The sequence below is a fragment of the Caulobacter sp. HJHS_5 genome (assembly GCF_056683955.1).
In genome coordinates, this window is sequence record NZ_JBWZNC010000005.1 from 107,978 (window position 1) to 219,872 (window position 111,895).

Annotated in this window: 102 protein-coding genes and 3 tRNA genes (2 of these 105 cut by a window edge); 52 read left to right on the forward strand and 53 right to left on the reverse strand. The window is 68.6% G+C overall.

What is annotated here, in order from left to right; genetic code table 11:
* Positions 1-82 carry the 3' end of a cytochrome c oxidase subunit I gene (gene ctaD / locus ACFLIT_RS11005; RefSeq protein WP_479911277.1) on the forward strand. The gene continues 1,574 nt to the left of window position 1, outside the view, so only the last 82 of its 1,656 coding nucleotides appear in the window; the start codon falls outside the window, past its left edge; it ends in the stop codon at positions 80-82.
* Positions 83-166: 84 nt separating this feature from the next.
* Positions 167-622 carry an Rrf2 family transcriptional regulator gene (locus tag ACFLIT_RS11010; RefSeq protein ID WP_479911278.1) on the forward strand — a complete coding sequence of 152 codons (456 nt, stop codon included), beginning with the start codon at positions 167-169 and terminating at the stop codon, positions 620-622.
* Positions 623-645: 23 nt separating this feature from the next.
* Here the strand turns inward: ACFLIT_RS11010 and ACFLIT_RS11015 are convergent, their stop codons facing one another.
* Positions 646-1,008, reverse strand: a complete 363-nt coding sequence (locus tag ACFLIT_RS11015; RefSeq protein ID WP_479911279.1) for a DUF488 domain-containing protein — start codon at positions 1,006-1,008, stop codon at positions 646-648.
* A gap of 244 nt (positions 1,009-1,252) precedes the next feature.
* On the opposite strand from ACFLIT_RS11015, the gene secY reads away from it, so the two are divergent.
* The 3 genes from secY to ACFLIT_RS11030 are packed head-to-tail and all read left to right on the forward strand — an operon-like array spanning position 1,253 to position 4,031.
* On the forward strand, positions 1,253-2,647 hold the full coding sequence (gene secY / locus ACFLIT_RS11020) for a preprotein translocase subunit SecY (RefSeq protein ID WP_479911280.1): 1,395 nt from the start codon (positions 1,253-1,255) through the stop codon (positions 2,645-2,647).
* Positions 2,644-3,456, forward strand: coding sequence for a universal stress protein (locus ACFLIT_RS11025; RefSeq protein WP_479911281.1), 813 nt, complete (start codon positions 2,644-2,646; stop codon positions 3,454-3,456). Before secY ends, ACFLIT_RS11025 begins: the two co-directional genes overlap by 4 nt.
* A gap of 2 nt (positions 3,457-3,458) precedes the next feature.
* Positions 3,459-4,031 carry a 5-formyltetrahydrofolate cyclo-ligase gene (locus ACFLIT_RS11030; RefSeq protein ID WP_479911282.1) on the forward strand — a complete coding sequence of 191 codons (573 nt, stop codon included), beginning with the start codon at positions 3,459-3,461 and terminating at the stop codon, positions 4,029-4,031.
* Here the strand turns inward: ACFLIT_RS11030 and ACFLIT_RS11035 are convergent.
* Entirely contained in the window at positions 4,028-4,888 is an 861-nt protein-coding gene (locus ACFLIT_RS11035; RefSeq protein ID WP_479911283.1) for a LysR family transcriptional regulator, read from the reverse strand. The genes ACFLIT_RS11030 and ACFLIT_RS11035 overlap by 4 nt on opposite strands.
* A gap of 153 nt (positions 4,889-5,041) precedes the next feature.
* Here ACFLIT_RS11035 and ACFLIT_RS11040 point away from each other — a divergent pair, with 153 nt between their 5' ends.
* The 5 genes from ACFLIT_RS11040 (at position 5,042) to ACFLIT_RS11060 (ending at position 11,075) form a co-directional block, all read left to right on the forward strand.
* Positions 5,042-6,883, forward strand: a complete 1,842-nt coding sequence (locus tag ACFLIT_RS11040; RefSeq protein WP_479911284.1) for an assimilatory sulfite reductase (NADPH) flavoprotein subunit — start codon at positions 5,042-5,044, stop codon at positions 6,881-6,883.
* The gene (locus ACFLIT_RS11045; RefSeq protein ID WP_479911285.1) at positions 6,883-8,625 is read left to right on the forward strand and encodes an NADPH-dependent assimilatory sulfite reductase hemoprotein subunit; all 1,743 of its coding nucleotides are present in this window, start codon (positions 6,883-6,885) and stop codon (positions 8,623-8,625) included. The genes ACFLIT_RS11040 and ACFLIT_RS11045 overlap by 1 nt, the downstream gene beginning before the upstream one ends.
* Before the next feature lie 27 nt (positions 8,626-8,652).
* Complete coding sequence (locus ACFLIT_RS11050; RefSeq protein WP_479911286.1) at positions 8,653-9,285, forward strand: peroxiredoxin; 633 nt, start codon at positions 8,653-8,655, stop codon at positions 9,283-9,285.
* Complete coding sequence (metB, locus tag ACFLIT_RS11055) at positions 9,282-10,496, forward strand: cystathionine gamma-synthase (protein WP_479911287.1); 1,215 nt, start codon at positions 9,282-9,284, stop codon at positions 10,494-10,496. Before ACFLIT_RS11050 ends, metB begins: the two co-directional genes overlap by 4 nt.
* A 66-nt stretch (positions 10,497-10,562) precedes the next feature.
* On the forward strand, positions 10,563-11,075 hold the full coding sequence (locus ACFLIT_RS11060) for a DUF6306 domain-containing protein (protein WP_479911288.1): 513 nt from the start codon (positions 10,563-10,565) through the stop codon (positions 11,073-11,075).
* A 452-nt stretch (positions 11,076-11,527) separates the two neighbouring features.
* Here the strand turns inward: ACFLIT_RS11060 and ACFLIT_RS11065 are convergent.
* Positions 11,528-11,601 (reverse strand) — tRNA-Gln (locus tag ACFLIT_RS11065).
* A gap of 156 nt (positions 11,602-11,757) precedes the next feature.
* Here ACFLIT_RS11065 and ACFLIT_RS11070 point away from each other — a divergent pair.
* Together ACFLIT_RS11070 and sppA are read left to right on the forward strand one after the other, a co-directional pair.
* Positions 11,758-11,834: transfer RNA gene (locus tag ACFLIT_RS11070), tRNA-Pro, on the forward strand.
* 129 nt (positions 11,835-11,963) lie between these two features.
* The gene (sppA, locus tag ACFLIT_RS11075) at positions 11,964-13,745 is read left to right on the forward strand and encodes a signal peptide peptidase SppA (protein WP_479911520.1); all 1,782 of its coding nucleotides are present in this window, start codon (positions 11,964-11,966) and stop codon (positions 13,743-13,745) included.
* A gap of 317 nt (positions 13,746-14,062) precedes the next feature.
* Here the strand turns inward: sppA and ACFLIT_RS11080 are convergent, their stop codons facing one another.
* The 4 genes from ACFLIT_RS11080 to ACFLIT_RS11095 all read right to left on the reverse strand — a co-directional run bounded on the left by ACFLIT_RS11080 (position 14,063) and on the right by ACFLIT_RS11095 (position 21,047).
* The gene (locus ACFLIT_RS11080; RefSeq protein WP_479911289.1) at positions 14,063-17,284 is read right to left on the reverse strand and encodes a TonB-dependent receptor; all 3,222 of its coding nucleotides are present in this window, start codon (positions 17,282-17,284) and stop codon (positions 14,063-14,065) included.
* Between the two features lie 318 nt (positions 17,285-17,602).
* Positions 17,603-19,225 carry a peptide ABC transporter substrate-binding protein gene (locus ACFLIT_RS11085; RefSeq protein ID WP_479911290.1) on the reverse strand — a complete coding sequence of 541 codons (1,623 nt, stop codon included), beginning with the start codon at positions 19,223-19,225 and terminating at the stop codon, positions 17,603-17,605.
* Positions 19,222-20,127 (reverse strand): ABC transporter permease, encoded by a 906-nt coding sequence (locus tag ACFLIT_RS11090; RefSeq protein ID WP_479911291.1) that lies wholly within the window; start codon positions 20,125-20,127, stop codon positions 19,222-19,224. Before ACFLIT_RS11090 ends, ACFLIT_RS11085 begins: the two co-directional genes overlap by 4 nt.
* The gene (locus ACFLIT_RS11095; RefSeq protein WP_479911292.1) at positions 20,124-21,047 is read right to left on the reverse strand and encodes an ABC transporter permease subunit; all 924 of its coding nucleotides are present in this window, start codon (positions 21,045-21,047) and stop codon (positions 20,124-20,126) included. The genes ACFLIT_RS11090 and ACFLIT_RS11095 overlap by 4 nt, the downstream gene beginning before the upstream one ends.
* A 107-nt stretch (positions 21,048-21,154) precedes the next feature.
* On the opposite strand from ACFLIT_RS11095, the gene ACFLIT_RS11100 reads away from it, so the two are divergent.
* Positions 21,155-21,565 carry a TIGR01244 family sulfur transferase gene (locus ACFLIT_RS11100; protein ID WP_479911293.1) on the forward strand — a complete coding sequence of 137 codons (411 nt, stop codon included), beginning with the start codon at positions 21,155-21,157 and terminating at the stop codon, positions 21,563-21,565.
* Here the strand turns inward: ACFLIT_RS11100 and ACFLIT_RS11105 are convergent.
* Complete coding sequence (locus ACFLIT_RS11105; protein WP_479911294.1) at positions 21,562-21,708, reverse strand: hypothetical protein; 147 nt, start codon at positions 21,706-21,708, stop codon at positions 21,562-21,564. The two genes, ACFLIT_RS11100 and ACFLIT_RS11105, sit on opposite strands and share 4 nt — an antisense overlap.
* Positions 21,709-21,765: 57 nt before the next feature.
* Between ACFLIT_RS11105 and ACFLIT_RS11110 the strand changes: the two genes are divergently transcribed.
* Positions 21,766-22,656 (forward strand): MBL fold metallo-hydrolase, encoded by an 891-nt coding sequence (locus ACFLIT_RS11110; protein ID WP_479911295.1) that lies wholly within the window; start codon positions 21,766-21,768, stop codon positions 22,654-22,656.
* Here ACFLIT_RS11110 and ACFLIT_RS11115 read toward each other — a convergent pair.
* On the reverse strand, positions 22,653-25,349 hold the full coding sequence (locus ACFLIT_RS11115) for a long-chain-fatty-acid--CoA ligase (RefSeq protein WP_479911296.1): 2,697 nt from the start codon (positions 25,347-25,349) through the stop codon (positions 22,653-22,655). The two genes, ACFLIT_RS11110 and ACFLIT_RS11115, sit on opposite strands and share 4 nt — an antisense overlap.
* 106 nt (positions 25,350-25,455) lie before the next feature.
* Between ACFLIT_RS11115 and udk the strand changes: the two genes are divergently transcribed.
* Positions 25,456-26,103 (forward strand): uridine kinase, encoded by a 648-nt coding sequence (gene udk, locus ACFLIT_RS11120; protein ID WP_479911297.1) that lies wholly within the window; start codon positions 25,456-25,458, stop codon positions 26,101-26,103.
* Between the two features lie 128 nt (positions 26,104-26,231).
* On the opposite strand, the gene pdxH is transcribed toward udk, so the two are convergent.
* Complete coding sequence (gene pdxH / locus ACFLIT_RS11125) at positions 26,232-26,897, reverse strand: pyridoxamine 5'-phosphate oxidase (protein ID WP_479911298.1); 666 nt, start codon at positions 26,895-26,897, stop codon at positions 26,232-26,234.
* A gap of 62 nt (positions 26,898-26,959) precedes the next feature.
* Here pdxH and ACFLIT_RS11130 point away from each other — a divergent pair, with 62 nt between their 5' ends.
* From ACFLIT_RS11130 to ACFLIT_RS11150, 5 genes are all read left to right on the forward strand, one after another.
* Positions 26,960-27,679, forward strand: coding sequence for a DnaJ C-terminal domain-containing protein (locus ACFLIT_RS11130; RefSeq protein ID WP_479911299.1), 720 nt, complete (start codon positions 26,960-26,962; stop codon positions 27,677-27,679).
* Between the two features lie 174 nt (positions 27,680-27,853).
* A complete protein-coding gene (gene aroC, locus ACFLIT_RS11135) occupies positions 27,854-28,951 on the forward strand; it encodes a chorismate synthase (protein WP_479911300.1) in 1,098 nt (365 codons plus the stop codon).
* 210 nt (positions 28,952-29,161) lie between these two features.
* Positions 29,162-29,860, forward strand: a complete 699-nt coding sequence (locus ACFLIT_RS11140) for a pirin family protein (protein WP_479911301.1) — start codon at positions 29,162-29,164, stop codon at positions 29,858-29,860.
* Between the two features lie 131 nt (positions 29,861-29,991).
* Positions 29,992-30,516 carry a response regulator gene (locus tag ACFLIT_RS11145; RefSeq protein WP_479911302.1) on the forward strand — a complete coding sequence of 175 codons (525 nt, stop codon included), beginning with the start codon at positions 29,992-29,994 and terminating at the stop codon, positions 30,514-30,516.
* An 83-nt stretch (positions 30,517-30,599) separates the two neighbouring features.
* On the forward strand, positions 30,600-30,848 hold the full coding sequence (locus ACFLIT_RS11150) for a hypothetical protein (RefSeq protein ID WP_479911303.1): 249 nt from the start codon (positions 30,600-30,602) through the stop codon (positions 30,846-30,848).
* Here the strand turns inward: ACFLIT_RS11150 and ACFLIT_RS11155 are convergent.
* From ACFLIT_RS11155 to queC, 3 genes are read right to left on the reverse strand one after another with little or no spacing between them, the layout of a single operon-like run.
* Positions 30,845-31,216, reverse strand: coding sequence for a 6-pyruvoyl trahydropterin synthase family protein (locus ACFLIT_RS11155; protein ID WP_479911304.1), 372 nt, complete (start codon positions 31,214-31,216; stop codon positions 30,845-30,847). The two genes, ACFLIT_RS11150 and ACFLIT_RS11155, sit on opposite strands and share 4 nt — an antisense overlap.
* A 41-nt stretch (positions 31,217-31,257) precedes the next feature.
* On the reverse strand, positions 31,258-31,890 hold the full coding sequence (gene queE / locus ACFLIT_RS11160) for a 7-carboxy-7-deazaguanine synthase (RefSeq protein ID WP_479911305.1): 633 nt from the start codon (positions 31,888-31,890) through the stop codon (positions 31,258-31,260).
* Entirely contained in the window at positions 31,887-32,630 is a 744-nt protein-coding gene (gene queC / locus ACFLIT_RS11165) for a 7-cyano-7-deazaguanine synthase QueC (RefSeq protein WP_479911306.1), read from the reverse strand. The genes queE and queC overlap by 4 nt, the downstream gene beginning before the upstream one ends.
* A 137-nt stretch (positions 32,631-32,767) precedes the next feature.
* Between queC and ACFLIT_RS11170 the strand changes: the two genes are divergently transcribed.
* From ACFLIT_RS11170 to ACFLIT_RS11185, 4 genes are all read left to right on the forward strand, one after another.
* A complete protein-coding gene (locus tag ACFLIT_RS11170; protein ID WP_479911307.1) occupies positions 32,768-33,865 on the forward strand; it encodes a response regulator in 1,098 nt (365 codons plus the stop codon).
* 14 nt (positions 33,866-33,879) lie between these two features.
* Positions 33,880-33,956 (forward strand) — tRNA-Met (locus tag ACFLIT_RS11175).
* Between the two features lie 51 nt (positions 33,957-34,007).
* Complete coding sequence (locus ACFLIT_RS11180) at positions 34,008-35,222, forward strand: glycosyltransferase (protein ID WP_479911308.1); 1,215 nt, start codon at positions 34,008-34,010, stop codon at positions 35,220-35,222.
* A gap of 62 nt (positions 35,223-35,284) precedes the next feature.
* The gene (locus tag ACFLIT_RS11185; protein WP_479911309.1) at positions 35,285-36,541 is read left to right on the forward strand and encodes a PQQ-dependent sugar dehydrogenase; all 1,257 of its coding nucleotides are present in this window, start codon (positions 35,285-35,287) and stop codon (positions 36,539-36,541) included.
* A 151-nt stretch (positions 36,542-36,692) separates the two neighbouring features.
* Here the strand turns inward: ACFLIT_RS11185 and ACFLIT_RS11190 are convergent, their stop codons facing one another.
* Positions 36,693-37,256, reverse strand: coding sequence for an SRPBCC family protein (locus tag ACFLIT_RS11190; RefSeq protein WP_479911310.1), 564 nt, complete (start codon positions 37,254-37,256; stop codon positions 36,693-36,695).
* 370 nt (positions 37,257-37,626) lie between these two features.
* On the opposite strand from ACFLIT_RS11190, the gene ACFLIT_RS11195 reads away from it, so the two are divergent.
* Positions 37,627-37,875 carry a hypothetical protein gene (locus tag ACFLIT_RS11195; RefSeq protein WP_479911311.1) on the forward strand — a complete coding sequence of 83 codons (249 nt, stop codon included), beginning with the start codon at positions 37,627-37,629 and terminating at the stop codon, positions 37,873-37,875.
* Here the strand turns inward: ACFLIT_RS11195 and ACFLIT_RS11200 are convergent.
* Entirely contained in the window at positions 37,872-41,294 is a 3,423-nt protein-coding gene (locus tag ACFLIT_RS11200; protein WP_479911312.1) for an indolepyruvate ferredoxin oxidoreductase family protein, read from the reverse strand. The genes ACFLIT_RS11195 and ACFLIT_RS11200 overlap by 4 nt on opposite strands.
* Before the next feature lie 142 nt (positions 41,295-41,436).
* Here ACFLIT_RS11200 and ACFLIT_RS11205 point away from each other — a divergent pair, with 142 nt between their 5' ends.
* Positions 41,437-41,934 (forward strand): Lrp/AsnC family transcriptional regulator, encoded by a 498-nt coding sequence (locus ACFLIT_RS11205; protein WP_479911313.1) that lies wholly within the window; start codon positions 41,437-41,439, stop codon positions 41,932-41,934.
* A gap of 6 nt (positions 41,935-41,940) precedes the next feature.
* On the opposite strand, the gene ACFLIT_RS11210 is transcribed toward ACFLIT_RS11205, so the two are convergent.
* Both ACFLIT_RS11210 and ACFLIT_RS11215 read right to left on the reverse strand, forming a co-directional pair.
* Positions 41,941-42,243 (reverse strand): type II toxin-antitoxin system RelE/ParE family toxin, encoded by a 303-nt coding sequence (locus tag ACFLIT_RS11210; protein WP_479911314.1) that lies wholly within the window; start codon positions 42,241-42,243, stop codon positions 41,941-41,943.
* Positions 42,240-42,509, reverse strand: coding sequence for a type II toxin-antitoxin system ParD family antitoxin (locus tag ACFLIT_RS11215; RefSeq protein ID WP_479911315.1), 270 nt, complete (start codon positions 42,507-42,509; stop codon positions 42,240-42,242). Before ACFLIT_RS11215 ends, ACFLIT_RS11210 begins: the two co-directional genes overlap by 4 nt.
* Positions 42,510-42,577: 68 nt before the next feature.
* Here ACFLIT_RS11215 and ACFLIT_RS11220 point away from each other — a divergent pair, with 68 nt between their 5' ends.
* Both ACFLIT_RS11220 and ACFLIT_RS11225 read left to right on the forward strand, forming a co-directional pair.
* Complete coding sequence (locus tag ACFLIT_RS11220; protein WP_479911316.1) at positions 42,578-43,474, forward strand: pirin family protein; 897 nt, start codon at positions 42,578-42,580, stop codon at positions 43,472-43,474.
* Between the two features lie 68 nt (positions 43,475-43,542).
* Entirely contained in the window at positions 43,543-43,695 is a 153-nt protein-coding gene (locus ACFLIT_RS11225; protein WP_479911317.1) for a hypothetical protein, read from the forward strand.
* A 7-nt stretch (positions 43,696-43,702) separates the two neighbouring features.
* Here the strand turns inward: ACFLIT_RS11225 and pgsA are convergent, their stop codons facing one another.
* The gene (gene pgsA, locus ACFLIT_RS11230; protein WP_479911318.1) at positions 43,703-44,329 is read right to left on the reverse strand and encodes a CDP-diacylglycerol--glycerol-3-phosphate 3-phosphatidyltransferase; all 627 of its coding nucleotides are present in this window, start codon (positions 44,327-44,329) and stop codon (positions 43,703-43,705) included.
* A gap of 170 nt (positions 44,330-44,499) precedes the next feature.
* Positions 44,500-46,374 (reverse strand): excinuclease ABC subunit UvrC, encoded by a 1,875-nt coding sequence (gene uvrC, locus ACFLIT_RS11235; protein ID WP_479911521.1) that lies wholly within the window; start codon positions 46,372-46,374, stop codon positions 44,500-44,502.
* A gap of 37 nt (positions 46,375-46,411) precedes the next feature.
* On the opposite strand from uvrC, the gene ACFLIT_RS11240 reads away from it, so the two are divergent.
* Positions 46,412-47,026 carry a TIGR02466 family protein gene (locus ACFLIT_RS11240; protein ID WP_479911319.1) on the forward strand — a complete coding sequence of 205 codons (615 nt, stop codon included), beginning with the start codon at positions 46,412-46,414 and terminating at the stop codon, positions 47,024-47,026.
* Between the two features lie 71 nt (positions 47,027-47,097).
* Here ACFLIT_RS11240 and ACFLIT_RS11245 read toward each other — a convergent pair whose 3' ends face one another.
* From ACFLIT_RS11245 to cobS, 7 genes are all read right to left on the reverse strand, one after another.
* Positions 47,098-47,664 carry a hypothetical protein gene (locus ACFLIT_RS11245; protein ID WP_479911320.1) on the reverse strand — a complete coding sequence of 189 codons (567 nt, stop codon included), beginning with the start codon at positions 47,662-47,664 and terminating at the stop codon, positions 47,098-47,100.
* Between the two features lie 139 nt (positions 47,665-47,803).
* Entirely contained in the window at positions 47,804-48,862 is a 1,059-nt protein-coding gene (locus tag ACFLIT_RS11250; protein WP_479911321.1) for an acetamidase/formamidase family protein, read from the reverse strand.
* 72 nt (positions 48,863-48,934) lie between these two features.
* Positions 48,935-52,114 carry a TonB-dependent receptor domain-containing protein gene (locus ACFLIT_RS11255; protein WP_479911322.1) on the reverse strand — a complete coding sequence of 1,060 codons (3,180 nt, stop codon included), beginning with the start codon at positions 52,112-52,114 and terminating at the stop codon, positions 48,935-48,937.
* A 177-nt stretch (positions 52,115-52,291) separates the two neighbouring features.
* Complete coding sequence (locus ACFLIT_RS11260) at positions 52,292-53,245, reverse strand: FecR family protein (protein WP_479911323.1); 954 nt, start codon at positions 53,243-53,245, stop codon at positions 52,292-52,294.
* Positions 53,181-53,798 (reverse strand): RNA polymerase sigma factor, encoded by a 618-nt coding sequence (locus ACFLIT_RS11265; protein WP_479911324.1) that lies wholly within the window; start codon positions 53,796-53,798, stop codon positions 53,181-53,183. Before ACFLIT_RS11265 ends, ACFLIT_RS11260 begins: the two co-directional genes overlap by 65 nt.
* A gap of 232 nt (positions 53,799-54,030) precedes the next feature.
* Positions 54,031-54,666, reverse strand: a complete 636-nt coding sequence (locus tag ACFLIT_RS11270; RefSeq protein ID WP_479911325.1) for a DUF998 domain-containing protein — start codon at positions 54,664-54,666, stop codon at positions 54,031-54,033.
* A gap of 94 nt (positions 54,667-54,760) precedes the next feature.
* A complete protein-coding gene (gene cobS / locus ACFLIT_RS11275; protein WP_479911326.1) occupies positions 54,761-55,762 on the reverse strand; it encodes a cobaltochelatase subunit CobS in 1,002 nt (333 codons plus the stop codon).
* Positions 55,763-56,012: 250 nt separating this feature from the next.
* Here cobS and ACFLIT_RS11280 point away from each other — a divergent pair, with 250 nt between their 5' ends.
* Complete coding sequence (locus ACFLIT_RS11280; RefSeq protein ID WP_479911327.1) at positions 56,013-56,783, forward strand: phosphatase PAP2 family protein; 771 nt, start codon at positions 56,013-56,015, stop codon at positions 56,781-56,783.
* Here the strand turns inward: ACFLIT_RS11280 and ACFLIT_RS11285 are convergent.
* The 3 genes from ACFLIT_RS11285 to ACFLIT_RS11295 all read right to left on the reverse strand — a co-directional run bounded on the left by ACFLIT_RS11285 (position 56,780) and on the right by ACFLIT_RS11295 (position 59,852).
* The gene (locus ACFLIT_RS11285) at positions 56,780-57,685 is read right to left on the reverse strand and encodes a hypothetical protein (RefSeq protein ID WP_479911328.1); all 906 of its coding nucleotides are present in this window, start codon (positions 57,683-57,685) and stop codon (positions 56,780-56,782) included. The genes ACFLIT_RS11280 and ACFLIT_RS11285 overlap by 4 nt on opposite strands.
* A gap of 64 nt (positions 57,686-57,749) precedes the next feature.
* Positions 57,750-59,084 carry an enolase C-terminal domain-like protein gene (locus ACFLIT_RS11290; RefSeq protein ID WP_479911329.1) on the reverse strand — a complete coding sequence of 445 codons (1,335 nt, stop codon included), beginning with the start codon at positions 59,082-59,084 and terminating at the stop codon, positions 57,750-57,752.
* 99 nt (positions 59,085-59,183) lie between these two features.
* The gene (locus tag ACFLIT_RS11295) at positions 59,184-59,852 is read right to left on the reverse strand and encodes a J domain-containing protein (RefSeq protein WP_479911330.1); all 669 of its coding nucleotides are present in this window, start codon (positions 59,850-59,852) and stop codon (positions 59,184-59,186) included.
* Positions 59,853-59,900: 48 nt separating this feature from the next.
* On the opposite strand from ACFLIT_RS11295, the gene ACFLIT_RS11300 reads away from it, so the two are divergent.
* Positions 59,901-60,176: a BolA family protein gene (locus ACFLIT_RS11300; RefSeq protein WP_479911331.1), complete on the forward strand. Its 276-nt coding sequence runs from the start codon at positions 59,901-59,903 to the stop codon at positions 60,174-60,176.
* Here ACFLIT_RS11300 and ACFLIT_RS11305 read toward each other — a convergent pair.
* The 7 genes from ACFLIT_RS11305 to ACFLIT_RS11335 all read right to left on the reverse strand — a co-directional run bounded on the left by ACFLIT_RS11305 (position 60,173) and on the right by ACFLIT_RS11335 (position 66,644).
* Complete coding sequence (locus tag ACFLIT_RS11305; protein WP_479911332.1) at positions 60,173-61,438, reverse strand: RNA polymerase sigma factor; 1,266 nt, start codon at positions 61,436-61,438, stop codon at positions 60,173-60,175. The two genes, ACFLIT_RS11300 and ACFLIT_RS11305, sit on opposite strands and share 4 nt — an antisense overlap.
* 39 nt (positions 61,439-61,477) lie before the next feature.
* Complete coding sequence (locus tag ACFLIT_RS11310; RefSeq protein ID WP_479911333.1) at positions 61,478-61,909, reverse strand: YciI family protein; 432 nt, start codon at positions 61,907-61,909, stop codon at positions 61,478-61,480.
* Positions 61,910-62,001: 92 nt separating this feature from the next.
* The gene (locus ACFLIT_RS11315) at positions 62,002-62,379 is read right to left on the reverse strand and encodes a response regulator (protein ID WP_479911334.1); all 378 of its coding nucleotides are present in this window, start codon (positions 62,377-62,379) and stop codon (positions 62,002-62,004) included.
* Complete coding sequence (locus tag ACFLIT_RS11320; protein WP_479911335.1) at positions 62,376-63,626, reverse strand: sensor histidine kinase; 1,251 nt, start codon at positions 63,624-63,626, stop codon at positions 62,376-62,378. Before ACFLIT_RS11320 ends, ACFLIT_RS11315 begins: the two co-directional genes overlap by 4 nt.
* A gap of 74 nt (positions 63,627-63,700) precedes the next feature.
* Positions 63,701-64,987, reverse strand: a complete 1,287-nt coding sequence (locus tag ACFLIT_RS11325) for an HlyC/CorC family transporter (protein WP_479911336.1) — start codon at positions 64,985-64,987, stop codon at positions 63,701-63,703.
* Entirely contained in the window at positions 64,984-66,102 is a 1,119-nt protein-coding gene (gene aroB, locus ACFLIT_RS11330) for a 3-dehydroquinate synthase (RefSeq protein ID WP_479911337.1), read from the reverse strand. The genes ACFLIT_RS11325 and aroB overlap by 4 nt, the downstream gene beginning before the upstream one ends.
* Positions 66,099-66,644 carry a shikimate kinase gene (locus tag ACFLIT_RS11335; RefSeq protein ID WP_479911338.1) on the reverse strand — a complete coding sequence of 182 codons (546 nt, stop codon included), beginning with the start codon at positions 66,642-66,644 and terminating at the stop codon, positions 66,099-66,101. The genes aroB and ACFLIT_RS11335 overlap by 4 nt, the downstream gene beginning before the upstream one ends.
* 113 nt (positions 66,645-66,757) lie before the next feature.
* On the opposite strand from ACFLIT_RS11335, the gene ACFLIT_RS11340 reads away from it, so the two are divergent.
* From ACFLIT_RS11340 to ACFLIT_RS11355, 4 genes are all read left to right on the forward strand, one after another.
* Positions 66,758-68,230: a hypothetical protein gene (locus tag ACFLIT_RS11340; RefSeq protein WP_479911339.1), complete on the forward strand. Its 1,473-nt coding sequence runs from the start codon at positions 66,758-66,760 to the stop codon at positions 68,228-68,230.
* Entirely contained in the window at positions 68,227-69,150 is a 924-nt protein-coding gene (locus tag ACFLIT_RS11345) for a site-specific tyrosine recombinase XerD (protein WP_479911340.1), read from the forward strand. The genes ACFLIT_RS11340 and ACFLIT_RS11345 overlap by 4 nt, the downstream gene beginning before the upstream one ends.
* Positions 69,151-69,209: 59 nt before the next feature.
* Positions 69,210-69,893, forward strand: coding sequence for a YbhB/YbcL family Raf kinase inhibitor-like protein (locus ACFLIT_RS11350; RefSeq protein WP_479911341.1), 684 nt, complete (start codon positions 69,210-69,212; stop codon positions 69,891-69,893).
* A gap of 65 nt (positions 69,894-69,958) precedes the next feature.
* Positions 69,959-70,306, forward strand: coding sequence for a DUF1428 domain-containing protein (locus ACFLIT_RS11355; protein ID WP_479911342.1), 348 nt, complete (start codon positions 69,959-69,961; stop codon positions 70,304-70,306).
* Between the two features lie 7 nt (positions 70,307-70,313).
* Here ACFLIT_RS11355 and ACFLIT_RS11360 read toward each other — a convergent pair whose 3' ends face one another.
* The 4 genes from ACFLIT_RS11360 to dnaG form a co-directional block, all read right to left on the reverse strand.
* The gene (locus ACFLIT_RS11360; protein ID WP_479911343.1) at positions 70,314-70,703 is read right to left on the reverse strand and encodes a hypothetical protein; all 390 of its coding nucleotides are present in this window, start codon (positions 70,701-70,703) and stop codon (positions 70,314-70,316) included.
* Between the two features lie 219 nt (positions 70,704-70,922).
* Positions 70,923-72,902, reverse strand: a complete 1,980-nt coding sequence (gene rpoD, locus ACFLIT_RS11365) for an RNA polymerase sigma factor RpoD (protein WP_479911344.1) — start codon at positions 72,900-72,902, stop codon at positions 70,923-70,925.
* A 345-nt stretch (positions 72,903-73,247) separates the two neighbouring features.
* Positions 73,248-74,111 carry an NAD(P)-dependent oxidoreductase gene (locus tag ACFLIT_RS11370; protein WP_479911345.1) on the reverse strand — a complete coding sequence of 288 codons (864 nt, stop codon included), beginning with the start codon at positions 74,109-74,111 and terminating at the stop codon, positions 73,248-73,250.
* A gap of 105 nt (positions 74,112-74,216) precedes the next feature.
* Positions 74,217-76,127 (reverse strand): DNA primase, encoded by a 1,911-nt coding sequence (gene dnaG, locus ACFLIT_RS11375; RefSeq protein ID WP_479911346.1) that lies wholly within the window; start codon positions 76,125-76,127, stop codon positions 74,217-74,219.
* Positions 76,128-76,366: 239 nt separating this feature from the next.
* On the opposite strand from dnaG, the gene ACFLIT_RS11380 reads away from it, so the two are divergent.
* Both ACFLIT_RS11380 and ACFLIT_RS11385 read left to right on the forward strand, forming a co-directional pair.
* The gene (locus ACFLIT_RS11380) at positions 76,367-77,182 is read left to right on the forward strand and encodes a BON domain-containing protein (protein WP_479911347.1); all 816 of its coding nucleotides are present in this window, start codon (positions 76,367-76,369) and stop codon (positions 77,180-77,182) included.
* Between the two features lie 137 nt (positions 77,183-77,319).
* A complete protein-coding gene (locus tag ACFLIT_RS11385) occupies positions 77,320-77,862 on the forward strand; it encodes a BON domain-containing protein (RefSeq protein WP_479911348.1) in 543 nt (180 codons plus the stop codon).
* Here the strand turns inward: ACFLIT_RS11385 and ACFLIT_RS11390 are convergent, their stop codons facing one another.
* Positions 77,863-78,564: an HAD family hydrolase gene (locus ACFLIT_RS11390; RefSeq protein WP_479911349.1), complete on the reverse strand. Its 702-nt coding sequence runs from the start codon at positions 78,562-78,564 to the stop codon at positions 77,863-77,865. It lies immediately after the preceding gene.
* 19 nt (positions 78,565-78,583) lie between these two features.
* Entirely contained in the window at positions 78,584-80,293 is a 1,710-nt protein-coding gene (locus ACFLIT_RS11395; RefSeq protein WP_479911350.1) for an N-acyl-D-amino-acid deacylase family protein, read from the reverse strand.
* Positions 80,294-80,419: 126 nt separating this feature from the next.
* On the opposite strand from ACFLIT_RS11395, the gene carA reads away from it, so the two are divergent.
* Positions 80,420-81,583 (forward strand): glutamine-hydrolyzing carbamoyl-phosphate synthase small subunit, encoded by a 1,164-nt coding sequence (gene carA / locus ACFLIT_RS11400; protein WP_479911351.1) that lies wholly within the window; start codon positions 80,420-80,422, stop codon positions 81,581-81,583.
* Between the two features lie 276 nt (positions 81,584-81,859).
* Positions 81,860-82,195 (forward strand): UrcA family protein, encoded by a 336-nt coding sequence (locus ACFLIT_RS11405; protein WP_479911352.1) that lies wholly within the window; start codon positions 81,860-81,862, stop codon positions 82,193-82,195.
* A gap of 81 nt (positions 82,196-82,276) precedes the next feature.
* On the opposite strand, the gene ACFLIT_RS11410 is transcribed toward ACFLIT_RS11405, so the two are convergent.
* A complete protein-coding gene (locus ACFLIT_RS11410) occupies positions 82,277-82,456 on the reverse strand; it encodes a DUF1328 domain-containing protein (protein WP_479911353.1) in 180 nt (59 codons plus the stop codon).
* 117 nt (positions 82,457-82,573) lie between these two features.
* Here ACFLIT_RS11410 and cobT point away from each other — a divergent pair, with 117 nt between their 5' ends.
* The 4 genes from cobT (at position 82,574) to ACFLIT_RS11430 (ending at position 87,075) form a co-directional block, all read left to right on the forward strand.
* The gene (gene cobT / locus ACFLIT_RS11415) at positions 82,574-84,487 is read left to right on the forward strand and encodes a cobaltochelatase subunit CobT (RefSeq protein ID WP_479911354.1); all 1,914 of its coding nucleotides are present in this window, start codon (positions 82,574-82,576) and stop codon (positions 84,485-84,487) included.
* On the forward strand, positions 84,484-85,473 hold the full coding sequence (locus ACFLIT_RS11420; protein ID WP_479911355.1) for an esterase-like activity of phytase family protein: 990 nt from the start codon (positions 84,484-84,486) through the stop codon (positions 85,471-85,473). Before cobT ends, ACFLIT_RS11420 begins: the two co-directional genes overlap by 4 nt.
* Positions 85,470-86,615 (forward strand): L-lactate dehydrogenase, encoded by a 1,146-nt coding sequence (locus ACFLIT_RS11425; protein ID WP_479911356.1) that lies wholly within the window; start codon positions 85,470-85,472, stop codon positions 86,613-86,615. Before ACFLIT_RS11420 ends, ACFLIT_RS11425 begins: the two co-directional genes overlap by 4 nt.
* Before the next feature lie 199 nt (positions 86,616-86,814).
* Positions 86,815-87,075: a hypothetical protein gene (locus ACFLIT_RS11430; protein WP_479911357.1), complete on the forward strand. Its 261-nt coding sequence runs from the start codon at positions 86,815-86,817 to the stop codon at positions 87,073-87,075.
* Positions 87,076-87,194: 119 nt separating this feature from the next.
* Here the strand turns inward: ACFLIT_RS11430 and rpmB are convergent, their stop codons facing one another.
* Complete coding sequence (gene rpmB, locus ACFLIT_RS11435) at positions 87,195-87,494, reverse strand: 50S ribosomal protein L28 (protein ID WP_479911358.1); 300 nt, start codon at positions 87,492-87,494, stop codon at positions 87,195-87,197.
* 208 nt (positions 87,495-87,702) lie between these two features.
* Here rpmB and ACFLIT_RS11440 point away from each other — a divergent pair, with 208 nt between their 5' ends.
* Both ACFLIT_RS11440 and ACFLIT_RS11445 read left to right on the forward strand, forming a co-directional pair.
* Positions 87,703-88,143, forward strand: a complete 441-nt coding sequence (locus ACFLIT_RS11440; protein WP_479911359.1) for a DUF3617 domain-containing protein — start codon at positions 87,703-87,705, stop codon at positions 88,141-88,143.
* A gap of 220 nt (positions 88,144-88,363) precedes the next feature.
* A complete protein-coding gene (locus ACFLIT_RS11445) occupies positions 88,364-90,889 on the forward strand; it encodes a helicase-related protein (RefSeq protein ID WP_479911360.1) in 2,526 nt (841 codons plus the stop codon).
* Here the strand turns inward: ACFLIT_RS11445 and ACFLIT_RS11450 are convergent, their stop codons facing one another.
* A complete protein-coding gene (locus ACFLIT_RS11450) occupies positions 90,890-92,239 on the reverse strand; it encodes a hypothetical protein (RefSeq protein ID WP_479911361.1) in 1,350 nt (449 codons plus the stop codon).
* Positions 92,240-92,445: 206 nt separating this feature from the next.
* On the opposite strand from ACFLIT_RS11450, the gene ACFLIT_RS11455 reads away from it, so the two are divergent.
* From ACFLIT_RS11455 to ACFLIT_RS11475, 5 genes are all read left to right on the forward strand, one after another.
* Positions 92,446-92,736 carry an RNA-binding S4 domain-containing protein gene (locus tag ACFLIT_RS11455; RefSeq protein ID WP_479911362.1) on the forward strand — a complete coding sequence of 97 codons (291 nt, stop codon included), beginning with the start codon at positions 92,446-92,448 and terminating at the stop codon, positions 92,734-92,736.
* 72 nt (positions 92,737-92,808) lie between these two features.
* Positions 92,809-93,150: a ferredoxin FdxA gene (gene fdxA, locus ACFLIT_RS11460; RefSeq protein WP_479911363.1), complete on the forward strand. Its 342-nt coding sequence runs from the start codon at positions 92,809-92,811 to the stop codon at positions 93,148-93,150.
* Positions 93,151-93,463: 313 nt separating this feature from the next.
* Entirely contained in the window at positions 93,464-93,967 is a 504-nt protein-coding gene (locus ACFLIT_RS11465) for a CarD family transcriptional regulator (protein WP_479911364.1), read from the forward strand.
* 113 nt (positions 93,968-94,080) lie between these two features.
* Positions 94,081-94,665: a hypothetical protein gene (locus tag ACFLIT_RS11470; RefSeq protein ID WP_479911365.1), complete on the forward strand. Its 585-nt coding sequence runs from the start codon at positions 94,081-94,083 to the stop codon at positions 94,663-94,665.
* A 12-nt stretch (positions 94,666-94,677) separates the two neighbouring features.
* Complete coding sequence (locus ACFLIT_RS11475) at positions 94,678-95,169, forward strand: hypothetical protein (RefSeq protein ID WP_479911366.1); 492 nt, start codon at positions 94,678-94,680, stop codon at positions 95,167-95,169.
* Here the strand turns inward: ACFLIT_RS11475 and ACFLIT_RS11480 are convergent.
* A complete protein-coding gene (locus tag ACFLIT_RS11480) occupies positions 95,166-95,894 on the reverse strand; it encodes a thermonuclease family protein (protein WP_479911367.1) in 729 nt (242 codons plus the stop codon). The genes ACFLIT_RS11475 and ACFLIT_RS11480 overlap by 4 nt on opposite strands.
* A gap of 114 nt (positions 95,895-96,008) precedes the next feature.
* Between ACFLIT_RS11480 and ACFLIT_RS11485 the strand changes: the two genes are divergently transcribed.
* Positions 96,009-97,007 carry an SDR family oxidoreductase gene (locus ACFLIT_RS11485; protein ID WP_479911368.1) on the forward strand — a complete coding sequence of 333 codons (999 nt, stop codon included), beginning with the start codon at positions 96,009-96,011 and terminating at the stop codon, positions 97,005-97,007.
* Here ACFLIT_RS11485 and ACFLIT_RS11490 read toward each other — a convergent pair.
* The 7 genes from ACFLIT_RS11490 to ACFLIT_RS11520 all read right to left on the reverse strand — a co-directional run bounded on the left by ACFLIT_RS11490 (position 97,004) and on the right by ACFLIT_RS11520 (position 110,666).
* The gene (locus tag ACFLIT_RS11490) at positions 97,004-97,597 is read right to left on the reverse strand and encodes an EF-hand domain-containing protein (RefSeq protein WP_479911369.1); all 594 of its coding nucleotides are present in this window, start codon (positions 97,595-97,597) and stop codon (positions 97,004-97,006) included. The two genes, ACFLIT_RS11485 and ACFLIT_RS11490, sit on opposite strands and share 4 nt — an antisense overlap.
* A 93-nt stretch (positions 97,598-97,690) precedes the next feature.
* Positions 97,691-98,998, reverse strand: a complete 1,308-nt coding sequence (locus ACFLIT_RS11495; RefSeq protein ID WP_479911522.1) for a dicarboxylate/amino acid:cation symporter — start codon at positions 98,996-98,998, stop codon at positions 97,691-97,693.
* A gap of 97 nt (positions 98,999-99,095) precedes the next feature.
* Positions 99,096-99,857 carry a sulfite exporter TauE/SafE family protein gene (locus tag ACFLIT_RS11500; RefSeq protein ID WP_479911370.1) on the reverse strand — a complete coding sequence of 254 codons (762 nt, stop codon included), beginning with the start codon at positions 99,855-99,857 and terminating at the stop codon, positions 99,096-99,098.
* 114 nt (positions 99,858-99,971) lie between these two features.
* On the reverse strand, positions 99,972-102,632 hold the full coding sequence (locus tag ACFLIT_RS11505; protein WP_479911371.1) for a TonB-dependent receptor domain-containing protein: 2,661 nt from the start codon (positions 102,630-102,632) through the stop codon (positions 99,972-99,974).
* 596 nt (positions 102,633-103,228) lie between these two features.
* Positions 103,229-105,952 (reverse strand): TonB-dependent receptor domain-containing protein, encoded by a 2,724-nt coding sequence (locus ACFLIT_RS11510; RefSeq protein ID WP_479911372.1) that lies wholly within the window; start codon positions 105,950-105,952, stop codon positions 103,229-103,231.
* Between the two features lie 1,039 nt (positions 105,953-106,991).
* Entirely contained in the window at positions 106,992-109,694 is a 2,703-nt protein-coding gene (locus ACFLIT_RS11515) for a TonB-dependent receptor domain-containing protein (RefSeq protein WP_479911373.1), read from the reverse strand.
* Between the two features lie 318 nt (positions 109,695-110,012).
* Positions 110,013-110,666 (reverse strand): TetR/AcrR family transcriptional regulator, encoded by a 654-nt coding sequence (locus ACFLIT_RS11520; RefSeq protein ID WP_479911374.1) that lies wholly within the window; start codon positions 110,664-110,666, stop codon positions 110,013-110,015.
* Between the two features lie 99 nt (positions 110,667-110,765).
* Between ACFLIT_RS11520 and ACFLIT_RS11525 the strand changes: the two genes are divergently transcribed.
* Positions 110,766-111,895: the 5' portion of an efflux transporter outer membrane subunit gene (locus ACFLIT_RS11525; RefSeq protein WP_479911375.1), read on the forward strand. It continues 307 nt past the right edge of the window; only the first 1,130 of its 1,437 coding nucleotides appear in the window; its start codon is at positions 110,766-110,768; its stop codon lies beyond the right edge, outside the window.

Below are 111,895 nucleotides of genomic sequence, written 5' to 3' on the forward strand. Positions count from 1 at the left end.
GCTCGAATGGACTCTCTCCTCACCGCCGCCGTTCCACCAGTACAACGAGCTGCCGGTGTTCGTGGACGACCGCCATCCGTAGCGGCGACAAACAGCGGGCCGGCGGCAGGGCGGGTGTGGTAGGCTGCCGCCCTGTGTCGACGCTTGCGGGGAAAACACAAGTCGAATGCGGCTGACGGTCTATACGGATTATGCGCTGCGCACCTTGATGTACGCGACGCTGCATCCCGGCCGGCTCTCCACCATCGGGGAGATCGCCCAGGCCTACGCCATCTCCCGCAACCACGTCATGAAGGTGGTCCACGAACTCGGCGTGGCCGGCTACATCGAGACCGTGCGCGGCCAGCAGGGGGGCATCCGCCTGGCGCGCCCGCCCCACGAAATTCGCCTGGGGGACGTCGTTCGTCGCACCGAAGGCGTCGCCGGCCTCGTGCCGTGCATGGAGGCGGCCCAGCACGGCTATTGCGCCATTGCGCCCGCCTGCAAGCTCAAACGCGCGCTTACCCAGGCGTCCAACGCCTTCTTCGACACGCTCGACGGGTTCACCCTCGCGGACCTGACGGACAATCGCGATGTGCTGAACGATCTGCTTCAGCGGACGGAAGAAAGGGTCGCGGGCTGACGGTCGGACCGCGAGGCGCCGCTCTATTCCTGCAGGAACTCCGCCAGGACCCGAGCCTGGTTGTGAAGCTCGTCCTTGGCCCCATAGAGCAGGGTCACGCGGCCCGGCCCAAGGGCGCGCAGGGTGGCGACCGCCGGATTGCTCGCCAGTTCGGCCCGGTATCGTTCACGGAACACCGGCCACCGGGCCGGCTGGTGGCCGAACCAGCGACGTAGTTCCGAACTGGGCGCCACGTCCCGCAGCCAGAGATCGAGAGCCGCGTCGGCCTTCTTCAGACCGCGAGGCCATAGCCGGTCCACCAGGACGCGACGTCCGTCGTCGGGCGCGGGGGGAAGATAGACCCGCCTGATCTGGAAATGCGGCGCGGCTTCGGGATGTGGAGGCATGACGGACCGCCCTTTCAGCACGTCAGTTTGCGACGGGCGGCGGGACAGGCAAACCAATCGTCTTGCGATTTCCCAGCAAGAAATCTGCAGTGAGGGCGATCGCTCCGATTAAAGCGAAATAATTGCACTGAATCAGCAATAGCATTCGCTTGATTGCGGTAAATAGCACCCTCGTAATCGGGCCCGCCCGTTGGTTTCGCCGTGAACAGTCGGCGTGGACAACCGACGCGCGGGAGGACGATCCGTGGCGTCAGCATCGGAACAACTGGTCGCGAACCTGGATCTGGCGACCTTCACCAAGGCGAAGGAGCTTCATCAGCGCATCTTCTTCACCCTGGGAGCCCTCGTCATCTATCGACTGGGGACCTACGTGCCGATCCCAGGCATCGACCCCATCGGATTCGCCCAGACCTTCCGCGGACAGGCGAACGGCCTGCTCGGCATGTTCAACATGTTCTCGGGCGGCGCCGTCGAGCGGATGGCGATCTTCGCCCTGAACGTGATGCCCTACATTTCGGCGTCGATCATCGTGCAGCTGATGGGCGCGATCTACCCGCCGTGGGAAAAGCTGCGGAAGGAAGAGGGCGAGGCCGGCCGCAAGACGCTCAACCAGTACACACGCTATCTGACCGTGGTCCTGTCGCTCTTCCAGGCCTTCGGTATCGCGCTCGGCCTGCAGACGTCGCCGGGCCTGGTGACCACCCCCGGCCCCGTCTTCGTCATCTCCACGGTCGTCACCCTGACCGGCGGCTCGATGTTCCTGATGTGGATCGGCGAGCAGATCACCGCTCGGGGGATCGGCAACGGCATCTCCCTGCTCATCCTGGCGGGCATCGTGGCGGTGCTGCCCCGCAACGTCTCCCAGATCTTCACCCAGGTGAGGACCGGCTCGATGTCGGGCATGACGGTGCTGGCGATCACACTCGGGGTGGCGGCCTTCGTCGTCGCCATCGTCTTCGTCGAGCTCTCCCAGCGCCGGCTGCTCGTGCAGTACCCCCGGCGGCAGACCGGCATGCGGACGTTCGGCGGCGAGAGCTCCTTCCTGCCGCTGAAGATCAACGTCTCCGGCGTCATCCCGCCGATCTTCGCGTCGTCCCTGCTGCTGCTGCCGGCCACGGTGCTCGGCATGACCGGGTCGGCCTTCCAGGGCGGCGAGCCGCGCTGGGTTTCCGCCGCGCTCGCGCAGCTGCAACACGGGCGACCGCTGTTCATGGCGCTCTATGGCGGCATGATCGTGTTCTTCACCTTCTTCTACACCTCGGTGGTGTTCAGTCCGCAGGACACCGCCGACAACCTGCGCAAACACGGGGGCTTCCTGCCCGGCGTGCGTCCCGGCCGGCAGACCGCCGAATATATCGATCAGGTCCTGACCCGCCTGACCGTGATCGGCGCGGCCTACATCACCCTGGTTTGCTTGCTGCCGGAGATGCTGATCGGCGCCTACAACCTGCCTTTCTACCTCGGCGGAACCTCGCTCCTGATCGTCGTGGTCGTGGCGATCGACCTGCTTACCCAGATCCAGTCGCACCTCGTGGCCCACCAGTACGAGGCGCTCATCCGCAAATCGCGCCTACGGACTCGCCCCGTCGCATCGCGCCCGGCGGCCGGCGACGCCGCACTCAAAAGGAGGACGTCATGAGTTGGAGCAACATCCTGGCGCCGGCGCTCGGCGGCGAAACCGACGGCCCGACCCTGGCGGTGGCCAAGACCCTGGCCGAGCCGTTCGGCGCGACCGTGACCATGGTTTTCGCGACGGTGTCTCCCACCAGCTTCTTCAGCTGGGCCAACGAGGCCGGCGTCGGTCCGACCGACGTCGCCATAGCCGCCCTGCAACGGGGGGCCGATGAGGGACAAGCCCGCTGCCGCGACCTTCTCGCCGATCTCGACTACCCCAAGAAGACCTTCGAGGCGGTCTATGCCGACGACTGGCTCGGCCTTCGCACCGCCTCCCGGCTCGCCGACGTGGTCGTGTGGGATCGCTCCGCCACCCAGGGGCATGGGTTCTTCGCGCCGGCCTTCCAGCAGATCCTCATGGACGAACGCCGTCCGGCGCTGATCGCCGACCACCTGCCGGTGATCGGCGGGACGGTCGCCATCGCCTGGGACGGAGGCCGCGAAGCCTCCCGCGCCGTGCGCCGCGCCATCCCCCTGCTGCGGAAAGCCGATCAGGTCGTGCTCCTGACCGCGCCCCACGCCATGACGCGCCCCTGTGACGGCGCCCGCGCTCTGGGCTACCTCGCCGACCAGGGCGTCATGGCGATCCCGGAAACGCTGCATGGCCACAGCGAGGTGGGCCCAATGATTCTCGACGCCGTGCGCGGCGTCGGAGCCCGCCTGCTGGTCGCCGGGGCCTTCGGCCACCCGCGCCTCCAGCGCTTCATCTTCGGCGGCACGACCCGGGCGCTCCTCGAAGGCCGATCGCCCGCCGCCCTGTTCCTCTCGCATTGAAGGTGCGCGCCGCGGGCGAGGCCTGGCGACGAGAACGGCGCGAAGCCCTGCTCGGCCAGCGCGCGGCGCTCGGCGAGACCGTCTTTCGAAAGCTCAGCAAGGCGGCGATCCGTCAGGTCGAAAACGCCCTCGCGGGCCACTGGAGCCGCCGGTTCGGGCTTTACTGGCCTCGCCGCGACGAAATCGGCCTGTTCCCCCTCGTCCGCCGCATCATCGAGGCGGGCGGCGTGGCGGCCCTGCGGGCCCCGCCCGCGGAGAACGGGGTGATGCAGTTCAGGGCCTGGACGCCGGGCGATCCGCTGATCTCGGGCGACGACAACGTCTCCTTTCCCCGCGACGGTCCCCTGGTGACGCCGGACATCGTGTTCGCGCCCGTCGTCGGCTTCGACGGAGAGAACTTTCGGCTGGGCCATGGCGGCGGCTCCTACGGCCGGCTCCTGGCCTGCATCCCGAGGCCGTTTTGCGTCGGGGTCGGGTTCGAGTTCATGCGCCTGAGCTCCGTCCGGCCTTCGGCGCGGGAGATTCCGCTCGACCTTGTCGTCACCGAAGCCGGCGCCTTCCGGCGAGCGGACTAGGACGCCCGGCCGGCGCCGTACTGGTTGGCGCAGAGCCTCAAGCCCTCGCGCACGGGCTCGAGGTCGTCGGCCGTGCTGCGCGCCGAATAGACCGCATAGATTGAATAGGAGAACTCCGGCGCACGCTCGACGCGGCGAAGTTGCCGGCTCTCGAAGTAGGGCTCGACCACCGAGGAGCGGAAATAGCCCGCGCCGCCCACGGCCAGCAGATAGCTCAGCGCCAGCGGCCCCAGCGAGACCGTGACCCCTGTGTTGACGAAATCCGGGAAGGCGGTGGCGTGGCTGGTGGTGAACGGCTCGCCCCAGTCGACAAAGATGTAGTCTTCAGGCCGCACCCGGCCGTCGTCGGCCGTCGTCACCAGGATGAGCTTTTCCTCGACCAGCAGTTCGAGCACCAGTTCCGGCCGCTGCGGCGGGCTGTAGAGCACCGCGACGTCCAGCGAGCCGTCCTGGACCCGCTCGAGCAGGTGCTCGGCGCTGTCGACCTCGGTGCGCACCGCCACGTCGGGCTGGTGTTCCCGCATCCACAGCATCCAGTCGACGAGCAGCGGATTCCACAGGCTGAACTCGCCGCCAAGCCCCACCAGGTTGGCCCGGCCCGGCGGCAGGGCGATCTGCCGGCGCGCGCGCTCCCAGACCTGAACCAGAGTGGTGGCGTAGTGCTGGAACCGCTCGCCGGCCGGGGTCAGCCTGGCGCCGGCGCGATTGCGCACGAACAGGCGCCGGCCGACCTGGTCTTCCAGCAGGCGGACCCGTGCGCTGATGGCGGTCTGCGTCAGGTGAAGGCGATCCGCCGCCCCCACGAAGCTCCCCGTCGCGACCACTTCCAGAAAGGTCTTGGCCAGGTTGATGTCCATGACGGAAAGAACAACATCATTGCAGATAAACCGCAATACCATTCGTTTGTTTGTTGTTTTCCGCGGGCGCAAGTTCGAGGCCGTCGAGACGCATCCCCCCGCGCCTCGACGGAGACGGTCCCACAAAGGCGAAAACGTGCGCGCAAGATGACTGTGGCTGAGTTTCCCGGTCCCGGGCTCACCGAAGAGCAGCGGCGCGCCGTGCGCAGCCTGGCCGTGGGCCTGTCTCCTTCCCAGCTCCTATGGGTCAGCGGCTATTTCGCGGGCTTTGATGATGGAGTGCGTGGACGGAAGGAGACAGGCGGGTCCGCGCAGGTTCCGGACGCTTCACACATCCCATCCGGCGCGGCGCGGACCCTGACCGTCCTGTTCGCCACCGAAACGGGCAACAGCCGGGGCCTCGCCGAGATTCTGGCCCGCAAGGCCGAGGCGATGGGCCGTCCCGTTCGCCTCTTCGACATGGGGAGCTACAAGGTCCGGCGGTTGAAGGACGAACAGGACCTGCTGCTCATCACCAGCACCCAGGGAGAGGGCGACCCTCCCCAGGCGGCGGCCGACGTTTTCGAATTCCTGGAGGGACGCAAGGCGCCGCGCCTGGAACAGCTGCGGTTCGCCGTCCTGGCCCTGGGAGATTCCACCTATGAACATTTCTGCGGCGCCGGCCGCCGCCTGGACCGCCGCCTGGAGGAGCTGGGCGCCGCCCGCCTCGAGGCGCGGGTCGATTGCGACGTCGATTACGAGGACGCCGCCGCGGCCTGGATGGACCGCGTGCTGTCCCAATGCGCCGCGGGCTGGGGAGAGCCCGCCCATAAGGCGCCGGCCGCCGCCGCGTCGGACAGGGCCCCCTTCTCCCGGCCCGATCCCGTGGCGGCGGCGCAGTTCGACAAGAAGCGCCCCTTCCCCGCGCCGGTGATCGACAATCTGGTCCTCACGGGCCGGGGTTCCAGCAAGGAGACCCGCCACCTCGAACTATCGCTCCAGGGCTCCGGCCTGACCTATGAACCCGGCGACGCGCTCGGCTTGCAGACCCGGAACGATCCGGCGGTCGTCGCGACCCTGCTCGACGCCCTGGGGCTGTCGCCCTCGCTCCTCGTCACCGTCAAGGCCGGCGACCTGCCGCTCGGCGAAGCCCTGGAGAGCGCCTATGAGATCACCGCCGCGACGCCGCGCTTCCTCGAACAATGGGCCCAGGCGACAGCCGCGGCCAAGCTGAAGGTTCTGCTGGGCGAGGACCGACGGGAGGCGCGCGCCGCCTTCCTGCGCGGCCACCAGATCATCGACATCGTGAGGGCGTTCCCCGCTCCCGGCGTGGCCCCGGCGGCCCTGCTGGCCGGCCTTCGCCCGCTGCAGCCCCGGCTCTACTCCATCGCCTCCAGCCCGCTCGTGGCGGAGGACGAAGCCCACCTGACGGTCTCGACCGTGCGCTTCACCCTGCATGGCGAACCCCGCGCCGGCGTCGCTTCCGGCCAGATCGCCGACCGGCTGGACGCGGAAGCGACCTTGCCCGTCTACATCCAGCCGAACCCGCACTTCCGGCTGCCGGAGCCGGAACGGCCGATCCTTATGATCGGGGCCGGGACCGGCGTCGCCCCCTTCCGCGCCTTCATGCAGCACCGCGAGGCGCAGGGCGCGTCCGGCCGCTCGTGGCTGGTGTTCGGCGAGCGCAACTTCCGCACCGACTTCCTCTACCAGACCGAATGGCAGGGGCTGCTGCGCGACAAGACGCTGACACGCATGGACGTGGCCTTCTCGCGCGACGGCGACCGGAAGCTCTATGTGCAGCATCGCCTTCTGGAGCGCGCCGCGGAGGTGTTCGCCTGGATCGAGGACGGCGCGTGCCTCTACGTCTGCGGCGACGCCACGCACCTGGCCCCCGACATCCACGAGACCCTCGCCGCCATCCTGGTCGAACAGGGTCGGCTCGGCCGCGACGAGGCCGAGGAACGGCTCAAGACCCTCGTCCGCGAGCATCGCTATCAGCGGGACGTCTACTGATGACCTCGCCCCTCGTTCCGCATGCGCCGACCGACCGCAGCCGCGACCTTTCCCAGCCCCTGGGCGCTCTCGGCCCGGACGAGACCCTGAAGGCGACCAGCGACCAGTTGCGGGGGACCATCGCGCTCAGCCTGCTCGACCGGCTGACCGGCGCGGTGACGGATTCCGACACCAAGCTCATGAAATTCCAGGGCGTCTATCAGCAGGACGACCGCGACCTGCGGGACGAACGCCGCCGCCAGAAGCTCGAACCGGCCTATCAGTTCATGGCGCGGGTGCGCCTGCCGGGCGGGGTGTGCACGTCCGAACAGTGGCTGACCCTCGACGCCCTGGCCCGCGAGCACGGGCGCAAGACCCTGCGCCTAACGACCCGCCAGACCTTCCAGTTCCACTGGGTGCTGAAGGACAGCCTGCGCCCGTTGATCCAGGGGCTGCACACGGCGCTGCTCGACACCATCTCGGCCTGCGGCGACGACGCGCGCGGCGTGATGTGCTCGGTCAACCCGCATCTTTCGGCCCTGCACGCCGAGGTCCATGACCTGGCCCGGCGCGCCAGCGACCGCGCCATCCCGCGGATGCGCGCCTATCACGAGATCTGGTACGGCGAGACGCGGGTGGCCGCGTCCGAGCCGGAGGAGCCCTTCTACGGCGCGACCTACATGCCGCGGAAGTTCAAGATCGGCTTCGTCGTCCCGCCGACCAACGACATCGACGTCTATACTCAGGACCTCGGCTTCATCGCCATCGCCGGCCCCGACGGGCTGGAAGGCTTCAATGTGGCGATCGGCGGCGGGATGGGCCGTACCGACCAGGCGCCGGCGACCTATCCGCGCCTGGCCGACGTGATCGGCTTCATGCCCAAGGACAGGGTGTTCGCCACCGCCGACGCGGTGATGACCGTCCAGCGCGAATACGGCGACCGCCGCGACCGCGCGCGGGCCCGCTTCAAATACACCGTCGACGACAAGGGGCTCGACTGGATCGTGCGGGAGATCGAGGCCCTGCAGGGCTTCGCCTTCGAGCCGGCCCGACCGTTCGAGCTCACCACCAATGGCGACCCGTTCGGCTGGCGGGAAGGCGAGGACGGTCGCCACCACTACACCCTGTTCGTGGAGGCCGGCCGCATCGAGAACAGACCGAACCGCCCGATGCTCGACGGGCTGCGCGAGATCGCCAGGGCTCACCCGGGCGGCTTCCGGCTGACGCCCAGCCAGAACCTGGTCATCGCCAATGTGGCCGCGCGCGACCGCCAGCTGATCGAGGGCCTGCTCGACGGCTTCGGCCTCGCCGAGCTCAACCAGGCCAGCGGCCTGCGCCTGAACGCCATCGCCTGCGTGGCCCTGCCGACCTGCGGCCTGGCCATGGCCGAGTCCGAGCGCTATCTGCCCCCCCTGCAGAGCCGGATCGAGGCGATCCTCGAACGACACGGCCTGATCGACGAGCCGATCACCCTGCGCATCAGCGGCTGCCCCAACGGCTGCTCGCGCCCCTATGTCGCCGAGATCGCCCTGACGGGCCGCGCGCCGGGGAAGTACAACCTCTATCTGGGCGGCGGCTTCCACGGCCAGCGCCTCAACAAGATGGTCCTGGAAAACGTGGGCGAAGCCGCGATCCTGGCCCTGCTCGACACCATCATCGGCCACTACGCCCGCGACCGCCTGGACGGCGAGCGCTTCGGCGACTTCGCCATTCGCGCCGGCTACGCGCCGGAGGTGAAGGCGGGCCGCGACTTCAACGCCTGAGAGCTGGAACGCAGAAGGAGAATAAGGATGTCGCTGCAACTGGGCCAGATCGCCCCCGACTTCGAACAGGACAGCACCGAAGGCCCGATCCGCTTCCACGCGTGGCTGGGCTCATCCTGGGGCATCCTGTTCAGCCACCCGAAGGACTTCACCCCGGTCTGCACCACCGAGCTGGGCGAAGTCGCGCGCCTGAAGCCCGAGTGGGACAAGCGCGGGGTGAAGCCGATCGCCCTGTCGGTCGACCCCGTCGCCTCGCACAAGGCCTGGAGCGCGGACATCGCCGAGACCCAGGGACAGACCGTCAACTACCCGATCCTCGCCGACGCCGACGGCCGGGTCGCCAGCCTCTACGGCATGATCCATCCCTACAGCGATCCGACCCTGACGGTGCGCGCGGTCTATGTGGTGGACTCCAACAAGAAAATCCGCCTGATCCTGACCTATCCGCCGAGCGCGGGCCGGAACTTCCACGAAATCCTGCGCATTATCGACAGCCTGCAACTGACCGATAACGAGAAGGTGGCCACCCCGGTCAACTGGCGGCCGGGCGAACGGGTGATCATCGTGCCGAGCCTCTCGGACAAGGACGCCGAGGCCCGCTTCCCGCAAGGCTGGGAAACCCAGAAGCCCTATCTGCGCCTGGTGCAGCTGCGGTCATGACTTCCCGCCCGCCGAAGCCGTCGCCCAAGGCGCCCGAGACCATCGCCGCCTCGAACGGCATCGGGACCGACGCGGCTTTCGGCGCGGTCGCTCCGCCGCTTTACCTGTCGAGCACCTTCGCGTTCGAGGGCGTCGAACGCGAAGGCCCATACGCCTACAGCCGCAGCGCCAACCCCAGCCGCGACATGCTGGCCGACACCCTGGCCAAGCTGGAAGGCGGCGCCGGCGCGGTCGTCACCTCCAGCGGCATGGCCGCCATCGATCTGGTGCTCTCCCGCCTGGGGCCGGACGACCTCGTGGTCGCGCCCCACGACTGCTACTGGGGGACCTATCGGCTGCTGGCGGCGCGGGCGGCGCGCCGGCAGTTCAGCGTCGCCTTCGTCGACCAGACCGACGAAGCCGCCGTGGCGCTGGCCCTGGAGGACGCGCCGGCCCTGCTGTGGATCGAGACGCCCAGCAACCCGTTGATGCGGGTGGTCGACATCGAGGCCCTGGCCGGACTGGCCAAGGCGGCGGGCGCTCAGGTGGCCGTCGACAACACCTTCCTCTCCCCGGCCCTGCAGCAGCCGCTTGCGCTGGGGGCCGACTTCGTCGTGCACTCGACCACCAAGTACATCAACGGCCACTCCGACGTGGTCGGCGGCGCGGTGATCGCGGCCGACCGGACGGAGAGCGAGGCGATGGCGGCCTGGGCGAACACGACCGGCGTCGCCGGAGCGCCCTTCGACGCCTATCTGACGCTGCGCGGCCTGCGGACCCTGTTTCCTCGCATCGAGCGCCAGCAGCGGACGGCGCAGGCCCTGGCGACGCTGCTGCTCGGCCATCCGGCGGTGAAGGCCGTGCACTATCCGGGCCTGCCCAGCCACCCGCAGCACCGCCTGGCGGCGCGCCAGCAGCGCGGCTTCGGCGCCATGCTGAGCTTCGAGCTCGCCGGCGGCATGGCGGCGGTGCGCGCCTTCGTCGGCGGGCTGGGCGTCTTCACCCTCGCCGAGTCCCTGGGCGGGGTCGAAAGCCTCGTCGCCCACCCCGAGAGCATGACCCACGTGGGCATGAGCCCCGAGGCCCGCGCCGTCGCCGGCGTCACCAACGGCCTCCTGCGCCTCTCCGTCGGCCTGGAGGCGGAGGCCGACCTGCTGGCGGACCTCGACGCGGCCCCGGGCCACGCCCTCGCCCACGGCGCCCGAGGCGGCGCCGAACCGCCGATCCACTAGCGGAGGTCGCGCGATGATCGCCCCGCCCGCCCCGCTCGAAGAGGACGCCGCCCCGGCGACGACGCCATGACCGAGGCCGAACGACCAAACCCGCCGAGCTCTCCGGTCTGCTACGCCGACGAGGCCCCCGACGACTACATGGGCTACCTCGACGGGAAGGCCCTCATCGAAGCCCTGACCGAGCTGCTCGAAGCCGAACGGGCCGGCGTTCGCGTCGGGGCGAACCTGGTGGCCCTGGCCGACGGCCAGGAGATCCAGACCGCGGCGCGCACCGTCCTCGCCGACGAGACGCACTGGTGTCGGATGCTGGTCGGGGCCCTGCGGCGCCTGGACGCGAAGCCCTCCGCCAGAGTCGGCGACTTCTACGGCAAGGTCATGGCGACGCCGGGCCTCGCGGCCCGCCTCGCCCTGCTCAACCGCGGCCAGGGCTGGGTCGTCCGCAAGCTGGAGGCCCTGCTGCCGAAGGTCCGCGACGACCGGCTCCACGCCGAACTGAAGGCCATGCTGGAGGCCCATGTCGCAAACATCGACCGCATCGAAGGCGTACTCGCACGCCACGCGCCGGACGAGCGCCGGTAAACCGGCCGAGCCGATCGCCAGCGGCATCCCCCCGGCGGCCCCGATGTGTTGCGGCCCAGTGGCCAAGTCGCTGATGACCGATCAATGCGAACCACGGGGTGGCGTTTATCAAGCTGAAACGATCGCGATGGCGTGGCCGTCGCCGGGCGGCCGCCGGCCTCCAAAACGGAGGGGCTGCGCGCGAGCATCCCTGGTAGGCGCGAACTGAAGCCCGGCGCAGGAACGGGAGTCGAGACGTCCCGGTCGGGCGTATTCTATTCAGCTACATTTGCCGGCGCCGCTATCGGCATACGCGAGCGACCGCCGTCCGCCTGCGCCCTAAAGGCGCACAGGAGCGTTTCTTAACCGCGCTGAACCAAGCGCTCACCAAGGCGGCTCGCGACGCGACCGTTCGCATCGCCCGATGCGATGGGAAGCCCTCGAACCATAGCCGCGGGAAATCGGGAGGGAAGTGGCTGGGGAACTAGGACTCGAACCTAGAATGACGGTACCAAAAACCGCAGTGTTACCATTACACCATTCCCCAGCAGGAACGGCGCAGCAGCCTTTTGGGCCGCGCGAGGCGGCGGAGATAGCGCAGCGCCGGGCGGGATGCAACACCCCCTTCACATGCATGTCAAAGATGTCGTTTTGACCCGCTTGCGGTGCAGAAACGTCTACCCTATAAGGCGCCCTCCCTCGTCGGAGTGTAGCTCAGTCTGGTAGAGCACTACGTTCGGGACGTAGGGGTCGCAGGTTCAAATCCTGCTACTCCGACCAGGGATTTTCCTCGCATTTTCCAGACTTTCCACGCTTGCGAGATGGCGGGGCGCGGCGGCGCCCTATATGCGTGGCGTTGACCGCAGCGGCGTGGAGGTCACGCTGGCCGGTCTTGCTGCGCAGGACCCGATGAAGCAGTTCTTCCTCACCGTCGCCGGCGTGTTCGTCGGGCTGGCGATCTTCCTCATCGGCGTCCCCTTCCTGCTGGTGACCATGGCGGCCGGGGCGGCCAAGCCGGCGGCCGTGCCGGCGCGCACGGTGCTGGAGCTGGACCTGCGCACCAGCCTTTCCGACCAGGGCGATTCCAATCCGCTGGCGGCGTTCGGCGCGGGCGGCGAGTCGCTGATGACCGTGGTCGACACCCTGAAGGCCGCGCAGAGCGACAACCGGGTGAAGGGGATCATCGTGCGGCTGCCCGAGGGCGGCTTCACCCCGGCGGCGGCCGACGAGTTGCGCCTGGCCTTCCAGCGCTTCCGCGCCTCCGGCAAGCCGATGATCGCCCACAGCCAGGGCCTGATGGCCTCCGGCGCGGTGACCTCGACCTATATGCTGGGCGCGGCCAGCGGCGACCTGTGGATGCAGCCGCTCTCCTCGTTCCAGGTGACGGGCATGTCCAACGAGGACGTGTTCTTCAAGCGCGCCATGGACAAGTACGGCGTGAAGGCCGAGTACGAGCAGCGCGCCGAATACAAGACGGCGGTGAATCCCTATCTGCAGAGCGACTACACGGCCGCGCACCGCGAGTCCGAGCTCTCCTGGATGACCTCGATCTACCAGACCGCCGTGAGCGCCGCGGCGGCCGACCGCAAGACCGACGCGGCCGCCCTCGCCCGCACCCTGGAGGCCGGCCCCTACAGCGCCGAGCGCGCCAAGGAACTGGGCCTGGTCGACCACCTGGGCCTGCCGCAGGAGGCGCGCGACGCCTTGCTCACCAAGGCCGGCTCGGGCGCCAAGCTGGTGGAGTTCGAGGACTATGAGGCGCGCACGCGGCGCGACCGCGCCCAGGCGGGCCGGGGTCGTCCGACCATAGCCCTGGTGGGCGCCGAGGGGGCCATCGTGACCGGCGAAGGCGGCGGCGGCTCACCGTTCACGGCCGACGCGACCATCTATTCCGACGACGTCGCCGAGGCGCTGAAGGAGGCGACCGACGACAAGGACGTGAAGGCGATCGTGCTGCGGGTCTCTTCGCCCGGCGGGTCGGACACGGCCTCCGAACAGATTCTGGCGGGCGTCAGGGCGGCCAAGGCGGCCGGCAAGCCGGTGGTGGTTTCGATGGGGACCTATGCGGCCTCCGGCGGCTATTGGATCTCGTCGCAGGCCTCGTCGATCGTGGCCGAGCCGACGACCCTGACCGGCTCCATCGGCGTGTTCGGCGGCAAGGTGGTGTTCGGCGACGCGCTGTCGCGCCTGGGCGTGGACATGCGCCATCTGGCTGTGGGCGGCGACTACTCCAGCGCCTTCTCCAGCGGCCAGGACTTCGATCCGGCTCAGCGGGCCGCCTTCTCGGCCTGGATGGACGAGATCTACGCCGGCTTCGTCACGCGCGTGGCCGAGGGCCGCAAGCTGCCGCCCGAGCGCGTGCGCGAGATCGCCCGGGGCCGGGTGTGGACCGGAGCGCAGGCCAAGGAACTGGGCCTGGTGGACGAGCTGGGCGGCATCGAGGAGGCGGTGGCCAAGGCCAAGAGCCTGGCCAAGATCGACGGCGAGGTGCGGGTGAAGAAGGTCGGCGGCCCCGGCTCGCCGCTGGAGGCGCTGGAACGGCTGATGGGGGTCAGCGAGTCGTCGGCCAAGACCCTGGCGGCGGCCGCCTGGGTGCTGGGCGACCCGCGCGCCACGCGCATCCTCGACGCCGTGGCCGAAGCCCGCCTGCGCGAGCAGGGCGCGCGGGTCCTGGCCCCGCGGCCGTTCTGACGGCCTGAACGGCGCTCGCTTCGGCGTTCCCTTCTCCCCTCGCGGGAGAAGGTGTCGGCAAAGCCGACGGGTGAGGGGCGCACCGCCCTATCCGGCCGATCTTACGCTGCGCTGTTTGAGCGACCCCTCATCCGACCCGCTACGCGGGCCACCTTCTCCCACAGGGGGAGAAGGCGACAAACTGGCCGCCGTTGCACGTCGATCCCGTCAGGCCGCCGGGCGGCTCGGCGCCGCCGCCGTCGCCCGCGTCGCGATAGGCGCAAAAAAAGAGGCCGCCTCGAAAGGCGGCCTCTCAAAACCCTCCGAAGAGGCTTTTCTTAGAAGGCGTACTTCAGACCGACGCGCACGGTGCGCGGGGCTTGGTACGTGCGGGCCATACCGTAGAACGGAGCCTTCACGCCCTTGATCGCGCCCGCCGAGGTGCGGACTTCGCCCTGCTCCACAACCCGCGTGACGGCGTCGCCGTCGAACAGGTTGAAGATGTCGAGGGTGCCCACCAGCGAGCCGGCCGCGCCCTTGTCCATGAACCGGTAAGCCAGGTTCAGGTCGACGGTGTAGGTCGCGTCGGTGGTGCCCGACTCGCCGCGCGGAGTGGCGACCCGGTCATAAGCGGCGGCCGGCTGACCCACGGCGGCGAGTTGCTGGCTGAGGGCGGCCGGAACAACCGCGCCGGCAACCTGAGCGCCATTCGGGCAGAACCACCCGCTCGGCGTGCCGGAGTCGGGCGCCAGGGGATCGACGGTCCTCGGCACGGTGCCGATACAACCGTAGGGACGGCCCGACTGAGCGGTGAAGTTGGCGCCGATCGAGAGCTTGTCCGTCGGGGCGTAGGTGCCGAACACCTTGAGGGTGTGACGACGGTCGCCCGGCAGATCGCCGTAGGCGTTCAGGGTGTTCGCCCGGTGGTCGAAGTCCTGGGTGATCGAGGTGTCGGTCTGGCCGACGTCCGACTTCACCGCGCCTTCGTAGTTACCCTCGGAGTGACCCAGGGTATACGAGCCTTGCAGGCCCCAACGACCGTCGAACGGACGCTGGAAGGTGAACTCCAGGGCCTGATACTTCCGCTCGACTTCAGGCAGGGCCATGTCGGCGGAGGTCAGGTTGATCCACTGCGGCGCATAGGCCGGGTTCGGATTGCCGGCGGCGTCGGTCCGGGTCTCGCCCATGATGTCGAGGAAGACCTTGGCGCCATCGCCCGGATTGATCAGAACGTAGGGATAGACGTTCGGATCGACCGCGGCGCAGGCGGCGTTGCCGGTGCGGACGCAATACCGGTTCACGGCGTCGCCGATCGCGGTGTCTTCGATCGTGCTCTGCAGCTCGCGGTGGATGTAGCGGACGCCCGCGGTCCAGTCGGCGAACATGCCGTCACGGAAGCGGTGCTCGTAGCCCAGGATGAACTCACGCTCGTACATCGGCTTCAGGTCCTGCTCGATGACCGAGCGCGGATCCGGGCCGCCCGGAGGCGAGAAGTAGTCGGTCGCGCCGATCTGGGCGCCGACGGTGGGGAAGCCAGCCGCGTTCGTGATCAGGGCGCCGCAGGACGTAGTGGTCAGGCAGGGGGCCGAGCGATCCGTCTGGAAGTACTGGTCGGTGTAGATTTCACCCGACGAGGCGCGGATCGAGGTGTTCAGCGCGATCGGCAGATAGTAGTCGCCGACCGAACCGTAGATACGGTCCACGCCGTCGCCGGTGGGATCCCAGTTGAAGCCCAGACGCGGAGCGAACTGGTCGTCGATCTTGATGTAGGATTGACCGCCGCTGTTCTTGTAGTCGTACACGTCCTGACGGATGCCGAGCTGGATATTCAGGTTGTCCGTGATGTCCCACGAATCCTGAACGTACCAGGCGCTTTGTTCCGCTTCGAAGTCGCCGATGTTGGCGAAGGTCAGCAGTTCCACGCAGCCGTTGACGCCGGCGCCGGTCGGGCAGGACGCCTGATCGTAGGCGTAGTAGAGCGCGCCGCCGGAATAGGCGCTGTAGGCGGTGGAGGTCAGGTCTTCACGGTCGTAGCCGACGCGGATGTGGTGATCGCCCGCCAGCTTGACGTAGAAGTCGCCGTCCACGCGGTAGGTCTTGCGGGTGTCAGTGCCCGACAGGTTGAACGGACCACCCTGGCGGCCGTTGGTGGCGTTGGCGCCGCCGAGGGCGCCGTAGTCCAGGATACCCGGCTGGGTGATGTTCGGGCCGTAATCCTTGTAGTTGCTCTCGGATTCGCCATAGAGGGCCGACAGGGTGAACCAGTCGGTGAACACGCCGGTGTACTTGTAGATCTGGTTCAGACCGCCCGACTTCTGGAAGTAGTTGTTCAGCGGCCCAGTGATCTTTTGCTGCGACTTGCTGTAGTTCCACGGATTGTAGTCCGTGGTCGAGCTGTCGGAGAACAGCGTGGCTTCGATCTTGTGGTTTTCGTTCAGGACGAAGTCGAACTTCCCGAAGATGCGCGGGTCGTTGTATTTCGTCTGGAGATAGGTGCCGTTGTCCGTCGTCGTGTTGGCGAAGGAGATCGGACCCCAGTTGTTGTTGTAGCGGTTGTTGTACAGCAGGAAGAAGAAGACGTGGTCCTGCACGATCGGGCCGCTGGCCCAGATCGTCTGCTCGTTGGCTTCCGCCTTGGAGAAGGCGTTCTCGACGATCTGACCGACCGAGTTGTTGCCGCCCGGCGCATAGGCGCGGCCACGGTTGGCGCGCATGCTGTTCGGCTGCCAGAAGGCGGTGACGCCGCCGTGGAACTCGTTGGAGCCCGAACGGGTGACGATGTTGATCACGCCGCCGGTGCCGCGACCGAATTCGGCCTGATAGCCGCCGGTCTTGGTTTCCACGGTCTGGATCGCGTCGAACGGCAGATCGGCGTAACCCAGGAAGGTCCGCTGGTCGGTCACGTTCATGCCGTTGATGTAGTAGACGCTTTCCGCGGCCGAGGTGCCCGACAGGGTCACGCCCGACTGGTTACGACGCACGCCGTTGGTGACGATCGAAGCGTCGGCCGAACCGGCGCCCGGGGTCAGCAGGACGGCCGAGTTGATCGAGCGGCCGATCGGAACCCGGTTCGCCAGGTCCTGCACGTCCACGGCCAGGCCGACGTCGGTGCGGTTGAAGTCCTGCACGCGGCGGGTGGCGGTGACGACGACTTCAGCCACCGCGCCCGAGCTCAGGGTGAAGTTATAGGTGGCGCCGCCGGGCGAGACGGTGACGCGCTGGTTTTCCAGGGTTTGGCCGTTGCCGGTGACGGTGGCCGAGTAGCCGCCGACCGAAAGGGCGGGAATGCGGAACGAACCGGTCGCGTCGGTGGTGGCCGAGCGGGTCACGCCCTGGTCCGAGGTGACGCTGACGGTCGCGCCGGCGACGCCGGCGCCGGTTTCGTTCTGCACCTGACCCGACAGAATGCCGGTGGTGTAGTCTTGGGCGCTCGCAACGCTCGGGGCGAGGGAGGTGATCGCCACGGTCGCCGGGACGGCCAGCATGGCCAGGCCGGCGAACATCGTGCTGGTGAGCAGCCGCTTACGCTTCAGACCGGAATTGGTCGGGTAGTCAGTCATCATATCCCCTTCAAATGGGTGGGTCGGAAGACCAAGGGCGAAACGCCGGCAAGCCGCGGCAACCGCCGCCGCTGTATTTGCGTTTGAAGAATTCGCGCCTGGGCCCTCGCGCCGCTTGCAATGTCCCGGGACCTTGGACCCGGTTGCACACACGTTAGGCGCCCGCCGATTTGGGGGTCAAACCAAAGTTACATGGATGTAACGCGATCATCTTGGTCGTGTCGCATCTTCGCCACACTTGGCCATGGTTTGCGCATTTTTCGCCGGATTCAGGGCAGAATGGCGGATGAAAATTCCAACAGCCAAGTTGACGTTAGGTCAGTCCTTCTTACGGCAGAGGTCGCGTGACGGGTGCCGATCGGACAGGTTGTCCACCCAACCCGAGAGGTCGGGGCGGACCAGATTCTTGCTGACATAGAAGAAGATGGGGGCGACCGGCGCGTCGCCGAGCATCAGCTCTTCCGCCTGGGCGAGGTAGGCCGCGCGGGCCTTGGCGTCGGGCTCGGCGTCGGCCCTGGCGAGCAGTCCGTCGTAGGCGGGACTGCGGTAATCGCTGTAATTCTGGGCGCCGGTATCGGACCGCATCAGGAAGAGGAAGGTGATCGGATCGTTGTAGTCGGCGATCCAGGCGGCGTCGGCCACCTGGTAGTTGCGCGACCGATAGTCGGCATAGGCGACCTGGGTCTCGACCTGGGCCAGGCGGGCGTCGACGCCGATGGATTTCCAGTCGGCCTGGATGGCCGGATAGAACAGGGCCGGGTCTGGGCTGTTGCGCAGCTTGATCTCGATCTTGAGAGGACGGCCTGGGCCATAGCCCGCTTCGGCCAGCAGGCGGCGCGCCTCGGCCTGGCGGCGCTCGAAGCTCCAGCTCGACCATTCCGGCGGGGTCACCGCCGTGTAGTTGGCCATGCCCGGCGGCGTGAAGGTGTAGGCCGGAAGCTGGCCGCCGCGCAGCAGCTTGCCGGTGATGAACTCGCGATCGATCGACATGCTGAGCGCGCGCCGCACGCGCGGGTCGTTCAGGCCGGGAATGTTGGAGTTGAACGAGGCGTAGGCGACGCCGAGCCAGGTCTTCACCCGCACATAGCCGGGCGCCTTGTTCTGAAGGTAGGCGATGCGGTTGGAGAGGATGTCGGTGCTGACATCGAGTTCGCCGCGAAGGACGCGGCGCTCGGCGCTGATCGCATCGTTGGTCGGGTAGTAATAGACCGCCGCCGGGCAGACGGCGGCCGCCTCGTAGAACCGGGGGTTCCTCACCGACTTCATATAGTCGCCGAGCCGCCACTCGGCCGGGATGAAGGGGCCGTTGCTGACATAGTGGGCCGGCTGGACCCAGGCGTCGCCCCACTTTTCCACCGCGTGCTGGGGCACGGGCAGCATCGAGAGGTGCTTGGTCAGCTCCAGCAGATAGGGCGCGGGGTGTTCGAGCGTGATCTGCAGCGTGTGGGGATCGAGCGCCTTCACCCCCAGGGCCTCGACCGGCAGCTTGCCGGCGTTCACCGGCTGGGCGTTCTTCAGCACATAGATCAGGGCCGCCGTCTCGTTGGCGGTCTTGGGATCGAGGCTGCGGCGATAGGCGAAGACGAAGTCGCCGGCGGTGACGGGTACGCCGTCGGACCAGACCGCGTCGCGCAGGTGGAAGGTCCAGACCAGGCCGTCGGGCGAGGTTTCCCAGGAGGTGGCGATGCCCGGCTGAGTGTTCCCCTGGTCATCGTCGACCGTGAGGCCCACGAAGGCGTCGCGCATGACGCGGGCCTCCCAGATGCCGGTGACGTGGTGCGGATCGAGCGAGCTGAGCTCGGCGGCGTTGCCGATCAGCACGCAGTCCTGGCCGGGGGGACAGGCCGGGCGCACCGCCGCCTTCCTGCCGCAGCCGGAAAGACCGGTCAGGACCGCCAGGGCGAGGGCCGCCGTCGCGACAATACGGCCCCCTCCCTTCATCGATCCTTGGGGTCCAGGGCGTCGCGCAGACCGTCGCCGATGAAGTTGAAGGCCATCAGGGTGACGATCATCACCGCCGACGGGAAGATCAGCAGCCAGGGCGCCAGCTCCATGTCCTGCGCGCCGTTGGCGATCAGGGTTCCGAGCGAGGCCATCGGCGCCTGCACGCCGAGGCCGAGGAAGCTGAGGAAGCTCTCGGCCAGGATCACCGTCGGGATGGTGAGGGTGACGTAGACCACCACCGGCCCCAGCAGGTTGGGCACGATGTGGCGCAGGACGATGGCCAGGCGCGACAGGCCGGCGGCCTGGGCCGCCTCGATGAACTCCTTCTGCTTCAGCGACAGGGTCTGGGCGCGGACGATGCGGGCCATGGTCAGCCATTCGACCGCCCCGATGGCCACGAAGATCAGCACGATGTTCGAGCCGAAAGTCACCATCAGCAGGATGACGAAGAAGATGAACGGCAGGGCGTAGAGCACGTCGACGATGCGCATCATCGTCTCGTCCAGCCGGCCGCCGAAATAGCCGGCCACCGCGCCCCAGGCGACGCCGATGACCAGCGAAACGGCGGTGGCGACGACTCCGATGGCCAGCGAAACGCGCAGGCCCATGAACAGGCGGGTGAGCAGGTCGCGGCCGAGGCTGTCGGCGCCGATCAGATGGCCGCCCCGCAGGGGCGCGAGCCAGACGTCGTCCTTGCGGATGGCGTCATAGGCGACGCCGGTCAGCGACGGGCCGACCAGGGCGAGGACGACGAGCAGGCCCAGCACGATCATGCCGGCGACGGCGGCGCGGTTGCGCAGCAGGCGACGACGGGCGTCATCCCACAGGCTGCGGCCCTTGGCGGCCTGCATCATCTGCGAACGCTCGGGCGAGCCGGGGATCATCACCGAGGACGTCATGCCAGCGTCATCCGCGGATCGAGGGCGGCGAGCAGCAGATCGGCCAGCAGGTTCAGCACCAGGATCAGGGCGGCGAAGAAGATCACCATGCCCATGACGACGGTGTAGTCGCGCTGCAGGGCGCTGATGACGAAGAACTTCCCGAGCCCCGGCAGGTTGAAGATCTTCTCGACGACCAGCGAGCCGGTGAGCAGGCCGGCGACGGCGGGGCCGAGATAGGCCACCAGCGGCGCCATGGCCGCGCGGAGCACGTGACGCGTGACGATGCGGAATTCCGACAGCCCCTTGGCGCGGGCGGTGCGGACATAGTTGGAGCGCAGCACCTCGATCATCCCGGCGCGCACCAGCCGCGAGATGATGGCGATCTGCGGCAGGGCCAGGACCGCGACCGGCAGGACCAGGTTCTCCGCCGCGCCGCCGTTCCAGCCGGCGTTGGGGAGCAGCTCCAGCCTGGAGGCGAACAGCAGCACCAGCAGCGGCGCGGTGACGAAGGTGGGGATGCAGACCCCGAGCACCGCCAGGGCGCTGGCCAGGTAGTCGACGGCGCCGTTCTGTCGGAGGGCGGCGAAGACGCCGAGGGTTCCGCCCACCACCAGGGCGACGACGATGGCCGAGAGGCCGAGGGTGAGGCTGACGCCGAAATTTTCGGCCAGCACCTCGACGACGGTCTTGTCCTTGTACTTGAGGGAAGGGCCGAGATCGCCGTGGGCCACGCCCTTCAGATAGTCGACGTACTGCTCGCCGAGCGGCCGATCCATGCCGTACTTGGCCATCACCGCGCGCTCGATCTCGGGCGAGAGCTTGCGCTCGCTGTCGAACGGGCTGCCCGGGGCGGCGCGCATCATGAAGAAGGCCGCGGTGATCACGAGGAACAGCGTCGGCAAGGCGGTGAGCAGACGGCGGAGCAGAAAACTCGCCATGCGGTGCGGGACTCTCCGCGGCGCAAGATGCAGCCGGTCGTTGCGAAAGCATCATCGGCCGCCGATGATGTCAACGAAGCGGCGCCGCCCGGCGCAAGGAGTTGCAGATGACCGAATTTCGCACCGTCACCGAAGAGATCGCGGTGAGCCCTCAGATCGAACTGGCGGACGTGAAGCGGGCGGCCGACCAGGGCTTCAAGCTGATCATCAGCAACCGGCCGGACGGCGAGGAGCCGGGCCAGCCGACGGCGGCCGAGGTGGCGGCGGCGGCCGAGGCGGCGGGCCTGTCCTTCGTCCATATCCCGGTGCGGGGCGGCCCGACGCCGGACCAGGTGGAAGCCACGCGCGAGGCGGTCGCCGGGGCGGAGGGACCGGTACTGCTGTTCTGCCGTTCGGGCACGCGCTCGATCGTCACCTGGTCGATCGGCGAGGCGATGTCCGGCGCGCGGCCGCGCGGGGAGCTGGTCGAACTGGGCCGGTCGGCCGGCTACGATCTTTCCGGCGTTCTCGGCGCCTAATCCGCGACGCTTACACGAGCGGCCATGGCGGTCGGTTCGGGCTCGCAGCTGGCCAGGACGAATTGCGCCGCAACGAGACAGACGATGGCGAAGGCGACCCGCTGGAGCCGTTTTGAGACAAAGAGCGCCGCGTCGATCGCCATGGAACCGTCTCCGACAGGATTAACGCGGCGTTCACCGCAAATCGGAGGCCAGGACGCGTGATCCCGTTCGTGCGCGACATGGACTTCGAGTACGGCCGCTGCGACGCGGTTTCGCCGCTGATCCGCCGGGTGATCGCGCGCAATCCCGGTCCGTTCACCTATCTCGGCACGGGGACCTACATCGTCGGCCACGGCGACGTGGCGGTGATCGACCCCGGCCCGGACCTGCCGGAGCATCTCGACGCCCTGCTGGCGGCGCTGGCCGGCAAGCGGGTGACGCAGATTCTGGTGACGCACGACCACGCCGACCATTCCCCCCTCGCCCGCGCCCTATCCGAGGCGACCGGCGCGCCGGTGGCGGGGCTCGACCGCCCGTCGGCGCCGCACATCGAAGGTCCGACGGTGGAGGCCGGAGACGATCTGGCCTTCCGCCCCGACCGGCGGATCACCGGCGGCGAGGCGTTCAGCGGACCCGGCTGGAGCCTGGAGACGATCGCCACCCCCGGCCACACCGGCAACCACCTGTGTTTCGCCCTGGCCGAGGAGAACGCCCTCTTCAGCGGCGACCATGTGATGGGCTGGTCGACCAGCGTGGTCGTGCCGCCCGACGGCGACATGGCCGACTACCTGGCCAGCCTGCGCCTGGTGAAGAGCCGGAACTTCGCGACCCTGTGGCCGACCCATGGTCCGCCGGTGACTGAGCCCGGCCCGTTTCTCGCCGCCTATATCGACCACCGCCTGGCGCGCGAGGCGCAGGTCCTGGCCCTGCTGGCCGAGGGCCACAACCGCATTCCCGAGATGGTGGCGGTGGCCTACGCCGCGGTCGACAAGCGCCTGCACCCGGCGGCGGCGCAATCGATGCTGGCCCACCTCATCAAGCTGGTCGCAGAAGGCCGCGTGGCCAGCGACGGCGCGCCCTCGCTGGCGAGCGCCTACCGCCTGCCCTAGCGGGAAAGCTGCTGCACGAGGCGGGTGACGCGGCGGCAGTTGCGGCCGAGGTCGGAGCCGCGCGCGCGAGCGATCGAGCGGATGTCGATGCGGCTGCCGGCGGCGGCGGGCTGGATACGGATCGCGATATCGTCCTTCACGCCATAGCCGAAGCTGGTGGCGCTGCCTTCGAGGCGGCCTGCGGCGGGGTCTTCGACGGTGAGGGCGACGCCGCGAGCGCGGAGGGCGTCGCGGGCGGCTTCGAAGGCCTCGGCGGGCGGGCGCGAGACGGCGACGGGCACGGCGCCGCGGCACGTCTCGGCGTTGACCTCGGCGACGCGGCGACCGGCGTAGCGGCCGGATCCGACCGGCAGGCTCGGGTCGGGCTCGACCGGGGCGGCGTCGCCTCGCTCGGCCAGGATGGCCTCGCCGAAGCCCAGGGGCTGGCGCCAATCGGTGGCGACGTCGTGGGCCGGGGCGGCCGCGGCCGCGCCGCGCAGCGTCCAGATGGCGATCAGGGTGACCAGGGTGATCCCCGCGACCAGCGTGGCCTGCTGAAGCAGGCGGCGGTCGACAAACAGGGCCAGCGCCCCGCCGATCAGCGTGGCGAAAACGGCCACGGCGGCCGCGACCGGCGCCCATTGCGTGGTCAGCATGCCATAGCCGAACGCGGCGTCGAACAGGCCGGCCCGGCTTCCCACGGCGCCGGCCACCGCCAGGATGGCCGGCTGCAGGCTGACGACGAGGATGACGGCCATGGCGGCGCCAGGCCATTGCGGCGCGCGGGGGGCTGGTTCGCTTTCGGGTTGAGGCGCCGCCTCGACCGGCGCCTCAACCGCCTGGGCGGGCTGCTCCGGTGGCAGATCCTGCGCCTCGAACTCGGCTTCCGGCGCGATCCCGGCGACGGTTTCGGTTTCCGCCGCCGGTTCAGCCTGGGGGAACGGCGCGGGCTCCGGCGCGTCGTCCGCCGCCTCGACGGGCGGCGGGTCCACGAAGGCCTCGGGCGGAGCCCCAGGCGCGTAAAGGGTGGCGGGCCGCGCGGCCGCCTCGGCGAGCGGGGCCGGCGGCGCCGCGGGAAACACGTAGTCGGCGAAACGCTCGCGCAGGGGTTTCTTGTCGATCTTGCCGGTGGCGCCGAGGGGGATGTCATCGACGAAGACCACGTCGTCGGGCATCCACCACTTGGCGATCTTGCCCTCGAGGAAGGCCAGGTACTCCTCGCGCGTCGCCGTCTCGCCGTCCTTCAGCTTGACCAGCAGCAAGGGGCGCTCGTCCCACTTCGGATGCGGGCGGCCGATCACCGCCGCCAGGGCCGTTTTCGGATGGCCGAGCACGATGTTCTCGATCTCGATGGAGCTGATCCACTCGCCGCCGGACTTGATGACGTCCTTCGAGCGGTCGGTGATCTGCATGTAGCCCTCTGCGTCGAGGGTGGCGATGTCGCCGGTGTCGAAGAAGCCGTCCGCGTCGAGGATCGACACCTCGCCCCGGAAGTAGGCGGCGGAAACGAAGGGGCCGCGCACCTTCAGGTGGCCGAAGGTCTGGCCGTCGTGCGGGGCTTCACTGCCGTCCTCGTTCTCGACACGCAGCTCGATGCCGAGCGGCGGCCGGCCCTGCTTCAATTGGTAGCGCAGCTGCTCCTCGGGCGACTTGGCGAGGATGGCCGAGGTCGGATGCGAGACGGTGCCCAGGGGCGAGGTCTCGGTCATGCCCCAGGCGTGGACCACCTCGACGCCGTAGTCGTCGCGGAAGGCGGCGATGGTGCGCTCGGAGACGGCGGCGCCGCCGATCAGCACGCGCTTGAGCGAGGTGAACTTGGCGCCCGACTGGCCGAGGTACTGCAGGAGCCCCTGCCACACTGTGGGCACGGCGGCGGTGAAGGTGACCTGCTCGGCCTCGATCAGCTCATAGAGGCTGGCGCCGTCGAGCTTGGCGCCGGGCATGACCAGCTTGGCCCCGCTGGCCGGACCGCCGAAGGCGAGGCCCCAGCCGTTGGCGTGGAACATCGGCACCACCGCCAGCACGGTGTCGGTCGCCGAACAGCCCATGACGTCCGTCTGCAGGGTGGCGAAAGTGTGCAGGAAGTTGGAGCGATGCGAGTAGAGCACGCCCTTCGGCTCGCCCGTGGTGCCGGAGGTGTAGCAGAGACCGGCGGCGGTGTTTTCGTCGAAGCCGCCCCAGGAGCACTCGGCCGCCTCGCCGGCGATCAGGCTTTCGAAATCGACCACGCCCTGGAAGGCGGGCGAGACCTCGCCCTTGGGGGCGAAGGCCGGCATATGCTCGCCGTCGGTCAGCACGATCACCCGCTCCAGCGTCGGGCAGAACGGCAGAATGCCCTCGATCAGCGGCAGGAAGGTGAGGTCGACGAACAGCAGGCGGTCGCCGGCGTGGTTGACGATCCAGGCCAGCTGTTGCGGGTGCAGGCGGGGATTGAGGGTGTGGCAGATCGCCCCGATCCCCATGATCCCGTACCAGGCCTCCATGTGATTGCCGGTACACCAGGCGAGGGTCGCGACCCGGTCGCCGAGGGTGACGCCGAGGCGCAGCAGGGCGTTCGACGTCTTTTTGGCGCGGACGTGGATGCGGGCGTAGGTCGTCCGGACGATGGGACCTTCCACCGAGCGCGTGACGATTTCGCGGTCGCCGTGCCAGGCGCGCGCATGGTCGATGATCTTGTCGACCGTCAGGGGCCAGTCCTGCATCAAGCCCTGCATGGGGCTGAACCTCCCTTGTTCTTTGATCCGACGCTATCACGAGGGCCGAGGCTCGCAACGCGGCGCGCGTGTGGCGCGATTGTAGGAACGAGGCTAAGGCGAGCGCATGGCGCTGCTTCTCGCGATTGTCGGTGGTTCGGGTTCGGGCAAGAGCACCCTGGCCGAGGCCCTGCGCGACCGCCTGCCCGACGGCGCGGTGACGCTGGTCAGCGAGGACGCCTACTACGGCGACTGGGGCGCGCACCCTGACTTCGACCCGGCGGCGTTCGACTTCGACGACGTCGCCGCCCGCGACCACGACCTGCTCGCCGACCATCTGGCGCAGTTGAAGGCCGGGCGGACGGTGGAAGGCCCGGCCTACGACTTCGTGAGCCACCGTCGCCGGCCCGGCGGCGAGACCCTGACGCCCGCGCCGCTGGTGGTGGTCGAGGGCGCGCACCTGTTGTGCAGCCAGCGGCTGATCGAGCTTTTCGACCTGAAGGTGTTCATCCACACTCCGCCCGACGTGCGCTTCATCCGCCGCCTGCTGCGCGACCAGGCCGAGCGGGGGCGGACGGTGGCCTCGGTGGTCGGCCAGTATCTGGCGACGGTGCGGCCGGCGCACCTGCGGCTGATCGAGCCGTCGAAGACCGGCGCCGACCTCGTCATCGACGACGACACGGCGCGCCTGACGCCCGACGACCCGCAGGAGATCGACCGGCTGATCGCACCGGTGCTGGAGCATCCGGCGGTGAAGGCGGCGTTGGCGCGCTAGCCCCTACGGAGGGCGTCATCCTGAGCGCGCGCAGCGCGGTCGAAGGACGCAATGCATCGCCGTCGTGCGTGCTTCGACACGGCCGCTGCGCGGCCTGCTCAGCATGACGAAGACTTTGGGCTGCGAAGTCAGGGATACAGACGCTTGGTTCCCCAGCCCTGCCCCGTCCGCTCGAACACCAGCCGCTCGTGCAGGCGGAAGGGGCGGTCGCGCCAGAATTCGAAGGTCTGAGGCACAAGGCGGAATCCCGACCAATGCGGCGGGCGCGGCACCTTGCGGACGCCGAACCGGGCGCCGAACTCGGCGATGCGCTTTTCCAGCGCCAGGCGGCCGGGCAGTTCGCGCGACTGCTGCGAGGCCCAGGCGCCGATCTGGCTCGGTCGGGCGCGGGTGGCGAAGTAGGCGTCGGCCTCGGCGTCGGTGACCGGTTCGACCGCCCCCCTCACCCGCACCTGCCGGTGCAGGGATTTCCAGTGGAACAGCAGGGCGGCCTGGGGATTGGCCGCCAGTTCGCGGCCCTTGGCGCTTTCGAGGTTGGTGAAGAAGGTGAAGCCCCGTGCATCCACGTCCTTCAGCAGCACCATGCGCACGTCCGGCAGGCCGGAGGCGTCGACGGTGGCCAGGGCCATGGCGTTGGGATCGTTGGGCTCGGCGGCGTCGGCGTCGCGCAGCCAGTCGGCGAACAGGGCGAACGGATCCTCCCCGGCCAGCAGCGCCGGCGGCTCGGCGGCGGTCACTTGGCGGACGTAGTCGTCCTCGCTCGGCGAAGGCGGGATAAGGGGTTCGTCGCTCATGACGCCCTGAATAGACCGCTCCCCCAGGAATTGCGACGCCGTGGATCGTGCTTAACGGGGCGTTGACCGAAACCACCCATGGTGCGTGGGTGAACGGTCGGATCAACATCGGCGTCGAGGCGGCGCGAGCGCGCTTGGGCGTGGGCCCGGACGCCGACGAGGACGCCCTCCGCAGCGCTTTCCGCGACGCCGCCAAACGGGCGCACCCCGACCGCGAGGGAGGCGACCCCGCCGAGTTCCGCGCCGTGGTCGACGCCTATCGCGCCCTGCAGGCCGCCGGCTCGCCGCTGTTTTTCCCGCCCGCCATCCGGCCGCCCCGCGTCGTGAAGCCGGGCTTCGAGATCGAGCCGCGCGTCGCCCTGATGGGCGGCGAGGTGCTGCTGGCGGCCAGCGACGGCCGCACCCTGCGCGTGCGCCTGCCGGCGGGTCTGCGCGAAGGCGATACGGTGCGCGCGAGCGGCGAAAGTTTCGAGGTCCGCATCCAGGCCGATCGCGAGATGCTGGTGCGCGGCGACGACCTGTGGGTGACCGCCCGCGTCGCCCGTCGCGTTCTGACCGAAGGCGGCCGCGTCGAGATCACGACGCCGCTGGGCCCTCGCGCCGTGTGGATCAACCGCCGGGCCGGCGAGCGCCGCCTGGTGCGGCTGCCCGGCGAAGGCCTGCCCGCGCGCGGCTCGCATGCCCGGGGACATCTGTTCCTGCGCCTGGAAGCCGAGGGCGAGACCTCGGAGAGCGCCGCGCGGACGCTGCTGCGCCGGTTCGCGGCGGTGTGGGCGGCCTAATTCTCCTTCCCCGCTCGCGGGGAAGGTGGCGCGGCGCCCAGCGCCGTGACGGAAGGGGCGCTCCGCCGCTGTTGCGCCCCCTCCACCGCTTCGCGGTCCCCCTCCCCCGCATACGGGGGAGGAGAAAGACCACAGACTTTGTGCATCCCACGCACATTCGCTAGAAGCGCCGCCATGTCGCACAACACCTTCGGCCATCTGTTCCGCGTCACCACCTGGGGCGAAAGCCACGGCCCGGCGCTCGGCTGCGTGGTCGACGGCTGCCCGCCCGGCCTGCGCCTCGACCCGCAAGACATCCAGGTGTGGCTGGACAAGCGCCGTCCCGGCCAGGGCAAGTTCGTGACGCAACGGCAGGAGCCGGATGCGGTGCGCATCCTCTCCGGCGTGTTCGAGGACGCCAAGACCGTCGAACGCTTCGGCGGCCAGGTGACGACCGGCACGCCGATCTCGCTGATGATCGAGAACGTCGACCAGCGCTCGAAGGACTATTCCGAGATCGCCCAGGCCTTCCGCCCGGGCCATGCCGACTATCCCTATTCGGCCAAGTACGGCGTGCGCGACTATCGCGGCGGCGGGCGCAGCTCGGCGCGCGAGACGGCGGCGCGCGTGGCCGCCGGCGCCGTGGCGCGCAAGGTGATCCCCAATGTGATCGTGCGCGGCGCCCTTGTGCAGATCGGGCCGCACAAGGTGGACCGCTCGCGCTGGGACTGGGCGGCGGTGAACGATAACCCGTTCTTCTGTCCCGACCCCGAAATGGTGGCGGTGTGGGAGGAGCACCTGGAGAAGATCCGCAAGGCCGGCTCCTCCACCGGGGCGGTGGTCGAGGTTGAGGCCGTCGGCGTGCCCGTCGGCTGGGGGGCGCCGCTGTACGGCAAGCTGGATTCCGAGCTGGCCTCGGCGCTGATGTCGATCAACGCCGCCAAGGGCGTGGAGATCGGGGCCGGGTTCGACGCCGCGGCCCTGACCGGCGAGGAGAACGCCGACGAGATGCGCCTGAAGAACGGCGAGCCGGTGTTCCTGTCGAACAAGGCCGGCGGCGTGCTGGGCGGAATCTCGACCGGCCAGCCGGTGGTCGCCCGGGTCGCCTTCAAGCCGACATCGTCGATCCTCACCCCGCGCCGCACGATCAACGAGGCGGGTGAGGAGGTGGAGCTGCGCACCAAGGGGCGCCACGACCCCTGCGTCGGCATTCGCGCCGTGCCGGTGGTCGAGGCGATGACCGCCTGCGTCCTGGCCGACGCCTTCCTGCGGCATCGAGCCCAGGTGGGATAGGCCTCTCCCGCTCTTGAATTCGTCATCCTGAGCGGTCCGCGCAGTGGACCTGTCGAAGGACGCACCGCATCGCCGCCCTGCGTGCTTCGACTTGCGCTGCGCGCAGCTCAGCATGACGAAGTTGGTTCGGCCAACCATTCCGCAACTACATCTGTTGCAATATATCCGACCCTTTCCTATCTATCCGGTCAAGGAAAGGAGACGCTTCCCATGATCGAGCGCAGACCCTTCGACAAACTCGGCCACGCTGACCACGGCTGGCTGAACGCCCGCCACCATTTCTCGTTCGCCAACTGGTACGACCCGTCCCGCATGGGCTGGGGCGCCCTGAGGGTGTGGAACGACGACGAGATCGGCCCGAAGTCCGGCTTTCCGGCGCATCCGCACGCGGACATGGAGATCATCACCTACGTCCGTCAGGGCGCGATCAGCCATCAGGACAGCCTGGGCAACCAGGGCCGCACCGAGGCGGGCGACGTGCAGGTTATGAGCGCGGGCAGCGGCATCCGGCACGCCGAATACAATCTGGAAGACGAGACCACGACGCTGTTCCAGATCTGGATCCAGCCGCGCACTCGCGGCGGCCAGCCCTCCTGGGGAGCCAAACCCTTCCCCCGCGGCGACCGGGCCGGCAAGTTCGTGACCCTGGCCAGCGGCTTCGCCGGCGACGACGACGCCCTGCCGATCCGGGCGGAGGCGCGAGTGGCGGGCGCCACCCTGAAGGCGGGCGAGACCGCCGAATGGCCGCTGGCGCCGGGGCGCCACGCCTATCTCGTTTCCGCCGCCGGCGAAGTCGAGGTCGGCGACGTGAAGCTCGCGCCGCGCGACGGCGCCGCGATCAAGGACGAGCCCGTCCTTCGGGTTCGGGCGCTCACGGACGCTGAAATCGTTCTCGTGGACAGCGAATAGGCGAAGCGCGGCGGTTGGCGGCGGCCAACCGCCGCGTAACGCTGGTTTTCGGTTGACCGGCTCGATGCGCGAACCGTAATCCTCCGATGTTCGCCGCGCAAAACCGCGTAGCGACAAGGTGTACGGCTCGCTTGCGCTTCGAACTCCTCAAGGTTCTGCTGGTCGACGACAACCACCACATGCGGGTGTTGCTGGTCGAAATCTTGCGCGCGATCGGCGTGCGCAATGTTTACGAGTCCTGCGATGGGGCCGAGGCGCTGCAACTGATGCGGGGCGCCAACATCGATATCGTCATCACCGACCTGACGATGCAGCCGCTCGACGGCATCGATTTCGTCAAGCTGCTGCGCAATTCGCCCGACAGCCCGAACACCATGGCGCCGGTGATCATGATCACCGGGCACTCGACCCAGCGCCACGTCGAGGAGGCGCGCGACGCCGGGGTCAACGAGTTCCTGACCAAGCCGGTCACCGCCCGAGGCGTGATCGATCGCATCTGCGAGGTGGTGGACAACTCGCGGCCCTTCGTCCGCGCGCCGTACTACTTCGGTCCCGACCGCCGGCGGCGGGCCGACCCGCTGTTCAACGGTCCCTGGCGCCGCAACTCCGACAGCCGCCTCGAAATCGAGGACGAGGCGCCGCAAGCCCAGGGCTAGCAGGACCCGCGGCGTTACGCGCCATGAATTGGTGATATTCGCCCGCTAGATACCGGCGACCGCCAGTTCGCCGAGCACGCCCCATGATCATTCCCGCCCGCCGCGCCGCGATCCTCGCCCTGGTGTTTGGCGCGGGCCTGATGTGTCAGGGCTGCCTGGCGGTGGCCGCCGGAGGGGCCGTGGTCGGCGCCACGGGCGCGGCGGTCGGCGGCGCGGCGCACGCCGCCGGGGCGGTGGGCAGCGCGGTCATCCCGGGCGAAAGCAAGAAACAGCGCGCCAAGCGGCTGGAACGCGAGGAACGCCAGCGCGAACGCGAAGCGCGGCGTCGTTAGAGCCGGAACTCGCAGCGCTCGCCGATGGTCGGGCGCGAGACCACGACCCGCGACAGGCCGGGGAATTTCGGCTTCAGCGCCTTGGCGAAGTGCAGGCAGAGGCGCTCCAGGGTCGGCGTCTCCAGACCCGGATGGTCGTTGAGCAGGCCGTGGTCGAGTTCGCCGGCCAGGCTCTTCAGCGCCCGGTCGAGTTCGCCGAGGTCGGCGACCCATTCATGGCCGTCGGCAACGGCTCCGCGCACGCTGGCCTCGACCTGGAACGAGTGGCCATGCAGCCGCCGATAGCGGTGGTCGGCGGGGCCTTCCTCCAGATAATGCGCGGCGTCGAAGGCGGCGGCCTTCGTGATTTCGAAGATCGGTTCAGACATCGTCTTTTGAAAAGCCGGGGTCTGGGAGGAGCTCGAAATCCTCAGGGCAGACCCAGGTACTTGTGTGTTTGCACGCTTAAACGCCATCGAGGGTGCTCAAGGCAATAGGCGACCGCCGCCGCGGTGTTGGCCTCGCGGTCCGGACCGTCCATCGGCTGCAGGTAAAACCGCTCGAACGCCATGGCCTCGAAGCGGGCGGGATCGACGCCCGGCTGGGGGTAGACGAGCTTCAGTTCCTGGCCGCTGGTCTGGACGACGACGCTGTCGGCCTTTGGGCTGACGCACAGCCAGTCGACCCCCGGCGGAGCGGCGATGGTGCCGTTGCTCTCCACCGCGATGGAGAAGCCCCGGGCGTGCAGGGCGGCGATCAGGACCTCGTCGAGCTGCAGCATCGGCTCGCCGCCGGTGATGACCACCAGCCGCGCCTCGACGCCGCCGGTCCACGCCGCCTCGACAGCCGCCGCCAGGGCGTCGGCCGTCTCGAACTTGCCGCCGCCCTCGCCGTCGGTTCCGACGAAATCGGTGTCGCAGAAGGTGCAGACCGCCTTGGCGCGATCCTGTTCGCGGCCGGTCCAAAGGTTGCAGCCGGAGAAGCGGCAGAACACCGCCGCCCGCCCCGCCTGGCCGCCCTCGCCCTGCAGGGTGAGGAAGATTTCCTTGACCGAGTACGTCACTGGGCGGGCCGCCCCGCTGCGTTCCATTCATCCCAACCCTTGGCGCGCAGGTCGCAGGCCGGGCAGTGACCGCAGCCATGGCCCCAGGCGTGCGGTTCGCCGCGCTCGCCGAGATAGCAGGTATGGGTGTCCTCGACGGTGATGGCGACCAGGGCGTCGCCGCCCAGGGTCTTGGCGAGGGCCCAGGTCTGGGCCTTGGTCAGCCGCATCAGCGGCGTCTCGATGACGAAATCGCGCGCCATGCCGAGATTCAGGGCGTTCTGCATGGCGTCGAGGGTGTCGCGCCGGCAGTCGGGATAACCGGAGAAATCGGTCTCGCACATGCCGCCGACCAGGGCGGTCAGGCCGCGACGGTCGGCCAGGGCGGCCGCATAGGTCAGGAACACGAGGTTGCGGCCGGGCACGAAGGTCGACGGCAGGCCGCGATCGGTCATCTCGATGGCCCGCTCGGTGGTCAGGGCCGACTCGCCGACGGCGCCGAAACCGCGCAGGTCGAGCATGTGATCCTCGCCCAGGCGGGCGGCCCACCGAGGAAACTCCGCGACGATGCGGGCCCGCACCGTCTGGCGTGCCTCAAGCTCGACGGCGTGCCGCTGGCCGTAGTCGAAGCCCACGGTCTCGACCCGCTGATAGCGCTCCAACGCCCAGGCGAGGCAGGCGGTGGAATCCTGTCCGCCGGAGAACAGGACGAGGGCGCCATTGGGGGCGCCATTGGGGGCGACGGAAGAAAAAGCGGACATTCGCCGCCTCTACACGATTTTTCTTCCAGGCTTAACGGCTCCGCAATTGCGTTTCAGCCATAGGTTGCGCGTAGTCCCTTCTTGCGGCCTGAATGTCTGACCTCGATCGTTCCCTCGCCTACCGTTTGAGCCTTGACATGGTCGAGCGGCTCGACGGCGCCCTGGCCTTCGCCGGCCGGCTCGAGCGCATGCGCCTCGGCGCCGACGGGGACGCCTGCGTCGAGGCTCTGCGCGAGACCCTGACCGAGGCGCGCGAGATCGCCGGACGCGCGATCGATCTGCGCCGCGCCCAGGCCCGCACCCTGCCGCTCAATATCGCGCCGGTGCGCCTGCGCGATCTGATCGACGCCGTTTCCGACCGCTGGCGCGACCGCGCCGCCGCCGCGGGCGTCACCCTGCTGCTGGCCTACGACGGCCAGCCCGAACTGGCGGTGAAGATCGACGGCGACCGCCTGGCGCAATGCATCGACGGCCTGATCGGCCATGCCCTGTCGCGCGGCGGCCCGGCCGCGGTGGAGGCGGGGCTCACCGCGCGCGGCGAGGGCGACAGGGTGACGCTGGAGGTCAGCGTGCGCGACGGCGCGTCCGGCCGCCCGGAAGCGGCGCATGTGGCCGGGACGCTGGGCCTGGCCCTGGCGCGGGAACTGGTCGGCGCCCTGGGCGGGCAGATGCAGGGCGGCGGCAACGCCGGCGCGGGCAGCACCTGGTCGTTCCGCCTTTCCGCGCCGATCGCCGAAGCCGCCGCGCCCGAGCGCCAGGCGACGGCCGCTGCCTTCGCCCACGTGCTGATCGTCGACGACAACGCCACCAACCGCATGGTCGCCGAAGCCCTGTGCGAAGGTTTCGACTGCACCAGCGAGACGGCCTGCGACGGGCTGGAAGCGGTGGAAGCCATGCGCCAGCGCCGGTTCGACGTGGTGCTGATGGACATCAAGATGCCGAACATGGACGGGCTGAGCGCCACGGCTGCGATCCGCGCCCTGCCCGGCCCCACGGCTCGCACCCCGATCCTGGCCATGACCGCCAACGCCGACCCCAGCGACGTGGCCCTCTATCAGGCCGCGGGCATGCAGGGCGTGGTCGAAAAGCCGATCAAGCCGGAGCAGCTGGCCGCCGCCCTCGAAGCCGCCCTTCTGGGGCCGCGCACCGCCGAGGAAGAGCTGCTGCTCGGACAGCCTCTTGAAGCGGTCGGAGCCTCCCCCTATAACCCGCCCTCCTCGCGCCTCGGCGCGTAGAAAGCTTCATCTGGGGCTGGGTAGCTCAGATGGTTAGAGCGGTGGATTCATAACCCACAGGTCGGCGGTTCGATCCCGCCCCCAGCTACCACCTTCGCGGTGGCGGCCGCACCAGAGGAAGCACGAGGCGGGACGGGACGACATGAAGGTTCGCTACCTCGTCTCGGCTTTCCCGACCCTCACCGAAACCTTCATCCGCACCGAGATCGAGGACCACCTTGAGGCCGGCCTGGACGTCGACGTGCTGGCCCTGCACCCGCCCCGCGACCGGAGGGTGCTGGACAGCCTGTCGCCCGAACTGCGCCGACGCGTGCATTTCGCCTCGGCCAGCCGCTCCCAGCTCGACCGCCTGCTCGCCGCCGCCCGCGCCCTGGGCGGACGCGCCGCCCGCCGCGCCCTGTTCCCCGACGAAGCCGCCCTGCGCTCGCGGCCGTTCGACCTGGCCGCCGCCGCCGGCCTGTGGAAGCGGCTTGGGCCGGATCCGGACATCGTCCACGCCCACTTCGGCCGTCTGGGCCTGGCCGCCAACGTGCTGCGCCGCGCCGGCGCCACGCGGGCGAAGATCGCCACGACCTTCCACGGCCGCGACCTGACCGTGCTGCCTCAGCGGCGGGGCGAGGACGTCTATGCGCGCCTGCTGGCCGAGGGCGACGCCTTCCTACCGGTGAACCACGCCTTCGCGACGCGGCTGATCGCCATGGGCGCCGACGCCCGCAAGGTGCATGTGCAGCGCGCCCCGGTGCGGGCGGCGGGCATCGCCTTCCATCCGCCGATGCGGGCGCCGGGCGAGCCGGTGCGTCTGATCTGCGTGGGCCGGTTGCAGGAGAAGAAGGGCCAGGCGGTGGCCCTGCGCGCGCTGGCGCGGCTGGTGAACGACGACCCCGGAACGGACTATCGGCTGACCGTCGTCGGCGGCGGCGGCCTGGCCGAATCCCTGTCGCAACTGGCCGCCGGCCTCGGGCTGGGCGAACGGGTGACCTTCCTCGGCCCGCGTCCGCACGCCGACATCCTGGCCGAGCTGCGCCAGAGCCACGTTTTCGTCCTGCCCAGCCTGACCGGACAGGACGGCGACCAGGAGGGCGTGCCGGTCTCGATCATGGAGGCCATGGCCGCCGGCCTGCCGGTGGTCTCGACCCGCCACTCCGGGATTCCTGAACTGGTGGCCGACCGGGTGACCGGCGCCCTGGCCAACGAGGGCGACGACGCCTCCCTGGCCGAGGCCATCGCCTGGACGGCCGCGCAGTCCGCCGACTGGGCGAAGATGGGCGCGGCCGCGCGCCGGGTCGTGGAGGGCGAGTTCGACGTCGCGGCGACCGGTCCAAGGCTGCGTTCGCTCTACGCTGCGATGAATTCCTGACCCGCGACAGGACGCCGCAGTCGCGCTAGGCTCCACCGGATCGCCCCGCTCAGGAGAAGCCCGTGCGCCTCAGTCACCTCGCCGTCACCGCCCTCGCCGTCGCCGCCTGCGGCCCCGTCACCGGCGTGGCGCAAACGCCCGGATCGCCGCCGAACCTGGGCGGCAAGGCGCCCGAAGCCAGCCTGCCGTTCAACATGACCCAGGTGGCGACCTTCAACCTGCCCTGGCGCCTCGCCTTCCTGCCGGATGGCCGCATGCTGCTGACCGAGAAGGTCGGGCCGGTGTGGCTGGTCACCCAGAAGGGCGAGAAGACCCAGGTGATGGGCGCGCCGGCGGTGGTGGCTCGCGGCCAGGGCGGCATGCTGGGCGTGTTCCTCTCGCCCGACTACGCAACGACCAAGAACGTCTACCTGACCTATTCCGAGCCGGGGACGCCGGCCGATGGCGAGAACGCCTCGAGCCTCGCCCTGGCGCGAGCCAAGCTGGTGATCGACGGCGCCAACGCCCGCCTCGACGGCCTGAACGTGATCTGGCGGCAGATGCCGAAAGGCCAGGGCGGACAGTTCGGCGCCCAGATCGCCTTCGCCCCCGACGGCAAGTCGATGTTCCTGACGGTGGGCGACCGCCAGCGCATGACGCCGGCGCAGGATCCGAACCAGGAACTGGGCAAGATTCTGCACCTCACCCTCGACGGCAAGCCGGCGCCGGGCAATCCGCAGGCCGGCAAGACCGGCGCGGCGTCGGTGCCGCTGATCGCCCCGCCGCGCGACACCGAGGTCGCCAAGACCGCCCCGGTGCTGAGCACCTACACCTTCCCCGGCCCGAACCTGGCGCCGTCCGAGACCTGGAGCTCGGGCCACCGGACGCCCTACGGCCTGGCCTTCGCGCCGGACGGCAAGCTGTGGGAAGTGGAGCACGGCCCCAAGGGCGGCGACGAGCTGAACCTGATCCTGCCGGGCAGGAACTACGGCTGGCCGCTGGTCTGCTACTGCACCAACTACAACGACGTGCCGAACCCCAGCCACGACACCCGTCCGGACCTGGAGAAGCCGAAGGTCTACTGGAACCCGATCATCGCGCCGGGCAACCTGATCTTTTACAAGGGCGCGATGTTCCCGGAATGGAACGGCTCGGCCCTGATCGGCGGCATGGCCTCCAAGACCCTCAACCGCATCGTGATCAACGGCGACAAGGCCACCCCGGCCGAGCGCTGGAACGTCGACAAGCGCGTTCGCGACGTCGAGGTCGCGCCCGATGGTTCGCTGTGGATCCTGGAAGACGCCAATCCCGGCGGCCTCTACCACGTGACCAAGAAGTAGATTTGAACTCCTCCCCTGCCCGGCGGGGGAGGTGGCGCGGCGCGGGAGCGCCGTGACGGAGGGGGCGTCCAGCGCCGCTGCGCCCCCTCCACCGCTTCGCGGTCCCCCTCCCCCGCAAGCAGGGGGAGGAGCAAGTGCAACCTTGGCCGGATCAGTTGGCCTCGGCGATTTCCTTCATCTTCTGCAGGCCGGCGGTGAAGCGGGTGACCCGGTTGGCCCTGGCGGCGGCGCGGCCGGCGGCGTCGAGCGTCGAGACGTCATAGAACATCTGGTAGACCAGCTTGGTGGTCGTGGCGCTGACCGGACGGGCCTCCAGCGAGCCGTGATAGAGGTTCGGCGAGACGCCCTGGCGCACCGGCTGGGTGTAGACGTAGCTGAGCTCGGTCATCGACACGATCGGCTCGATGGTGGTCCCGTTCAGGGTGCGCACCGCGCCGAGCTTGCCTTCCTGGCCGGCGGTGATGACGCACTTCATGCCGAACCACTTTTCGATGTCGCAGAACTTGCCGACCTTGGCCCAGACTTCCTTGGCCGGCTTGTTGACCATCATCTCCAGTTCGATGGTGTCGTAGACCGGGTTCGGCACCACCAGGGGCGCGGGCGCCGGCGGCGCGGCCGGAGCAGCGGCCGGAGCGCCCTGGGCGAAGGCGGCGGCGGGCGCCAGCAGGGCGCAGACGAGAGCGCCGCGCACGGCGAGGCGGTTGAGCATGGTCATGGTGTTTCCCCGGAACGACTGAAAGCGTTTGCGGCGGAGCATAGTCGGCGGCGACGGCTTGGCTAGTGGCGACGAAGCCGACAACAAACTGGGGACAACATCCACAGGCGCGCGAAAGCTGTGGAAACCGCTTGATTTCTGACAACTAAGCCTGCCATCCGCCAAGAATCACCAGATCATGCAGGTCATGGTGAAGTTGGGGCGGGCCCTAGGAAGCCCGCCCCGCTTCAGTGTTGAGGCGGGAAGATGTGCAACCCACCACCTCAAACCATCCCTGAAGAGACGGCGGCCACCGAAGTAGCGCGGTTGTCGTCTCACTCAGCGCGGTGCCGGTCAACGGGGGCATGCCACTCTGTTTGGAGTTGTCCCCGTGCTGTCCACAGCAGAAATCGCCATCGTTAAAACCGCGCGGCTGGCGGGCTATTACAATCAAGAAATTGCTGCGTATTTGAACGTCAATCAGGGACGTATTGCGGAAGTGAACCGGGGTCATGTTGGCCTCGGAGTGCCGCCGGCCCTTAGCCTGCCCGCCGATTTTCCGCCGCATGGTCGTGGGCCGAGGCGAACTTGGGTCGATCCGCCACCGGATCCGCAACTCTTGCTGCCAGGCCTTGCTTAGCAAGCCTCGCGATCCTCCCATCGCGCCCAGAGCCGGTTCTCCTCGGCCTTGGTCGTCTCGACCGACGCTTCCTTGATGTGGCCGAAGCCGCGGATGCCTTGCGGCAGGTTGGCGATGCGGACCGCCAACGGCAGGCGCTCGGCGGTGAGCTCGCGCAGCAGGCGGTCGAGCGCGGCCTCGTAACGGCCGATCAGGCCGCGCTCCATGCGGCGTTCGGCGGTGCGGCCGAAGAGGTCGAGCGGGCCGCCGCGCAGGCCTTTCATCCTAGCCAGCAGGGGGAAGGCGGCGTGCAGCATCCAGCCGCCGAAGGCGCGCTTGCCGGGACGGCCGTCGCGGCCCTTGGGCGAGAGGATCGGCGGGCTGAGCCAGATCCTGGCCTTGCCGCCCTTGAAGGTTTCGGCGAGCTGGGCGGCGAACCGGCCATCCGTGTAGAGGCGGGCGACCTCGTACTCGTCCTTGTAGGCCATCAGCTTGTAGAGGTTGACCGTCACGGCGCGGGTCAGGGCCTCGCCGGAGGGGCCGGCGGCGGCCGCCACGGCGTCGACCTTGGCGCGGTAGCGCTGGGCGTAGGCGGCGTCCTGATAGGCGGTGAGCTCAGCGGCGCGCTTCTCGATCAGCTCGGCCAGGGGCATGGTCTCCGGCGTCTTGACATCGGCGTCGCGCGGGCCGCGGAACGCCGGGTCGTGGGCCGCCTTCCGGCCGGTCTCGAAGGCCTGCAGATTGCGTTCGTAGTCGACGCCATTGAGCTTGATGGCGCGGTAGAGGGCGCGGCTGGAGACCGGCACCACGCCCTTCTGCCAGGCGAAGCCGAGCATGATCATGTTGCCGAAGATGGCGTCGCCGAGGTGGTGCTCGGCCAGATGCTGAGCCGGGCAGGCGTCGTAGGCCTTGGTCGCGGCGGCGATCCTGCGGGCCATGGCGCCGGCGTCGAAGCGGATATCGCGATTGCTCACGAAGTCCGCCGTGGGCGAGAAATCGGCGTTGCCGAAGGCGGTGGTCAGGCCCTTGGCGTAGAGCGACAGGGCTTCCGGGCTGGCGGCCACGAGCAGGTCGCAGGCGATCAGCACGTCGGCGCTGGCGGCGGGGACGCGGCCGCCGACGACGGTCTCCTCGGTTTCGCCGATCTTCACGTGACTGAACACCGCCCCGCCCTTCTGGGCCAGGCCCGTCATGTCGACCACGCTGGCGGCGCGGCCGTCTATGTGGGCGGCCATGGCCAGGATCGAGGCGACAGTGGTGACCCCCGTGCCGCCGATGCCGGTGAACAGGATGCGGCGGACATCCTTCAGCGGTTCGAATTCCGGCAGGGGCGTAGCGTCGGCGGTGAGGGCCGGCGGGAGTTCGGCGTGGGCGTTTTCGGCGCCGGTCAGGGTGATGAAGGACGGGCAGAAGCCGTCGAGGCAGCTGTAATCCTGGTTGCAGGTCGACTGGTTGATCTTCCGCTTGCGGCCGAACTCGGTGTTCAGCGGCTCGACCGAGACACAGTTGGAGGCCTTGGAGCAGTCGCCGCAGCCTTCGCAGACCAGGGGATTGATGAAGACCCGCTGCGGGGCCTTCTCCATCGACCCGCGCTTGCGGCGGCGACGCTTTTCGGTGGCGCAAGTCTGGTCGTAGAGCAGGACGGTGACGCCGGGCGTGTCGCGCAGCATCTCCTGCACGGCCATCAGGTCTTCGCGCGGACGGACCTCGACGCCGGGAGCGAGGTCAGTGACCCCGGCGTAGCGCTTCGCGTCATCGACGACCACGACCGTCCTGGCGACGCCCTCGGCGGCGAGTTGGCGGGTGATCTGGGCGGGGGTGAAGCCGCTTTCGGCGCGCTGGCCGCCGGTCATGGCGACGGCGTCATTGAACAGCAGCTTATAGGTGATGTTGGCTCCGGCGGCGATCGCACCGCGGATGGCGAGCGAGCCGGAGTGATTGTAGGTGCCGTCGCCCAGGTTGGCGAAGACGTGGGGCTCGCTGGTGAAGGGCGCGGCCCCGACCCAGGTGAGCCCCTCGCCGCCCATGTGGGTATTCAGGTCGGTCATCGGATCGGTGAAGCTGGCCATGTAATGGCAGCCAATGCCGGCGAGCGCCCGGCTGCCCTCCGGCAGGCGGGTGGAGGTGTTGTGCGGGCAGCCGGAGCAGAAGAACGGCTTGCGCTGCTGGTCGGCGGCCAGGCTGACGGCGGCGACGCCGGCGGCCGAGACGCGGTCGAGATAGGCCTGGGCGCGCTCGCGGTGCGGACCAGGACCGAGCCGGTCGTAGAGGGCCAGGGCGATTTCGGCGACCGACAGCGAGCCGAGCTCGGACAGCAGCGGCTGGCCCGCCTCGTCCTTCTTGCCGATGATGGCGGGGCGGGCGTGGGCCGGCAGGTCGTAGAGGGCGGCGCGAGCCTGAGGCTCGATCAGGCCGCGCTTGTGCTCGATGACCATCAGGGTTTCAAGGCCGGCGGCGAAGGCGCGCAGGCCCAGCGGCTCCAGCGGCCAGGGCATGCCGACCTTGTAGATGGCGACGCCGAGCGAGGCGACCTGCTCCAGGCTGAGACCCATGGCGGCGAGGGCCTCCAACACATCCTTGTAGGCTTGGCCCTGGCAGACGATGCCGAGGCGCGGGCGCGAGGCGGCCAGGATCACGCGGTCGAAGCCGTTGGCGCGGGCGAAGGCCAGGGCGGCGGGCAGCTTGCGCAGCCGCAGGCGCCGCTCCTTCTCCATCGGCTGGTCCTTCAGCCGGATGCCGAGGCCGCCCGGCGGCAGGGCGAAGTTGGCGGGGGTGACGAAGCGATGGCGGTCGAGGCCGACGTCGATGGTGACGCCGGAATCCATGGTGTCGGCCAGGGCGATCATCCCGGCCCACAGGCCGGAGAAGCGCGACAGGGCGACGCCGGCGAGGCCATAGTCCAGCACCTCCTGCACGTCGGCGGGCGCCAGGACGGGGATTTCGAAGTCCTGGAAGGCGAACTCCGACTGCGACGGCAGGGTGGAGGACTTGCAGTTGTGGTCGTCGCCGGCCACGGCCAGCACGCCGCCCTTGGGCCAGGTTCCGGCGAAGTTGGCGTGCTTGAACACGTCGCCCGTGCGGTCGACGCCCGGCGCCTTGCCGTACCAGAGGCCGAAGACGCCATCGAACTTCGCGCCCGGGAACAGATTGGCCTGCTGCGAGCCCCAGACCGCGGTGGCGGCGAGATCCTCGTTGACGCCCTCCTTGAAGACGACGTCGGCCGCTTTCAGAAACTTTGAGGCCCGGGCGGCCTGCTGATCGAGCCCGCCGAGGGGCGATCCGCGGTAGCCAGACGCGAAGCCGGCGGTGTTCAGCCCGTCGCGGGCGTCGAGGCGCTTCTGATCGAGCAGGACGCGGATCAGGGCCTGCACCCCGGTGATGAACACCCGCCCGCTTTCGAGGATATATTTGTCGTCAAGCGTCACATCGGAGTGCCGCATAGCAAAAATTTTCCTCCGGGGGTCTTCTGCCCTCGACGCAAGATCATATAAGAACGCGGGTATTGCTTGCCAAAGGCGTGCTCAGGGGAACGCCCGAAGCGGCAAGAACGAGGCGAACAACGCCCGAATTGGGGAGAATTACGTGTCCGAGACCCTCGACGCCGTCGATGCAAAGATCCTTGACCTCATTCAATACGACGCGGGCCTGTCGGTGGCCGAGATCGCCGAGCGCGTCGGCCTGTCGTCGAGCCCCTGCTGGCGGCGGATCAAGCGCCTGGAAGACGCCGGCGTCATCCAGCGCCGGGTGACCATCCTCGACCGCGAGAAGCTGGGCCTGGGCTTCGAGGTCTATTGCACGGTGAAGCTCTCCCTGCCGACCAAGGAGAACCTGGAGACCTTCGAGAGCGCGGTCATCAAATGGCCCGAGGTGGTTCAGTGCGCCACCGTCACCGGTGCGGCCGACTATGAGCTGCGCATCGTGACCCGCGACATGCACGCCTTCGACGACTTCCTGCGCGACAAGATTCTCTCGCTCGGCCTCGTGTCGAACATCGAGAGCCGCATCGTGGTGCGCGGAGTGAAGAACTCGACAGCGGTTCCGCTGGGGCTGGTGAGTCCGTACGTCAGCCCGCACGGGTAGGATGCTTCAGCCGCCGAGCAGGGCCTTCACATCGCGGGAAGTGTGCAGGATGTGCAGCACCGCCGGCGGCGTCTCGGCGGCGGCGACGACCATCACATAAGGAAAGCCGTGAACCTCGAAAAATCGCACGGGGCGGTCGGTGAGGTTGGGTCGCAAGGAACCGCTTTCGGGGAGGGCCGCGATCCGGACAAGCATGGCCTCAATGGTGTCCGCCAGTGCGTGCACGGCCCGGGGACTATCCCTTGAAATCCACTTCGAAGCGGCGACCAGTTCATGTCGCGCCTGCGTAGAGAGTCTGGCGGCGGTCACTCGGCAGCCGATTGGCGCGCCTCAGCCTCGTCAGCGATCGCTCGCATCTCGGCCAGCACTTCCTCAGCAGCGAACCAACCATCGCGATCCGACTTGTCGATTGATGTCTGGATCATCGCGTCGAACGCCGCTCGCCGCTCGTCCGCCTCCTGCAGCATTCGCAGCCCCTGGCGCACGACCTCGCTGACGTTGTTGTAGCGGCCGGACTCGACAGCATCTCGCGCGAACTGTTCCAGCGCCGGTGTCAGATGTACATTGGTGCCCATGGCGGAGCGTCCTATATCAATCCTTGATATATGCCGTCGGCGGCCGTGACCTGCAAGGGAATGAACCCATGATCGACCTCATCATCGACCAACGGCGCAAGGATCTCGGCGGCTTCGAGGTCGGGCGGGTATTGCCGTACGCCAAGCATCGCATGGTCGGGCCGTTCTGCTTCTTCGACCACATGGGTCCGGCCGAGTTCGCCCCAGGATTCGGGCGCGAGGTCGACGTGCGGCCGCACCCGCACATCGGGCTTTCGACCCTGTCCTACCTGTTCGAGGGGGCGATGACCCATCGCGACAGCGTGGGCTCCGAGATCGTCATCCGGCCCCACGAGGTGAACTGGATGACCGCCGGCCGCGGCATCACCCACTCCGAGCGGTTCGAGGACCTGCGCGCCCACGGCGGCCGCATGGACGGCATCCAGGCCTGGATCGCCCTGCCGACCGAACATGAAGAGACGGCCCCCGCGTTCTCGCACCACGAGGGCGACACGTCCCTGCCCTTCTACGCCGAGGGCGGGCTGCAGGCGCGGTTGGTGGCGGGTTCGGCCTTCGGGGCCAAGGCCGACGTGCCGGTGTTCTCACCGCTGTTCTATGTGCACTGGGAACTGGCCGCCGGCGCGAAGGCCGGGCTGCCGGCCGAGTATCCCGAACGCGCCGCCTACGTCGCCAAGGGCTCGGTCGAGGTCGGCGGCCTGACCCTTGGGGTCGGGCAGATGGCGGTGTTCGCCCCCGGCGAGACCATCGCCTTCGAGGCGCTGGAGCCCTCCACCATCATGCTGCTGGGCGGCGAGCCGGTGGGCGAGCGGTTCCTCGAATGGAACTTCGTCGCATCGTCGAAGGACCGCCTGGGCCAGGCCAAGGCCGACTGGCGCGCGGGCCGCATGAAGCTGCCCGACCTCGATAACGGCGAGTTCATTCCGCTGCCGGAAGACCCGCCGCCCCCGCCGAACCCGATGTCCTGACGACGCGACTTGCCAAGCCTATAATTGCAAGTCATTCTCAAAAGCACCAATCGGCGGAGGGATTCCCCATGGTGCTCAGGACGGTCGGCGCGAGCCTCATCGCGCGTCTGATGAAGATGGAAGACGCGGCCGCGGAAAGCAGCTGGCTGCTGTTCGGTCCGGACGATCCGGACCTGATCGAGCAGGATAACGACGAAGCCTGGCTGCTGGCGGCCGAATAGCCGCCTGCTAGTTCGCCGCCCGCAGGTGGCGGTGAGCGGCGTCCCAGTACTGGGCGCCGGTGATCAGGGTGATGACGGCCGCGAGCCACATCAGGGCGTGGCCGGTGATGGTGACCGGACCCAGGATCGACGGGTCGGACGGCAGGTTGAACGCCGCCCAGCTGGCGACGACCAGCTCCCAGCCGAGGGCGGTGAGCTGCAGGGTGGTCTTCCACTTGGCCAGCAGGGTGACTGGCAGCTTCACCCCCTTGCCGGCGGTGACCTCGCGCAGGGCGCTGACGGCGAATTCGCGGAACAGGATCAGGCCGGCCGGCAGAGCCGCGGCCGGCTGCGGCCCCAGCGACATCAGGCCGAGCACGGCGCCGCAGACCAGCACCTTGTCGGCGATCGGATCGAGGATCGCGCCCCAGACGCTCTCGGCGTGCAGCCTGCGCGCCAGCCAGCCGTCGAAGAAGTCAGTGATGGCCGAGACGAAGAAGGCGATCACCGCCCAGCGCTGCAGGGAGAACTGCTGCTCGGGGGTCAGGCGCTCGGAGATATAGGGCAGCGCGCCGACGGCGGTGGCCAGGGCCACGAACATGAACAGGGTCAGCACCAGCCGGGAGGCGGTGAGGATGTTCGGCAGCTTCTTCATCGAGCGCGGTCCTTCGAGTCGGTCAGCACTGTAACGTTTCAAACCGCGTTGCGTCCTTCGACACGCCAGCGTGCGCTGGCTACTCAGGATGACGAACTCAGCAGAGTCACGAACAGCGTCATGCTGAGTAGCGCGGAGCGCGTGTCGAAGCACGCACGACCGTGGCGCCGCTACTTCCGGAAGTGGTCGAACACCCGTTGGGCCACCGCCTCGCTGACGCCCTCGACCTTCACCAGATCGTCGACGCTGGCGCGGGAGACGCCGCGGGCCGAGCCGAAGGCGTGCAGCAGGGCCTTCTTGCGGCCTGGGCCGACGCCCTCAATCTCGTCGAGCGGATTGGCTCGCATCTCGATCGAGCGGCGGGTGCGGTGGCTGCCGATGGCGAAGCGGTGGGCCTCGTCGCGCAGGCGCTGCAGGTAATAGAGCACCGGGCTCTTGGGCTCGAGCATGAAGGGCTCCTTGCCCGGCATGAAGAACCGTTCCAGCCCCGCGTCGCGGTCCGGCCCCTTTGCGACGCCGACGACGGCGATGTCATCGACGCCGAGGTCGGCCATGACTTCCAGGGCCGCGTCCAACTGGCCCTTGCCGCCGTCGATCAGCACGAGGTCGGGCCGGATCGCCGGTTCTCCGGCCTCCTCCTCCTTGACCAGGCGGGCGAAGCGGCGGCGCAGCACCTCCTTCATCATGCCGTAGTCGTCGCCGGGGGTGAGCTCGGTCCCCTTGATGTTGAACTTGCGGTACTGGCTCTTCTGGAAGCCTTCCGGCCCGGCCACCACCATGCCGCCGACGGCGTTGGTCCCCATGATATGGCTGTTGTCGTAGACCTCGATCCGCTCGGGCGGGCCTTCGAGGCCGAAAGTGTCGCAGACGCCGGCCAGCAGCTTCGACTGGGCCGAGCTTTCCGCCATCTTGCGACCCAGGGCTTCCCTGGCATTGGTCAGGGCGTGGGCGACGAGGTCCTTCTTCTCCCCCCGCTGGGGGCGATTGATCTCGACCTTGCGGCCGCTCTTCAGACGGAAAGCCTCGGCCAGCAGCTCGCATTCGTCCGGCTCGACGCTGACCAGGATCAGCTTGGGGACAGGCTTGTCTTCGTAGAACTGGCCGAGGAAGGCGGTCATCACCTCGGCGTCCGTGTCCCCGTCGGCGCCGCCGAGGCGCGGGAAGTAGGCGCGGTTGCCCCAGTTCTGGCCGGCGCGGAAGAAGAACACCTGCACGCAGGCCTGGCCGCCCTCGGCGTGCAGGGCGACGACGTCGGCCTCGTCGACGGTCTCGGGATTGACCTGGGTCTCCTGGGCCACCGAGGAGAGCGCGCGGATGCGGTCGCGCAGGCGGGCCGCGCGCTCGAACTCCATGTCGTCTGAGGCGGCTTGCATCTCGGCGGCCATGCGCCCGATCACCGCCCGGCTCTTGCCGTGGAGGAAGGCGCCGGCCTCTTCGACGAGGGCGTTGTAGTCCTCCAGCGAGATCAGGCCCGTGCAGGGCGCCGAGCAGCGGCGGATCTGGTGCAGCATGCAGGGCCGGGTGCGGCTCTCGTAGACGCTGTCGGAGCACGATCGCAGCAGGAAGGCCTTCTGCAGGGTGTTGAGCGTACGGTTCACCGCCCAGGCGCTGGCGAAGGGGCCGAAGTAGTCGCCCTTGATCGAGTGGGCGCCGCGGTGTTTGCGAAGCTGCGCGGCCGGGTGCTCACGCCGGATGACGATCTCAGGGAAGCTTTTGTCGTCGCGCAGCATCACATTAAAGCGCGGCCTCAACTGCTTGATCAGGTTGATCTCTAGCAGCAGGGCATCAGCCTCGGTGCGGGTGGTGACGAACTCCATCGAGCGCGTCGCCGCCACCATGTGGGCGATGCGGTTGGTGTGGAAGCGGCCCTGGGCGTACTGGATCACCCGCTTCTTCAGGCTGCGGGCCTTGCCGACGTAGAGCGCCTCGCCGTCCTCGCCCATCATCCGATAGACGCCCGGCGCATCGGGCAGGCGCTTGACCTCGTCCGCGATCAGGGCGGCGCCGATGAGGGGATTCTGGGTCGTGTCGCTCACCGCCCCGATATAGGCGAGTCCGTCCGCTCCTGCTAAGGGCGCGACGATGAAGACCCTCTTCGCCACCCGGATCTACGAAGCCAGCCTCGCGAGCGATCGCGGGTTCGACGACTTCAACGCCGAACTGGAAGACGCCTGCCGCGGCGTGGCCGACGACGACGAGGCCGGCCAGGCCTGGTGCGAGGCCAAGGGCTATGCCGGCTACACCTCCTACGCCTCGCTGAACGACCTGCCGCGCCGGGCCAGCATCTTCGCCGACCTGAAGAAGAAGCTGGATCGCCATGCGGCGATCTTCGCCGAGCAATTGGGCTTCGAGCTGAGCGGCGAGAAGCTGGCGCTCGACAGCCTGTGGATCAACATCCTGGAGCCGGGCGGCGCCCATTCGGGCCATATCCACCCGCACAGCGTGATCAGCGGCACGGTCTATGTCGACATCCCCGACGGCGCCTCGGCGATCCGTTTCGAAGACCCGCGCCTGCCAATGATGATGGCCGCCCCCACCCGCCGAGCGGACGCATCGGAAGATCTGCGGACCTTCGTCTCGATCAGCCCGCAGGCCGGAACCCTGCTGATGTGGGAAAGCTGGCTGCGCCACGAGGTGCCGGCTAACCAAGCCGATGCGGAGCGGATCAGCGTGAGCTTCAACTACGGGCTGAAGTGACCGCCTCAGCCCTCTGATTGCAAAGTTAAAGCAGATTTACCATGCGCAGCTTTCTCTGGTAAATCAGTCCCTTATGCGCGAACCCGCTCTCGGAGGGGTGGCGAGTCGGGGTCGGTCTTCGTCAGGTCTTCGAACAGGGCGCGATAGTGGATCATCGCTTGGCGAAGGTCCTCCGTCCCCGCGTCGCCGCGTTTGTGCTTGAGGAAGATGTCATGGCCGGAGCGATAGTTCTGGACCACGACGGGGTAGTCGACGGACAGGTCGGCGGAGCGCTGATCGAAGTCCGTCACCGGATAGCCACGGGCGGCCATGACATCGGCGAGAAGATCGTCAGCATGGGAAACAGCCGCGCGCGGATCGTCGACGAACTCGGCCTGAACTTGAGTCCACGCGGCGACGAAGCGGGAGCGGTCGCCGGCCTCAAGAGGATGGATGTCGAACGACTTCACACGCTTCTCGCGCTCGCGCAGTTCGGCGCGCGCGTGGCGGGCGCTGTCCGACTCCTCGATGGCGCGCTCGTACTCCGGACCAAAATTCGTTTTTAGGTGCGCCGTTCGTCGAGCCTTGTTGAGGGCGAAGGCCGCGATCGCGACCACAACCAGAATTACAACGACGACGATCAGCGTGTTGGTGTCCATGGCTCGGCCTCCGGCAACGCCGTCGCGGCGCGACGACAGCGCGAAAACGTGGCCTGATCGCCGCCAGTTCCCAAGGCGAGGCTTGGTCGAGAAAGTCCCCGCGCGCCGCTCACCCGGCGCGCGGGGCCGCCAAGGTGGGCTAGTTCACGCTCACAGGGGTCTTGAAGAGCTTCTTCGGCACGATGCCGTAGACGAGGAGATTCACGTCGACGGCCTGACCGATGGAGAAGTCGATCCCGACGCTGGCGAGGGAGTAAGCGTCCGAGGCGGAGAGCTTCGCCCGGCGCTGCAGGAAGGCCGCCGTCTGTTCGACGGCGCTGCGGAGGGCGAGGTCCAGATCCTCGTTCATGCCCATGATGTAGAAGTTATCCTTATCCTCGGCGATGGGCCAGACGACCTCCGCGGCGGCGCCCTTGTGAACGATGAACTGCAGCGTCGCGGTCATCGAGGCCTCGATGGCGGTGCCGTCCACCTCGCCGTCCCCCTGAACGGCGTGAGAGTCGCCGGTGTAGAACAGACCGCCCGGGTTCATCACCGGCAGGTAGAGGGTCGAGCCGTCGGTCAGGCGGTTGATATCCATGTTGCCGCCGAAACGGCCCGGCGCCTTGGAGCCCACCTTGCCGCCGGTCGTGGCCGGATCGGGGGCCACGGCCATGATGCCCATGAACGGCTTCAGCGGCACCTCCACGCCCGGCGCGAAGAGGGCCACCTTTCGCGCCAGGTCGAACTTGATGATCTTGGGCGTGCGCTCCTTCACCAGGGTCGGGGCGACGCCGCCCGGACCGGGCGTGTTCACGCCGTAGGGCACGCGCGGCTTGACCTCGATAATCTTGACCTCGAGCAGGTCGCCCGGCTCGGCGCCCTCGACATAGATCGGCCCGGTCAGGACGTGGCCGCCGAAGCCGGCGGGACGCGGCATCTTGCCGATGTCGACCACATCCTTCAGCACGCCGTCGGGGGCGATGCCGGCCTCCCCGAAGAAGGACACGGCGTCCTCCGTGGCGCCGGCGTGGGAGACCGTGTCGATACGGACGGTCTGGCCGGACTTCACGCGCAGCACCGGCGTGCGGCTGTTGTTGATCTCGCCCCGGATCACCGTCTGCGGCGTGGAGCCGAGCGGGGTGACGGTCTGGGCGGCGGCGAGGCCCGGCAGGGCCAGGGCGGCGGCCAGGGCGAGGAGCTTCAGTCTGGACGGCATTCGGGCGTCTCCTGAGATTTGATTTTTGAGAGAGGCCGCCCGGTCCGCGCGGAACCGGGCGGATCGGGATCGTCAGTAGGTCAGGCGCACGCCGATCTTGAAGGCGCGGCCGATCAGGTCGTAGGGGCCCTGGCTGGTGATCGCGACGATCGGCGGGGTCTTGTCGAGCAGGTTGTCGATGTTGCCGTAGACCTGGACCTTACGGGCGCCGTTGTCCTGCACCACGTAGGAGGCGCCGGTGCTGAACAGCAGGGCAGCTGGCCAGAGGTTGCGGTTCACGCTGTTGTTCAGGGCCACGTCGTAGTTGGGATCGTCCGGCCCCACGAGCGTGGCGCTGTACTTCATCTCGTTGACGTAGCGGACCTGCAGGTTCGCGCTGAAGCGATCCAGGTTGTAGACGCCGGTCACGTTCCACGACCACTCCGGGTTGGTCAGGGTGCCGGCGGAGTCTACGTCGACGCCCGAGGCGGTGATCGAGCGCGCGTCGTCGGTCCAACTGCCGATGGCGCGCAGGTTCAACGACCCCGGCAGGCTGAGCGGCAGGTCAGCCAGCGGCACACGGTAGGCGATCTCGATGTCGACGCCGTTGGTCCGCATGGCGTTGAGGTTGAGCTGGGTCGCATTGACCCGTGAGAAGCCGAGGGCTGTGCCGTCCCGCACCACGAAAGGCTCGTAAGCAGTGTTACCGCGCAGCAGGAGGTCATCGAGGATTTCCTGGGCGCTGAGGGTGGCGATCGCGCCCTTGAGTTCGATGTCGTACCAGTCGACGGCGATACGGACGCCGTCCGCCCAACCCCAACGGGGCTGGAAGACCACACCGGCGGTCACCGTCTCGCCGACCTCGGGCTCAAGGTTCGGGTTGCCGACGGTGTTGCTCTTGATGAAGCCGGAACCGCCGGTCAGGCGGTTGACCACGTTGGGGTTACCTTCGGAGCCCGGATTGAACAGCTCGTTGATGTTGGGCGCGCGGATGTCGTGCGAGCGGGTGGCCCGCAGCCGCAGCATGTCGTTGACGTCCCAGGTGAAGCCGGCCTTCCAGGTGGTGACCGCGCCGGAGGTCGAATAGTCCGTGCGGCGCACCGCGCCGTTGACGTCCAGCGCCTGGACGAACGGCTTGTCGGCCACCAGCGGAACGCCCGCCTCGGCATAGCCCTCGAACACCTTCACCTCGCCGCTGAATAGCGAGTAGTTCTGGTTCATCAGCGCGCCGCGCTGACCATCGACAGAGTTCAGACTGCTGAGAGTATCCTTGCGCCACTCGACGCCCGCCGCCAGGGCGACCGGGCCGGCGGGAAGGCGGAAAGGCGAGCCCGCGATATTGAACGCGATGTCGTACTGTTCGAACTCGAAATCCGCGTTGGAGGCCGAGTTATAGTAGCGCTTGGCCGCCTCGTTGTACTCGATGTTGGAGCCGAAAATGTTGAAGGGCACGCAACCCGGCGACAGGTTGGCCAGGAGCAGCGCCTTGGTGATGGCGTTCTGGGCGTTGAAATAGGGGTTGCTCGCCACGGGGCCGCAGACCGGCTGGCCGTTCGGCCCGGCGACGACGTAGGCCGACTGGAAGAAATCGGCCGTGCGCGGGGTGTCGATCAGCTTGGGGACGAAGTTCGCCCGGCCGACGCCGACGCCCAGGTCCCAGTCCCAGGTCTGGAACAGCTTGCCCTTGAGACCGAAATCCCACTGCAGGGTGTCGGTGCGGTTGCGCGACTTGAGGGAGCCGAGGTCCGCGTGGCGCGTGGCGCTGTAGTTGAATGAGGTGAGATTGTTGGCCTGCATCGCGGCCACGACCTGCGGCGGCAGGAAGGGGTTGGTGATCAGCACCGGATAGTTGTTGAAGTTCGGGATGCGGGCGCCGAACGAGCGGCCGAACGGCAGGAACTCGGCGAATTGCAGCTGGGCGAAGCCTACGATGTCCGGTGTGAAATCGAACTCGGCGCGAGCCAGGTAGGCGTGGCGCTTGTAGGGCGCGCGCAGGAAGCCGTCAGGGTTTTCGACGCTGCCGTAGTTGGTCTGGGCCGGATTGATCATCTCCGTGCCGCCGTTGATCAGGCCATAGTTGAAGGTCGAGGTCAGGCCGCCGTCGTGGAACACCGTGCCGCGCAGCGGGCCGGAGGTGATCATGCCCTGGTCGTTGTAGGCGCTGGTCTCGACGTAGTTCGAGAAGATGTTGGCCGGCAGGCCGAGCGCCACCCGATTGGGAATGGCGCTGTTGGAGATGGTCAGGAAGCCCGGCTCCTTCTTGCCCCAGTCGCGCACGTACATCGTGCCCGTGCCGTGGTTGTCGATGTAATCGCCGCCGAACACGACGTGCAGACGGTCGTCCATGAACGCCTTGCCCATAATGAAGGACGGGTTCAGTTCGACCGCGTCGCCGCGCTGGCTGACGCCGTAGCGCATGTCGAACGAGAAACCTTCGAAGCGGTTTTTGAGGATGATGTTGACCGCCCCGGCGACGGCGTCCGAGCCATAGGCGGCTGAGGCGCCGCCGGTGACCACGTCAACGCGATCGATCATGCTGGTCGGGATCAGGTTGGAGTCGAAGACGTTGCCCGTGCCGTCCGGCACGTGGCGGCGGCCATTGACCAGGGTCAGGGTGCGGCTGGCGCCCAGGCCGCGAAGGGCGAGCGTCGCCTTGCCGGCGCTCTGGGCGCCGTTCGAATTCTGGCTCTGGCCGACCGGAGTGCGGAACGCCGGCGTATCCTTCACGAACTCCGCCAGGGTGGCGCCCCCCTTGGCCCGCACCTCGGCGGCGCCGATGACCGTGACCGGCGTCGGCGCCGTAAAGCCTGCGGTGGTCAGGCGCGTGCCGGTGATCACCACCTCTTCGATGTTGGCCGCCACAGGCTCGGCGGCGGCCACCGTGAGAACCTGCGGCTCGGCCGCCTGTTCCAGATAGGCGACCTTGATCGGCTTCATGGTTTGAAAGATCTCGGCCGCCTTCGCTCGCCCCAGCGTTATGGTCTGACCGTCGTTGGAGACGACGATCAGGCCCGCCCCGTCGAGGAGCTTGGCCAGCGCCTGGTCGAAGGACATCTGGCCTTTCACCGCGGCGGTGCGCTGGCCGGCGATGACATCCGCGCGGGCCAGGATCTGAACGCCGGCCTGGCGTGCGAACTGGGTAATGCCCGTGCTGGCCGGCTGGGCCGGAATATCGAACCGCTTGGCCTCGGCGTGCGCCGAACAGGCCAGGATCGCGGACAGCGCCACGCCCACCAACGCCGCCTTACGCAGCGAATATGTCTTGAACCCCATGTCACCCTCTCGTTTCCGAGGGACGCACGCCTTATCCCCGCGCCCCTGATGGGGACGACCGGCGGCTGGCCGGTTTCCGGGCCTCGCGGCCAACAATCGGCGCGCGGTTTGCCGCGATGACTGTTTTGACGGCAGGGTTTTGGGCGCTCCGCGCAGGCGGAGCCCAAAATCAGGGCGTCAGGCCCCGATGCGGATCAGGTCCGCGGTCTCCGAAACCGGCACGCCGAAGGTCTGGGCCACGGCCTGAGCGAAGCTTTCGGCCTCGCTGGTGCGGAAGAGGCCTACCAGGCTTTCGCGGCCGACCGTGGGATCGTCCAACGCAATCTGGCGGCGATTGTAGCGATTGAACTCGGTGATGGCCTCGGCGACGGTGCGCCCCGCCAAGTCGATCTGACCGCTGCGCCAAGCGAGGTCCCGAGCGATGGAGTCGGTCGCCTCGGCGATGGTGAAGCGTCCGTCGCGCCCGACGGACAGGCGCGAGCCGGCCGCGAGCCGCACCCGGGTCGCCTTGTCCTGCCGGCGCCAAGCCTCGACCACCCCTTCGGTCACCTGCACCTCCAGCCGCTCCCCGGCGTCGCAGACGGCGAAGGCCGTGCCGACGGCGGCGACCCGCAGCTCCGAGGCTTCGACGACGAACGGACGCGAGACATCCTTGGCCACGGCGAACCACGCCTCGCCCTGGTGCAGGCGCACCCGGCGCAGGCGGCGCGCCATGGTCACGGCCAGCCGGCTGTCGGTGTTGACCTCGGCGAGCGAGCCGTCCTCCAGGGACACGCGGCGCAGTTCGCCCCGGTTGGTGACGATCTCCACCGGCTTGCGACCGAGCAACGCGGCGCCACCAATTCCGGCGGCCACGACCGCGACGGCGGCGGCGCCCCCGCCCGCGAGCAGCCAGCGGCGATCGACGCCGCGATCGTTGGCCGGCGGGGCGGGTTGCGGTAGGGCGCGAGCCCGATCGACGAGGCTCAGGGCCGCTTGGGCGCGCAGCAAGGCGCCGCCGCGGCGGGGATCGCCGGCGAGCCAGGTCTGAAGGTCGGGATCGCGATCGGGGTCGAAGCCCGCGTCGTCACAGCGGATCGCCCAGCGCGCCGCCTCGTCGTCGATCTCCCTGGCGGTTTGCCCGCTTCTCATTGGACGCTTCTCGTGTCCGCTCATTGCCCGGCGCCTCAGTGGTCGCCAAGGCGGCCAAGATCAACTGGAGACCCCGTGTCGCCTGGGTCTCGACGACGTTTTCCGTCACGTTCAGGCGTTGGGCAATCTCCTTCTGGGAGATCCCCTGGATGCGCCGCAGTCTGAAGATCTCTTTGCATCGTTCGGGCAGGGCTTCGATGAGACGTTCGATCCGGCGCAGCTCCTGGCGGCCGGCCAGGACCCGGTCGGCGGTGGGCTCGCTATCTACGATGCGTTCAAGTTCGATTTCCGTCAGCCAATCCAGCCGAACGACACGCGCGCGACGGGCGCGCTCGGCGGCGACGTTGCGCGCCGACTGGAAGAAGTAGGCCCGCCCGTTGGCGATGTGATCGACGCGCGGCAAGGCGGCGAGACGGCAATAGGTCTCCTGCACCACATCGTCGACCTCGTCGGGCGAGGCGCCCTTGCGGCGCAGCCAGGCCCGCACGTCGGCTTCGTGGGGCAACACCTGGGCGCCGACCCAGGCCACGATTTCTCCCCGGTTCTGCGACATGGCGGGCTCCAGACGCGGCCGGGCGGCCTCGTCCCGAACAGCTTGATCGTTTTGCGACGGCCGTCGTCGCGCGAACTTCGCCCCTGCCGTCGGCGGCGTTGGAATGCCGTTCTGTTACGCAGCTGAAACAAGGACAATGCTGCGGCGCCACGAAGCGCGGCAATCGCAACCGCCACCTTTGCGCGAACGTTCTTAATCAGGGGCGTGGCGCGCGATCTTTGCGCGAGGCGGTTTAGTGGGCCGCCGCCTCGCTCTCGACGCCTTCCGCCGCATCCTCCAGCCCGCGCTCGAGGGCGAAGCAGGCGATGCCGATCCATAGCGCGCCGAGGAAGCCGTGCCAGCGCTGCCATAGGCCGACGTCGGAACCGGTGCGCACGTCCCAGGCGCCGGCCATCAGCATGAAGACCAGCAGCATCAGCACCGACCAGCCGAGCGACAGCCAGATCAGCCGGCGGTGGGCGACCACGCCCCACAGGGCCCAGGCCGAGAAGACCGGCGCCACCTGCACGGCCAGGGCAATGCCGACAGTGCGGTGCATGTCGTCCGGGAAGTGGAAGATGCCCGCGAACACCAGGCCAAGACCGGTGACGGCCACCCACAGGCCGGCGAAGGCCGAGACGATGCGGCGGCCGCCCGCCGCCTCCAGCGCATGGGTGAAGCCGGCGCCGGCCAGGATGCCGATGACGCCGACCAGCATCATGCCGAGGTTGAACACCAGGGGATGCGGCGCCTTCATGGCCCCGAGTTCGCTGATGTACTGCGCCCCCATGTTGAAGCCGGGATAGAGCGCCTGGGCCGTCCAGACCACCGCGACCATGATCAGCGGCATGGCGGCCCCGATCCTCAACAATGGGCGGGCGTGGCGCACGCGAAAGCTTCCCTGACGGACATGACGTTCCGGGCGGACATGACGATCCGGTGACGGAAGTTCCCCGGCCGGGGGGCCGCGGTCAATGGCCCGCTTAGGCGATCCTCACCCGCGCCGCGCTCTCGGGGAGTTCGCTGCCGAAGGCGCGTTGGTAGAACTCGGCCAGGGTCGGGCGCTCCAGCTCGTCGCACTTGTTGACGAAGGTCAGGCGGAAGGCGAGGCCGACGTCGCCGGAGAAGATCTGGGCGTTCTGAGCCCAGGTGATCACCGTGCGGGGGCTCATCACCGTGGAGATGTCGCCGTTCATGAAGGCGTTGCGGGTCATGTCGGCCACGCGGACCATGGCGGCGATGGTGCGGCGGCCCTCGGCGTCGTCGTAGCCCGGGGCCTTGGCGCGCACGATCTCGGCCTCGACGTCGTGGTCGAGGTAGTTGAGCGTGGTGACGATGGACCAGCGGTCCATCTGCGCCTGATTGATCTGCTGGGTGCCGTGGTACATGCCCGTCGTGTCGCCGAGGCCGACGGTGTTGGCGGTGGCGAACAGGCGGAAGGCCGGGTTGGCGCGGATCACCCGGTTCTGGTCGAGCAGGGTCAGCTTGCCGCCGGCCTCCAGCACCCGCTGGATGACGAACATCACGTCCGGCCGGCCGGCGTCGTATTCGTCGAACACCAGGGCGACCGGGCGCTGCAGGGCCCAGGGCAGCATGCCCTCGCGGAACTCGGTGACCTGCTTGCCGTCCTTCAGGACGATGGCGTCCTTGCCGACCAGGTCGATGCGGCTGATGTGGCTGTCGAGGTTGATGCGCACCAGCGGCCAGTTCAGCCGGGCGGCGACCTGCTCGATGTGGGTCGACTTGCCGGTGCCGTGATAGCCTTGGACCATGACGCGGCGGTCGTGGGCGAAGCCGGCCAGGATGGCCAGGGTCGTCTGGTGGTCGAAGACGTAGGCATCGTCGATATCGGGCGCGTGGGGGTCGCGCGTCGAGAAGGCGGGGACCTGCATGTCGCTGTCGATGCCGAATACGTCGCGCGCCGAGACCATGCGGTCGGGCGTCAGGGTCAGGAGGGCGTCGGTTTCGTGCAGGAGGTCGGCCATGCGGATGGACTTACCGCAGCGCCCGCGTTTCGCAAGCGCGAGCGCGGCCTGCCGGCGCGCAATCTCGCAAGAAAAGGGGGCCGAACCTCCGGGTCCGGCCCCTGAGTTGAGGGGGTTGGCCGTACGGGGATGAGGGACAGCAGCGCCCCGATCCCCGGAGAACGAGGAGCCATTAACGCGGTTTCGTGACGCTGAGCCCCGGAGCGGGTGACGCGGACATGCGCCTTTGGTGAAGGTTTGACGCGAACCTGTGGACCAATTCGACCGTTGGATCGCCATGCCTCTTTCCGGCCGTCGCCTGTTCTCCGCCGCCCGACCGGCCCGGCTCGCCCGCGCGGCGCGGGCCGAGCCTGCCGCCGTCGCCGTCCTGGCGGTGGCGGCGATCTGCGTCTGGGCGTTTCTGTCGGTCGCCGACGAGGTGATGGAGGGCGAAACCCACGCCATCGACCGCGCCCTGCTGCTGAGCCTGCGCAAGCCGGGCGATCCTTCCGCCCTGATCGGCCCCGAATGGCTGCACATCTACGCCACGGACATCACCGGCCTCGGCTCGATCGCGATCCTGACGTTCATCGTGCTGGTGGTGGCCGGCCTGTTCGTCGCGGCGGGCAAGCGCGCGGAGGCGCTGCTGCTGGTCGCCTGCTCGGGCGGCGGGGTGGCGATCAGCCAGGTGCTGAAATCGATCTTCCATCGCGAGCGGCCGGACCTGTCGCTGCACGCCGTGGAGGTGATCAACACCAGCTTTCCCAGCGGCCACGCCATGCTTTCGGCGGCGGTGTTTCTGACCCTCGGGGCCCTGGCGGCGGAATTTTCGACACGCAAGCGCCTGAAGGCCTTCGCCCTCGGGGCGGCCATCGCGGCCACGCTGCTGGTCGGGGTGAGTCGCGTCTATCTGGGGGTGCACTGGCCCACCGACGTGCTGGCCGGCTGGTGCGTCGGCGCGGCCTGGGCCAGCGCCTGCTGGCTCGGCGCCTGGGCCTGGGAGCGCCGGAGCGGTCGGCGGCCGAAGATCGATCGGCTCTAGCGGCGCGCGGCGGGCGCGCAGGCGTCCATGGCCCGCCGGGCGACCTTCACCGACGGCAGGTGAGCCTCGGCATGGTGGGCGACGACAAGCTCGCGCACATCCTCGTGGCGCACGGGCGCCTCGATGGCGTCGGCCAGCTGGGTGACCAGAAGGCACTGGCCCCAGATATTCGGGTGGATGCCGTCCTCCTTGAGGCCGGCGAGGCCGTCGCGCGCGATACGCTGGTCCAGGGTGGCCATGGCCGCGTCGAAGTCGAGCAGGATGGCGGCCTTGCCGCCGATCTTGAGCCCGGCCGCCGAGCGGGTCACGTCGTTGTGCGAGAGGCCGTCGAACTTCACGTCGTAGCGAAACCGGTCGGCCGGCAGGCCGGCGAAGGTCTCGACCGTGAGGTTATCCGGCATGGTCATCATGACCACCTGGGCCCCGACCTCGGCGGCGGCGGCGCGCAGCGTGCGCCAGTTCGCCTCGTAGCCTCGCGGGTCGCTGAGATGGGCGCCGGCGTCCTCGAAAACGAAGACATCCCCCGGCCTGACGATGGGGGCCATCGACCGCATCTGAGCGACGGTCTTCTCCACCCGTTCGGCGAACGGCTGGCCCAGATTGCCGACGTAGACCGCGAAGAGCTTGCTGTCGGGCTCGGCCTTCATCGCGTTCAGCATGGCGGCGGGCGAACGCAGGGCGGAGAGCGGATGAACGAGGCCCTTCGCCTCGATGTCGTCGGCCCAGTCGTCGAGGGCGCATCCGCGAAAGATCGAGTCTCCGAACAGGAAGACCACGCGGCCATAGTCGCCTCGGTTGGCCACGACCTTGGGGAAGTTCCCGTCGATGGGCTTGTCGCCTTTCATCGCCGGGGCTGTCGGCATCGCCGAGGCGATCAGGGTTCCGACAAAACGATCGCCCATGCAGGGTCTCCTCGGGCCATCCGCCCGCCCTGCCTACCGCGATGAAGCGGCGCGGCGCCAGCGTCTACTGTTTGATGATCTGGCCGTCCGGGAGGCGGATCTCGCCCCAGCCGCCGTTGAGGAGTTGATCGCGGCGGAACGGCGCCTTGGCGGCGGCGGCCTCGTCGACCTCGATGCCCCAGCCCGGACGCTCGTTGGCGTAGAGGTAGCCGCCCTTCATCTCCGGGCAGCCCTTGAAGATCTCCTGCGTCGCCGCGTTGAACGGCGTGTACTCCTGGATGCCGAAGTTGGTGATCGTCAGGTCGAGGTGGACCATGGCCATGTGGCCGATCGGCGAGACGTCGCCCGGCCCGTGCCAGGCGGTGCGGACATTGAGCAACTCGCCCATGGCGGCGACTTTCCGCGCCGGCGTGAGGCCGCCCATCTGCGACAGGTGCATGCGCATGTAGTCGATCAGGCGCTCGCGGATCAGCGGCGTCCATTCGTTGGGATTGTTGAACAACTCGCCCATGGCGAGCGGCGTGGCGCTCTGCGGCCGGATCAGGCGGAACCATTCGAGGTCCTCCGGCGAGACCGGGTCCTCCAGGAAGAACAGGCGGTACTTCTCGACGTCCTTCACGAAGCGCAGGGCCTGGGTGGGCGTGATCCGCTCGTGCACGTCGTGCAGCAGCTCGACCTCTTCGCCGAGATCCCTGCGGGCCGCCTCGAACAGGTTGAAGGCGCGGCGGATGTAGCCCTCGCGCTCGAACACCGGGGCGTCGTGCAGCGACGGGATGCGCTGGTTGGCGCCCTGGGGCGCGCCGTAGCCGGCCATGCCGGGCACGCCGACCTGGATGCGGACATGGCGGAAGCCCTGGGCCATGTATGACTTGGAGCGCTCGATCACCTGGGCGATCTCGGCCCCGTCGGCGTGGCCATAGAGATCGACCGCCTCGCGCGCCTTGCCGCCGAGCAACTGGTAGACGGGCAGGCCGGCCTGCCGGCCCTTGATGTCCCACAGCGCCTGGTCGACGCCGCTCATGGCGTTGTTGAGGTCGGCGGCGTTGCGCCAGTAGGACGAGTTGAAGGCGAGCTGCCAGGTATCCTCGATGCGGTCGGCCGGGCGGCCGACCAGCAACGGCTTCAGGTAACGCTCGACCGCCGGACGCACGAGGTCCGCCCGCTGGGTGTAGGTGGCGCAGCCGTAGCCGTAGAGCCCGGCCTGGTCCGTGGTGACCTTCACCACCGTCAGGCGCACGCCCTGCGGCGCGCATTCGATGACGCTGATGTCCTTAATCTTCGGCGAGGGCATGCCGCGCGCCGCCTGCTCGACCCGCGCCTGGGCGAAGGCGTCCTTGGCGGCCAGCAGCGAGGCCGCGCCAGCCGCCACGCCGGCGCCCAGAAGTTCACGTCTCAGCATGGTCGCCTCCCATCAGATCTGCGTCTGTTGGGACGAGCCTATGGGCGGCCTCTAAGGGCGGCAAGCAAAAATGAAAACGTTTTCCACGCGCAAGCCTGACTAGGCCAGCTTGGCCTTCTGCAGGGTCTTGTAGGCCTTGATGACGCGCTGGAGCTTGTGTTCGGCCGAGCGGTCGCCGCCGTTGGTGTCGGGATGGCAGCGCTTCACGAGGTCGATGTAGCGGGCCTTGATGGTCGCGGCGTCGACGCCGGGATCGAGGTCGAGGTCGGCCAGGGCGTTGCGTTCCAGCTTGCCCATGCGCTGGGCCGCTTCCTCGGCGCGGGCCTGGGCGCGCTCGGCGCGGGCGCGCGCGGCGCCGAACACGCCGAACGGATCGGCGAAGTTGTGGGCCCCGGCCTTGTCCTGCCGGCCGGCCGCCGCCGCGGCCTCACGCGACCGATTGGAGGCGCGCATGTCCCAGGTCGGGCGACCGCCGGTGAAGCGGTCCTCCTGCTCCTTGCGAATCTCGCCTTCGCTCATGCCGGAGAAGAAGTCCCACGACTTGTTGTATTCGGCCGCGTGGCGCTGACAGAACCAGTAGTGGTCGTTCATCAGGTGGCGCGACTTCGGAGCCTTGGCGGTGGCCGCGGTGCGGCAACCGGCGTGATCGCAGGCGCGCTCGCCCGGCTTGAGCGCATGAACGTCCTGAGCCTGCTCCGTCTCGCCCTCGACGGGCGGACGAACGCGGATGTCCACGAACTTCGGACGGTATTGAAACGCACGGCTCATGCGACAACCTTATGGCCGAACAAAACTGGATCAAGGATTGACAAGCGTATGGGTCAGATCACCGAGGCGATGCGCGACAAGCTGACCCAGGCCTTCGCTCCAACCCGCCTCGAAATCATCGACGACAGCGACCGCCATCATGGCCACGCGGGTCATAACGGCAGCGGTGAGAGCCATTTCAATGTGGTGATCGAAGCCGCCGCTTTCGAGGGGCAGGGCCGCGTGGCGCGGCAACGCATGGTCCATGCCGCCCTGGCCGAGGAACTGGCCGGTCCGGTGCATGCGCTTTCGCTGAAGGCCTATGCTCCGGGCGAGGCCGGCTAGCAGGCCGCAGCGCGGCCGAGCAGGAACTCCCGCTCACGCGCATTCTGGCTGAGCGAGGCCGCCGCTTCGAAATAGCCCCTCGCCTCCTCCGGCCTTCCGGCGCGCAGCAGCAGGTCGCCGCGCACGGCCGGCAGCGGCGCATAGCTGCGCAGGGCGGGCGCCTCGGCGATCGCCTCGACCATCGCCAGGCCGGTCTCGGGCCCGAAGGCCATCGCGTGGGCGACCGCGCGGTTGAGCTCGACCACCGGCGAAGGCATGACCCCGGCGAGGGTGTCGTAGAGGCCGGCGATGCGCGGCCAGTCGGTATCTTCGACCCTCCGGGCGCGGGCGTGGCAAGCCGCCAGCGCCGCCTGCAGGGCGTAGGGTCCGTTCGCCCCGCCGAGCGTCTCGGCCCTCTGCAGGGCGGCGAGGCCCCGGCGGATGAGCAGCTGGTCCCAGCGCGCGCGGTTCTGGTCGGTGAGCAGGATCGGCGAGCCGTCCGGCGCCGTGCGGGCGTTCAGGCGCGAGGCCTGGATTTCCATGAGCGCCAGGAGCCCCTGCACTTCCGGCTCGTCGGGCATCAGGCCGGCCAGGATGCGGCCCAGGCGCTGGGCCTCGGCGCAAAGGGCCGGGCGGATCAGGTCCTCGCCCGCCGTGGCCGAATAGCCTTCGTTGAAGATCAGATAGATCACCGCCAGCACCGAGGCGAGGCGGGCCTGCAGCTCCCCGCCGCGCGGGACCTCGAAGTCGAGGCCGGCGCCGCCCAGGGCCTTCTTGGCGCGCACGATGCGCTGAGCGACGGTCGGCTCGCTGGTCAGGAAGGCGCGGGCGATCTCCTCGGTGGAGAGGCCGCCGATCAGGCGCAGGGTCAGGGCCGCCCGCTGCTCGGCCGACAGGACCGGGTGGCAGGCGGCGAAGATGAGGCCGAGCAGCTCGTCGCCGATATCGTCATCCATGGCCGCCTCGAGGTCTTCGACCTGAGTGTCGCGCTCGCCCTCCAGATCGCGGCCGATCTCGGCGTGCTTGCGGGCCAGCATTTCCTTGCGGCGAAAGCCATCGATGGCGCGGCGTTTGCCGGCCGCCAGAAGCCAGGCCAGCGGATGGGTCGGAATGCCGGAGCGCGGCCAGTCGGCGAGCGCCGAGACCAGGGCGTCCTGCGCCAGTTCCTCGGCCTGGCCGACGTCGCGAACGACGCGCGCGAGACCGGCGATCAGCCGCGCCCGCTCGATGCGGAACACGGCCTCGATCGCTTGCCGAACGTCGCTGGAAGGGTCGAGCGCCACACCGCCGGATTAAGGCCCCGGCGGCGCGGCTGGCAAGCCTCACTGCTGGGCCAGGGTCTCGCGGTTCTTGTCGTGGATCGCCTCGGCCGCGGGGCTGAGCGCGGCTTCGAAGTCCGCCATCTCATAGAACGGACGAATCTCGATCTCGCTGGGGCCGCGCATTGGATTGGGGCAGCGCTTCACCCACTCGACCGCCTCGGCCATGTCCTTGACCTGCCAGATCCAGTAGCCGGCGACGAGCTCGCGAGCCTCGGCGAACGGGCCGTCGATGACCGTGCGCCGTACGCCCTCGAAGGCCACGCGCTTGCCGTCCGACGACGGGCGCAGGCCGTCGCCGTCCATCATGATCCCGGCCTTGATCAGTTCCTCATTGTAGCGGCCCATCGCCTCGAACATGGCCGTGGTTTCGGCATCGATCGTCAGACCGGCTTCGCTGTCCTCGGTCGCCTTGACGAACACCATCACACGCATCGCATCCTCCATCTCTTGAGGGACCGCCCACGCGATCCATGCCTAGAAGACGAACGGCGCGCGCGGGGATCGACGAGCGCGGGAAAGTTTTTCTAGCCGGCCTTGGCGGCCGCCAGCACGTCCAGCGCCCGGGCGAGATCGGCCTCGCGGAACGGCTTCTGCAGCACCGGGGCGCTGCGGTGATCCTCGCGCACCCCGGCCTCGCCGTAGCCGCTGGCGAAGGCGAACGGCACGCCGCGCGCCTTGAGGGCGTCGGCGACCGGGAAGATCGGTTTGCCGGCCAGGTTCACGTCCAGCACGGCGCAGTCGATCTCGGCGTCGCTCACCGCCGCCAGGGCCTCGTCGAGATCCGCCAGGGGGCCGACGACCGAGCAGCCGAGGTCGGTCAGCATGTCCTCGACCAGCATGGCGACCAGCGCCTCGTCCTCGACCACCAGGACGCGGAGCCCGTTCAGATTGTTGTCGCTCATTCTTCGGGCTCCAGGGAACGCAGGGGCAGACGCATGACGCAGCGCAGACCGCCGGGGTCGTAAGCGATCTGGACCTTGCCAGACAGTTCGGTGGCCAGGCCTTGTTCGAGCAGACGTCGCCCAAAGCCGCGGTGTTGAGGCACGACGACCGAGGGACCGTCGCGCTCGATCCAGTGGAAGGTCAGCGTCGGGTCGGGGTCGTCCGACACGGCCCAGGATACGCCGACCGAACCGCGCGCGTTCGACAAGGCGCCATACTTGACCGCGTTGGTGACCAGCTCGTGCGCCGCCATGCCGATGGCGACGGCGGCCTTGGGCGACAGGCGCAGCGACGGGCCGCCCTCGAAGATGAAGCGGCCCGAGGTCGTTTCGTAGGGCTCGAACTCCGCCTGCAGCACCTCCGTCAGATCGGCGCCTTCCCAGCCCTGTTCGGTCAGCAGGTTGTGGGTTTGCGACAAGGCCATCAGCCGCGCCTCGAAGGCTTCGCGGAAAGCGGCCGGCGAGCGGGCGCTGCGCTGGGTCTGGTAGGCGATCGACTGCACGGTCGCGAGGGTGTTTTTCACCCGGTGGTTCAGTTCGTTGAGCAGCAGTTTCTGCCGCTCCTCGGCGCGCCGCCTTTCCCCCAGTTCGCGGGCCATGTCGCGATGCAGGCGCACCGTCTCTATGGCCGAGGCCGCCTGCCCCGCCAGGCCGACCAGCAGACGCTCGGACGCCTCGTCGAACACATCGGGTTCGGGATGGCCGAAGAACATCGACCCGAGCACCTCGCCGCTGCGCGCCACCACCGCGGCGTTGAGGTAGCTGCGGACTTCAAGGTGGCCTCGAGGCATGCCGTGATGCGGCAGGTTGTGGCCATAACGCGGGTCGGACTGAATGTCCGCCGAGCGCACGACCTCGCGCCCCGCCCAGGTGGGCGCGAACAGCATGGTCTTCCGCGGCACGGGGAAGTTGGCGAAGGCTTCCCGCGGCGCGCCGGAGAGGATGTAGAGGGTCAAGCTTTCCCCCGCCTCGTCGACGGTGTTGTAGAAAAAGGCCCCGTAGCGGGCCCCAGTGAGTTCGACGCCGCCGTCGACCACCGCCTGCACCACGTTTTCAAGATTTCCGCCGGTTCCCATCGACAGGGCGATACGGCTGAGCGCGTCGGCGCGCCGCCGCTCCGTCGCGAGCGCGGCTTCGGCCGCGAGCAGCCGTTCATTCGCCTCAAAGACGGACGGGCCGAGCGTGGGCCCGACAGATCGCTCGATCACCAAAGCCCCTCCGGTTCCCCCCTAGAACCAGTGCCGCAAACGCACGGTTTCGCGACCAGTTCCATAGAGAAAAACTAGAGGTCCGATTCCTCCAGTCGGGCGCTGACTCGAACGCTTGTGATCTGATTGCGCTGGCGCTGCAGAATTTGGAAGCGGTGACGGTAGAAAATGAAGGTCTGCCCCTTGTCGGGAATGGCCTGCGCCTCGTGGATGACCAGGCCGGCGACGGTCACGGCCTCATCTTCCGGCAACTGCCAATCCATCGCCCGATTGAGATCGCGCACCGTCACCGATCCATCGACGATGACCGAGCCGTCGGCTTCGGGCGCCACGCCGGCCACCGCGGCGTCGTGCTCGTCCTCGATGTCGCCGACGATCTCCTCAAGGATATCTTCCAAGGTCACCAGGCCCTGCAGGGCGCCATATTCGTCGACGACCAGGGCGAAGTGGCTGCGGCGCTTGAGGAAGGCGTCGAGCTGGTCCTTGAGATTGGTGGTGTCGGGGATGAACCACGGTTCGCGGGCGATGGCGGCGACATCGATCGACGTCATCTTGCCGTCGCTGGCGGCCAGGGCGCGCAGCAGGTCCTTGGCGTGTAGAACGCCGATGATGTTGTCCGGCTCGTCGCGATAGATCGGCAGGCGGGTGTGGGCGCTGTCGAGCGCCAGGACGATGGCTTCGCGCGGCGACAGGTCGGCGTCGAGCGCCTCGATGTTGCGGCGGTGGACCATCACCTCGGAGACGTCCATCTGCGAGAGGTCCAGCACCCCGCCGAGCATGCGGCGGTCGGCGCTTTCGACCAGACCTTCGGAGTGGTGGTACTCCACGGCGCCGCGAATTTCCTCGTGAGCCGCGAGCACGTCGGTCTCCATGCCCATCTTGATGCCGAACAGGCGCAGGGTGTGGCGCACGATCCATTGGGCGCCGAAGGCCAGGGGGCCGAACACCTTCACCACGATGTAGGTCGGGATCGACATGGCGCGGGCCACGTCGTCGGCGCGGGCGATGGCCAGAGTCTTGGGCAGGATTTCAGAGAAGACGACGATCAGCACGGTCATCACCGCCGTGGCGATCACCGCGCCGAGGGCGCCGGGGAAAACGGCGGCGAGCACGCTGGTGGTCAGGGCCGAGGCGCCGATGTTGATGACGTTGTTCGACAGCAGCACCGCGCCGATCATCGTCTCCTGATCGGCCATCAGGCGATTGACCCGGGCGGCGGCCTTGTCGCCGTCGCGCTCCAGCTGATGCATCCGGCCGCGACTGGCCGCCGTCATCGAGGTCTCGGCGGCCGAGATCAGGCCCGACAGCCCAAGCAGGACGATCAGCGACGGGGCCAGCCCGAGGAGGACGGCGAGGATCATCCGACGGCGCCTTCGTCCACGAGGAAGGCGCGCAGGACGGCGGCGTCGACATCCTTGGCGGTGAAGGCGTCGCCGATGGCGCGGGCCAACACGAAGGTCAGCTTGCCGCCCTCGGCCTTCTTGTCCTGCCGCATGTGGTCGACCAGGGCGTCGACGTTCAGGCCCTTCACTGGGAGCTGGTCGAGGCGGGTCGGCAGGTGGGCGGCGGCGAACACCTTCTCGGCGCGAGCCGCATCCTCGGCGGAACACAGGCCCAGGCGGGCCGAGAAGCGAAAGGCCAGGGCGCAGCCGGCGGCGACCGCCTCGCCATGCTTCAGGGCCTCGCCGAAGCCGGTCTCGATCTCCAGGGCATGGCCGAAGGTATGGCCGAGGTTCAGCAGCGCCCGGCGGCCCTGCTCCTTCTCGTCTTCCGCGACGATCTCGGCCTTCATCTGCACCGAGCGACCCACCGCGTGGGTCAGGGCCGGGAGCTCGCCTTCCAGCACGGCGGCGCCGTGCTTTTCCAGCCAGGCGAAGAACTCGGCGTCTCCGAGCAGGCCGTACTTCACGACTTCCGCGTAGCCGCAAGCCATCTCGCGGGCCGGCAGGGTGGCCAGGACGTCGAGATCGGCCAGAACCAGGCGCGGCTGGTGGAAGGCGCCGATCAGGTTCTTGCCGCGCGGGGTGTCGATGGCGGTCTTGCCGCCGACCGAGCTGTCGACCTGGGCCAGGAGGGTGGTCGGAACCTGGATGAAGTCGATGCCGCGCTTGTAGATGGCGGCCGCGAAGCCGACGAGATCGCCCACCACGCCGCCGCCCAAGGCCACGACTAGGTCGCCGCGGTCGAGGCCGAGCGCCAGCAAACGGTCCGAGAGGTCGGCCAGGCCCTCGAAGCTCTTGGTCTCCTCGCCCGGCTCGACCACGATCATGTCGACCGAGATCCCAGCCTTTTCCAGCGAGACGGCGAAGCGCTCGCCGTGATGGTCGCCGACATTGCGGTCGGTGATCACCGCCGTGCGGCCGCGCTTGAGCAGCGGGGCGCAACGCTCTCCCGCCCGGTCGATCAGGCGCGGGCCGACGATCACATCGTAGGCGCGGGTTCCGAGACCGACAGGGACGGTGAGGGCGGCGTTCATGCTTGATCTTCCTTTCGACGGCGCAGGGCGTCGAGGATCGCCTCCACAGTCACAGTGTGCGGCGCATCGCCGGTGTCCACGACGATATCGGCCTCGGCGTAGAACGGATAGCGCACCTCGGCGAGGCTGCGCAGCACCTCCAGCGGGTCCTTGCCGCGCAACAAGGGGCGATTGTCCTTGCGGCCGACGCGGCGGACCAGCACCTCGAGGTCGGCGCGCAGCCAGACCGAGACGGCCTTGCTTTTGATGAGCGCTCGGGTCTCCGGGTTCTGGAAGGCGCCGCCGCCGGTCGCCAGCACGTGCGGCGCCTCGTCCAGCATGCGGGCGATGACCCGTCGCTCGCCCTCGCGGAAGGCGGCTTCGCCCATGGTTTCGAAGATTTCGGGGATGCTGCGGCCGGCCGCGTGCTCGACCTCGTGGTCGGCGTCGCGGAACGGCAGCTCGAGGGCGGCGGCCAGGCGCTTGCCGACGCTGGTCTTGCCGACGCCCATGAGGCCGACGAGAGCGATGGTCTGGCGGGAAAGGTCGGGGTCGGCGGACATGCCGGACGGGGCTTTACACGAAGGGGGGGCCAACCGCCAAGCTGGCCGCCGCGCTTGGCGCAACCCGAGGCGCGCCTTACTCTTGCAGGCAGTCGCCGCTTTCGAGGGATTCCATGGTCCGCAAGGTTGTCGCCACCCTGGCCCTGCCCGTTCTGGCCGCCGCCTTCGCGGCCCAGGCCCAGGCGCCGACCCCGGGTCCGGTGGAGGTGCAACCCCTGGCGCCGGGCGCCGTGCAGGTGCAGTCGCTGGACGCGCTCGACCTGTTCTCGGCCGGATCGGCCGACACCGGGCTGTCCGCCGACCTCTGGAGGGGCGCCTCGGCCCCGCTGGTGCGGGACATCCTGCCGACCATCGGCGCCAAGCCCCTGTCGCCCGCCACCGCGGGCCTTGCCCGGCGCGTGCTGGCCACCGGGGCCTCGGCGCCCGAAGGCGCGGGCGGCGACGCCGACCTCGCCGGGGCGCGGGTGAAGGCCCTGCTGGCCCTGGGCGACGTCGACGCAGCCCGCGCGATCATCGACCGGACGCCCAATGTCGCGGCCAGCGCGACCCTGTCGCAGGCCGCCGCCGAGGCCGCCCTGATCGACGGCGACGACGACAAGGCCTGCCGCGCCGGCGAGGCGGTGAGCGTCGATCGCGGCAACAGCTACTGGCTGCGGCTGCGCGCTTTCTGCCAGGCCCGGGCCGGCGAGACCGACGCGGCCCAACTGAGCTTCACCCTGGCCAACCAGACCCGCGACGCCGTCTATGTCCGGCTCATGGGCGCCGTCCTGGGGGTTGGGGAACCGGGCGCGGCGTCCCTGCGCAACGGCCTCGACTACGCGCTTTCGCGACAGTTGAACCTGCCGCTCGACGCGGCGCTCGCCACCGCCCCGCCGGCCCTGAAGGCCAAACTCACGCCGCCGCCGCCGCCCAACCCGCCCATCGTCGGCGACTACACCCAGGCCGAGGCCTCGACCCTCGCCTTCCTGCGCAAGACCAAGGGGCTCGCCGAGTTCACCGCCGCCGCCAAGGACGTCGCGCCCGCCATCGCCGCCCAGGCCGAGGCCAAGGCCGTGCTGCAGGATCCGGTGTTGTTCGCCCGCGCCGCCATCGCCGCCGGCGACCTGGCCTCCGCGCAGGCGATCCGCGCCGGCCTGACCGGAGATGCGATCCCCGGCGCCGGGCCGACCGATCTGGCCCTGCTCGACGCCCTGATCGCCGTGGCCGGCGGCAAGGTGGACGCGCCGACGCTGGACCGCGTGGTCGAGCGCGGCCGCATCGACGCCAAGTCGAACGCCCAGCCCGCGGCCATGATCCTGGCCGCGTTCGGCGGTGCGATGGGCCCCGAGGCGCGGGCCGAATTCGCCGGCTTCACCACGCCCCGCGGCGCCGCCCTGCCCGCCCGCCTGACCGCGCTGGACGCCGCCGCCGAGGCGGGCCTGAAGGGCGAGGCCGCCCTGCTGGCCCTCAGCGTCGCCGACGTCGGCGCCGCCGGCCCCGCTCCGGCCGACCGGGCGCGCATCGTCCAGGCCCTGCGCCGCGCCGGCCTCGATGACGACGCCCGCGCCTTCGCCGTCGAGGGGCTGCTGCAACTGCAGGTCAAATGAGCGCGGCCAAGGATGGGGCCTGGGTCGACGCCTTCATGGAAATGATGGCGGTCGAACGCGCCGCCGCCGCCAACACCCTGAAGGCCTATGCGAAGGACCTGGGGGACGCGCGGGGCTTCCTGGCCGCCAGGGGCGACAGCCTGGCCGGCGCCGACGCCGCGACCATCGAGGCCTATTTCGCCGATCTCGGCGCGCGGGGGCTTTCGGCCGCCACCGCCGCGCGACGCCGCGCCGCCATGCGGCAGTTCTATCGCTTCGTGCTCGGCGAGGGCTGGCGCACCGACGATCCCTCCCGCCGCGTCGCCGCGCCCAAGGCCGGGCGGCCCCTGCCCAAGGTGCTGAGCCGCGAGGAGATGGACCGGCTGATCGCCGCCGCCGCCGCCGCCGAGGACGGCAAGCAGGGCCTGCGCATGGCCGCCCTGATCGAGCTGGCCTACGCCTCGGGCCTGCGGGTCTCGGAACTGGTCGGGCTGACCTACCTCGCCGTGGCGCGGGACCCGGCCTATCTGATGATCAAGGGCAAGGGCGGCAAGGAACGGCTCGCGCCGCTGAACGTCGCCGCCCGCGCGGCGGTGAAGGCCTATCTGGACGTGCGAAAGGCCTTCCTGCCGAAGGGCGTGAAAGAAAGCCCCTGGCTGTTCCCTTCCAGCGGCGCGACCGGCCGCCTGACTCCGCGTCGCTTCGCCCAGCGCCTGGAGGCCGCCGCCCTCGCCGCCGGGGTCGATCCCGAAAAGGTGAGCCCGCACGTGCTGCGCCACGCCTTCGCCACCCACCTGCTGGAAGGCGGGGCGGACCTCAGGGTCGTGCAGACCCTGCTCGGCCACGCCGACATCGGCACCACCCAGATCTACACCCACGTCGCCGGCGACCGCCTGCGCGAGGTGGTGGAGAGCAAGCACCCGCTGGGAAGAAAGCCCTAGCTGAGCCGAACGCTTCCCTCCGAGGCCCGTTTCGCCCTCGCGTCACGAAGGAGATCACCATGGCCCAGTCGCACGGCCCCGACCACGCTCGCGTTCCGCTGACCATCCAGGCGGTGCAGCCGCAGATGGGCCAGGGCGGCCTCGTCGTCGTCTCGCCGGCGGTCGACGCCGACGGCCGGCTTGATCCGATACATTCGAAGGCGGGCGACAACCTCTCGCCGGCGCTGACCTGGAACGCTGTGCTGGAGGCGGAAAGCTACGCCCTGGTCGTCGAGGACCCCGACGCGCCGCGCGACAAGCCCTTCGTGCATTGGCTGGTGTGGGACATCCCGGGGACGGCGACCGGCCTGCCGCGCGGCATCTCCCCGAGCCAACAGATCGACGGCGCCAAGCAGGGCAGGAACGACGCCGGGGAGTACGGCTGGTACGGCATGAAGCCGCCGCCGGGCCACGGCGTGCATCGCTATCACTTCCAGCTGTTCGCCCTCTCGAAGCGGCTCGGACTGCATCCCGACACGCCCCTGGCCGAACTGCTCAACGCCCTGAAGGGGACGACCCTGGCCAGCGGCGAACTGGTCGGCACGTTCGAGATGCCCGACCCGGCCAATGCGGAGCTGCGCGGCGGCGAGCCGGCGGCCGGACGCGGCGGCCTCGACCGCGACGATCCCGACCGGCATGCGCCGCACGACGCCGACGGCGTGGTGCGGCATCGCGGCGGCGGCGAGGACCGACCCGCTCGCTGATGGCGCTGGCCGTCACCGCTTTCCGGGTTCAGAGTGATCGAAACCAAAATCCGGAGGAGCGACCCATGAGCTACGTCGATGGCTTTCTGTGCCCGGTGCCCAAGGGCAACAAGGACGCCTACCTGAAGTCCGCCACCATGGCGGCCGAGGTGTTCAAGGAGAACGGCGCCCTCGCGGTGATGGAAAACTGGGGCGACGACGTGCCGGACGGCAAGGTCACGGATTTCAAGCGCGCGGTGCAGGCCACCGCCGACGAGGTGGTGGTGTTTTCGTGGGTCGTCTGGCCGGACAAGTCCACCCGCGACGCCGGCTGGGCCAGGATGATGGACGATGCGCGCATGAAGAACATGGACATGCCGTTCGACGGCAAGCGCATGATCTACGGCGGGTTCGCGAATATCTTCGAAGGCTAACGGCGGCCTAGTGCCCGGCCTCGTAGGTGACGTAGCCCCGGCCGATCATGCGGCGCAGGCCTTCGTAGGCCTCGGCGAACTCGTTCCACGCCTCGCGCAGCTGGGCGATGCGGGCGACCTCTGACGGCTCGGCCTGGCGCCCCTGCTCGGCCGCAGCGAGGGCGGCGGCGATCCACTGGGCGCGGGCCTGGGCGGTGGCGACGGCCAGGCGCTGGATCTGCTGGGGTTCGACCTGGCCGATCAGGGCGCCGATGGCCGCCTTGTTGGCGGCGAAAGCCGTGTAGTCGATCTGTTCGAGCTGGCCGCGCAGACGGCGCTGGGCCTGGGGATCGGTGACCTCTTCCGGCTCGAAGTGATCGAGCGGCGACTTCACCAGCGACGTGCGGCTTGTGGCCATTGACGCGTCCTCCGCTCCGCTTGCGGGAGCTTCTGATGGGAGGAGCCTAGGCGTCCGGATGTTAAGGCCCCGTGCATGAACGCCTATTCCACCCTCCCCGGCAAACGCCGGGGGAGCCAAGCTGACGTTCAGGGCGGATCGCAACCAAGAAAAAAAGCCGAGCCCCGTTGCTGAGGCTCGGCTTCGGTCCCGGCCTTCGCCGGGATGAGCGGGTTAAATCTAGCTGTCCAGGAAGCTGCGGAGCTTCCGGCTGCGGCTCGGGTGCTTGAGCTTGCGCAGGGCCTTGGCTTCGATTTGGCGGATGCGTTCGCGGGTGACGCTGAACTGCTGGCCGACCTCCTCGAGGGTGTGGTCGGTGTTCATGCCGATGCCGAAACGCATGCGCAGGACGCGTTCCTCGCGCGGGGTCAGGCTGGCCAACACGCGCGTGGTGGTCTCGCGCAGGTTCGACTGGATGGCGGCGTCGATCGGCAGGACGGCGTTCTTGTCCTCGATGAAATCGCCGAGGTGGCTATCTTCCTCGTCGCCGATCGGAGTTTCGAGCGAGATCGGCTCCTTGGCGATCTTCAGGACCTTGCGGACCTTCTCCAGCGGCATGGCCAGCTTTTCGGCCAGCTCTTCGGGGGTCGGCTCGCGGCCGATCTCGTGCAGCATCTGGCGGCTGGTGCGGACGATCTTGTTGATCGTCTCGATCATGTGCACCGGAATACGGATGGTGCGAGCCTGGTCGGCGATCGAGCGGGTGATCGCCTGACGGATCCACCAGGTGGCGTAGGTCGAGAACTTGTAGCCGCGACGGTACTCGAACTTGTCGACCGCCTTCATCAGACCGATGTTGCCTTCCTGAATAAGATCAAGGAATTGCAGGCCGCGGTTCGTGTACTTCTTGGCGATGGAGATCACCAGGCGCAGGTTGGCCTCGACCATTTCCTTCTTGGCCTGACGGGCCTCGCGCTCGCCCTTCTGCACCGTCTGCACGATGCGGCGGTAGTCGTCGATCGGCACGCCGGTCTCGGTGGCCAGGGCGGCGATTTCCTGGCGGATGTCGCCGATCGAGCTGCCGTCGTTCTCGGAGAACTTGGTCCAGCGCACGCCGAGCTGTTTGACGCTGTCGGCCCAGTTCGGGTTCAGCTCGGCGCCGAAATAGGCCTTCAGGAACTCCGTGCGGCTGATGCCGTAGCTGTCGGCCAGCCGCAGCAGGCGGCCTTCCAGCGCCACGAGGCGACGGTTGATCGCATAGAGCTGGTCGACCAGGGCCTCGATGCGGTTGTTGTTGAGCTTCAGGGTCTTCAGCTTGCCGACGATCTCGCCGGTGGCCGCGATATAGGCCTTGCGCTCGGCGTCGGTGAGGTCCTCGCCCTTCAGGCGGCGGTCGACGAGCTTTTCCTGCAGCTTGCGGAAGCCTTCGAACTCGGCCGCGATGCTGTCGAGCGTGGCCATGACGCCTTCGCGCAGCTCGCCTTCCATGGCGCTGACGGTCGGGCCGGCGCCGTCGTCGAAGTCGTCGTCGTCGCCCTCGCCTTCCGGCTTTTCGCCCTCGGCCGCGCCCTCGGCGGGAGCGGCTTCTTCCTCTTCGCCTTCCTCGCCCTCGGCGGTCGGAGCGCCGCCCGGCGCGCCCGGCGCCGCGATGCCGTTGATGGCGCTGTAGGTCTGTTCGAGGTCGATGACTTCGCGCAGCAGGATGCGGCCGGTGCCCAGCTCCTCGCGCCACACCATGATGGCTTCGAAGGTCAGCGCGCTCTCGCAGAGGCCCCGGATCATGGTGTCGCGGCCGGCTTCGATGCGCTTGGCGATGGCGATTTCGCCCTCGCGCGACAGCAGCTCCACGCTGCCCATCTCGCGCAGGTACATCCGCACCGGGTCGTCCGTGCGGTCGAAGGTCGCCGGCTTTTCGCTCTCGATGACGTTCTGCTCTTCGCGGGCGACCACCTCGCCGCCCTCGGCGTCCTGGGCGTCTTCTTCCGCCTCGACGACGTTGACGCCCATCTCCGACAGCATGGCCAGGGTGTCTTCGATGGCCTCGGAGGTGACTTCCTCGCTGGGCAGCACCTTGTTCAGCTCGTCCATGGTGACGTAGCCGCGCGCCTTGGCCTGCTTGATGAACTTCTTGACCCCGGCGTCGGTGAGGTCGAGCAGGGGGCCGTCGCCGCCGGTGGTTTCGGGCGCTTCGGCTTCGGCCGTCTGGGTCGTGCTGCTCATCAAGGTCTCCGAGGCGGCGAACGGAGGGCGAGGCCCGTTCACCGGAAAAACGTTCAAGGGCGCGAATGCGCTTCAAATGAGAGAGCCGCGTCAGGGCGCAAGGGTTCCATGGCTGGCGCAGCCCGCGTCAACCCGACGCAGACGGCCAAGCACCCGCGCGGAGGCGACTCCGGCGAGCGGTCATGGGCCCCGGCGCGTGTGAATTTGACGTCCGATTTCATGAAGGGCGCGCTCGGCATGGCGGCGGCCCGGTCGACGTCGTTTCAGCAGCGCGGCGAATCCACAGGGCCGCAGATGGCGTGCGGCGCCCCGTGAGTCAAGCTGTCCACAGGCTTTTCCGGAGGTTCAGGCGGGCTTGGCGTTCCGCGTGAAGCCGGCGACGGCCGACCAGTCCCTGTCGCCCAGCCCGGCCTCGACCGCCGCCGTCATCTGGCCGCGCACGGCGTCGAGCATCGGCAGCCGCAGGCCGGCGGAAGCGCGCGCGGCCTCGGCGAGGCGCAGGTCCTTAAGGCCCAGGGTCATCTTGAAGCCCGGCTCGTAGCGGCCGGAGACGATGTTTGGGCTGTAGTTCATGTAGGCGCGGGCGCCGAAGACGGTCTCCTGCATGATGTCCAGGAAGACCGCCGGGTCGAGACCGTTGGCCTCGGTCAGGGCGGCGGCCTCGCCCATGGCCTCGATGGCCATGGCGATCATCATGTTGCCGGCGATCTTGCCGGCGTTGGCGGCCTTGGCGTCTTCGCCCAGCACCCAGGTGCGGCGGCCGACGGCGTCGAGCAGCGGCCGGGCCTTGTCCACGGCGGCGGCGGGGCCGGCGGCGACGATGTTGAGCTGGGCGGCGGCGGCCGCGTCCGGGCGACCGAACACCGGGGCCGAGAGGTAGAGCACCCCCCGCTCGGCGTGGACGGCCGCCAGTTCCTCGGCGAAGGCGACGGAGATGGTGGCGGCGCAGATGTGCACCGCGCCGGGCCGCGCGGCGGCCAGGAGGTCGCCCTCCAGCACCACGGCGCGGATGGCGGCGTCGTCGGACAGCATGGTGAAGACGGCGTCGGCGTCGAACGCCTCGGCGGGGGTGGCAACCACGGTCAGATCATCGGCGACATCGGCCGCCACGGGCGAACGGTTCCAGGCCTTCACGGTATGGCCGGCCTTGGCGAGGTTGCGCGCCATGCCGACGCCCATCATGCCGAGCCCGATGAATCCGACGTCCATGTGAGGTCTCCCGTCTGGAGCCTGAAGAGGCTCCATTTCCTAGTGTTTGGAGCACGCTGGGCGGGTTAGGCGGCCACCTAACCCTGCGCGCCCCAGGCGACGGGCTTAGTGCAACGCCGCGTTGTCCGGGTCCAGCCAGGCGCCGGCGCGAACGATGCGCTTCTGGCGGTCGCGTTGCTCCTTGTGGCGGTTGAGAGCCGCCATGTCGCCGTCGCGGGCGAGATCGTTCTTGGCGTCCTCCACGGCGCGCTCGGCGCTTTCCAGCAGACGCAGGGCCTCGAGCGCGGCGGTCCAGGAGAGCTTGGCCTGCGCCTCGTCGTGTTCGGAGAGGAAATCGGCGCGCGCGCGTTCGGCGGCCTTCTGGATGCGCGAGAAGACGTCGTCGGTGACGCCCCGGGCGGCCAGGCGCTTGTTGACCAGGTCCGGGCCGGGCGTATCGCCGCCGATGCTGAGCGCCACCAGTTCCTTGACCATCGAGTCCAGGGTCGCGTCGCCGAAGTCGGTGGCGTCGATTACCTCGATGGAATCGCCCAGAAGTTTCGGGCGCTGTACAACGGCGACCACCAGGGCGGCGGCCAGGGGCGGCGGCGACGCGGCCAGGGCGGCGGCGGCGGCGAGGCCCTGGCGGGTGGCCGGCTCCAAGGACTGACGGCGGGTCTTGTCCCAGCGACGGCGAGACATCTGCTGGGCGGCGTGGGAGAGGCTGCCCTGCTCGTAGACGGGGCGCTCGGACTTCCACAGCTGCTCGAAGCGGCTGAGCAGGTCTTCCTTGTAGGCCTTGGCGAGGTCGCCGTCGGCGATGCTCGATGCGAGCTGGCGCAGGCGCACCTTGAGGTCGGTCTTCTGCTCGGGCGTGTCGAGCGGCTTCAATTCGCGCTCGCGCTCGAACAGTTGCTCGACGAAAGGCGTGGTGTCGGCCACCTGCGCCTTCAGGGCCGCCGGCCCCTGCTCGCGTAGCACGTCGTCGGGGTCCTTGCCGCCCTTGACCAGGGCGAACTTGAACGAGCGGCCGGGCTTCAAGAGGGGCAGGGCGCGATCAATGGCGCGGCCGGCGGCCCGGCGGCCGGCGTTGTCGCCGTCGAAGCAGAGGGTCGGCTCTCCGTGCAGCCGCCAGAGCAGCTCCATCTGCCCCTCGGTCAGGGCCGTGCCCATGGGCGCGACGGCGGCGACGCCGGCCCGCTGGCAGGCGATGACGTCCATGTAGCCTTCGACCACCACGAGGGGGGCGCCCTCCCCGGCGGCATGCAGCACCTTGCGGGCTTCGAACAGGCCGTAGAGCGTGCGGCCCTTGTCGAACAGCGGACTGTCCGGACCATTGAGGTACTTGGCCCGGGCGTTGGGATCCATCGCCCGGCCGCCGAACGAGATCGGCCGGCCTCGGGTGTCGGTGATCGGGAAGATGATCCGGTCGCGGAAGCGATCGTAGGGCGGGCCGCCGTCTTCGGGCGCGATCAGCAGACCGGCCTCGACGAGGTCGGCGGGCTTGGCGCCCTTGGCGACGAGGTAGTCCTTCAGCCCGGTGCGGCTGCCCCCGCCACCCCCGGGCGCAAATCCGATACCGAACCGCGCCCATTCGCTGGACGGCAGGCCTCGGCGCTCCAGGTAGTCGCGCGCCGCCTGGCCTCCGGGCCGGCGAAGTTCGCCCTCGAACCACTTGGCCGCCATGCCCAGCCAGTCGACCAGACCCTGGCGCCTTTCCTCCTGCTTGGCCGACTGAGGGTCGGGGTCCGGTAGGGCGACGCCGGCCTCGGCGGCCATGCGCTCGATGGCCTCGACGAAGGAGAGCCGCTCGGTTTCCTGGTAGAAAGCGATCAGGTCGCCGTGCTTGCCGCTGGAGAAGTCGTGGAAGAACCCCTTCTCGTCGTTGACGTAGAACGAGGGGCTCTTTTCCTTGTTGAACGGCGACAGGCCCACGTACTCGCGCCCGGCCCGCTTCAGCTTCACGGTCTTGCCGATCACGTCGGACAGCCGGAGACGGGATTTCAGATCCTCAAGGAAGGCGTCGGAGTAGCGCACGAGTGCAGTTATCCATCGGCGCGAAGTTCACTCCAAGTGAACATTCACACGGCGTGCGCCCCCTCCGTCTCGCCGCATGCGGCGATCCACCTCCCCCGCATGCGGGGGAGGAGAAATATAGCCGAGCCTAGCTTCACCTTAAGCGGTTGAACTTTTTGCGAAAACTGGAACTTCGCTGAAATCAGGTCGTTCGTTGGGACGCCGGGGCGGGCCAACCGAAATTCGCAGGGAGCGACCCCATGGCCGACTATGACAATGACCGCTGGAACAATGACAACCGCTGGGCCGGCGAGGCCGACTACGGCCAGGACCGCGACCGCCAGCGCGGCTATCGCGAAGGCCGCTGGGCCGACGACCGGTCCGATCGCGATCGGGGCGAGCGCCACCGCAGCCATCCCCTGCGCGGCGCCCCGCGCGTGAATCAGGACATCGGCTACGGCTCGGGTTCGCTGGCCACCGGCGTCGGCGCCGCGACCCGCGCGCCGGGCAGCTTCAGCGACTACGGCGCCTCGAGCAGCGGCGGCTATGGCGACGGCTACGGCGCCTATGGCTCGGCGCTCGACCGCACCTCCGAGACGCGCAGTTTCTACAGCGATGATGAAGCCCGGAGCGCCAACCGCTACCCGCGCACGCCTTATCGGGCCGATGACCGGTATGACGACCGCTTCGGCGGAACCGGCGGCTTCGGCGCCAATGAGGTGCTGGATCGCCAGGCCCGAGGCGACGACCGCGGCATGTTCGGCCGGCCCCGCGACCGAGACGAGGGCAAGCATCGCGGCCGTGGACCCAAGAATTACGCCCGCTCTGACGAGCGCATCCGCGACGACGTCAACGACCGCCTGACCGACGACAGCTGGCTGAACGCCCAGGACATCGATGTCGAGGTGCAGGACCGCGAAGTGACCCTCAGCGGCCACGTGCTGTCCCGCGAGGACAAGCGCCGCGCCGAGATGCTGGCCGAGAACGTCTCCGGCGTGACCCACGTGCAGAACAACCTGCGAGTTAAGCCCAGCGACGACGACGGGGCGGACACCGGCCCGCTGCCGATGCTGTAGCCGGGCCATTCGATCCACGAGGCGGCCGACCGCGAGGTCGGCCGCTTTCGGCCTCAAAGTCCTTGGAACCTGCACCTTGGCCCATCCGTTTCGAGGGAAACGGGACGGGCGTTGGGAGTTTGCAAGGGAGCAGCTTCATGGCCGACCACCAGAACAAATCGCCGAAGACCGACGGGCGCTGGATGGCGGATCGCATCGCCGCCCGCGACGCCGATCCCCTCGCCGACCCGGCCACGGACTACCTCGACAGTTATCGCGCCAACGACCCCTACGACCATTTCGGAGGCTTCGGGGTGTTCGCCACCGACGACATCCTCGAACGGCTGGCCCGCGGCGAGGAACGCCGGTTCTGGAATCGTAAGCGGGAATACGCCGGCGCGGGCGGTAAGCACCGTGGGCATGGCCCCAAGACCTATGCCCGCTCCGACGCCCGCATCTTCGACGATGTGAACGATCGCCTCACCGACGACAGCTGGCTCGACGCCCGGGAGATCGAAGCGACGGTCAAGGACGCCGAAGTGACCCTGGATGGCCACGTCCGCTCGCGCGACGACAAGCGCCGGGCCGAGATGCTCGCCGAGCACGTATCCGGGGTCGTCCACGTGCAGAACAATCTGCGCGTGAAGCGCCCAGAAGTCGCGGGGGAAGCCGTCGAGGCGCCGCCGCTGCCGCTGATCTAGCTAGTCCCGCAGATTGGCCAGCCAGCCTGGCAATTCGGCGAGGGTGGCCAGTTCGGCATAGCGCGGGTGACCGGCCGGCAGCTCGGCCGCCTCATGCGCCCAGACCAGCGGATAGGGCACGTAGGCGGCATAGGCGCCCGCCTCCAGCGCCGGCAGCACGTCGGAGCGCACCGAGTTGCCGACCATGGCCGACTGCTGCGGCCCGGCGCCGTGGCGGCTGAACACGCGCCGGTAAGTGTCGACATCCTTTTCGCTGACGATCTCGACGGCCTGGAAGCGCTCGCCCAGGCCCGAGGCGGCCAGCTTCTGCTCCTGATGCAGCAGGTCGCCCTTGGTGATGAGCACCAGGCGGTAGCCCTGGTCGGTCAGCTCGGAGAGCGCCTGGTCGACGCCCGGCAGGGGCTCGACCGGATGGATGAGGATCTCGCGGCCGGCGGCGAGAATTTCCTGGATCACGCGGGTGGAGACCTGGCCGCCGGTCATCTCGATGGCGGTTTCAATGGCCGAGAGAGTGAAGCCCTTGGCGCCGTAGCCGTAGAGGCGAAGATTACGCCGCTCGACCTCGGCGAGGCGCGCCTCCAGCGCCGCCTCGTCGGCGAAGTCGGCCAACAGCTCGACGAACCGCTTGTGGGTCAGGCGAAAGATCGTCTCGCAGTGCCAGAGGGTGTCGTCGGCGTCGAGGCCGACCAGGGTGACGGGCATGGGCGAGGTGGTACCCCGCTCACCAAAGCCACGTCCAGTCCGAGGCGCGCGCGCGGCAGCCGCCGTCCGGCCAGCCGCGCCAGCCTTGCCCGCGCACCACCTGACCGGTGGCGGCGCCCGTCGGTTCGCCGTCCTTGAGCGCCAGCCTGCCGTTGACCAGCACCTGGGAGACGCCGACGGCGAAAGACCGGGGATTTTCGTAAGTGGCGGTGTCGGCGACCCTGGCGGGATCGAAAACGACGATATCGGCGTAGCGGCCGGGCGCCAGCACTCCGCGGTCGTGCAGGCCGAGGTTGCGGGCCGGCAGCACGGAGAGTTTGCGAACGGCCTCGGCCAAGGTCAGCGCCTTGTCCTCCCTTACATACTTGCCGAGCACGCGGGCGAAGTTTCCGTAGGCGCGCGGATGGGTGGACGAAGCCAGGAACGGCGGCTCGGGCGCCTGGGCGCCGGCGTCGGAGGCGAAGCTCATCCAGGGCAAGGCCGTCTGCCGGCGGAGGTTGTCCTCGCTCATCAGGAAATAGACCACCTGGACGCGGCTGCCGTCCTCGATGACGAGGTCGATGGCGGCGTCCTCGGGCGAGACGCCGCGCGCCTTGGCGACCTCGGCCAGGGTCTTGCCGGTGAGGCCCTTCAGCGCCGGATTGCGGAAGCCGACCAGCAGCGTGCCCTCGGCGCCGGCGTGACGATAGAGGTTCTCGAACGTCGGATGCGCATCGCGCATCTCGGCCAGCACGCGGCGGCGGATCGCCGGGTCCTTCAGGCGGGCGATCCAGGCCTCGCGGCCGCCGGCCTGCACCCAGGTCGGCATGGCGGCGTCCAGGCCGGTGGAGCCGGCGGTATAGGCATACATGTTGGCGCTGATCCGCTGCCCCTTGGCGCGGGCCGCCTCGATGCGGGCGATGGCGGCGTCTTCCTTGCCCCAGTTGGAACGGCCGGCGGCCTTCAAATGCCAGATCTCGGCCGGGGCGCCGGAGCGGCGGGAGATTTCTATGGTCTCGTCGATGGCTTCCAGCAGACGATCGGACTCGCTGCGCATGTGGGCCATGTAGACGCCCCCGCAGCGGCCGGCCTCGGCGGCGAGGGCGGCGAGTTCGTCGGTCTCGGCATAGGTCCCGGGCGCGTAGATCAGGCCGGCGCCGACGCCGAGCGCGCCGTCCTCCATGGCCGAGCGGACCAGCCCCTTCATCTGCTCGAGCTGGGCGGGAGTCGGATCGAGATCGCCTTCGCTTCCCAGCACATGGGTGCGGACCGTCTCGGCCCCGACCAGGCTGGCGACGTTCGGCGCGACGCCTCGGGAGACGATGTGGCTGAGATAGCCGTCGAGGCTGGTCCAGGCGATGTCGAACTTGATGTCGCCCTGACGCGCCTTTTCGCGAGCCTTCATGGCGTCCGACCACGGCCCCATCGAAGAGCCCTCGCCCATCACCTCCAGCGTGACGCCCTGCTTCAGCTCCGAAAGCGCCCGGCCGTCGGCGATCAGGTTGTCGGTCGCCCAGCTGAGCATGTTGACGAAGCCGGGGGCCACGGCCTGGCCCTTGGCGTCGATCTCGGTCCGACCTCGGCCGGCGACCCGGCCGACGGCGACGACTCGCTCGCCTTCTATGGCGACATCGCCCTTGAACGGCGCGCCGCCCGACCCGTCGTAGATCGTGCCGCCGCGCACCACGACATCGTAGGCGGGCGCGCAGCCGCCCAAGGCCAGCAAGGCCGCCGCCAGCACCGCGCGCATGATCGCTCTCCCCTCCACCCCGAACACCCTAGCGTGATCCGGCGCGGCAAACAGACCCATGGTGTTGACCCGGGAGGCGTACCCCCCTACCTACGCCGCCGTTTGACCGCAGCGGAGGCGCCGAAGATGTCCACTGAACTTCTTCCCGGCGTCACCGGAATCCTGGCGCTGGCCGACGGAACCATCCTGCAGGGCGTCGGCGTCGGCGCGGTCGGCGCGGCGGTCGGCGAGGTGTGCTTCAACACCGCCATGACCGGCTACCAGGAGATCCTGACCGACCCGTCCTACATGGCCCAGATCGTGGCCTTCACCTTCCCGCACGTCGGCAACGTCGGCACGAACGTGGAAGATGTCGAGCAGATCAGCGGCTCCTCCGAGACGGCGGCCCGCGGCGCGATCTTCCGCGACGCCCCCACCGACCCGGCCAACTGGCGCGCCGACAGCGATCTCGACGGCTGGCTGAAGCGCCGCGGCGTCGTCGCCCTGGCCGGGGTCGACACCCGCGCCCTGACCAAGCTGATCCGCGAGAAGGGCATGCCGCACGCGGTGATCGCCCATTCGCCGGACGGCCAGTTCGATCTGCCCGCCCTGGTCGCCCAGGCGCGCGAATGGTCGGGCATCGTGGGCCTGGACCTGGCCAAGGACGCCACCTGCCTGCAGCCGTTCCAGTGGAACGAGGGCCTGTGGGAATGGCCGGAGGGCTACGAGAAGCCGGAAAGCCGCAAGTACAAGGTCACCGTCGTCGACTACGGGGTGAAGCGGAACATCCTGCGCGCCCTCTCCTCGATCGGCGCCGAGATCACCGTGGTGCCGGCCGACACCTCGGCCGAGGCGATCCTGGCGGCCAAGCCTGACGGGGTGCTGCTGTCCAACGGCCCGGGCGACCCGGCCGCGACGGGCGAGTACGCTGTGCCGCAGATCAAGGCCCTGGTCGACAGCGGCACGCCGGTGTTCGGCATCTGCCTCGGCCACCAGATGCTGGCCCTGGCCCTCGGGGCCAAGACCGTGAAGATGGAGCAGGGCCACCACGGGGCGAACCATCCGGTGAAGGACCTGACCACCGGCAAGGTCGAGATCGTCTCCATGAACCATGGCTTCACCGTGGACCGCGCCAGCCTTCCGGCGGCGGTGAAGGAGACCCACGTCTCGCTGTTCGACGGCACCAACGCGGGCCTCGCCGTCGAGGGCAAGCCGGTGTTCTCGGTGCAGCACCATCCGGAGGCCTCGCCCGGCCCGACGGATTCGCTCTACGTCTTCGACCGTTTCGCCAAGCTGATGGACGCGCGCTGAGGCCCGGGCCTCATCACGCATTGCCCGCCCGACCTTCCAGCGCCGCGCCCGCGGCGGCGATCTCGCGCGCCTGCAACCTCAGCTTACCGATCGGAGCCTTCGGCGTTACGCGCCTGGAAGCCCACATTACCGACAGGTCATCTTTACTTACATTACACTGATGTAATTCCTGAATTCGAGTTCATGAAGGCGACTTAACAAGTATTCGTCGAACAATAGCTGTATAGCCTCTTCATCGGAAGTTCATCGCCACACGGCGCCCGCAGGAGAGAAACAATGTCCGCCATCATCGCCCGCCTCGCTTCGGCCGCCGCCATCGTCCTGGCCGCCGCCCCCATGGTCGCCGCCGGCTCGGCCCACGCCGAAACCCTGAGCCGCCGGATCGCCGTTTCCGACATCGACTTCAACCGCGCCGACCAAGTGGCGCGCTTCGACGAACGGGTCGCCCGCGTCGCCTACGCCATCTGCCCGCTGGAAACCCGCCAGAACCGCGCCAAGGCGGAAGCCTGCCGCCAGGACCTGCGCAATCAGGCCGTCGCCAATCTGGGCGCGCCGCAACGCCAGCAGCTGGCCCGCCTCGAACGCGAGACCATCAACCTCGCCGCCAAATAAGCCTCCACCCATGCGGCGAGAAAAAAGGCCGGACATCGAAAGATGTCCGGCCTTTGTTTGTTCGGGTTTCGCGGCGCGTCGCTAGCCGCCTGTCACCTTTCGCCCCACGAACAGGCCGAGGGCGAGGAAGATCAGGAAGCCGATCACGAACAGGCCGAACAGAATCTTGGCGATGCTGGCGGAAGCGCCGGCAAGGCCCGAGAAGCCGAGCGCGCCCGCGATGAGGGCGACGATGGCGAAGATCAGGGCCCATTTCAGCATGGGAAATCTCCTTGTCGAGGGGTTGCGGGTCTAGGCGTTGCCTCAAATAAACGTCGCTTTGGCGTGGCCTGTTCCGACGGCCTTAACCCCGTCACCCAGAGCGGCTACAGAACGTCCATGGCCTCTAAGCCCGAAAGCCCTTCCGAACCGTTCAAGCGCGCCCTGGCCCACGCGGCGCGTTCGCTCGCCGAGACGCCCGATCTCGAAGTGGTGTTCTCCAACGACGCGCCGCAGCTGATCGGCTCGCGGGCGATCCTGCCGCATCCCTCACGCGACATCGGCCCGAAGGAGGCGGCGCGCATCCGCGGCCTGGCCGACCAGATGGCCCTGCGGCTGGCGCACCACGACGCCGAGGCCCACGCCCGCGCGCGGCCGGTCTCGCCCCGCGCCCAGCCGGCCTTCGACGCCATCGAGCAGGCCCGCATCGAGGCCATCGGCGCCAACGCCCTGGGGGGCGTGCGCGCCAACCTGGCGGCCGCCCTGGAGGCGACGCTGGAGCGTAAGGGTCTGCTGCGGCTGGAGAACAAGGCCAACGCCCCCATCGCCGAGGCCCTGGGCCTGCTGGTGCGCGAGCGTCTGACCGGCGACGCGGCGCCGGACGGCGCCAAGGGCCTGGTCGACCACTTCCGGGCCGAGATCGAGGAGAAGGCCGGCGCCGACCTCGATCGCCTGGCCGAGGCGGTTCACGATCAGGCCGCCTTCGCCAAGGTGAACCGGGCCATCCTGCGCGACCTCGACCTGGCCGACGATCCGGCCGACGCCGAACCCGAGTCCGGCGACGACCAGGGCGAGGACGATCCCTCGGCCGACGAGGCGGACGAAGGCGAGGAGGAAACGCCCGAGCCCGAGGAGGACTCCGGTTCCGACCGCTCGGACACCCAGGACGCCCAGGCCGACGGCGACGAAAGCCAGATGTCGGAGAGCGAGCAGGCGGCCAGCGAGGACACCGAGGAAGCCCCCGATGTCGGCGAAGGCGCCAAGCCCGCGCGGCCGGACATCCGCGACCCCGGCAAGGCCGAGCCGGCCTACAAGGTGTTCACCACCGCCCACGACCAGATCGTGGCGGCCGACGAACTGTGCGACCCCGAGGAGCTGACGCGCCTGCGGTCCTATCTCGATCAGCAGCTCTCGGCCCTGTCGGCCGTGGTCTCCAAACTGGCCAACCGACTGCAGCGCCGCCTGCTGGCCAAGCAGACTCGGTCGTGGACCTTCGACCTGGAGGAAGGCCTGCTCGACGTCGGCCGCCTGACTCGCGTCATCGTCGACCCGACCGCGCCGCTGTCCTTCAAGGAGGAAAAGGACACCGAGTTCCGCGACACGGTGGTCACCCTCTTGATCGACAACTCCGGCTCGATGCGCGGGCGGCCGATCATGGTGGCGGCGATCTGCGCCGACATCCTGGCCCGCACCCTGGAGCGCTGCGGCGTGAAGGTGGAGATCCTGGGTTTCACCACCCAGGCGTGGAAGGGCGGGCTTTCGCGGGAGGACTGGCTGAAGGCGGGCAAGCCGCCGGCGCCCGGCCGCCTGAACGACCTGCGCCACATCGTCTACAAGGACGCCGACGCCCCTTGGCGCCGCGCCCGCCGCAACCTCGGCCTGATGATGCGCGAGGGCCTGCTGAAGGAAAACATCGACGGCGAAGCCCTGGTCTGGGCGCACCAGCGCCTGATCGGCCGGCCCGAGGACCGCCGGATCATGATGGTGATCTCGGACGGCGCGCCGGTGGACGACTCCACCCTCAGCGTGAACTCCGGCCACTACCTGGAGCGGCACCTGCGCCAGGTGATCGCCGAGATCGAGGACAAGAGCCCGGTCGAGCTGCTGGCCATCGGCATCGGCCACGACGTGACGCGCTACTACAAGCGGGCCGTGACCATCGTCGACGTCGAGCAACTCGGCGGGGTGCTGGTCGAGCAGTTGGCGGCCCTCTTCGAGGAAGCGCCCCGCAGCCTGAAGACCTCGCCTCGCGCACCGCTGCCGCCGGTGCTCGGAGGCGGCGGCAGCGCCCTGCGGCCGGTCCGCGCGGCATGAGCCTTTTCCGAACGCCCCTCGCGGCGGCGCTTTGCCTGGCCCTCGCCGGCTGCCTGACGCCCGCCCCCGCCCGGCTGCCGACCGCGCCCCTGCCCTACGCCGAGACCGTTCGCGTCGACGCCAAGCCGCTGCCGCTCGATCCGCGCAATCCGGCCACAGACCGCATCGGCGACTTCGTCTTCGCCGGCGCCGTGGACCTGACCAGTCAGGACACCAGTCGTTTCCACGGCTTCTCCGACCTGAAGATCGTCGGCGACCGGCTGTATTCCGTCGGCGACGACGGGGCCGAGGCGCTGGAAGCCCGGCTTAGGCTGGGAGCGGACGGCAAGATCGCCGGCCTCGCCGACGCCCGCCTCGCGCCGCTGATCGGCGAAGACGGCAAGCCCCTGCAGAGCAAGCAGGAAACCGACGCCGAGGGTCTGGCCATCCTGCCGGGCGGCGACAAGCTCTACAGTTTCGAGCGCGATCACCGGATTCTCCGCTACCCCGCCGCCGGCGGTCCGCCGGTGCGCGCGCCGATTCCCCCGGTGAAGATGCCCAACAACGAGGGCATGGAGGGTCTGGCCGCCGCCCGCAGGGTCGGCCGCGACGCCTATTGGGTGGGGATCGAGGACGGACAGGTCTGGCTCTGCCGCCTGAGCGCCGACTGCCGCAAGATCGAGGGCCTGCCGGCGCCGCCGGAGGGCTACCGCCTTTCAGGCATGGCCGAGACGCCGACCGGCGACCTGGTGCTGCTGCACCATCGCTTCGAGCGACTGCCGAACCTGAGCCACATCGTCGTCTCCATCGTGCGCGACCCGCTGACCCGCGCGCGCGTGGTCGGCCGTTTCCGCCTCGACTCGCCGATGACGGTCGATAACTTCGAGGGCGTCGACGTGGTCCCCCAGGCTGGGGGCCGCCAGCGATTCTACTTCCTGGTCGACGACAACTTCCTGGCCAGCGAAGCGACGATCCTCATGGCTTTTGACTGGATGCCCCCGAAATGACCGCACCGGCCAGCGTCTCCGACTTCCGCGAAGGCGCCCGCCGCCGCCTGCCCAAGCTGCTGTTCGACTATGTGGACGGCGGCTCCTACGCCGAGGCGACCCTGCGGCGGAACATCACCGACCTCGAGGCTCTGGCCCTGCGCCAGCGGGTGATGGTCGACGTCTCGCGGCGCTCCACCGCCATCGAGCTGTTCGGCCGCAAACAGAGCATGCCCGTGGTGCTGTCGCCCATCGGCATGGCCGGCATGCTGGCGCGCCGGGGAGAGGCGCAGGCGGCCCGCGCCGCCGAGGCCGCCGGCGTGCCCTTCACCCTCTCGACCGTCGGCATCTGCGACATGGAAGAGGTGGCCAAGGCCGCCGTCCCTCCCTGGTATCAGCTCTACATGCTGCGCGACCGCGGCTACATGGGCGCCCTGCTGGATCGCGCCCGTGAGTTGGGCTGCCCGGTGCTGGTGTTCACCGTCGACCTGCCGGTGCCTGGCACCCGCTATCGCGACCGCCGCAACGGCCTGTTCGGCGGCTCGAACGCCTCGGCGCTCAGCCCGCGCCGGGTGCTCGACGGCCTGTCGCACCCCGCCTGGCTGTGGGACGTGCAACTGCACGGCAAGCCGCACACCTTTGGCAACATCGCCTCGGCCGTGCCGGACGCGCGCGGAGCGGCCGAGTTCTGGCCCTGGGTGACCAACAATTTCGACACCACCCTGACCTGGGATCATATCAGCTGGATCCGCGAGCGCTGGCCTGGCCCGCTGGTGCTGAAAGGCGTGCTCGACGCCGAGGACGCCCGCGAGGCGCGCCGCTGCGGCGTCGACGGCCTGGTGGTCTCGAACCACGGCGGCCGGCAGCTCGACGGCGTGCTCTCCGGCATCAAGGCCCTGCCGCCGATCGCCGACGCGGTGGGCGACGACGTCACCGTGCTGATGGACGGCGGCATCCGTTCCGGGCTCGACGTGGTCAAGGCCCTGGCCTGCGGCGCCAAGGCCTGCCTGCTCGGCCGGGCCTGGGCCTTCGCCCTGGCGGCCCAGGGCGAGAAGGGCGTGACCTCGATGCTCGACATTGTCCGCGCCGAGATGCTGACCGCCCTGGCCCTGACCGGCGTGCCCGACATCCGAGACGTGAACCGCGGCGTGCTGGCTCAGTAGGCAGCTGCCGCCGCGCATTTGTGCAGCATTTAGATTGGAAATGTGAACATTGTTTGATTGGGCCGATTTGGCTTGCGAGCCCATCTGATCGATGTCAAGTCCAGCTTCGGCGGCGCAAACAGGCGAGACCGGCGCGCCGCCAGAGGAATCGCTCCGGGGAGATGGTTGAACCCAACCCTCTTTTCGGAAAGCACGTCAGATGATCCGCACCGTCACCCTGGCCCTCACGGCCGCCGCCCTGTTCACCGCTCCCGCCCTGGCCGGCACGCAGATTTCGCTGTCGGGCAAGACCCCGGCCCAACTCCGCGCCGAGGTCAAGGTCGTCGCCGGCAAGCTCTGCGCTGAAAAGTTCGCCGACAGCGCCGACCGCGCCACCTGCGTCGCCACGACCACCGACGCCACGATGCGCCGCATCGCCACGCGCGGCGAGTTCGTCTTCCAGACCGCCTCGGCCGACTGAGTCGAACCTCCGCCCCCGCTAGGCGAAGACCCCAAAAGCGAAAGGCCCGCGAGCGATCGCGGGCCTTTCTGCATTTCAGAGCCTCGACCGGCGCCGGAGCGCCGGATCGACAGGCGGCCTTAGGCGGCGGCTTGCGCTTCCTTGGCCTTGACCTTCAGCTGCTTCTTGATCTTCAGGGCGCGCGGCGAGAGATCCTCGTCGCTGGCCTTCAGCAGGAAGGCGTCGAGGCCGCCCTTGAAGTCGAGCGTGCGCAGGGCGGCGTTGGTGACCTTCAGCTTGAAGGACTGGCCCAGGCTTTCCGACGCCAAGTTGACGACCGCCAGGTTCGGCAGGAAGCGGCGCTTCGTCTTGATGTTGGAGTGGCTCACATTGTGGCCGACCATCGGGCCGACACCGGTGAGTTCGCAGCGGCGAGACATAGGCGGACGCTTTCGAGGTTCGCAAAACGGGATCACACGCGAAAGCCAGGCCCTCGCGCGAAAGAGCAGGCCGTATAGGCAAGGCGGCCTCTCCCGTCAAGCCGAAGAAGGCCCGGGGACGCCTTCAACTGCGGTTCATCCAGGGGCATATAGAAAGCCTTCCTAAGACAAGGCCGTTTGGCCGTCGCCGACCTTTGGAGCCCACGGCATGATCCGCCGCCTCGCCCAAGCCGCCCTGCCCCTGGCCCTGGCCACGCCCCTGGCCGGTTCGGCCTCGGCCCAAGCCCCGCGCCCGGCCACCATCCAGACCGGCGAGTGGGAGTACAGCTATCGCCTGGCCGGCTTCCTGCCCGCGGGCAGGGAGAAGAAATGCCTCGGCCCCGCCGAGGTGCGCACCTTCGCCGACGGCATCTGCACCAGCCGCTATCGCTGCGAGTACGACGTGAAGACCGTCGCCGACGGCAAGGTGGCGCTGCAGGGCGTCTGGATCGACAAGAAGGGCCGCGAAGCTCCGGTGACCGCCAACGGGACCTACGGCCCCGAGGCCTTCACCCTCGCCATCAAGCTGCGCACCATCAACGGCATCCCGCTTTCGGGGACGATGAACGCCCGCCGTCTGTCGCCGACCTGCACGAGCCCGACGAAGTAGCGGTCGGGCTTTCCGCTTGTGGTCGATTGAGCCGCAGATACAATAGCTTGTAGAGAACAAAGGCTGAATCGGACGAGGTCACCGATTCGGTCACGATTCGTTTCGCCCGTGTTCCGCCACGGAACTCCCGACCGCCAAGCTCCGAGAAGATCGCGTGACAATCGCGCCTTGAGGCACGGCGGCGCTTGCCCGGCGGCGAGTCGCGCCCCACCTTCGGATCATGAGCGACCGCAGCACCGGTTTGGCCCCGTCGAAGGTGACGGCGGTGCTCGGGCCGACCAACACCGGCAAGACTCACCTGGCCGTGGAGCGGATGCTCGGCCACGCCTCCGGCATGATCGGCCTGCCGCTGCGCCTGCTTGCGCGCGAGATCTACGATCGTATCGTCAAGCTGCGCGGGGCCCGCATGGTCGCCCTGATTACCGGCGAGGAGCGGATCATCCCGCCGCGCGCGGTCTATTTCGTCTGCACCGTCGAGGCCATGCCGCTGTCGCGCGAGGTCGAATTCCTGGCGGTCGACGAGATCCAGCTGTGCACCGACCCGGAGCGCGGCCACGTCTTCACCCACCGCCTGCTGCACGCGCGCGGCAGGTACGAGACCATGTTCCTGGGTGCGGCCACCATGGCGCCGCTGATCCGGCAGCTCGCGCCCGACGCGGAGTTGGTGTTCCGCGAGCGCTTCTCCACCCTCTCCTACGCCGGCTCGAAGAAGATCACCCGCCTGCCCCGGCGCTCGGCCATCGTCGCCTTCTCGGCCGACAGCGTCTACGCGATCGCCGAGCTGATCCGCCGCCAGCGCGGCGGGGCGGCGGTGGTGATGGGCAGCTTGAGCCCCCGCACCCGCAACGCCCAGGTCGCCCTCTACCAGTCCGGCGAGGTCGACTTCCTGGTGGCCACCGACGCCATCGGCATGGGCCTGAACATGGACGTCGACCACGTGGCCTTCGCGGGCCTGCGCAAGTTCGACGGCAAGCGCACCCGCTGGCTGCATCCGCCCGAGGTGGCCCAGATCGCCGGACGCGCCGGGCGCTACAAGCGCGACGGCACCTTCGGCGTCACGGGCGAGTGCGAGGAGATGGACGAGGATCTCGTCCAGGCGGTCGAGACCCACAGCTTCGAGCCGATCGAGGCCGCCTTCTGGCGCAACGCCGCCCTCGACTTCGATTCCCTCAACGACCTGATGCGCTCCCTAGCGCGCACGCCCAGCCGCGCCGGGCTGAAGCTGGCCGACGAGAGCGTGGACGAGCAGGCGCTGCGGGCTCTGGCCCGCGACGAGACCGTCGTGCAGCGTTGCCGCGACCGCTCGGCCCTCATCCGCCTGTGGGACGTCTGCCAGACGCCGGACTTCCGCAAGACCACGGCCGAGGAGCACCAGCGCCTGCTGCGCGAGCTGTTCTTCCCGCTCACCGAAGGCCGTCGCCGCCTGCCCGACGACTGGATGAGCCGCCAGATGAAGGCGCTGGACCGGCTGGACGGCGAGATCGACGCCCTGGCCGGACGCCTGGCGCAGGTGCGCACCCTCTCCTACGTCGCCAATCGCCCCGACTGGCTGGCTGACGCCATCGGCTGGCAGGGCCGCATGCGCGAGCTGGAGGACCGGCTCAGCGACACCCTGCACGAGAAGCTGATGGCCCGGTTCGTGGACCGGCGCACCAGCGCCCTGATGCGTTCGCTGGGCGAGCGGCAGGACATCCTGGCCGGCGTGGCCGACGACGGCGCGGTCACGGTCGAGGGCGTGGTCGTCGGCCAGTTGAACGGTGTCGGCTTCGAACCCTCGAAGGCCGCCAGCGCCTTGGAGGAGAAGGCCCTGCGCGCCGCCGCCGCGCGGGCGGTCGCCCCCGAGATCACCCGTCGCCTGGGGCGCCTGGCCAGCGAGCGCGACGATGCCTTCGCCCTCGATCCGGAAGGCCGGTTGCTGTGGCGCGGCGACATCGCCGGCGTGGTGACCGGGGCCGGCAAGGTGCGGCTGCTGGGCGAGCTGGGCGCGGCCGCGGCGCGGGAACGGGCGACGCGGCGGCTCGAGGCCTTCGTGGCCGCCGAGACCGGTCGCCGGCTGAAGCCGCTGCGCCGGCTGCAGGCCGCCCTGGACGACGGCAAGGTGCGAGGCCTGGCGCGCGGGATCGTGCACCGTCTGGTCGAGGCCGGCGGCGTGCTGGATCGCCGGCCGCTGGAGCCCGACCTCAAGGCGCTGAGCCAATCCGAGCGGCGGACGCTGAAGAGCCTGGGCGTGCGCTTCGGCGGCTTTTCGGTGTTTCTGCCCGGGGTGCTGGCGCCCCAGGCCATGGCGCTGGCCCAGGCCCTGGCGCCGCCGACGACGCTGGCGGCCGGCAAGCTGTCGCCCCTGCCCGCCGGCGTATCGCCCCGCAGCCTGGCGGCCCGCGGCCTGCGCGCGGTGGGCGGCCATGCGGCCCCGGTCGAGCAGTTGGAGCGGCTGGACGCGGTGCTGCGCGAGACCTTCCAGCCCGGCAAGGGATCGACCCTGCCGGACGCCGAGCGCGAGGCCCTCGGCTGGAGCGAGGCCGAGGCCAAGGCGGTGCTGCGCGCCCTCGACTATGTACCGCTGAACGCCAAGGAGGGGGGCGAGGCCTGGCGGCGACGCCGCGTCAAGGCGCCCGAGGCCAAGCCGGCGCCGACCCACTCGCCGTTCGCGGCCCTGTCGGTGCTCAACGCGCCGCCGGCCGCCGAACCGAAAAAACCTCGTCGCCGGCCGCGACTGCCGCGCCGAAAGGGGGGTTCGGCGACTTGATCACCGACTGAGCGCCCCGCCGATAGCGCGGCCGAGGAGGCCGCCCATGCCAGGCATCGCGGGCGCGGCGGGCCGCGCCGCCGGCGCGGGCTGCCCCGGCGCGGCCTGGCCGCCCATCGCCGCGCCCATGGCCGACATGTCCATGCCGAGCATGGCGGTGTGCTGGGTGCGGTAGCGCACCTTGGTGGTCCATTGGATATCCCACGGAACCTTCGGATCGGTCGGACGCGGTGGAAAGGCGATGTCGGTGGGCGGGGCGTAGCCGTAGATGTTGTAAATGCCGCCCGCGCCGCCGGGGCCGAACACCTCGGCCGGGATGGTGCAGGTGGTGGTCGAGCCGCGCAGCAGCGTGCCGTCGCCGGTCAGCTTGGTGATGTCGTTGGCGGTGAGGAAGCCGGACGCCGTGGTCACCCAGCCGATGGCGCGCGCCGAGTTGGCCCACATCACGATGCTGCCGTCCTGCCGCGCGCCCATGGCCGTCAGACCGATGGCCCGGACGTTGAGGTTCAGCTGCCAGGTCAGGGGGATCGATCCATCGGCCGCCGCGGCCGAGGCGGTGACGTTGAAGGGCGGCAGGAAGTCCTTGCCAAGGCCGAGGTTGAAGGTGATGTCCGGCGCCGCGTTGGACTTGATCACATGGTCGCCGAGGATCGAGCCGCCGAGCGGATACTCGATCACCTTCTCGCTGCGCGGGCCGTCCGCATAGGACTTGTAGTTGCTGGGCAGCGGCGGAATGGCCGACTCCAGGCCGAGCGACGGCGACATCGCGGCGCTCAGCGTGGCGATGGTGGCCGGATCGGTGATCTTGCTGAGGTCGATCACGGTCGGTTGGCCGGCGGCGACATGCGGTCCGCAACCGCTGTAGAGCAGGATCTTGCCCTTCGGCCGCTCGACCGGCGGCGGCTCGCTGGGATCGCGCGGCGTGGGCCGGCCCTGGGTGGGCGCGGTGTAGCCGAGCCGCAGGGGGTTCTCGCTGGCGACGCCCGGCGGCGTCATGTGGGTGGCCGTGGTCGCGGGAACACCCGGCCCGTCATTGGAGGCGAAGCGCAGGAACAGCTTGTGGCTGCCCCCCGCGGCGGCCGCCATGCCGCGCATCATCGACATCACATTACCGAGGCCCGGGCGTCCGCCGCCGGCCGCTCCGGCCGCGCCGCCGAGCGAGAAGCCGGACTCGGTGGTGGCGTCCATCCAGTAGACGGTGCGCGGGCCGGTGACTTTCTGGGCCGTCGCCGCCGGCGCCGCGGCTGGCGCGGTCGGTCGGCGCGGCGTCTGGGCCGAGGCGGCGGCGGTCAGCGCCAGGGCGGCGGCGCCGGTGGCGAGGCCGATACGGCCGAGAGGGCGGCGGTCCATCAATCTGCCTTTCCGAGTCGAGACGAGATTCGCGAGGACCGCTTATGGCCCCTTATCTTGACGATGCCGCTGACCGGCCCTCCCCTCATGTTCAAGGCGGCGGGATTTGCTCGCGGAGCCTCCGATCGCCGGTCTATGATGCGGGCTCCGACGTTTCCCTGCGTGATGCGAGTGATGGCCTTCCTTACCGCCGCGGATCGAGCCGCGTGACCGAAAGCGCCGCCGAGACCGTGCGCGCCGATGTCTGGTTGTGGCGGGCGCGGTTCTTCAAGACCCGGTCGATGGCCGCCCGCTTCATCGAGGAAGGCCGCGTGCGCCTGGTGCGCGGCGGGGCGGAAACCCGGATGGACAAACCCGCCCGCACCCTGAAGCCGGGCGACGGCGTGGTGTTCGCCGTGGGGGGCAGGCTGATCGCCGTGAGGGTCGAGGCGGCGGGCGAAAGACGCGGTCCGGCGGAGGAGGCGCGGTCTCTCTATTCGGCCATTGAGGAAAGCTGACGTTGACAAGGCGCCGCTGGACTCCGAAAACCCCGCCGCGCCAAAGCCTTCGTTCCGCGAAATCACCTTGTTATGACCTACATCGTCACCGACGCCTGCATCCGCTGCAAGTTCATGGACTGCGTCGAAGTGTGCCCCGTGGACTGCTTCTACGAGGGCGAGAACTTCCTCGCCATCAATCCGGACGAATGCATCGACTGCGGCGTCTGTGAACCCGAGTGCCCGGTGGACGCCATCAAGCCGGACACCGAGGACGAGGCCGACGGCAAGTGGCTGAAGATCAATTCGGAGTACGCCCGGGTGTGGCCGAACATCACGGTCAAGGGCGAACCACCGGCCGATCGTGAAGAGTTCGAACGCGAAACCGGCAAGTTCGAGAAGTACTTCAGCGAAAAGCCCGGCAAGGGCAACTGAGGCCCGGAATTCGGCGTCGCCGCGCGCGGTCCAGGCCACGCAAACCTTTCTTTCGCCTGAATTTTGTGTTACCGTCACAAAAGACGTGGCGGTTCTCGGATACCTGCATCGCCTCGTCCTTGTCGAAGGAGTGAGTCGTTCGGCGACCGACCTGCCCGTCCTGGGCGTCGGCCCCCCGCAATCCCAACCGAACCTCGAAGGCCCCGCGCGCCTATTTGTGCGGAGGGCGGCCTTTGCATTTTGGTCGGGCGATCGGGGGTAAGCGAACGGCTCCAAAAGCGCGCCCGGACGGCGCGATACGGAAGGACATACGATGAGCAAGAGCGGTCTGGCTTTCTCGGTCGGCGATAGCGTCGTCTATCCCGCCCACGGCGTCGGCAAGGTGCAGGCGATCGAGACCCAGGAAGTGGCCGGCTTTGCCCTTGAAGTTTACGTCATCACCTTCGACCACGAGAAAATGACCCTGCGCGTGCCGACCAAGAAGGCCGTCGCTTCGGGTCTGCGCGCCCTGGCCGAAACCAATGTCGTGTCGCAGGCCCTGACCACGCTGAAGGGCCGCGCCCGCGTGAAGCGCACCATGTGGAGCCGCCGCGCCCAGGAATACGAAGCCAAGATCAACTCGGGCGACCTGATCTCGATCGCCGAAGTGGTCCGCGACCTGCACCGCGCCGAGAACCAGCCGGAACAGTCCTATTCGGAGCGTCAGCTCTATGAATCGGCCCTGGACCGCATGGCCCGCGAAGTCGCCGCCATCGAGAAGATCGACCGCGACTCCGCCGTCGGCATCCTGACCAAGTCGCTGCAGAAGGCCGCCTAGGCTTCTTCTCGGTTCGAAACTGAAACGCCCGGCCGTCCCCGCGACGGCCGGGCGTTTTCGTTGACGGACGCCGCCGGGCGGGCGACCGTGCGGCCGCCTTTCGAGAGAGCCCGATGTCCGTTCCGCGTATGCTTTCCGCCCTTGCCCTGGCCGCCGCCCTGAGCGGCGCCGCGACGGGCGCCTTCGCCCAGACCACGGCCGCCCCGCCGCCGTTTCCGCTGGAAATGTTCAAGGCGCTGCAGGCGATGCCCGGCCAGACGCCCGCGCCTCAGGACGAGGACGCCTGCAAGGCGTCGGCCATCGCCTCCTGGCGGCCGGACAGCCAGCCGGCGGTGGATTGGACGAAGCCGGCCGTGCAGGTCGAGGCCGACCTCATCCATCCGGTGACCGCCGATGAGGCGGCGGCGAGCGCCAAGCTGGCGACAGCGTCCGCCGCACCCGTCAGCCTCGCCGAGGCCGCCCGCTTCACCGGGATCAGCCAGGCCCGGCTCCAGTCGATCAAGCCGGGCGCGAAACCCTATCTGGTGCGCTCGGTCTACCCAGTGCCGGAGCCGACGTTGGGCGTCACCTGGTACGGCGACATGCTGGAAGTCGCCGCCGAAGGCGAAGGCTGCGCGCCTTTCCGCAACACCCCGGTGCTGGTGTTCCTCGACCGCGCTCCGGCGGGGGTGTTCGTCGGGGTTTCGGCGGGGCACTAAGGCAACCGAGGGATGACCAAGCTCGGGCATTGTCTGCCACTCTTGCTCGCGGCAGGCACCGTCATGCTTCTGCCTCACCCCGCCACGGCGCAGCGCTCCTGCAAAAATGAGCGATTTGACGAGTGGAGAACACCCGAGAGCGTTGAGGCGAGGCTTTCGAAGCTGCCGTGGGCTGATGTTCCTCAGCATCTCGTTCTCAAGGTCGACCGTAGTGTGGACGAGGCGCGAGCGCGCCTGTCGCAGCGATCCTTCACCCGGCTTGCCGAAAGCGAAGTCGTTCACTTCGTTACTTCTCCCCCCAAAATGAAGAAGGGATTGGCGCCCTATCTCGTTCGTGGCGTGCGCCCGAATGGCGGCGCACAGTTCAGCGCCGGATGGCTCGGCGAGAATCTAAGCGTGTTTGCTGGGACGCTTGGCTGCGTGGCCGACACTAAGCAGCCGCTTGTAATCTTTCTGCCGAGACCTCCGAAAAGCGTGATCGTGAGCGCGATGTCCGCGCTCTAGCGACGCTCCACGACCTCGACCGCCTCGGGGTGGTCCAGCCAGATCTGGCCGCCGGGACGCAGCATGCCCCGGATGCGGATGAGCTTGCCCGCCAGCTCGGCCGGCGCCTTGCCCGCGCTGGTGAAGGCTTCAACGGCCGTGGCCGGAACCTCGCCGCTGACGACGCGGCCGGCCTCCAGCAGGTCGAGGTCGAAGCCCTGGCCGACGCGGCGCACCCGCCCCACCCGGCCCTCGACCACGGCGAAGCCGCGCTGATCGGGTGAGACCTCCTGCGGCAGCCAGACCTTGAGGCGGCCGTCGGCCCACAGGCCGCGTCGGGCGATTCGGGCCCTGGCCTCGCGGTCCAGCAGGTCGGCGGCGAGCGCGCGGTTGTCGGCGAAGGTGCGGACCTGGGCCATGCCGGCGTCGAGCATGGCGCCCTGAAGCCAGAGCCGGCCTTCGGTGCGGCGAAGGTGCGCCGTCTTGCGGCCGGAAGGGTCGGTGAGACCGCCGCCGGACAACAGCTCGACCGTCTTGCCGAGCACGAGGCCATCGAGCGTGCTCCGCGCCTCCTGGGCGCCGGGAGCGGCGCCATAGGGCGCTTCGACGCCCGCCAGACGGACGACGGCGCCGTCGTCCAGCACCAGGACATCGCCCGAACGCACCTCGATCACGCGCCCGCGGCCAACGGAGGCGAGGCGGCCGAGGCCGTTGTCGCCGCAGCCGGCCAGCGTCAGCCCAGCCATGCTCCAGAGGATCGTGCGCCGATCCGGATGCCCACCCTGCCCCATGGCTTGAGCTTAGGCCGCGAACCGGGGCGGCGTCGATGCGTTGAGGCTCGACCGAAGGAGAACCGCATCATGGCCAAGGACAAGTCGAAGAAGAGCAAGGCCAAGGCGACCGCCGCCGAGCAGCGGGCGGTGCAGGCGCAGGTGGCCGAGGCGGACAAGAAGGCGGGCAAGGCCAAGCCGAAGAAGAAGGCGGCGATGCAGGCGGGGGCCCGCCCCTATCCCGAACCGCCGATGCCGGCCGAGCATCAGGCCAAGCCGGGCTCGGAGGCCGATCTTTCGCTGAAGCCGATGTATGACGCGCCCTACTACCGGGGTTCGGGCAAGCTCGAGGGCAAGGTCGCCATCATCACCGGTGGCGACAGCGGCATCGGCCGGGCCGTCGCCGTGCTGTTCGCGCGCGAGGGGGCGGACGTCGCCATCCTGCATCTGGACGAAGCCAAGGACGCCCAGGTGACCCGCACCGCCATCGAGGCCGAGGGACGGCGCGCCCTGGTGATCGCCGGCGACGTGCGGGACAGAACGTTCTGCTTCGACGCGGTGGCCCAGGTGGTCGAGGCGTTCGGCGGCGTCGATGTGCTGGTCAACAACGCCGCCTTCCAGGTGCATGCCGCGCCCTTCGACGAGCTGACCGAAGAGCATTTCGACCAGACGATGAAGACCAACCTCTACGGCTATTTCCACATGGCCCAGGCGGCGGTTCAGCACATGAAGCCGGGCTCGGCCATCGTCATGTCCGGCTCGGTGACCGGCCTGATGGGCAACAAGGATCTGCTCGACTATTCGACCACCAAGGGCGGCATCCACGCCTTCACCCGCTCCCTGGCGGGCGCCCTGATCGAACGCGGCATCCGGGTGAACGCGGTGGCGCCCGGCCCGGTGTGGACGCCGCTCAACCCGTCCGACAAGGAGCCCGACGTGTTGGCGAAGTTCGGCGCCGACACGCCGATGGGGCGGCCCGCCCAGCCGGAGGAGATCGCCCCGGCCTACGTCTTTCTCGCCTCGCCCCAGACCGCCAGCTACATCACCGGTGAAATCCTGCCGGTGATCGGCGGCTACGGCAGCCGTTAACGTCCCGCGGAGGGCAATTGCAGTTCGTCGGCGGTCAGCCTGCCGTCGCCGTTCCGGTCGAGCCGGCCGAACACCAGTCCGGCCTTGCGGGCGAATTCGGCGCGGGTGACGCGGCGGTTCAGATCGGCGTCGGCCGACATCACCGGCTGCGGATCGTTAAGCAGGCCGAACATGGCGGCGCCTTCCCGAACGGTGGCGGCCACGGCGCGCCGCCGACTGCTGCTCGATCCGCGGGGCGCCTGCACCGGCGGCATCCCGGCGCCGATCAGAATCTCAGGCGCGATCTCGCGCTCGTAGCGGGTCAGTTCCGGCCCCACGAGGCTGTCGTCTTTCTCGACGTCCAGCAGGGTGAAGAAGCGGTCGAAGTCCTTGGCCAGTTCCTCGCGGGTGACGACGCCGTCGTGATCGGCGTCCACCTGCGCCCGCCAGCGCTCTATCGGCTGCGCGGCCGCCGCTTCGGGGCGGAACGGTTCACCCGCCGGGCTGATGAACACCCGCACGGGCGGAGGTCCAGGCGGCGGCGGCTCGGGCGCGGCGGCGCAGCCCGCCAGCAGCAGGCCGAGGACCGGAACGACTTTGAACGGGGTCATTGGCACTCTCAATCGTTGGTCGCCCCGTGCCGTCGCCGGCAACCTTGGCCATTCGATGGCCGACCCGTCGCTGGGGCGTAACCGCGGCGTAAATTATTGACCGTCGGCGTCCATGGGGCCGAGCACGCTTTCGTTCTCGCGCGCGGTCTCGACATAATGCGGCCCCCGGTCGAGTTCGAGGCGCAGCTTCTCACGGTCGAGTTGGTTCTCCCAGCGCGCCACCACCAGGGTCGCGACGCCGTTGCCCACGAGGTTGGTCAGGGCGCGGCATTCGCTCATGAAGCGGTCGACTCCGATCAGCACCGCCAAGGCCGCGATGGGCACCTGCGGCGCCACCGCCAGGGTGGCGGCCAGGGTGATGAAGCCGGCGCCGGTGACGCCGCTGGCGCCCTTGGAGGTCAGCATGGCGACGCCGAGCAGGCTCAGCTCCTGCGTCAGGCTGAGCTCGGTGTTGGTGGCCTGGGCGAGGAACAGGGTCGCCAAGGTCATGTAGATGTTGGTGCCGTCGAGGTTGAAGCTGTAGCCGGTCGGGATCACCAGGCCGGTCACCGGCTTGCTGGCGCCGAGGCGGACGAGCTTCTCCATCATCTGCGGCAGGACCGACTCGGAAGATGAGGTGCCGAGCACGATCAGCAGTTCCTCGCGGATATAGGCCAGGAACTTGAGGATCGAGAAACCGGCCCAGGCGGCGATGGCGCCCAGCACCACCAGCACGAAGAGGACGGCGGTCAGGTAGAAGGTGGCGACCAGGGCGCCGAGCTGGATCAGGCTGTCGACGCCATATTTGCCGATGGTGAAGCCCATGGCCCCGAAGGCGCCCAGGGGCGCCAGGCGGACCACCACGTGGATCACGCCGAAGAAGACCTTGGCGATCTGGTCGAGCACGCCGGCCGTCTTCTGGCCGAATTCGCCCAGCCGCGTGCAGGCGAAGCCGACCAGCATCGCCACCACCAGCACCTGCAGCAGGTCGCCCTCGGCGAAGGCGCCGAAGAAGGTGTCGGGGATCAGGTGCAGCAGATACGCGACGATCCCCTCTCCGTGCTTGGCCTTCTCGGCGTAGCCGGCGGCGATGGAGGGATCGAGGGTGGCCGGATCGATGTTGAAGCCGCGACCGGGCTGGACGGTGCGGCCGACCAGCAGGCCGAGAGCGAGGGCCAGGGTCGAGACCACTTCGAAATAAATCAGCGCCTTGCCGCCGACCCGGCCGAAGGTCTTGATGTCGCTCATGTGGGCGATGCCGCCGGCGACGGTGCAGAAGATCACCGGCGCGATGACCAGCTTCACCAGCTTGATGAAGGCGTCGCCCAGCGGCTTAAGCGACGCCCCGAACGCCGGCCACAGGGCGCCGACGAGAACGCCCAGCGCCACCCCGATCAGAACCTGAACATAGAGGCTCTTCAGCCGGCGCAGCATGCATTCCCCCGAAAAGGCGCGCGATTCCGGCGCATTGGGCCGACACTGACAGCAGGGGCGCGGCGGCGCAAACGCCCGGCGCGGTTCACGCCATCAGGCCGTGCATCCCGTCCCAGGCCAACTTGCCGCCGAGCAGCAGGAGCAGGATGTAGACAACGGTGAAGAACCGGTCGGTCGACACCCGGCGCACCACCCAGGTCCCGAACAGGGTGGCCGCGACCGCCACGGGGACGAGCGCCAGGGACGTCAGAAGGTTCTGGCGGGAAAACTGCCCGAGCGCGAAATAGGCCGGGACTTTCAACCAGTTGACCGCCGCGAAGAACAGCACGCTGGTGCCGATGAACACATCGCGCGGGAATCGCTTCGACAGGGCGTAGACCTGAAACGGCGGGCCGCCGGCGTGAGCGATCTGACTGGTGAACCCCGAAACCACCGCGCAGACGAAGCCGAACCAGGGGTGGGGCCCCTCCTTCACCGCCAGGGTGATGGCGCGCGCCGCCCACAGCCGCTGGGCTCCGAAGACGAGCGACACGATCCCGATCGCCAGTTCGACCGCGGCGATTCTGACGTGCGCGGCGAGGAAGTAGCCGGCGGCGATGCCGAGGACCGCGCCGGGCAGCATCAGCTTCAGAGTGCCGACATCCAGGGCCCGCCGGAAGTTCCAGACGCTGACCGCATCCTGCACCAGGAGAATGGGCATCAGGATCGAGGCGGCCTGCACCGGGGAGACGACAAGGGCAAGGATCGGGACGCCGAGCACGCCCAGCCCCGCGAAGCCGCCCTTGGACAGGCCCACGATGATCACCGCCGGCACAGCCGCCAGATAGAAGTAGAGGTCGGTGATCATGACCGCGCTCTAAGGCTCCGTTGCGCCATGCGCAAAGAAAAAGGCCGCCGTGTCGCCACGGCGGCCCAGTCTTGATCGGGGCCCTGGAAGGAAGGCCTCGAACGGCTTGGAAGATTAGAACTTCGCGCGCACGGTGACGTCGAAGCTGCGCGGGAACGGCGAGGCCAGGTTCGGGTAGTAACCGTTGGCCGAGTCGTAGAACGGCGGATCCTTGTCGAACAGGTTCGCCACGCGGCCTTGCAGCACCACGCCCTTCGCCAGGTTCTTGAACTCGTAGGCCGCCGTCAGGTCGACGGTGGTGTAGGAGTCCACGTCCTGGAACGGCGTGACCGTGATGTTCTTGTACCCGCTGGTGTAGTTCACGAACATGTTGACGGTGACCGGATCCAGGTTCCAACCCACGCTGTAGCGGGTCTTCCACTTCACGGCGTCAACCGTGTCGAGGCGATCCTGCGACGGCTGGCCAGGCAAGACCTGCTGGTCGAGGCGCAGCTGCTGGTTGGCGCTGATGCCGAAGTTGAAGGTGCCGAACGAGTCGGTGTTGAGCCGGTAGCTGATGTCGTAGTCGAGACCTTCGAAGTTCCGCGTGCCGAGGTTCACGGCCTGCGTGTACGGCACGTACTGGAACGTCTCCACCGTGATCGGGCTGGACGGCGCGATCTGGGCGATGATCTCGGCCATACGCTCCTTGTTCGGGAAGAACTCGGCGTACTTCGAGAAGGCTTCGTTCTGAATCAGGTCCGAACCGGTGATCTTGAAGATCAGGTTCGTGTAGTCGACCTGGTACCAGTTGATGCCGACGCGCAGACCTTCGAGGAAGCTCGGCGTGTAGGTGAAGCCGAACGACTTGGTCGTGGCCTCTTCCGGCTGCAGGTCGGGGTTGCCGCCCGAAACCGTGTACTGGTTGATGTTGGACAGCACGGTGCCTTTGTACTGACCATAGCCGATCGCGACGTTCGGGTTGGTGTTGTACTGCGGCTGGCCGAACAGCGAGCCCATGATCCCCAGGCTCGGCGCCGAGAAGTTGGTGCCGTAGCTGGCGTGGAAGCTCAGGTCTTCGATCGGCTTATAGACGATGCCGTACTTCGGGTTGAACTGGCCGCCGTAGCTGTCGAAGTGATCGTAGCGGCCCGAGATCGAGAGGGTCAGGGCCTTGGCCCAGGGCTTCTCGTTGAGGTCGCTGATCAGCGGCACGTTCACTTCCGTGAACAGCGCCTGGACGCTGCGGTCCAGATGGTCGTCACGGACGATCTGGTAGAAGCCCGAGCCCGGAGCATTCACGCCGCCGGTCTGCAGCTGGTTCATCTGCTCCGTGCGGAACGAGGCGCCGACAGCGGCGCGGACATCACCGCCCGGAATGGCGAACAGCGGGCCGTCGGCCTTGAACTGCAGCTCCTGCAGGCGCTGGGCGCCCCAGTTGCGCTGCTTGGCGCCGTTGTCGATCGAGGCCAGCGTCGCGGCGTTGTTGCCGGCGGCGTTGGTGAACAGGTTCAGGGCCGTGGCGGGGTTGGGATCGTTCACCGCCGCGATCAGGTTCACGTAGTCGAGCTCGCGGGATTCCCAGTAGTCGCGGGTCGCGGAGCTGACGAGCGAGGCCGTGCCCTTCCAGTCGGCGCCCAGATCGATGTCCAGGCCGAAGGAGGCGGTCGCCACGGTGCCGCTGGCGACGTTGGTGACCGGGGTCGAGAACAGGCCGACGCCGCTGCGGATCACGGAGACGTCCTGGCCACGCAGTTCCGCCGGAACGGTGCTGTCGTTGTAGAAGGCCGCACCCGGCTTCATGTTGACGCTGAGCGCCGGACGGCCGCCGAGCGATTCCGTTTCCTGGTGGCCGTAGTTCAGTTCGCCCCACACCTTGACGTTGTCGGTGAGCTGATGGTCGGCGGTCAGCAGGAAGCTGTTGCGCTCAAGGTCGGGGATGAGCGTCGTCGGCGAGAGCACGCCGCACTGACGGTCCGCGAGGGCCGTCGAGAAGTTCGGATAGGCGTAGGTGGTGCCGACCGGCACGCCGTTGGTGTTGATGCCGCGCAGCGTCGGGTTCAGGCAGGTCGTGCCGCGCAGATCGCGGCCGCCACGCGAGGATTGGTCGCCGCCGAGCGCGAGGTACGGGATGTCGGTCTGCAGGGGCGACTTGCTGCCCGAGTATTCGTAGGCGAGCATCACGCCGCCGCCGTCCCAGGTCTTGCCGCCGATGATGCCGAAGTTCTTACGCTCGTAGCGGGTCTCGCCGTCCCAGCTGTAGGTGGTGCTGGTTTCGATGCCGTCGAACGGCTTGCGGTAGATGAAGTTGACCACGCCGGCCACGGCGTCGGCGCCGTAGATGGCCGAGGCGCCGTCGGCGATGATTTCGGTGCGCTGGATCGCGATGGTCGGAACCGCCGAGGGGTCCGGGAAGGTGCCTTCGGTGCCGGTCGCGGCGACGCGGTGACCGTTCATCAGGGTCAGGGTCGCGTAGACGCCCAGGTTGTGGATGTTCGGGATGAAGCCGGCCGTCCGGAAACGGTTCGGCGTCGATTGCTCGGCGTTGGCGCCGAAGTTGCCCAACGCCGGCACGGTGGCCAGCATGTCCTTGACGTTGGTCGGGGCGACGGCGTTGACCTGCTCGCGCGACACGCCGATCAGGGCCGAGCCGACCGGGGCGACGCCACGGATCGACGAGCCGGTGACGACCACTTCGTCGACGACGGCCTGGGGCGCTTCGGCCGCCGGCGCGGCGTCCTGCGCGAAGGCTTGGCCGGCGGCCGCCACGGCGGCGAGCGCGACGCCCGAGGCCATGAGCGCCTTCAGAGACGCGTTTTTCCGATAAGTATTCGACATAGGAATTACTGTATCCCCTCGTAATTTTGTTTTCGGGTCGCTGATAGAGACGACTCCGCCGCTTGCCCGCGGACACGCGCCCGCGACCATGGAATCCGTTGTGGAGCAAGGAGTTCGCCGCCTCAGACCCCAATGGGAGGGGGCCGGATGAGCGCTCGCTCAGATTAAAGTTGGAAACCCTTTGTTCCTCTCGACGGTGTCATCCCGTCGTTGGGGCGCGATATAGATTGACGACCCAAGAGCGTGTCAAGCGGGCAACAAGACCCTGACGAGACAGCGACTTTTCAGACACACTCGCGGAAGGCCGCCGCGGAGCAGGGATGCAAGGGTGTCAAAAACGAGCTTAGAAGCCGGAAAACCCGCAAGTAATTGCAGTTCGCCGAACAAAGGTTAGAGGGCGCGTCAGACGACACTTTATTGACAGCCTGTCGAAAACTTTTCGTCGTTGGCCGGGGAAAAAAGTAGGGTCGGACACGAAAAAGGCCGCCGTGTCGCCACGGCGGCCCTTCCAAAAGCGGGCGCTTCGGTGAAGCGCCCGCCCCTGGTTTCGAGTCTTAGAACTTCGCGCGGAGCGTCAGGTCGTAGCTGCGCGGGAAGGGCGAGGCGAGACCGCCGTTGTAGCCGTTGTTGTTGTCGAAGAACGGCGGGTCCTTGTCGAACAGGTTGGCCACACGTCCCTGCAGGGTCACGCCCTTCACGAAGCCCAGACCGACGTCCGAGAATTCGTAAGCGGCCGTCAGGTCCACGGTCTTGAACGCATCCACGCGTTGGTTCTTCACAACCACCGAACCGGTGTTCCGATAGGAGCCGGTGTAGTTGTAGAAGGCGCTGATGGTCAGGTTGTTGTAGTTCCAACCGAAGTTGACGCGGCTCTTCCAACGCGGCGCATCCTGAGTGTCGATACGCGGCTGGAAGGGCTGACCCGGGAACACCTGCTGGTCGAACTTCAGCTGCTGGTTGGCGCTGAAACCGGCCATGAAGAGGCCCATCGAGTCCGTGTTGAGACGGTAGCTGATGTCGTAGTCGAGACCTTCGTAGACCCGCGTGCCGAGGTTCACGGCCTCGGTGTGCGGCACATACTCGAAGTTGCCGACCGTGATCGGGCTCGACGCCGGATATTGCTTGATGATCTCCGCCATGCGTTCCGGCGTCGGGTAGAACTCCGCCAGGGCCGAGAAGGTCTCGTTGGTGATCAGGTCGCTGCCCGTGACCTTGAAGAACAGGTTCGAGTAGTCGACGTGGTACCAGTTCACGCCGACGCGCAGACCGTCGAGGAAGCTGTAGCTCGGCGTCCAGTCAAAGCCGAACGACTTGGTCTTGGCTTCTTCCGGCGTCAGGTTGCCGCCGCCTTGGCCCGAGAGGACGTACTGGTTGATGTTGACCAGCGTCGTGCCCTTGTACTGGCCATAGCCGATCACCTGGTTCGGGCTCTGGTTGTATTGGGGCTGACCGAACAGGCCGGTCAGCAGGCCGACGTTCGGAGCGTTGAAGTTGGTGCCATAGGAGGCATGGAACCGCAGGTCGAAGCCGGGCGAGTACACGATGCCGTACTTTGGGTTAAACGTCCCCTCGTACTTGTCGTAGTAGTCGTAGCGGCCCGAAACCGACAGCGTCAGTTCCTTGACCAGCGGCAGTTCGTTCTGATCGCTGATCAGCGGCGCGTTCAGCTCGAAGAAGGCGGCCGACACCTGCTGACGCGGGTGGTCGTCGCGCACGACGGCGTCGTAGCCGGCGTTGGGGTTGCGCGAACCGCCGAGTTGCAAGGCGTTGGCCTGGGTGGCCCGGAACGAGGTGCCCACGGCGGCGCGCAGGGTGCCGCCCGGCAGTTCCATCAGCGGGCCGTCGGCCTTGAACTGCAGTTCCTGCAGACCTTGCTGGCCCCAGTTGCGCTGCGACGAGCCGTTGTCGATCAACGCCAGGGTGGCCGGGTTGTTGTCCGCGGCCTGGCCGAAGGGGTTGAAGGCGGTCGCGGCGTTGGGATCGGCCACCGCGGCCTTCATGTTGAGCAGATCGAGCTCACCGCCCGGACGACCGTCGACGTCGCGAGTGCGGGACAGGACCAGCGAGGCGGTGCCCTTCCAGTCCGCGCCCATGTCGATATCGAGGCCGGAGACGAAGGTGGTCACCGTCGCCGAACCGCCGCCCCGGAAGGTGTCGCCGAACAGGCCGTTGGCGCTGCGGGACACCGCGACCTGCTTCTCGCCGAGCAGCGCCGCCGGGATGTTCGTGGCGTTGAAGAACGGGCTCGTGTTCGGCACCAGAACGCTGAAGGAGGTGCGGGCGCCGAACGAGCTGCCGACGAAGTGGCTGTAGTTCAGTTCGCCCCAGACCTTCACGTTGTCGGTCAGCTGATGCTCGGCCGTCGCCAGGAAGGCGTTGCGCTCACCGTCGTTGATGATGGTGCCGGGCGTGAGGATGCCGCAGCGCTGAGAGGCCGGGTCGGTGCTGAAGCCCGGGCCGACGCCATAGGACGGGCCGATGGCCACACCGTTGGCCTGAACCGCGCGAACGGACGGGGTCAGGCAGTTGCTGGCGCGCAGATCGCGGCCGCCGCGCGAGCGCTGGTCGCCGCCGAGGGCCAGGAACGGGATCTCGGTGTTCAGCGGCGACTTGTTGGACGAATATTCGTAGGCGAGCATGACGCCGCCGCCGTCCCAGGTCTTGCCGCCGATGATGCCGAAATCACGCTTTTCGTAGCGGGTCTCGCCGTCGAAGCTGTAGGTGGCTTGCGTCTCGATGCCGTCGAACGGCTTGCGGTAGACGAAGTTGACCACACCGGCGGTGGCGTCCGAGCCGTAGATGGCCGAGGCGCCGTCGGCGATGATTTCCGTGCGCTGGATGGCGATCGGCGGAACCGACGACGGGTCGGGATAGGAGCCTTCCGTGCCCGTGGCGGCCACGCGGTGACCGTTGATCAGGGTCAGGGTGGCGTAGATGCCGAGGTTGTGGATGTTGGCCAGGTAGCCCTGGGTGCGGAAGCGGTTCGGGGTCGACTGCTCGGCGTTGGTGCCGAAGTTGCCGAGCGCCGGCACCGTGGCCAGCAGATCCTTGGTGTTGGTCGGAGCGACCGCCTGGATCTGGTCGCGGGTCACGCCGATCAGGGACGAACCCACCGGAGCCACGCCGCGGATCGACGTACCGGTGACCACCACTTCTTCGACCTGGGCGCCGGCGGCGTCCTGAGCGAAGGCCTGGCTGCCGGCCGCGAGGGCCGCGATGGCGACGCCGGAGGCCATCCACGCCTTCAGCGAGGCGCACTTCTTCTGTGAATAAGACATGACTCTGAAGTCACTCCCCTTTTTCCCGCCGCCAAACATCGGCGGCGCGTCCTGATTGAGCGCAGGTGGATCCCACGCGTTTTTCGCCCGCACGAAACACCGCACGGTTGAGTTTCTCGGCGTTTTGTCGCCGAGGTTAATTTTCTTACGTTCGTAGTCGGCTTTGGGTCTCAACTCCCAGCGGCGTGTGCCCACCGCTTCGGGCCGTATACACATCGAGGTCGCTCAACGTGTCAAGCGGGTTACAAACCGGCGCAATCCCAACTGAGCAGCCAGCTCACCAGCCCTCGAAGTTCGCAGACCGGCGATCCTTTTGGAGGTTTCGAAGAATTTTATAACGTTTCACGATGGTTCCGCGACACCCCCTGGACGGGCGCGTGGGCCAGCCGCGATCCGCTCTTGCTTCACCGCTCTCGCGACGTTTGTTTCCACGTGAAATCAGTCAATTACGGGCGCGACAGATTGCCGCCGCCGAGCCGGCTCACCCCTGACTGAACATGGATTTTCGAGTGACAAAAGATTGCCGGATCACCCCTGACAGGCGCCATTCCGCAGGGCGCCGAGATCATGGTCCGAAGAGTGTTCGCCGACGCGGACGGACGCTCGCCAATGTGTCTCGAAAGCGACCGTTTATATCCTCGTTATGGCAATTTTGCATCGCTGGGCGGTGCGTTCGCGGGGTCGTGAGGGGCCATCCTGAAGGGAGTCACTGCTGGGCCTAAGGCAAAGGTTGATCGCCTCAGAAGGGACTTGGAGCGTCGCAATCCCTTACCCCACAAGGAAAACGTCGTTTCGCCAAAAACCCGCCGGCGGGCCCGGTCCGCCGATCGGAGCCCCCCGAGGACGCCCTCACCCGAGGGCTAGGCAAACCCATTCACCGACGCGGCGCTCATTCAAGCGGTTCGCGGCCAAACGCGGCAAAAATCACACAGGTAGGCGGCTCCAGGGAGGAGATCGCGAGAATCGGCGGAGCGTCGCCCTAGTGAAAAGGCTGCGGCTTTCGCCGCGGCCTTCCGCGTTCAACACGAAACCCGATGCGCTAGAACTTGGCGCGCAGGGTCAGATCGATGGTCCGCCCGAAAGGCGACGCCAAGGCGGCGAAGTAGCCGTTGGCCGCGTTGTAGAACGGCGGGTCCTTGTCGAACAGGTTACTCGCGCGGGCCTGCAGAGTGACTCCCTTGAAAAGGTTCTTGAACTCATATGCGCCGGTCAGGTCGACCGTCGTGTAGGAGTCGACCTGCTGGAAGACGCCGCCGACCGAGTTCAGATTCCGGAAGTCGCTGACGTAGTTGACGAACACGGCGGCGCTGATCGCATCGCGGTTCCAGAGCAGCGAGTAGCGGGTCTTCCAGTCCGGCGCCTGCTCGGTCCCAAGATTCGAGACGAACGGCTGGCCGGCCGAGACCTGCTGCTCCCAAGTCGTCTGGTGGTTGGCGTTGATGGCGAAGTTGAACGTGCCGAAGTTGTCGGTCATCAACCGGTAGGAGGCGTCGAGGTCGATGCCGCCGATGTGGCGCGACCCGATGTTGATGGCGTTGCTGTTGAACAGCACGTCGTAGGTCGTGGTGATCGGCTGCTGCGACGGATAGAGGCGGATGGCCTCCTGAATCTGCGCCTCGGTCGGGTTGATGACCCGATACTGTTCGAACGCCGGGTTGCCGATGACGTCGGTCTGCGTCGCCTTGTAGATCAGGTTCGTATAGTCGACGTAGTAGTAGGTCGCGCCGAGGCGAAGGCCTTCAAGAACGCCCGTCGGGGTCCAGTCGACACCGTAGGAATAGGTCGTCGCCTCCTCCGGCTCGAGATCCGGATTACCGCCGCCGATGTTGTAGACATTGACCACGCCGAGGGTTGTGCCCTTCAGCGGACCGACGGCGATCGGGCCGAAGCCGGCGTAGTTCGAATTGGTCTGCGGCACGCCGAAGATCGAACCCAGCAGGCCGGCGTTTGGCGCGGCGAAGTTGGTGCCGTAACTGGCGTGGAAATTGATGCCTTCCACCGGCGAATAGACCACGCCGTACTTCGGGTTCAGCTTGCCGCCGTAGGCTTCGTAGTAGTCGTAGCGGCCGGAGATCGACAGCGTCAGGGCGTTGATGCCCGGCTTGGCGTTGAGGTCGCTGACCACCGGAACGTTGAACTCGGCGAAGGTGGCGAAGATCGAACGGCGGATGTTGTCGTCGCGGACCCGGCGGAAATAGCTCGACCCGGAGGCTTCCGAACCGGCCGTCTGGTGCTGGATCGACTGGTCGTTGCGGAAGTCGATGCCGACGGCCGCGCGGATCTCGCCGCCGGGAATAGCGACGACCGGACCGTCGGCCTTGATCTGCACCTCCCGCAGACGCTGGCTGGACTTGTTGATCTGCGCGAAGCCGTTGTTCACCGACGCCAGCACGGAGGCCGGAGTGCCAGTCCCCGCCGGCGTGAACGGATTCAACGCCGTGGCCGTGGTCGCGCCGTTCGCCGCGGCCTGCAAATTCAGGAGGTCCAGTTCGGGGCTCTCGTTGTAGTCCCGCGTGCGCGAAACGTGGAGCATGGCGTTGGCCTTCCAGTCGCGTCCCAGGTCCAATTCGCCGTTCAGCGTCAGGCCGGTGAATTCGGCGTACTGCTCGTTGACGCCGGCGGGGAACAGGCCGAGGCCGCTGCGCACCACCAGAACCTGGTCGGCGTTGGCGAGCGCAGGCGGGACGTTGCCCGCGAAGTAGGGGTTCGTGCGCGGCACCACGATGTTGAGCGTCTGGCGTCCGCCGATCGAGGTGGTCTCGTAGTAGGAATGGTTCAGCTCGGCTGAGACCTTGAGGCTGTCGGTCAGTTGGTGTTCGGCCGTCAGCAGGAAGGCGTTGCGCGTGCCGTCCGGAATGACGTTGGTCTGGTTCAGCACGCCGCAGCGCTGGTCGACCGCCGCGGTCGAGTAGTTCGGACCGGCGCCGTAGTTGGGGCCCGTGCCGCGCGGCTGGCCGGAGGGCGTGAAGGTCACGGCTTGATAGCGCGGGGTCAGGCAGTTGTTGCCCCGCAGGTCGCGCCCGCCGCGCGAGGTCTGGTCCCCGCCGAGGGCCAGGAACGGAATCTCGGTGTTCCATGGCGACTTGTTGTCCGAGTACTCGTAGGCGGCCAGCAGGCCGCCGCCGTCCCAGGTCTTGCCATAGAGCACGGCCGCGTTGCGCTTCTGATAGCGCGTGTCGTTGAAACCGTAGGTCGCCTGCATCTCCAGGGTGTCGATCGGCTTGCGGTAGATGAAGTTGACCACGCCGGCCACGGCGTCGGAGCCGTAGATGGCGGAGGCGCCGTCGGCGATCAGTTCGACGCGCTGGACGGCGATCGTCGGGATCATCGAGGGATCGGGAAACACCGCCTCGCCGCCCGTCGGGGCGATCCGGTGGCCGTTGACCAGGGTCAGGGTGGCGTAGATGCCGAGGTTGTGGATGTTCGGCTGAAAGCCGGCGGTGCGGAACCGGTTCGAGGTCGACTGTTCGGCGTTGGCCCCGAAGTTACCGAGCTGGGGCACGGTGGCCATCAGATCCTTGGTATTGGCCGGCGCCGTCGCCTGGATGGTGTCGCGGCTCACCCCGATCAGGGCCGAACCGACCGGCGCCACGCCGCGGATGGACGAGCCGGTCACGACCACTTCCTCGACCGCCTGAGACTCGCCCGCGGGGGCCGTTTGGGCCAGCGCCTGCCCGGAGGCGGCGAGGACCGCGAAGGCGACTCCAGAGGCCAGCATCGCCTTGGAGGCGGGTCGCAGCATTCGAATAGACATCGTTTCTTCTCCCCTTCGCCTAGCGCCGCCGCGTGGAACCGCTGACGAGCCGGCAGGCATGCGATCACGACCGCCCAGCCCCTCGTGAGAGGATGGGCCGGGGTCGCGGGCGGCCATCGCCGCCGACTGTTAGGTGGTTTTACGCGTCTCAACTCCCTCGACGATCTCTGCCGCCGATGAGTCGGTATACAATAGACAGTATTCAGAAAGTCAAGCGAACACTGATATTTCGGAGCGCAACTCCGCATTTCCGGCGCGAAGGGGCGATTCCGGATTTACTTTATAAATCAATAACAAGCTTGGCTTTTAGGCGGCTCGGTAGGCCGCCATGAAGACCTCGGCCGCCTCGTGGGCGAGCACCGCAATCTCTTCCTTCGAAGGCTTGGGAATAACGTTCCAGGCGCGGCGGGTATGCACATCCGAGCGGCAAAGACCGAGGAACAGCCGCGCGGCCTTGTCAGGATCGTCGGCGCGGATGCTGCCCTTCTCCATCTCCGCGGCGAACACCACGGCCAGCCAACTCTTGCCGCGTTTTCCGGCCGCCTCGTAGAAGGTGGCGCCGATCTCGGGGAAACGCCCCGACTCGCCGGTGACCAGGCGATGGACCGCGAGGAATTCCTCGTCCAGCACCACGTCGAGATAGGCCTCGCCGAACCGGCGCAGGCGCTCCCCGAGCGGGCCGCTCTTCACGTCCAGCGACTCGAAACGCTCCCGCGCCACCGCGCAGTGAGCCGTCATCACCGCGGCGAACAGCTCCTCCTTGGAGGCGTAGTAGTTATAGAGCGTGCCCTTCGAGCCGCCGAGCTTCGCCGCGATCGACGACATCGAGGTGGCGGCGTAGCCATCCTCAAGAAAGCTTTTACGAGCAATCTGCAGTATGTTCGCGCGTCGCTCCGCCTGGCGGGGCGTATCTGTCTGCGTGTCGGTTGGGCGGCTGGCCGGTGCGGCGGGCGGGCTCATGAAAAAATCGTCTCGTGGATATTGCACTGCGACATACAGCGTAATATTTGACCGTACCGTACGGTTTTCAACCCCCGTTGTCGAGGCCCGCGAACCATCATGGCGTCGCAGAACAAAATCCTATTTCGCACCTTATTGATGACGGCCGGCTTGGCCGCCCTGACCGCCTGCGCCCCGGACCTGGGTCCCAAGCCGAGCCTGCTGACCGCCGGCGACCTGGCGGCGACCAAGGCTTTCGCCGGGCCCACCGCCCCCGACCTGACCGACCGTTGGTGGGAGAGCTATGGCGATCCGCAACTGAACGGTCTGGTCGATGAGGCCCTGGCCGGCTCGCCAGACCTCGCCGCCGCCGCCGCCCGCGTCGCCCAGGCGGAAGCCGCCGCCGATCAAGCCGGCGCCGTTCGCCTGCCCTCCATCGACGGCAGCGCCGGCATCCAGCAAGTCCGCACCGGCCTGAACGGCGGCTTCCCGCCCGAGTTCAAGCCGCTGCTGCTGCACGGCTGGAACGACGAGGCCAACCTTTCGGCGTCGCTCCGCTACCAGCTGGACTTCTTCGGCAAGAACCGCGCCGCCATAGCCGCGGCCACCTCCAGCGCCGAAGCGGCCCGCGCAGATCAGGCCGCCGCCCGCCTGGCCATCTCCACCGGGGTGGCCGGCGCATACGCCGAGCTGAAGCGGCTCTACGCCTCGCGCGCCGCCGCCGAGGACGCGGTGCGGGTGCGCGAGCAGACCGCCAAATTCTTCTCCGACCGCCAGCAAGCGGGTCTCGAGACCCGAGGCCCCGCCAGCCAAGCGGCGTCGGACGCCGCCAGCGCCCGCGCCGACATCGCCGGCATCGACGGCCAGATCCTGGTCGTGCGCCACCAACTGGCCGCCATGATCGGCAAGGGGCCGGACCGGGGTCTCGACCTGACGCCGCCGCCGGCCGAAACCCTGCACGCTTCGGGCCTCCCCGCCAATCTGGCGGCCGACCTCGTCGGTCGCCGCCCGGACGTCACGGCGGCCCGCGCCCGCGTCGAAGCCGCCGCGCAGCGCGAGAAGGTGGCCAAGGCCAACTTCTACCCGAACATCGATCTGGTGGCCGCGGTCGGCTTCCGATCGCTCCCCATCGATCAGCTGTTCACCATGGACTCCCAGAATGGAAACTATGGCCCGGCGCTGACCCTGCCCCTGTTCGACGCCGGGGCGCTTAAGGCCGCCTACCGCGGCTCGCGCGGCGCCTACGCCGA

Excerpts from the sequence above, each read along its gene's own strand:
- ACFLIT_RS11010 (WP_479911278.1), top strand. The coding sequence starts at position 167 with ATGCGGCTGACGGTCTATACGGATTATGCGCTGCGCACCTTGATGTAC.
- ACFLIT_RS11015 (WP_479911279.1), bottom strand. The coding sequence starts at position 1,008 with ATGCCTCCACATCCCGAAGCCGCGCCGCATTTCCAGATCAGGCGGGTC.
- ACFLIT_RS11025 (WP_479911281.1), top strand. The coding sequence starts at position 2,644 with ATGAGTTGGAGCAACATCCTGGCGCCGGCGCTCGGCGGCGAAACCGAC.
- ACFLIT_RS11035 (WP_479911283.1), bottom strand. The coding sequence starts at position 4,888 with ATGGACATCAACCTGGCCAAGACCTTTCTGGAAGTGGTCGCGACGGGG.
- ACFLIT_RS11045 (WP_479911285.1), top strand. The coding sequence starts at position 6,883 with ATGACCTCGCCCCTCGTTCCGCATGCGCCGACCGACCGCAGCCGCGAC.
- ACFLIT_RS11050 (WP_479911286.1), top strand. The coding sequence starts at position 8,653 with ATGTCGCTGCAACTGGGCCAGATCGCCCCCGACTTCGAACAGGACAGC.
- metB (WP_479911287.1), top strand. The coding sequence starts at position 9,282 with ATGACTTCCCGCCCGCCGAAGCCGTCGCCCAAGGCGCCCGAGACCATC.
- ACFLIT_RS11060 (WP_479911288.1), top strand. The coding sequence starts at position 10,563 with ATGACCGAGGCCGAACGACCAAACCCGCCGAGCTCTCCGGTCTGCTAC.
- sppA (WP_479911520.1), top strand. The coding sequence starts at position 11,964 with ATGAAGCAGTTCTTCCTCACCGTCGCCGGCGTGTTCGTCGGGCTGGCG.
- ACFLIT_RS11080 (WP_479911289.1), bottom strand. The coding sequence starts at position 17,284 with ATGACTGACTACCCGACCAATTCCGGTCTGAAGCGTAAGCGGCTGCTC.
- ACFLIT_RS11085 (WP_479911290.1), bottom strand. The coding sequence starts at position 19,225 with ATGAAGGGAGGGGGCCGTATTGTCGCGACGGCGGCCCTCGCCCTGGCG.
- ACFLIT_RS11090 (WP_479911291.1), bottom strand. The coding sequence starts at position 20,127 with ATGACGTCCTCGGTGATGATCCCCGGCTCGCCCGAGCGTTCGCAGATG.
- ACFLIT_RS11095 (WP_479911292.1), bottom strand. The coding sequence starts at position 21,047 with ATGGCGAGTTTTCTGCTCCGCCGTCTGCTCACCGCCTTGCCGACGCTG.
- ACFLIT_RS11100 (WP_479911293.1), top strand. The coding sequence starts at position 21,155 with ATGACCGAATTTCGCACCGTCACCGAAGAGATCGCGGTGAGCCCTCAG.
- ACFLIT_RS11105 (WP_479911294.1), bottom strand. The coding sequence starts at position 21,708 with ATGGCGATCGACGCGGCGCTCTTTGTCTCAAAACGGCTCCAGCGGGTC.
- ACFLIT_RS11115 (WP_479911296.1), bottom strand. The coding sequence starts at position 25,349 with ATGCAGGGCTTGATGCAGGACTGGCCCCTGACGGTCGACAAGATCATC.
- udk (WP_479911297.1), top strand. The coding sequence starts at position 25,456 with ATGGCGCTGCTTCTCGCGATTGTCGGTGGTTCGGGTTCGGGCAAGAGC.
- pdxH (WP_479911298.1), bottom strand. The coding sequence starts at position 26,897 with ATGAGCGACGAACCCCTTATCCCGCCTTCGCCGAGCGAGGACGACTAC.
- aroC (WP_479911300.1), top strand. The coding sequence starts at position 27,854 with ATGTCGCACAACACCTTCGGCCATCTGTTCCGCGTCACCACCTGGGGC.
- ACFLIT_RS11140 (WP_479911301.1), top strand. The coding sequence starts at position 29,162 with ATGATCGAGCGCAGACCCTTCGACAAACTCGGCCACGCTGACCACGGC.
- ACFLIT_RS11150 (WP_479911303.1), top strand. The coding sequence starts at position 30,600 with ATGATCATTCCCGCCCGCCGCGCCGCGATCCTCGCCCTGGTGTTTGGC.
- ACFLIT_RS11155 (WP_479911304.1), bottom strand. The coding sequence starts at position 31,216 with ATGTCTGAACCGATCTTCGAAATCACGAAGGCCGCCGCCTTCGACGCC.
- queC (WP_479911306.1), bottom strand. The coding sequence starts at position 32,630 with ATGTCCGCTTTTTCTTCCGTCGCCCCCAATGGCGCCCCCAATGGCGCC.
- ACFLIT_RS11170 (WP_479911307.1), top strand. The coding sequence starts at position 32,768 with ATGGTCGAGCGGCTCGACGGCGCCCTGGCCTTCGCCGGCCGGCTCGAG.
- ACFLIT_RS11180 (WP_479911308.1), top strand. The coding sequence starts at position 34,008 with ATGAAGGTTCGCTACCTCGTCTCGGCTTTCCCGACCCTCACCGAAACC.
- ACFLIT_RS11190 (WP_479911310.1), bottom strand. The coding sequence starts at position 37,256 with ATGACCATGCTCAACCGCCTCGCCGTGCGCGGCGCTCTCGTCTGCGCC.
- ACFLIT_RS11200 (WP_479911312.1), bottom strand. The coding sequence starts at position 41,294 with ATGCGGCACTCCGATGTGACGCTTGACGACAAATATATCCTCGAAAGC.
- ACFLIT_RS11215 (WP_479911315.1), bottom strand. The coding sequence starts at position 42,509 with ATGGGCACCAATGTACATCTGACACCGGCGCTGGAACAGTTCGCGCGA.
- ACFLIT_RS11220 (WP_479911316.1), top strand. The coding sequence starts at position 42,578 with ATGATCGACCTCATCATCGACCAACGGCGCAAGGATCTCGGCGGCTTC.
- ACFLIT_RS11225 (WP_479911317.1), top strand. The coding sequence starts at position 43,543 with ATGGTGCTCAGGACGGTCGGCGCGAGCCTCATCGCGCGTCTGATGAAG.
- pgsA (WP_479911318.1), bottom strand. The coding sequence starts at position 44,329 with ATGAAGAAGCTGCCGAACATCCTCACCGCCTCCCGGCTGGTGCTGACC.
- ACFLIT_RS11240 (WP_479911319.1), top strand. The coding sequence starts at position 46,412 with ATGAAGACCCTCTTCGCCACCCGGATCTACGAAGCCAGCCTCGCGAGC.
- ACFLIT_RS11245 (WP_479911320.1), bottom strand. The coding sequence starts at position 47,664 with ATGGACACCAACACGCTGATCGTCGTCGTTGTAATTCTGGTTGTGGTC.
- ACFLIT_RS11250 (WP_479911321.1), bottom strand. The coding sequence starts at position 48,862 with ATGCCGTCCAGACTGAAGCTCCTCGCCCTGGCCGCCGCCCTGGCCCTG.
- ACFLIT_RS11255 (WP_479911322.1), bottom strand. The coding sequence starts at position 52,114 with ATGGGGTTCAAGACATATTCGCTGCGTAAGGCGGCGTTGGTGGGCGTG.
- ACFLIT_RS11260 (WP_479911323.1), bottom strand. The coding sequence starts at position 53,245 with ATGAGAAGCGGGCAAACCGCCAGGGAGATCGACGACGAGGCGGCGCGC.
- ACFLIT_RS11265 (WP_479911324.1), bottom strand. The coding sequence starts at position 53,798 with ATGTCGCAGAACCGGGGAGAAATCGTGGCCTGGGTCGGCGCCCAGGTG.
- cobS (WP_479911326.1), bottom strand. The coding sequence starts at position 55,762 with ATGGCCGACCTCCTGCACGAAACCGACGCCCTCCTGACCCTGACGCCC.
- ACFLIT_RS11285 (WP_479911328.1), bottom strand. The coding sequence starts at position 57,685 with ATGGGCGATCGTTTTGTCGGAACCCTGATCGCCTCGGCGATGCCGACA.
- ACFLIT_RS11290 (WP_479911329.1), bottom strand. The coding sequence starts at position 59,084 with ATGCTGAGACGTGAACTTCTGGGCGCCGGCGTGGCGGCTGGCGCGGCC.
- ACFLIT_RS11295 (WP_479911330.1), bottom strand. The coding sequence starts at position 59,852 with ATGAGCCGTGCGTTTCAATACCGTCCGAAGTTCGTGGACATCCGCGTT.
- ACFLIT_RS11300 (WP_479911331.1), top strand. The coding sequence starts at position 59,901 with ATGGGTCAGATCACCGAGGCGATGCGCGACAAGCTGACCCAGGCCTTC.
- ACFLIT_RS11310 (WP_479911333.1), bottom strand. The coding sequence starts at position 61,909 with ATGCGTGTGATGGTGTTCGTCAAGGCGACCGAGGACAGCGAAGCCGGT.
- ACFLIT_RS11315 (WP_479911334.1), bottom strand. The coding sequence starts at position 62,379 with ATGAGCGACAACAATCTGAACGGGCTCCGCGTCCTGGTGGTCGAGGAC.
- ACFLIT_RS11325 (WP_479911336.1), bottom strand. The coding sequence starts at position 64,987 with ATGATCCTCGCCGTCCTCCTCGGGCTGGCCCCGTCGCTGATCGTCCTG.
- aroB (WP_479911337.1), bottom strand. The coding sequence starts at position 66,102 with ATGAACGCCGCCCTCACCGTCCCTGTCGGTCTCGGAACCCGCGCCTAC.
- ACFLIT_RS11335 (WP_479911338.1), bottom strand. The coding sequence starts at position 66,644 with ATGTCCGCCGACCCCGACCTTTCCCGCCAGACCATCGCTCTCGTCGGC.
- ACFLIT_RS11340 (WP_479911339.1), top strand. The coding sequence starts at position 66,758 with ATGGTCCGCAAGGTTGTCGCCACCCTGGCCCTGCCCGTTCTGGCCGCC.
- ACFLIT_RS11345 (WP_479911340.1), top strand. The coding sequence starts at position 68,227 with ATGAGCGCGGCCAAGGATGGGGCCTGGGTCGACGCCTTCATGGAAATG.
- ACFLIT_RS11350 (WP_479911341.1), top strand. The coding sequence starts at position 69,210 with ATGGCCCAGTCGCACGGCCCCGACCACGCTCGCGTTCCGCTGACCATC.
- ACFLIT_RS11355 (WP_479911342.1), top strand. The coding sequence starts at position 69,959 with ATGAGCTACGTCGATGGCTTTCTGTGCCCGGTGCCCAAGGGCAACAAG.
- ACFLIT_RS11360 (WP_479911343.1), bottom strand. The coding sequence starts at position 70,703 with ATGGCCACAAGCCGCACGTCGCTGGTGAAGTCGCCGCTCGATCACTTC.
- rpoD (WP_479911344.1), bottom strand. The coding sequence starts at position 72,902 with ATGAGCAGCACGACCCAGACGGCCGAAGCCGAAGCGCCCGAAACCACC.
- ACFLIT_RS11370 (WP_479911345.1), bottom strand. The coding sequence starts at position 74,111 with ATGGACGTCGGATTCATCGGGCTCGGCATGATGGGCGTCGGCATGGCG.
- ACFLIT_RS11380 (WP_479911347.1), top strand. The coding sequence starts at position 76,367 with ATGGCCGACTATGACAATGACCGCTGGAACAATGACAACCGCTGGGCC.
- ACFLIT_RS11385 (WP_479911348.1), top strand. The coding sequence starts at position 77,320 with ATGGCCGACCACCAGAACAAATCGCCGAAGACCGACGGGCGCTGGATG.
- ACFLIT_RS11390 (WP_479911349.1), bottom strand. The coding sequence starts at position 78,564 with ATGCCCGTCACCCTGGTCGGCCTCGACGCCGACGACACCCTCTGGCAC.
- ACFLIT_RS11395 (WP_479911350.1), bottom strand. The coding sequence starts at position 80,293 with ATGCGCGCGGTGCTGGCGGCGGCCTTGCTGGCCTTGGGCGGCTGCGCG.
- carA (WP_479911351.1), top strand. The coding sequence starts at position 80,420 with ATGTCCACTGAACTTCTTCCCGGCGTCACCGGAATCCTGGCGCTGGCC.
- ACFLIT_RS11405 (WP_479911352.1), top strand. The coding sequence starts at position 81,860 with ATGTCCGCCATCATCGCCCGCCTCGCTTCGGCCGCCGCCATCGTCCTG.
- ACFLIT_RS11410 (WP_479911353.1), bottom strand. The coding sequence starts at position 82,456 with ATGCTGAAATGGGCCCTGATCTTCGCCATCGTCGCCCTCATCGCGGGC.
- cobT (WP_479911354.1), top strand. The coding sequence starts at position 82,574 with ATGGCCTCTAAGCCCGAAAGCCCTTCCGAACCGTTCAAGCGCGCCCTG.
- ACFLIT_RS11420 (WP_479911355.1), top strand. The coding sequence starts at position 84,484 with ATGAGCCTTTTCCGAACGCCCCTCGCGGCGGCGCTTTGCCTGGCCCTC.
- ACFLIT_RS11425 (WP_479911356.1), top strand. The coding sequence starts at position 85,470 with ATGACCGCACCGGCCAGCGTCTCCGACTTCCGCGAAGGCGCCCGCCGC.
- ACFLIT_RS11430 (WP_479911357.1), top strand. The coding sequence starts at position 86,815 with ATGATCCGCACCGTCACCCTGGCCCTCACGGCCGCCGCCCTGTTCACC.
- rpmB (WP_479911358.1), bottom strand. The coding sequence starts at position 87,494 with ATGTCTCGCCGCTGCGAACTCACCGGTGTCGGCCCGATGGTCGGCCAC.
- ACFLIT_RS11440 (WP_479911359.1), top strand. The coding sequence starts at position 87,703 with ATGATCCGCCGCCTCGCCCAAGCCGCCCTGCCCCTGGCCCTGGCCACG.
- ACFLIT_RS11445 (WP_479911360.1), top strand. The coding sequence starts at position 88,364 with ATGAGCGACCGCAGCACCGGTTTGGCCCCGTCGAAGGTGACGGCGGTG.
- ACFLIT_RS11450 (WP_479911361.1), bottom strand. The coding sequence starts at position 92,239 with ATGGACCGCCGCCCTCTCGGCCGTATCGGCCTCGCCACCGGCGCCGCC.
- fdxA (WP_479911363.1), top strand. The coding sequence starts at position 92,809 with ATGACCTACATCGTCACCGACGCCTGCATCCGCTGCAAGTTCATGGAC.
- ACFLIT_RS11465 (WP_479911364.1), top strand. The coding sequence starts at position 93,464 with ATGAGCAAGAGCGGTCTGGCTTTCTCGGTCGGCGATAGCGTCGTCTAT.
- ACFLIT_RS11470 (WP_479911365.1), top strand. The coding sequence starts at position 94,081 with ATGTCCGTTCCGCGTATGCTTTCCGCCCTTGCCCTGGCCGCCGCCCTG.
- ACFLIT_RS11475 (WP_479911366.1), top strand. The coding sequence starts at position 94,678 with ATGACCAAGCTCGGGCATTGTCTGCCACTCTTGCTCGCGGCAGGCACC.
- ACFLIT_RS11480 (WP_479911367.1), bottom strand. The coding sequence starts at position 95,894 with ATGGCTGGGCTGACGCTGGCCGGCTGCGGCGACAACGGCCTCGGCCGC.
- ACFLIT_RS11485 (WP_479911368.1), top strand. The coding sequence starts at position 96,009 with ATGGCCAAGGACAAGTCGAAGAAGAGCAAGGCCAAGGCGACCGCCGCC.
- ACFLIT_RS11490 (WP_479911369.1), bottom strand. The coding sequence starts at position 97,597 with ATGACCCCGTTCAAAGTCGTTCCGGTCCTCGGCCTGCTGCTGGCGGGC.
- ACFLIT_RS11500 (WP_479911370.1), bottom strand. The coding sequence starts at position 99,857 with ATGATCACCGACCTCTACTTCTATCTGGCGGCTGTGCCGGCGGTGATC.
- ACFLIT_RS11505 (WP_479911371.1), bottom strand. The coding sequence starts at position 102,632 with ATGGCCTCGGGCGTCGCGCTCGCCGCCGTGGCGGCCGCCGGCCAAGCC.
- ACFLIT_RS11510 (WP_479911372.1), bottom strand. The coding sequence starts at position 105,952 with ATGTCTTATTCACAGAAGAAGTGCGCCTCGCTGAAGGCGTGGATGGCC.
- ACFLIT_RS11515 (WP_479911373.1), bottom strand. The coding sequence starts at position 109,694 with ATGCTGCGACCCGCCTCCAAGGCGATGCTGGCCTCTGGAGTCGCCTTC.
- ACFLIT_RS11520 (WP_479911374.1), bottom strand. The coding sequence starts at position 110,666 with ATGAGCCCGCCCGCCGCACCGGCCAGCCGCCCAACCGACACGCAGACA.